Origin of the sequence: Chryseobacterium sp. IT-36CA2 (genome assembly GCF_949767875.1) — a bacterium.
GTDB lineage: Bacteria > Bacteroidota > Bacteroidia > Flavobacteriales > Weeksellaceae > Chryseobacterium.
The window spans coordinates 115,343-230,685 of record NZ_CATKPG010000011.1; the positions used below are offsets into that span (position 1 = coordinate 115,343).

Here is a 115,343-nt window from a genome sequence, read left to right on the forward strand (position 1 = left end):
TTGGCTTTCATAAGACATCCGCGGATCACATACTGTCTGTTGATTTTGTAAATAATAAAATTAGTTCCCAAACTGTTCTGGTGAAGTTTCTGTAGGCTTAATAAATTCTTCATGTCTTCATCAGAAATTTTTTTCACATCTTTTAGAATGTAATTGTTGTCTACAATGTAATTGCCTTTTTCTTTATAAAAAGACATCTCCTGAGGCTTTAGTTGGGAAAAAATCATAACAAGTCCCACTATTGCTCCAATTAATAATAAAGTCTTTGTTTTCATGTGGATGTTTTTAAAATATCCCTACTCTGTTTTAGGATTTTCGGGTTCCTCCTTTGTTTGAATGTTTCATGGTTGAAAAACTTATATCAAAGGTAGAAGCATATGAGCAGTTGAATGCAGGTGTTTTTCCTGTTTTTTGTGAGGATTTTGACTTTTGAAGATGAAATTTTAATCAGGATTTCCTAGATATAATAGCTGTTAGTGGAAATTTCAAGCGATAGAAAAGTGCTTAAATAACGAATTTAAATAAAGGCTTGTAGAAATGAAATTTGATTGAATATTGGGAAAAGAATGTTCCCGGATGAGATACAGTTACTAAGCTTTAAAGCAAAAATAAATCCCGAAGGTGGCCGGGATTTATTTTTTAATCAAATTAATTCTTCCTTTTTCAAGAGAGAAATAATTCGTTGCAAAAATGAAGTGGATATTTCTTTCTTAGTTTTTGCTGCAGAAGCATCAGCTCTACCTCTCGGTATGACTGTTGTGCGATTCTCATGGTTAGTTTGTGTCTCTCCTGCAATCATCTTGTTTCTCTTAGTGTTTTTACCCCTTATTCTTATTGCAAACATATAACTAATACCACAAAAATAACACCCGTATTTTCACGGTATTTTATATGGGGTTTTCACTGGTGTAAATGGAATTTTGAATTTTATAAATAAATTATATGGTTGCAATGCGTTGATTAATAAAAGAATATGTATATTTAAATCTCTATAAAAGGAAATAAAAAAAGAGGTGTCCGAAAATCTAAAGAGTAGGAAATTAATACTAAACTAAAATTATTATGAAAAATTTAAAAAAACTTTCAAGAGAAGCAATGAAAACTGTACAAGGTGCTATTAATGGGTGTAATCCACAGATATTTTGTACTAGCCCACAAACAAAGTGTTGCCCAGGATGGGTTTGTGCTGGTATAAGACAATATTGTATAGCCGTATAATAATTTTTTAGAGCCAATACACATATATGGAAGAGAGATTAATTTCTCTCTTTTTTTGTATCTTCTTTTGGATTTAAAAAGTAGCTTTAAAATCCTTAAATTTGCTTAAATTAAAATGGTATGAGTTTTTTTGAAGAAAAGAATCCTGAAATGGATAGATATTTGGAAGCACACGCTTCTTCGGAATCCGAAATTCTGAAAAAGCTGAGAAGAGAGACTTACCAGAAGACGACACAGCCTCATATGATTTCCGGTTATCAGCAGGGAAGACTATTGACAATTATCTCCCAAATGCTGCAGCCGAAAAGCATTCTTGAAATAGGAACATTTACAGGATATGCTACCTTATGCCTGGCATCAGGATTGGCAAAAGACGGAAAAATCACTACGCTGGATGTTAATGAAGACCTTGCCTATTTGCCGAAAAAATATTTTGAGTCAAGCGAATATGCCAGTCAGATTGATTTTAAACTTCAGGATGCCAAGGAATATTTAAAAGAAACGGATGAATTTTTTGATCTGATTTTTGTAGATGCTGATAAAGAAAATTACGCCGAATATTTTAGACTTATCAAACCCCATACAAAATCCGGAACCGTAATTATGTTTGATAATGTACTGTGGTATGGAAAAGTATTGGAAGAAAACCCAAAGCTGAAATCTACCCAGTCTATACAGGAATTAAATGATTTGGCAGCAAAAGATGATGATTTTGAAAATCTTATTCTACCTTTGCGTGATGGAGTCAACTTTCTGCGAAGAAAGTAATTAAAATATCCAAAGATTATAGCATTTAAAGAGAGTATAGTTCATATTTTTTCTTTAAATTATTCAATCTTTAAATTGAGAGTTAATGAATAAAGGAATTTGTATTGTTACAGTAGCGCCGGTTCGTGCAGAAAATTCTGACAGAGCTGAAATTGTTACGGAAATATTGTTTGGAGAAAGTGCCGATATTTTGGAAGTAGATAAAAACTGGACCAAAATAAAAATGCACTATGATGGTTATGAAGGATGGATGGATACCAAACAGTTGAAACCAGTGACAGATGAAGATCTGGCCAAAAGAAAAGTTACTGTCGTTACTGAAGATTTTTCTTCTGTACTCATGAATGATGGGAAAACTTTACTTTCAATGGGTTCCGAAGTGGAATTTCCGGTGGTTGCTTCCAGAAGAAGTCATGATGTACGGGAAAGTATCGCTCTAACGGCAAAAGAGTTCCTTAATGTGCCCTATCTGTGGGGAGGTAAAAGTTTTTTTGCAGTAGACTGCTCCGGATTTACTCAATTGGTTTATAAAATTCATAATATAAAAATACCCAGAGATGCTTCACAGCAGGCTGAGGTAGGAGAAGCACTCACTTTTGTAGAAGAGACGCAGCCGGGTGACCTTGCTTTCTTTGAAAATGCAGAAGGAAAAATTATCCACGTAGGAATTATGTTGGACAATCAAAAGATCATCCATGCTTCCGGAAAAGTAAGAATTGATACGCTGGATTCCACAGGGATTTTCAATAAAGAAATGAATAAACACACTCATAAACTGAGAGTGCTGAAAAGCGTAATTTAATTCTCATTAAATCTTATCTGAAATGGAAAATATTCTCTTTACAATTTTTGATATTTTTAATTTTGGATGGGTCGCTTTTCTATGGTGGTTTACCTTCAAAAACTATAACACTCTGCCAGAGAGAATTCCTGTGCATTTTGATATGGAAGGGAAAGCTGATGGATTTGGTGGAAGAATGTATGCCTTTCTGATGCCTGTATTAGCTTTGGGATTATATGCTCTATTCGTTTATGGGATGAGACATCCAGAAGATACTAATTTCCCCGTAGAAATTACAGAACAGAATATGAATGCTCAGTTTTTAGTTATGAAAATCGGATTGAGAATTCTTTTTATGATATTGGCAGTCATTTTTACGAATATCCAGGACTATATGTTTAGATATGCTTTAGATGATAAAGCAAAACCAAGGATTTCATTAGCTACAATCTTTTTGTCAGTCGTGTTATTTACTCCTGCATTACTTTTTATTGCCTATCTATTTAAATGATACATTCTAAAGAAAATTCAGAACATTATATCTGGGGAAACCAATGTGACAGCTGGATTCTTAAAAATACGCATCAATTATCTATAAAGCAGGAGAAGATGCCTGCGGGAACTTCAGAAAAACTTCACTATCATAAAGTGGCAGAACAGTTTTTTTATATGCTGAAAGGAGTTGCGGTATTTTACACCAATGAAGAGAAATTTTTTGTTAACCAGGGAGAGTCTATTTCTATACAGCCCGGATCAAAACATTTTATCTCCAATGAATCTACTGAAGAAATCGAGTTTTTAGTCATATCCAATCCTTCTACGGATCATGACAGAATTGAAATTAAAGAATAATTAAAATGGCTTTTCTCTACAATATATTTATCAGTCTCCTTACTTTCGGAATGAAAGTTTTCGCATTAATTCATGATAAAACTAAAAAAGGCGTTGAAGGGAGAGGGCAGTCTTTGGATAAAGTGAAATCTGCATTTTCAAATACAGATAAAGTGATCTGGATGCACGCAGCCAGCCTTGGTGAATATGAGCAGGGCTTACCTGTTCTGGAAAAGCTTAAAGAGAAATTTCCTCAACACAAAGTACTTGTAACATTCTTTTCCCCATCAGGATATGAAAATGTAATTAAAAAGAAACATATTGCAGATGTGATGTGTTATCTGCCATTCGATAAAAAAAGAACTGTAAAGGAATTTATAGATCAGTTTAATACTGAACTATTTTTTACGGTTAAATATGATTATTGGTACAACCTCCTTGCTGAATTAAAAAATCAAAAGACAAAGGTCTATGTGATTTCTGCTCTTTTTTATGAAAGACAATCTTTCTTTACTTCCTATGGAAAATGGTTTGTGAAGCAGCTTCAGAAAAATGTAGACTGGTTTTTTCATCAGACTCAGTTTTCATTAGCTTTGGCGAAAAGTGTAGGATTAATAAAGTCTTCTGTAACGGGAGATACAAGATTTGACAGGGTAAAACAGCTTCGCGAACGGGATAATCATGTAGACTTCATTGCAGACTTCATCGGAGATAATAAAGCTGTTGTTTTCGGAAGTTCATGGCAGGCAGAAGAGAAAATAGCAGAAGTGGTTTCCCGCAAAAATAATACGGTGAAACTTATCATAGCTCCTCATGATTTGAAAAGAGTAGAGCATTTGAAAAATATATTTCCAGACGCTTTATTGTATAGCGAAATCCAAAGTACTCCATCGCCAACTTTCAATTCTCAAATTCTGATTATAGACAGTATCGGTTTACTATCAAAACTATATTCTTATGCAGATGCAGCTGTTGTAGGAGGTGGGTTTCACGATGCAGGGCTTCACAATATTCTGGAAGCAGCAACCTTTGGAGTTCCTGTGATCTTTGGAAATCATTATAAAAAGAATCCGGAAGCAGATGATCTGATTGCTGCCAATGGTGGAAAGTCTTTCCCTGACGAATATACAGCCTCAGAATTCGTTTTATTTCTTATGAATGAAGAGAATAGAGAAGAACTTGAAGAAATGTCTCAAAATGCAGGAAAATTCGTGGATGAAAAACCTGATTCTACCAAAATGATTCTTCAGAAGATTTTAGCGTAAATATCCCTGACTTTTCATTTCCTTCATGAGCTGATCTATGTTTTCAGGAATCCTGTCACATTCCAGCCAGCTAATATCAAGACCATTGTTGGTACATAGCTTTTGAAGATAATGATTCTCTGAGATTTTCTTTTGGGTGTCACGAAGGTATTCATCAATTTCCATCCAGTAATCTTCATCCAGTTTTTTTATCAGAATTAATGATTTGAAGACCTTATTGATCATATAAATATAAAGCTTGTAAACATTGTCAAACCTTTGTCTACTAAGATCTCCGTTGTTTTCCAATACCTTGTTGACAAGAAGAAGATTCAGAGAAACTTCCCCGAATTTATCCGTAGTTATTTTTACATGTTCTGTAATTTCAGCACTTATTTTTCGAACAGTAGACAGGAAATACTTGGCATTTCCTACATATTTTGAAGCCAAAAGAACCTGTTCCTCCACATGTTCTTCCATAGCATTTCTTTTATCATCTGTAGTTTCGGGATCAATGAGTTCAAAGTAAAGCTTTTTAGATAACAATTTGTCCTTTCTCAGGAGTCTGAAAATAAGTTTGTCTTTATCGGAACCGGAAAAAGCACTCAGAGCAGCTTTGAACTCTTTAGAATATTCCATTAATTGAAAATTTTCGAATATTTCAGGAATCCGTTTAACGCCCAGTTAGCCGTGTAATACAACGATTTTACTGTGGAGAATCCCATGAAATCTTTATAAACAAGATATTGATCTTTGATGATGTTTTTTTTGTTTCTGGAAACACTGTTTTCACGCATCCTGTATTTGGCCATTGTCTTTTTTACGGGAATCCCTTCAGGAATTACTTTTAAAAGGTTTAACCACATCACATGATCTTCACGTTTGCTTTTTACAGGAAACAGAAATTTTCCTACTCTTTTGGTATCATACATGGTAGAAACCGGTGCCAGACGGCATGTCTTCAGAAGATTGGAGAATGTAACCACCTTATCTGCCAGAAAATCTTTCAGAATAGGCTGAAGCTGTTCATTACATCTTGAATAATTACAATACACCAGTTCCACGTTGTGTTCCTGCATATAACCCGTCATGGTTTCCAGATATTCCGGATACCAATAGTCGTCAGAATCCAGAAAAGCAATATATCTTCCCTGAGCTCTTTCAAGGCTGTTATTTCTTGCATTTCCGGCACCGCCGTTTTTCTCCAATACCTGTAGTTTTATTCTGGGATCATTATATTTCTTAATGATTTCTACAGTATTGTCTTTGGAGAGGTCATCAGTAATCAGCCATTCCCAATTTTCATAGGTTTGGTTAAGAACAGACTGTATGGTTTCCTCGATAAATTCTGCGGAATTGTAGCAAGGTGTTATAATGGAGACAAGATCTTTCATTTATGTTTTCTAAACTACAAAATTATAAAAATCTTTTTTCATAAAGATGCCAGGAACTTATACCTACCGCAATAACCACCAGCATACATATCAAAGCCATTACAAACGGATTGTAATCTTCGAACAATCCTAAAGTCTGGAAAGTTCTGATAATAGGGAAGTGGAAAATATAGATTCCGTAAGTGAAATCACCATATTTTCCGAAATTATTTAAGAATTTGAATGAATAGGCAATGTACATGACGATAACACCAATCATCATTGGGGAAAAAAGCTGAATGTTTAAAAATAAATCAATCCACACCGTGGCGAAAGCAATGATGAAAATGATATTTTTATGTTGGATGAATTTATCAAAATTAAAGTAAATCAGCATTCCGGGGATAAAATAGGATAATGTTCCGGGAAGCTGTTTGGCAACTGAAATTTTATTTAAAGATTCAAAATAATTGAGATAAATAAGTGATAAAAAATATAAGATAACTAAACTTATATTCCTGTATTTATTATTCTTTCCGAAAAGCAAAAACAACAAAGGCACTGCAAAATAGTAGCACATTTCTATTTTCAGTGTCCAAAGGGCACCATTCACTGCCTGATTTCCAAAAACTCCGGGAAGCCAGGGTGCTTTAAAATTTAAAAATAATGAATTCCAAAATAGGTATTTGTAAACTTGTGTATTGCTGAAATATTCGGTGAAAGAATAGGTACTCACCAAGCATAATAAAATAGCACATAAAAAAACAACCAATAAGTAAGCGGGAACAATTCTTTTGATTCTCTTTTTTAAATAACTTTTCAGGCTTGAAGATCTGTCATAGCTCCTTGCAATAAGAAATCCACTCACTGCAAAAAAACCGAAAACGGCAATTTCTATCGGGCTGTGCTCAAAAATCTTGAGATCAGGAGAAGCGCTGAGGGTGCCAAGATGTCCAAGAAAGACGATAAAGGCGAGGAGAACACGTATAAAGTCAAAATTGTTTTTCGTTATATCCTGCATTTGTATTTTGTTTCCTGCAAAAATAACTTTTTTTATAGAATGAATGATGCTCATGTATTCATTATTTGTTAAATAAAGGGAAAATGGGGCCTGAGTATTTAAAAATATATATAAATAAAGGTTGATGAAATAATTTTTCATAAAAAATAGTAATATAAATCAAAAAAATTATAATTTTAGCGCTTGAAAAAATTGATCTATGAAGAAATTAGCATTACTATTTGCAGGTTTATCATTGTTTGCAGCTACAGGATGTAGTGATAGCAATGATGCTGTTTTGGAAGCTCCTCTAGTTGGGACCTGGCAACCATTGAAAGAAGTGGTTACTACTGTTAAGACTGGTGAAGATCCGGTTTCTAACACGATTACTTATACGGACTGCCAGAAACAAACCAGATGGTGGTTCAGCGTTGATTCCAAAGGAGGGAAAACAAACTGGGGAGATACCGCTACACCAGGTCAGTGTGCTATTCTTTCAGATATAAAATTCAACTATACTTATAATAAGGAAGGAAAAGATGTTCAGATGAAAATTCAGGGAGTAGTAGAGCCTCAGAATGCAAAGATTATTACGTTGGATAATACAACACTCAATCTTGCTGTAAGAGAAGAGACTCAGGATCCTAAGATATTTCAGACCAGAACTTATACTTTCAAAAGAGTTCCACAATAATAATATACTTCAGGACATAAAAATAGATCTCATCCCCGGATGGGATTTTTTTGTTGAGCAGAGAATGGCAATTCATTATAAATTAAATTTCTATTTACTTTAAAATCATTAATTTTGTGAATCTTGTCAAAAAGATAAATAATTCAGTCTAACATATAACATATATATAAAGTGTTTTACGATCATCAGCAGATAGAAAAAAAGTGGCAGAAATACTGGGAGGAAAATCAAACCTATAAAACCTCTAATAACACAGATAAACCTAAGTTTTATGTACTCGATATGTTTCCGTATCCATCAGGAGCAGGACTTCACGTAGGTCACCCGCTGGGATATATTGCATCAGATATCTATGCGAGATACAAAAGACATCAGGGATTTAATGTACTTCACCCGGTAGGATATGACAGCTTTGGACTCCCTGCTGAACAGTATGCGATCCAGACAGGACAGCATCCGGCTGTTACTACAGAACAAAACATCAACAGATACGAAGAGCAGCTGAAAAAAATCGGTTTTTCATTCGACTGGAGCAGAGAAGTAAGAACTTCAGACGCTTCTTATTATAAATGGACACAATGGATTTTCATTCAGTTGTACCACTCCTGGTATAATAAAAATACCGACAAAGCAGAATCTATTGATTCATTAATTCAGCATTTTGAAGAAAAAGGAACAGAAGGATTAAATGCTAATCAGAATGACGAATTAAACTTTACCGCAGAAGAATGGAAAATTGCTTCCGATCTTGATAAAGAAGATATCCTTTTAAACTATCGTCTTTCTTATAGAGCAGAAACCACTGTAAACTGGTGTCCTGCATTAGGAACCGTATTGGCTAACGATGAGGTGAAGGATGGAAAATCCGAAAGAGGAGGATTTCCTGTATTCCAAAAGAAAATGATGCAGTGGAGTATGAGAATTTCTGCTTATTCTGAAAGATTATTGCAGGGATTAAATACATTAGACTGGCCACAGCCTTTGAAAGATTCTCAGGAATACTGGATCGGAAAATCTCAGGGAGCACAAGTTCAGTTCAAAGTAGAGGGTCATGACGAAACCGTTGAGGTATTCACCACAAGACCTGATACCATCTTTGGAGCAACCTTTATGGTATTGGCTCCTGAAAATCCATTAGTGGAAACCATTACTACAGATGCTCAAAAAGTAGAAGTAGATACTTATATTGAAGAAACTTCCAAAAAAACGGAGAGAGACAGAATGTCTGACGTGAAAAACGTGAGCGGAGCTTTTACCGGAAGTTATGCAGTCAACCCATTCAGCAATGAAAAAATGCCAATCTATATTTCAGACTATGTATTGATGGGATATGGAACAGGAGCTGTGATGGCAGTTCCGGCACATGATGAGCGTGACCACAGATTTGCAAAGAAATTTAATCTTGAAATCAAGAAAGTGGTGGAAACAGAAGAAGACGTTCAGGAAAAATCTTTTGATTCTAAAGATTCCGTTTGTGTAAATTCTGATTTCTTAAACGGATTACATTATAATGAAGCGAAAGCAAAAATGATTTCCGAGATCGAAACTAAAGGTATCGGTCATGGAACGACAAACTACAGACAGCGTGATGCTATTTTCTCAAGACAGCGTTATTGGGGAGAACCAGTTCCTATATATTATAAGGATGGAATGCCTTACACGTTGCCGACTTCTGCTTTACCATTGGAACTTCCTGAAGTTGAAAAATACTTACCTACAGAAGATGGAGATCCGCCTCTAGGAAATGCAAAAGAATTTGCATGGGATGAGGCCAACCAGAAAGTAGTTGCTACAGATCTTATTGATGATAAAACAATCTTCCCGTTAGAATTATCTACAATGCCGGGATGGGCAGGAAGCTCATGGTACTTCCTTAGATATATGGATCCTAATGATGAAGAAACTTTTGTTAAAAAAGAATTAGCAGATTATTGGGGACAGGTAGATCTATATATAGGAGGAAGCGAACACGCAACCGGCCACTTATTATATTCCCGTTTCTGGAACATGTTCCTAAAAGACAGAGGATATATCAGCCATGATGAGCCATTCCAGAAATTAATCAACCAGGGGATGATCTTGGGGATGAGTGCATTTGTATACAGAATCGACGGTACTAATCAATATGTATCTAAAAATTTAGCTAAAGATTATCAGACTCAGCAGATCCACGTAGACGTATCCTTATTAAAAGGAACCTCTGACGAATTGGATACTGAAGCCTTCAAAGCATGGAGACCAGATTATGCAGAGGCCGAATTTATTTTGGAAGACGGAAAATACATCACAGACCGTGAAGTAGAAAAAATGTCCAAGTCAAAATATAACGTAGTAAATCCTGATGACATCTGCGAAGAGTACGGAGCAGACGGTTTAAGATTATATGAAATGTTCTTAGGACCATTAGAGCAATCCAAGCCTTGGAATACACAAGGGCTAAGCGGAGTATATGGTTTCCTTAAAAAATTCTGGAACCTGTATTTCAACGGAGATGTATTTGAAGTTTCAGACGAAGAACCTACAAAAGCAGAATACAAAGTTTTACATACCTTAATAAAGAAGGTAGTATATGATATTGAAAACTTCTCATTCAATACATCCGTATCATCATTTATGATTGCTGTGAACGAGCTTCAGAAAATAAAATGCAACAAGCGCAATATTTTAGAACCGCTTGCCATTATCATTTCTCCGTATGCACCTCACATCTGTGAAGAACTATGGAGTTTATTAGGAAACGGTACATCTATCGAGTTTGAAAAATTCCCGGCATTGAATGAGGATTATCTGGTTGAAGACGAAATTGAGTATCCGGTAAGCGTAAATGGTAAAATGAAATTCAAAATTTCACTTTCGGCTCAATTATCTGCTAAGGAAGTAGAAGATTTGGTGATTTCGAACGAGAAAATGCAACAGATTTTGGAGGGTAATACCCCTAAAAAAATCATTGTAGTCCCTCACCGTATTGTGAATATCGTAATTTAAAAAAAAATTAACATTGGGAAATTAAAAAAAATGGGGGTCTTATTTTTTTGATTTTTTAACTGAAATGTTAAATTTGGAAAAAATAAATAAAATAATTTAAAATAATTATTATTTCGAAATCGTATTAAAATTTCTTTATCAAAAAAAAGCAAAATGTTTAATTAAGACTCTTGCATTTTAATTAATTTTGCCTTTAATTTACACCCTGTAAAATTTTAAAACAATATAATTTAGTTAAATATGGAAATGAATGTTTCAAAAAATGATGAGCAAGTAGTTGCTAGAAAGGCAGGAGGTTTAAATCCAGCTGTTATTATTCCTATTCTATTTGCTATAGGAGTATGTATTTATTTATTCGTTCTTGGGAGCCCAGGAAACTTTAAAGATGCAGATAAACTAGGAAGTGGTTCTGTAGCTTTTTCAAGTGTTGAAGGAAAAGACATTCACCCAGAATCGTTTTTAGGTATTATCTACAAAGGAGGGGTTATCGTACCAATCTTGATTACTTTCATGATTACTGTAATTGTTTTCTCTTTTGAAAGATATTTCGTTCTTGGTAAAGCTGCTGGAAAAGGAAACTTAGACAACTTCGTTGTACAAGTAAGAAGCTTACTAAACCAAAACAAAATTGACGAAGCTATCGAAGAGTGTGACAGACAACAAGGTTCTGTAGGTAACGTAGTGAAGGAAGGTCTTACTACTTACAAAGCACTTTCTCACGATAACACATTAAATAAGGAGCAGAAAATGGTAGCACTTAACAAAGCTATCGAAGAAGCTACAACTCTTGAGATGCCAATGCTTGAGAAAAACATGATGATCCTTTCTACTCTAGGTACTGTTGCAACGCTAATCGCACTACTTGGAACGGTAATCGGGATGATCAAGGCATTCTTTGCATTAGGTTCAGGAGGTGGTACTCCAGATGCTGCTGCTCTATCTACTGGTATCTCTGAAGCCTTGATCAACACGGCATTAGGTATTGGTACTTCAGCAATTGCTATTATCCTTTATAACTTCTTTACATCTAAAATTGATGGATTAACTTACAAGATCGATGAGATCTCTATGAGTATCCAACAATCTTTCGCTGAATTCAACTAAGAATTAGCAAGATATTTGCATTAGCAATTAAAAGAAGTTTAATTAAAAATATTTTATAATAATGGCGAGAGTCAAACCTAAAAGACATGGAGTCGTAACGGACATGACCGCAATGTGTGACGTTGCGTTCCTACTTCTTACGTTCTTTATCTTGACCACTCAGTTTAAAAAACCTGACGTGGAGCAGATCAAACCGCCATCTTCAATTTCGGAAAAATTGCTTCCTGATGCTAGTTTAATGACTATCAACGCTACTCCGGACGGAAAATTCTATTTCCAACCGGTAGAAAATGCATCAGAAAGACTTGCTCTTTTGGATAAAATGGGACAAAAGTATGGAATTACTTTTGACAACAACCAAAAAGCAGCTTTCCAGAAAGTTCAGGCAATTGGAGTTCCAATGAACCAGCTTAAAGGTTACTTGGATATGCCTGCAGATGAGCAGAAAAATTATAAGAGTCCTTCAGGAATTCCTATGGACAGTACAAATAAGCAATTAATTGATTGGGTAAAAGAAAGTTTAAGCGTTAACCCTGACTACAAGTTAGCTATTAAAGGTGACGTTACAACGCAATACCCTAAAGTGAAAAGCCTATTTGAGGGTTTAAGAGATATTGATTTTCTTAAATTTTGGTTGATTACATCACAAGAAGGTAAACCTAACGAATAATATCGATAGAAATGGCAGAAGTACAAGTACAAGAAAAAGGCGGCAAGGGCGGCAAGGTCCGTTCCAAGAAGCAGAACACCAGAGTCGATATGACTCCGATGGTAGACTTGGGTTTTCTATTGATTACCTTCTTTATGTTCACAACTACATTTAGTAAACCGAATGTTATGGATTTGGGTCTTCCGGCTAAACCGAAAGATGAAACAAAAAAACCACCTCCAACAGAAATTAAACTTTCAAACTCAATTTCTATCTTATTAGGAAAAAACAATAGAGTTTTTTGGCACCAACAAGATGCTACATCATTGAATGACCAAACTCTTATGGAAACTACTCTTGATAGAGAAGGAATTAGAAAAGTAATTCAGCAGGCAAAATCTAGAGCTGCAGATCAAACGAAATTTACCGTGATCATCAAGCCAACTGACGATGCTATATATAAGAACTTTGTTGATATTCTTGACGAAATGGCAATTACCAAAAGTGAGCAGTACGGGGTTACTGACATCAAGCCTTGGGAAAAAGCTATTTATGAGAAGAAAGTAGGAGGTGCTGCTGCGCCAGCTGCTACAAAGTAATTTAACCATAAAATTGTATATCTAATCTATGGCAGATGAAAATGTATACGGTCAGAATCTTACTTTAGACGAGATCGTATTTGAAAATAGAAACAAGGAATATGGTGCCTATGATCTTAGACATCAGTATCCGAGACTTTTAACAAAGTCTTTTATCATCGGAACAGCATTATTCCTTTTGGCAGCTTTGTCTCCGTTCATCTATCTTACGATTAAAAATCTTACAGCTCCGCCTAAGCAAGAAGTTAAGGCAGATCTAGTAGATATTATCGAAGAAGATCCGATTATCGAGCAGCCTAAAGAAGAAGAACCACCACCACCTCCGCCTCCAAAAGAGGAAGAGAAAATTGAAGTAATTCAGAATGTGGTTCCAGAGCCCGTAAAAGCTCCGAAAATTGAAACGCCACCACCACCAATCTCTAAGCAGTTGGAAACTACAACTGGTTTGAATAATCAGGAGGGGGTAAAGGCTCCGGCTTATACGCCACCACCACCACCACCATCTACAGGTACTAAAGCTAGTACTGTAGAAGTGAAGGCGAACAACCCGAACGAGATCTACAAAGATGTTGACCAGTCTGCAGAATATCCTGGAGGTATGGGAGCATTAAGAAAGTTCTTGGGAGATAACTTCGATACTTCTCTAATGGAAGGAGGTGAAGGAACGCTTAAAGCTAAGCTGAAGTTCGTTGTAGAAAAAGATGGAACTGTTTCTGCAGTTACTATTGAGGAGAAATCTCCAAATGGCGACTTCAACAATGAAGCGATACGTGTAGTTAAGAAACTTAAAAAATGGACTCCTGCGAAGAGAAACGGGGAGAGCGTTAGATCTTACTATAGTGTACCATTTACTATGAACTTTGAATAAGACTTATTTATTCAAAATATAAATAAAAAAGAGAAGCTTATGCTTCTCTTTTTATTTTTTTTGGTATTTTTGTTACATGATGTTCAATTGGTTATCCCTCGTAACGGGATTGTTTTATATCGTTTTAGGAATTGTAGTGATTGTCTACAAATTCTTCTTTACTACTTTAGAACCTGCTATTGCCTATGCATTAGGTGTAGTGCTGATTATTTATGGTATTTTTAGAATTTACAGGGCGATCTCAAGAATTAAAAAATCGAGAAATGAAGAATAGTTTTAAGCTTGTAGCAATTTTTGTTTTGAGCATAATGCTTGCAAGCTGCAAAAAGGAGAAAAACGCTCCTTCCTATCACAAAGGTGAACTTACAATTTTTACTGACGAATCCTTCCAAAGCGTCACAGAAGCATTAGCTGATGGCTATATGATCAACTACCCTGACACCCATATCAAAGTAGAAACAAAGAAAGAAGACTTAGGACTTCTTGATCTTCTGAAAGGAAGTGCGAAAGCAGTGGTTATGTCCAGAAATCTTACTCCTGAAGAAATAAAAACATATGAAGAAAGAACTGATTTGAAGTTCCTTCCTTCTAAATTTGCTGCAGATGCAGTGGTTTTTGTAGTTCCTAAAGATTCCCCAAAAGAAAGTATTTCAATGGAGGAAGTCAATGCTGGGTTGATGTCTGATAAAAAAGAATTTATTTTTGATGGAACCAACTCAAGTAATCTGAATTTTGTCGCTGAAAAATTTAAAAAACAGCCAAAAGACCTTCAATTTTCTATTATTCCGGGAAATCAGAAGATTATAGAGGAATTAGGAAAATACCCTAATAAAATAGGTGTTGTAGGACTCAATACTTTTAGCCGTCCTTATGATAAAACTTCGGAGAAATTAAGAGAAATGGTTAAAGTTCTTCCTGTAGTAAATAAAGGAAAATTATATAATGCGGATTTCGAAGGACTTCGTACTATGGAATATCCATTTACAAGAGTACTTTATTTTCTTATCAACGAAGGTAATTTTAATATTGCCAATGGATTTATAAGATTTTCATGTACTCATTTAGGCCAAAAAATTGTGCAGAAAGAAGGATTGCAGCCTTATAATATTTATAAGAGAGAGGTGCAAATGCGTTAAAAAATATTAAATTCGCAATTTATCCTTATTAAAATTTTTGATTTGGTCTGAAAATTGTGTAGAATAAAACTCAATTATTAGAAAATATAAAATGAAAGATATAATGAATATGAATGTAAAGAAGATTGCTTTTGGAGCAGCCGTGGTATTTTTTACCGGTTTTGCCTCTGCACAAACACTGCAGGATGGTATCAATAGTATAGACAGTGATAAATTTGCTCAGGCAAAAACGAATTTCACTGAAATGATCGCTAAAGAGCCTACAGCTGACAACTACTTCTATTTGGGAAATACTTTCTTAAGACAAGGAGAGCCTGATTATGCTAAAGCAACTGAAAGTTTCAACAAAGGATTAGCTGCTGATGCAAAAAGCTATCTTAACAAAATCGGTTTAGCTGCTGTTAAATTAGGTAAAGGTGATAAAAATGCCGTAGCCGAAATTCAGAAAGTAGTAACTGATTCAAAAGAAAAAGATGCTGAAGTTCTGTTTAGAGCTGCAGAAGCTTTAACTTTATTTGAAAAGAACAGTTCACCTGATCTTGCTATCCAGTTTTTGACTAAAGCTATTGAGAAAGCTGAGAAAAAAGGAGTTCCTGCACATTACTATTATACATTAGGAGATGCTTACAGATTAAAAAGAATGCCGGGAGAGGCTATGTCTGCTTATGATAAAGCATTACCTACTGCTAAAAATAAAGCTTCCGTTTATACAAGAATGGCAACTTTATGGATGGCAGCGCAACAGTGGCAGCAAGCTAAGCAAAACATTGATAAAGCTATCGGTGTAGATGCTACTTACGCTCCTGCATATAAAGCATTGGCTGGTTATGATATCAGATATCAGCAGAATGCAAAAGCAACTCAAGACCTTATCAACTATACAAAGTATGCTGATGAGGATCCGTATACTCAATTAGAAATTGCGAAATTATACTTCACAAACGAAGATTATGCAAACTCTAAAACTGTTTTAGATAAAATCTTTGACAAAATAGATGACCCTATCAAGTTCAAACTAAGAGCTTACCAGTCATATGCAGATAAAAATTATGCAGATGCTAAGCAAAATATGGATACGTTTGTTTCTCAAGCTGAGAAAACAAGAGTACAACCTGCTGACCAAGGTTTACAGGGACTTATTGCTGCTGGTTTAGCAAAAGATGAAAAGGACGCTGCTAAGAAAACAGCTTTAATGACAGAAGCTCAACAAAAAGTTGGTATTGCTAAAGCTGCTAAAGATGAAACCATGAAGTGGGATCTTGAATTAGCTAACATCGCTGGAGGTGGTGGTGTGTCTCAGTCAGAAGTTGACAAAGGACCTACTAACCCTACTATTGAGGCATTAAAACAGAAAGTTGCTGCTAATAACCAGGATTCTGATTCATTATTTAAGCTAGCTACAGCTTACCAGGATGTTAAAAACTGGAACGGAGCAATTGCTACATGGCAAAAAATGTCTACTCTACTTCCCGACTGGGCTCCGGCTTATTACAGCCAGGGATATTCTTACCAACAGGCAGGAAATAATGATGCGGCAAAAATTGCTTATGAGAAATTCATCAGTACAGTAAAACCAGCAGATCAGGAGGCAAACAAACAAACTCTTGCTTATGCTTACTTTGCAGTTGCATATATGAGCAAAGATTCTGATGCTGCTAAAGCAAAAGATTATGTAGCAAAATCTCTTCAGCTGGATCCTACTTACCAGGACGCTGTGAAATTAAATGCTGAGATCAATAAGTAATTTAAAAATTAAATTATAGATATTAAAACTTCCCATTCGTAATGTTTGGGAAGTTTTTATTTTAAACTTATCTTTGATTATATGAAAACTGATATACTTGCTTTTGGAGCGCATCCTGATGATGTAGAATTGGGGTGTGGAGGAACTATTGCTAAAATGGTTTCAGAGGGTAAAAAATGTGTGGTTGTAGATCTTACAAGAGGAGAGCTCGGAACGAGAGGTACGGATGAAACCAGAAAAGCTGAAGCTGCAGATGCTGCTAAAATTTTAGGACTCTCCGCAAGAGAGAACCTTGGAATGAAAGATGGCTTTCTGGTAAATTCTGAGGAATACCAAATGAGGATCGTAAAAATGATCCGCAAATACCGCCCGGAAATCGTCTTGGCTAATGCGATTGATGATAGACATCCAGATCATGCAAAAGGAGCGAAATTAGTATCGGATGCGTGCTTTTTGTCCGGACTGAGAAAAATCGAGACTGTACTGGACGGGGAGACACAGGAAGTGTGGAGACCAAAACATGTTTTTCATTATATTCAGTGGAAAGATATCAAACCGGAATTTGTAATTGATATCTCGGAACATCTTAATACAAAATTGGAAGCTTGTATGGCTTATAAAACCCAGTTTTATGATCCAACTTCTAAGGAACCTGAAACTCCGATTACCACAAAAGACTTTTACGAGAGCTTAACATACCGCGCACAGGATTTAGGCCGATTATCGGGAGTTACTTACGCTGAGGGCTTTACGTCTGAAAAGTTAATTTCTTTGAAAAATTTTGATGGAATTGTTTGGTAGTTGAGGAAAATGTCCTATATTTGCACTCACAAAACGGTGATTGTAGCTCAGTTGGTTAGAGCGTCGGATTGTGGTTCCGAAGGTCGGGGGTTCGAGACCCCTCATTCACCCTAAATTAGCACATTTTCTTATGAAAATGTGCTTTTTGTTTTATGTCTAAACAATTAAATCAAATTAACATACCACTTTTTGGTGTGTTAATTTTTTTATCCTGAATTAGAAAAAGTATATTTGCACGGTAATGATCAACATAATCGGGGATGAAAAATATCTACTTTTTACTTTTTATACTTAATTCTATACTTATTTCTTCAACAGTAAGGTATGTGAATGTTAATTCCAATGCTGGGAGTGCACCTTATACTTCATGGGCTACAGCAAGTAATGATTTGCAGGCCGTAATAAATGCAAGTCAGATTGGAGATGAAATTTGGGTTGCCAGCGGAACTTATTTTCCTACCAGAGATACTTTTGGAAATACTTCTCCTTCAGATAGTCGTGATAAAACATTTTATCTGAAAGATGGGATTTCTGTATATGGTGGTTTCAATGGAACAGAAACATCATTAGCCGACCGAAACATAGGCAGTAATATAACAATCCTGAATGGTGATTTAGGTGATTTAGGAACAGTCAATGATAATTGTTATCATGTTGTGCTGTTTTCCGGAAACAGTACCAGTGCAATTGGTGTAAAATTAGATGGATTTTCTATTACCGGTGGTTTTGCAATGGGTACTGTCAATAACAATGTAAACGGAAATGTTGCTTCCAGACTGGCAGGCCCGGCAATCTATTTTATTAATGGAAATAATGTTATTTCCAATAATAAGATTTATATGAACACTGGTTATTCTGGCGGAGGTATCTATACTTCGACCAGTAATAACATGATTTCTAACAATGAGATTTATAATAATAAAGCGCATTATGATGGAGGAGGAGTGAGTGTATTTAAGGGAACAAATACTATTACCAATAACTATATTCATGATAATATTGCTACTGGCGATGGAGGAGGTATTTATGCAGTTTTAGGTGTAGATAATGTGATCAGTAAAAATATGATTGGAAAAAATAAAGGAGGAATCAGTCAGATTGATACTTATTATTATAGCGGTGGTGGTATTTATACCGAAAAGGGCTCGAATCTTATTGTGAATAATGTGCTTTATGAAAATACATCAAACTATATGGGAGGAGGGATTTTTCTTTATTACGGACAAAATAAAGTCATTAATAATACCATTTACAAAAATACAGGAACGAGAGGTGGTGGCTTTTTTACCTATTTAGGAAATAACTTCGTGAAAAATAATATATTTTGGGGCAATATTAATGGGACAGATAATCAGCCTGGTGCAGATTACAAAAATCATAATGATTGGCCGGCAGAAAATTATTTCTATAATAATCTGTTTCAGTTACCACAAGGCTTTTATACCTCAGCAAACCAAAATTCTTTGTATGGCTATCCAAATAATAAATTCCAGATTAACCCAAGTTTTAAAGATGAAACCAGTGTTTTCGGAGCAGATGGTATTTTAAGAACGTCAGATGATGGGTTGTCATTATTGCCAAATAGTGTTGCCGTCAATTACGGGCAATTGACTGATGCACCAACCGATGATATAACAGGACTGGTTCGTATGGGTAATCCTGATGTTGGAGCCTATGAACTGATGGGGAATTTGGGGAGTAAAGAATTAAAACTTGATCAGTTTAGAATTTATCCTAATCCGGCTAAAGATGTTTTGAATATAGAAATCAACAATAAAATTTTAAAAGTAGAAATCTTTACTATATCCGGACAACTTATAAAAACCACAAAAGAATCGAAGGTTGATATTTCAGCATTTCTGCCAGGAACATATTTTCTCAATGTAGTGACGGAAAATAAAACCATTACAGAGAAATTTATAAAGAAATAATTTCAGGTAAATCTTACCGTATTTTAGCCTTTCAAAATTTGAAAGGCTTTTTTATATATTTCTCTTTCTGCATTGATAAACTCTTCCTTTAGCTTATAAAATGGTATGTAAAGTTCTTTAAATAAATTCTATGATTGGTGATTAAAACATTTATATTTGTTTAACCAGACTCGTGAGAAAAATCTCATTAAAATTACCTTAATCAAAGCTATTAACATGAAAAAACTCTTTACAATTCTTATTGCCTTTTTGGCAATAAAATCTTATTCTCAATCAGGTTCCCAATCTTATTATAAACGTCTGTTTGATACCAGAGGTCTTGACCAGTGGGATGGTAATTCAACAAGTCCCGATCAACTTGAATTTGCCTGGGGTGTACCTGCTCATATGGAAGCATTGGTGTTAATGTATGAGAAAACACTTGAAAAAAAATATGCGGAAACTTTAATTAAGTGTATCGGAAATACTATTGACAGAAGAGATGACCTGAGAAATCCGACGCTTGGATACCCTATAATTTATGATTACCGCCATATTTCTGGTGCTGCCTGGTCAACTAATCATTACAATGCAACAACGGATACTACAGGATTGCCTTATTCTCATTTGGTGCATAGTGCTAATATTACCTATCCTATGGCTAAGTTTGCAGCAATAGTTAAAAACAACACTGCTATTCAAAATTTGACATATGGTTCACCAACGGGTCGTTATGCAGGTCAAAGCTATATCGCAATTGCTAATGACCTCATCCAGAAAATAAAGGAAACGCTTGCTTACCACGCAGACCAATGGTATACAGAACCAGGCTCTACTACTATAGGTTATTATAAAGAGCGAAGTGATAATAACCCACCAATAGCTTTTCCAGGTGTAATTTTGCCATTCAATATGCAAAGTTCAGTGGGAAGAGTGCTGGTACAGATGTATAGAGCAACGAGTGACAATAATTATCTTACCCAGCTCAATAAAATTGCTAATTTTATAAAATCAAATACCCAGCTTAATGCGACTTTGGGATCAAATGTCTGGACCTATTGGAAACACGATGATTTGCGTGAAGATATTTCCCACGCTGATTTGACAGCAGCATTTCCTTATGAATGTAATAAGTATGGTATTTCATTCAATGGAAACCTTATTTATACCACTGCAGATATAAATGCATATACTAAAACGTTGACAAAAGATATTTATATTTCTCCCTTACATATAAAAAATGGGGTGAATTATAATGGTGAGAATTGGAATATCAAGTATAATATTAATACCTCTGATCCTGCTGTAACTCCCCGATATGGAACTTATACGGCATATTTATGGTTGTATTTATCTCAATATGATGATAAAACTTTATATCAGATAGTTTCTGATTTGCAGGCTGCCAAAAACTATTATAGTAACATAACAGTATTTGATTCTTCTATCACATGGGCGCTTTTATCAAATTTTGAAAATTTAGTGGTACCTGTCAATACAGATCATGAGTATGGTGAAGATTCTGATTGGAGAGGTATTGCAAACGGTAATTTTGATGGAGATAGCGACGATGAATTTGTGGTAATAAGAAATTTTGATGGATTGATGCAGGCTTTAGAACCATATGACAGAGGTTTTCGCCAGGTGGCTACCAGTAAAGTATATGGTGGCTCCAATAACTGGAAAGGGTTAGCTGCAGGTGATTTCTTTGGAGATAATAAAAGTGAGATCATAGCTTTAAATGATCATACAGATGCCGACCAAAACGGTATTTATGTTTTGAAAATTGAAAACGGCAGCATTGTGGAACATACAAGATATATCGGATGGGGAGCTCAATCCGAGTGGGTAGGTGCTGCTGCAGGAAACTTTATCAGCGGCGGAAAAGATGATGTAATCACAGTAAGAAATTTTAATAAAGAAGCTAGAGTGAGCAAATTTGTTGGAACAGATATGCAATCAGTGTATTTAAATACACTTAATCTGCCTGCAAGTTCTAAAATCAAAGCAGTGGCATCAGGTGATCTTGATAAAGATGGCAAAGATGAATTAGTACTGCTTGTAGATGCTGATGATAGTAATGCTATATATAATGGTATCCATGTTTACCGTGTAAGCGACAGTGGTGTTCTTACAAAAATTACAGAATTTACAAACTGGGGCTCAGCTTCGGATTGGAAAGGTTTGGCTGTTGGTGACATTGATGCAGATGGTGCTGCTGAAATTATTGCTCACAGAAACTTTGACGGAGACTATAAATTATTTAAACTGAACGGAAATGTCTTATCGGGTATTACTGCTGAAAAGTTTCCGGTTCTGCAAACCAAAAATAATGTAATGTGTTTCGGAAATTTTGATCCAAGTACAAAGAATGAAGAATTGGCTACTCTCAGAAAAGATGGAGGTATTGTAATGTTTTCTTCGGCGAATGTTACAAACAGTGTGATTAACTTGAATAACAGAACTGCAGATCCTTGTAGAAATGAGCAGCCAGATGTATTATTCAGTTTCCTGAAGTCACCCTCTTTACATAAAGAAGAATCTAAAGAGATAGTATCTGTAAAATAAGAAATTATAATATTCAATAGAAACGGGCTTTAGCCCGTTTTTTTATGTTTTGATTGTAAGGCATAAAAAAAGCATCTTTTTCAGATGCTTGTGTTTTTAAATATTCTTTTTTAAACTTCGTCGTCAGAATCAATAGTGAAAGATCTGCTCTTAAAGTCTTTGTCATGTTTTTCTGAAATTACATCCTCACCCTTTTCATTAATGATGAAATCTGTGGACTCATTAAACATCTCCTGGAAACTCTTAAAATCTTCCTTGTAAAGGTAAATTTTATGCTTCTCGAATGTAGCTTCCCCATTCTCTCCGAAATTCTTCTTACTCTCAGTGATTGTAAGATAATAATCTCCTGCTTTCGTCTCGCGCACATCAAAGAAATAAGTTCTTCTCCCTGCTTTTAACACCTTAGTGAAAATTTCATTTTCATGGCGTTCCTTGTATTCACTCATTGTTAGATATTTTTTAATCTTGTTAAGAACAAATATAAAAGAATTCTTTTAATCACAAAATTTTTTTTATGATTTATTTAACAATTGAGAACGAAACGGCTAAGCAGTTACAGAATTGGTAATTTCCGTAAGGTTGAGAATTTGATTCGCTTTTTGAGCGCTAGACTCTCTGTGTGTGATGATTATGGAAGTAGCATTGCTTATTTTTTTATCAATATTTTCCAGAATATTCTGCTCTGTTTCGGTGTCTAAAGCAGACAGAGAATCGTCAAAAATGATAATATTTGGGTCTTTAATTAGAGCTCTTGCAATACATATTCTTTGCTTTTGTCCCCCCGAAAGCATTACCCCGCGTTCACCAACAAGTGTTTTATATTGCTCTTTAAACTCTACAATATTTTTATGAACATCAGCAATATTTGCATATTCTATTACTTTCTCATGAGACGGATGATCAATGGCAAAACCAATGTTATTTTCTATAGAATCTGAGAATAAATAACTCTCCTGAGGAATATATCCGATAAAGTCTCTGTAGTTATTCAGATTATGGTCTTTAAGATTTTTACCATCAATTAAAATTTCGCCTTCTGTTGGATCTATTAATCGGCAAAGCAGTAAAGCTATTGTTGATTTTCCACTTCCGGTTTTACCCATAATGGCTAAAGATTCTCCGGCCTTTACTTTAAAACTTAAATTATCCAGTGCTTTGATTCCGGTATTCGGATATACATAAGACACATTTCTGAATTCAATATCTCCTTTAATAGGATAGTTTTCAAAATTCGTATTAATGATCTCAGATTTTTTATCCATAAATTCATTGATCCTCTGCATAGAAGCTTCAGCTCTTTGGTTCACAGAAGTTACCCATCCTACCATAGAAAAAGGAAAAATCAAAGTGTTGATATACATGAAGAAATCTGCAATTTTACCAATACTTAATTCTCCTGCAATATATTTGGTACCTCCGATCCAGATGATCGCTACGTTTAGTAACCCAATGACAAAAAGAATGATCGTAAAGAAATAAGCCTCTGTTTTGGCCAGATCCAATGCTTTATTCTGATAATCTGTTACTTTAATTCCGTAGTTTTTTTCAATATATTTTTCTCTTGCAAAAAATTTTACCACACGGATTCCCGAAAAACTATCCTGAACAAAAGTTGAAATGGCAGACTGGCTTTTCTGCATGATCTTTGACTTTTTGTTGATGATTGAGCTTACCTTATAAATAGCAAAAGACAAAATAGGAAGCGGAAGAAGCGTCCACATAGTCATGGAAGCATCCGTTTTCACCATATAAATAGCTGTGATTACTACAAGAACAATAAGGTTAGCTACATACATAACGCCTGGGCCAAGATACATTCTTACCGCTACAACATCTTCGCTTAATCTGTTCATCAGGTCTCCAATGGTTGTCTGCTTATAATCCGTTAAAGATAAATCCTGATAATGTCTGTAGATTTTATTTTTAAGCTCATATTCAATCCTTCTGGAAGCAACAATGATAGTCTGTCTCATCATGAAGGTGAAAATTCCGGTCAGAAGAGAACATCCTACAATAATTCCAACATAGATCAGAACCTGATTGTTAAAGCCAAGGTTTCCACTTTTTGTAAGTTCATCCACAGATTTTCCTACAAACTGTACCTTATATATATTGAAGAAATTACTGGCAATGATAAATAGTACCCCCCAAAACAGCAGTATTTTGTGTTTCCAAAAATAGGGGTTTAAGGTTTTAAGCGCTTTCATATAGTTGCACAAAATTACAAAAATGTCATCACACTACGAATTTCATCAATTTTAAATTTTGTATCTTTGCACCCATAAAAAAGCTCTTTGAATGTTAGGAAGACGACAAATCCGTGAAAAAGTAGTACAGACAGTGTATTCTTACTACCAAAATCCTGTAAAATTTGATGTTTTAGAGAAAAACATGTTTGCCGGGATAGAGAAAATCTATTATCTATACATCTATCAGCTCAACTTTTTGGTTGGTTTGAAAGATTTGGCAGAAAATCAGATCGAAATTGGTAAGAATAAATATCTTAAAACTGATGCTGATATTAATCCTAACCAAAAATTCATCAACAATCAAGTCTTGCTTAAACTGGAAGAAAATCCTGAAAGATTATTTTTTACAGGTCAGCACAAGCAATTGAAATGGGATATGCATGATGACTTATTGGTAAAGACTTTCCAGAGAATTACAGCTGGGAAACGTTATCAGGATTTCATGAAAGAAGAAGGATACTCTTTTGAAGATGATCAAAAATTTATCGGTAAATTATTCTTAAGATATATTGCTGAAAATGAAGATTTTCATGATTATTTAGGAGATAAGGAACTTTCATGGTATGATGATATCCACATCGCCAATTCAATGGTGCAAAAAACGATCGGTTTCCTCAGAGAAGATGAAGAAAGCAGAACTTTAATCAAAATGATTAAAGATGAAGAAGATAAAACATTCGCTGCAAAATTGTTGAGAGATACCCTGAACAACTGGGAAAACAACGAAAAGAAACTGGAAGAAAGACTGGAAAACTGGGATCTGGAAAGAGTTTCTCTAATGGATAAAGTAATTCTGTCTACAGCAATTGCAGAGCTTGATAACTTTGCTTTCACACCTTCAAGAGTAATCATTAATGAATATATTGAAATTGCAAAAGTATTTGCTACAGACCGTTCCAATATCTTCATCAATGGTATTTTAGATAAATATTGTAAAGATCAAAATAGAATATAAAATGAAAAAGACGTTATCAATTATCGCCTTGTCTATTATAGGCTTTGGGTTAGTTTCATGTAAAAAAGAAAACAAAGAAACTCAAAGTACTGAAACTGCAACTACAGATTCAGCAGCTGTTGCGGCTCCGGTAACTACTGGTTCTACTGCAGTACCTGGAACTGGTGAAGCACCTGCTCCGGTTTCTAACGAACCATCTACTTCTGTTGCGCTGTCTGAAAACAGCTTCGATTTTGGAAAAATCAAAAAAGGAGATAAAGTAGAACACGTATACGAAATTACCAATACCGGGAAAAATCCATTGATCATTTCTGAAGTAAAACCTGGATGCGGATGTACAGCTCCTGATTTTACAAAAGAGCCAATCATGCCTGGTAAAAAAGGAAAAGTTACGTTGCACTTTGATTCTTCAAGCTTTGACGGAAACGTTCAAAAGTATGCAGATGTTTTTGCAAACGTAGAGAAAGCTCCAATCAGATTAACGTTCACAGCGAACATTCAACCATAATACTTAAAATATGTTGACACTATTTTTACAGGCAGCAGGAGGATCTTCACCTATGATGCTAATCATGATGGGGGTAATGTTTGTAGGATTTTATTTCCTGATGATCAGACCTCAGATGAAAAAACAAAAACAGGAGAAAAACTTTCAGGAGAACCTTAAAGTAGGAACCAGAGTAGTTCTTACATCAGGTCTTCACGGAAGAATTGCTCAGGTTCAGGATGACGGTTTTGTGATCGAAACATTATCCGGAAAACTAAAGTTTGAAAAAGCAGCGGTTTCCAGAGAAATGACAGAATCCCGTTTTGGAGATAAAGCAAAAACTGCTGATAAGGCAGACGACAGAAAAGAAACATCAACTGAAGAAAAAAAATAATTCAGTCTGAAGATATTTAGCTGCGGCGGGTGAACGAAGTTCACCCGCCGCAGATTTTTTATATACAATAAGTTGAGCAGTATTTGTGCTCATTTGTGAAAACAATTAGTGAGATGAGTGTTTAATAAAAAAATTATCTTTGTCCCATGAATCAAAACACAAATAAAACAGTTCTTATTCTGGGAGCCAATTCAGATGTTGCAAAGCAATGCATGAAACAATATGTGGAGAAAGGTTTTTCCGTGATCGCGGCTTCCAGGGATACAGCCTCTTTGAATGATTTCATTGATTCAAATAATCTTGACCAATCAAAAGTATCTGTTTTGTATTTTGATGCTGCAGATTTTGATTCTCATCAGAAATTCTATTCTGATCTTTCCACAAAACCTAATATTGTGGTGTATGCGGCCGGATTTTTAGTCGACAATCAAAATGCTTTGGCAGATTTCAAAGGTGCTAAGCAAATGATGGAGGTTAATTATATGGGGGGTGTTTCTATACTGAGCATTATTGCGATGGATAAAAGCAATAAAAATCTTGAAAGAATCATCGGTCTATCCTCCTTGTCTGGGGTAAGAGGGAGAAAAAGCAATTTTGTCTACGGAAGTACTAAAGCGGCATTTACCCAGTTTCTTGCTGGATTAAGACAGGAGCTTGCTTCCCGTAAAATCATTGTGAATGCTTTGGTCATTGGTTATATCAGAACAAAAATCAATGAAGGGTTGGAATTGAATGAGTCATTGATCATGGAGCCAGATTATGTAGCAAGATGTATTGTGAATGCAGGAAACTCCTTCACTGTTGTTCCGAATTACAAATGGAAGATCATTTACTTTATTTTAAAGATGCTTCCGGAAAATCTGGCGGCAAAACTTCCGTAGAATATATTCGTTTTAAATATTTTTTTAATACTATTCCAGTCGCAATTTGAATTTAGGTTATGCATTTTAATGGTCTGATTATATTTTAATTGTTTGATTTACAGTATTTTATGTTTTTTAATGTATTTTGCTGACTCTCATTTTTAAAAATTCATTTATACCCAGTTTGCAAGGCATATGTTTTCAAATCTACATTTGGAGAGAAATTGTAATGAATTAAAAAATAGGCTTTAATCTGTTTTTTCTTATAGATTTGAAATAAATTTTGAAATTGATTTTAGCCATTATGTTCTTCTCCTCATAAGATTCTAAAACTAAAATAATGGAAAAATTAATTTTACCTATTGCTGTACTGACCTCGGTATTCGCTTATTCGCAGGTCGGTATTAATAACAATGATCCAAAGGCTACATTGGATATTGAAGCGAAAACCACAGATGGGAGTAAACCGGAAGGGCTTCTTGCTCCAAGACTGACAGGAGACCAGATAAGACTGGGAAATGCATCTTATACTTCAGCACAAACCGGAATCATTATTTATGCAATATCTCCGGATAGTACTCCGGCAGGTAAGACAGTTAATATTATTGCTCCCGGATATTATTATTTTGATGGTGCTATATGGCAGAAAGTTATTGCAGGAAATTCTGCAGATTCAACAGATGATGCATGGGTCAACGATATAACCAATACAATGGTTAAACTTGGAACACAATCTGATGGAAGTACAGCAAGAATCGTGGGAACGGATGTTGTAATTAAAGACCAGGGCAGTGTAGGTATTGGTACAATTTCTCCTGCGACAAACGCTGTTTTAGAATTGTCTTCTTCAAATAAAGGATTTCTTCCCCCAAGAATGGCATTAACAGGAGATACCGATACCACTACAATTCCTTCACCATCTGCTGGGATGATTGTCTATAATACCTCCACCAGCTCGACACTGAACAAAGGGATCACTTATTATGATGGCATTAGCTGGAAACAACTTGTACCTGCCAATGTTGCTAACAGTTCTGCAGTGGTAGACTTACAGACCAGTATAACAACAGGGAACTCATCATCAGGTTCTATGGCAGGTTCTGTACAGCTTAATTTTGGAACTATTACAGCTCCTTCAGATGGCTCTTATGCATTTTCATTCAGGCTTTATGGTACAACTTCCGGCAGTGGAAGAGGAATTTTCTATATCTATCTTCTGAAGAGCAATTCCGGGGGAGATACTTTGGTGGATGTGGCAGAATTGAATCCATACTGTTTTGGAGGAACTGACGCTACTACTTATTCTGTTACACTGTCTGCCGGAGGAGTGTCTCAGGGAGACACTTTTAAAATTTATATGGGACGATATAACGGCGGCGGCGCTGTTTCTCCTACATGGACTTTAAGAGGAAATCCTGGAAGTAATGCAAATAAAACTTCTTTCACATGGTGGAAATTATAATCATCCTATAAATTTAAACCTAGGAATTAATTATAAAAAAAATAACATACTTTTTTAATGTATCATTTATTAAAAAGTTTAATTATAATCTTAAATTGACTTTAATAAATATATTTGGTACATTAAAGTATTGATCAGATTATTCAGCTCTGAATAATTATTTCATCACATTGGTTGTTATGTAATAATATTGTATTATTGATACAACTTGCTTTTATTCAGTAAGTTTCAATCTGTTCATGATTCTTTTGCCTTTCAGTAGAATTAAATATTAATTCTCATTAGTTGAACTTCGGTACTGTTTTTGTAATTCTATGAGCGAAAAATTATTTCTTCCTGTAAGATTCAATTTCTGAATGATTATTGAGTAAGCTGAAACTATCTGTTCTGCTGTCAATCTATTTTAATCTATAATATGATTTACTTTCACTAAGCTAGTGTGAGGTAAATTTCTTTTTGAAGCGGATTATACTTTTGTTCAATTTCATTTTTACATCTTACAGGAGATATCAATCATCATTGATATTAACAGTAAAAAATACACTACAAAAATGGACGATTTAGAACTGAATAAGATTCAACAACATTGGGACACATTAATTTCTTCAGCAATTTCATGGGCACCGAGAGTTTTTACTGCAATTATTTCTTCAGTATTAATTTACCTGATCGGATCATGGATGATAAGAATGATCAAAAAGCTGGTGGAAAAAGCGTTCAAAAAACGTAATATGGAGGCTTCCTTGAAGCATTTTCTTTTAAATATTATCAGCTGGGGACTTAATATCCTGTTGTTTATAGTTGTGGTAACTCAGCTGGGAGTGCAGACTTCATCATTTGTAGCAATGATTGGTGCAGCAACTTTAGCATTAGGATTAGCGTTGCAGGGATCATTGGCCAATTTTGCCGGAGGAATATTAATCTTATTATTAAAACCTTTTAAAATAGGTGATTTTATTTCTACCAATTCCGGAGTTTCAGGAACTGTAGATGCAATAGATATCTTTCAAACAAAACTGATCACTCCACAAAATCAATTGATCATTATTCCTAACGGTGTGGTATCGAATAATAGCATTACCAATTTTACTCAATTAGGAACAAGAAGAACATCCCTGGATATTGGAGTTGCTTATGATGCAGATCTTAGGAAAACAAAAGATATTTTAATGAATGTTATTAGAGGCAATCAATATGCTCTTACAACGCCTGCTCCACAGGTAGTGGTGACGGAGCTTGGTGAAAGTGCAGTGAATCTATCGATAAGAGTGAGTACTGCAACTGAAAATTTCTGGGCTATGAATGAAGAACTAATCATAGGTTGTAAAGAAGCTCTCGACAAGGCAGGAATTGGAATTCCTTTTCCGCAACGAGATATTCATGTTTACAATCAATAGTTATATTTAATTTTTTAAGAAACTCCTGCATGGTAATAATGCGGGAGTTTTTATTTTTTATAGAATAACAAAAAATTATTTACTTTTTTTGCTTTGCCTTTCTCTGCAAAATGTCAAGAATTTCAACATACTGATCAGTTTCTTCTTCACTGACCAGGTAGGTAAAGACAGTACCCATATCAATATGAATCAAAATCATTTTATTAGAAACTGCATAGGTGATTTTTTTCCAGATACATCTTATATCATATTGTTCACATTTGATATGAATACTGTCCTCATCAAATATGAATTCTGTTATGGGATGGTAGCCTTTTAATTCTTCAATATGTTTAGTCATTTTATTTGAATAATTGGCTTTCTGATAATAAAAATTGATCAGACAAAAAATACAGGCTATTCCTGAAAATATTAAAGCAAATCTTATAAAGTCATATCTGCTCTTATTGCCCATAAGACTATCGAAAACGAAAATAACGAATAAGGCATAAAATAAATTCCGCAAAAGAGTTGGGAGTTTCTTTTTCCATGAATAATAAAAATACTGCCACATTTGCTTGCGCACAACGTTCTCATTAAAATCAATCAATATTTTTTTTTCTTCCATGTTTACAGTTTTTTCGGATGCAAAAATATTGAAATTATTCTGTGTTGAAAGGAGTTTTCAAGATAATAAATCTTTTTATTCTTTTTTTTGAGGTTTTTGTCAAATGACAATTGTTTTTATTTGTCAGTTTTATACCTTTATCTTACCACAATCTGTGGATACAACAAAGCATGGAAGAACTTTTTCATTATATCAAAAAATTCGGAACACTGAATCCTCAGGATGAACTTCTGATTGCTGAAGGCATTCAGGAAATTACTGTAAAGAAAGGTTCTCCTTTTGTGGAAGCTGGAAAAGTGAGCCAAAGAATTGCTTTTGTGAAAAAAGGTGTTTTCCGGTCTTTGTACTATAATAAACAAGGGGATGATTTTACGCGCTATTTTATCTATGAAGGTAGATTTATAGGAGATTTTCAAGGCTTTAATGATCAGCTGCCTGCGCATGAAGATATTGAAGCTATTACCGATGCGGTATTGCTGGTGATAGATCTTAAGTATTTTAAAATTCTGGAAGAAAAAATTGCTGTATGGCCGGCTCTGTTTGCCAGAATTCATGCCTTTGTTGTTGAAAATAAACTGAAGGTTGCCAGTATTATGCTAAATCAGGATGCGAAATCACGTTATATTCATTTTTTAAATCATTATCCGGGACTTGCCAACAGGGTTCCACAATCTATGCTTGCTTCCTATCTCGGGGTTACCCCATCTTCTTTAAGTAGAATCAGAAGAAATATAGTCTAGAATTATTGATGATAAATGATAATCGATCAATGATAACTTTTAGTCATTAATACTTTTTACATTATACATTTTACAATTGAGTTCCCTTTTTGCCAAATGGCAATGGTCTTTCTGTCTGACTGTCATAGCTTTGCTTCATAAAATTTAAAGTACGAATATGGATATTGTATTAGGATTACAATGGGGTGATGAAGGAAAAGGAAAGTTTATTGATCTCATCAGTGAAAATTATGACATTACAGCACGTTTTAATGGTGGATCTAATGCTGGACACAGTATAGAAAGGAACGGACGCAGAATCACACTTAAAATGATTCCTTCAGGGATCTTTATGAAAGGTGTACAGAATGTAATTGGAACAGGAACCGTTCTGGATCCTGTAAGTTTTAAAAAAGAAATTCTGAATCTTCAGGTATTTGATGAAACGGTTCAGCCGGAAAACAATATTATTATTTCGCTGAAAGCTCACTTTGTACTGCCTACCCATAAGCTTTTGGATATTTTTATGGAGGAAAGTTCTGAGTATACCACGATCGGAACTACCAAAAACGGAATTGCGCAGGCTTATTCTAATAAAATTTTAAGACAGAATGTAAGAGTAGGGGACATGTTTGCTCCGGATTTTAAAAGCAGAGTACAGCATATTTTAACAAGAGATTATAAGATGTTGACCGCAGGAGGCATGACACTTCCTTCTTTGGAGGAAATAAGTAATGAATTTTTTGAAGCAGTTGATTTTCTGAAAAGATTTAAATGTACGGAGACTGAAATATATCTGAATAATGCTTTGGCTGAAGGAAAGACAATATTGGCAGAAGGATCTCAGGCTGCCATGCTGGATATTGATCACGGAACGTATCCTTATGTGACTTCTTCATCAACTACGGCTTCAGGTGCAAGCAGTGGATTAGGTATTTCACCGAAAAAGATCGGTGAGATATTTGGAATTGCAAAAGCTTACTGTACAAGAGTAGGAAACGGAGTTTTTCCAACAGAACTGTTTGATGAATTAGGTGAGGAAATCAGAACAAAAGGAAATGAATTTGGTTCCAATACCGGACGTCCAAGAAGAACAGGCTGGCTGGATTTACCTGCTTTGAAATATGCTGTGATGATCAATGGAGTTACTCAGCTGGTTTTAACTAAAGCAGATGTTTTAAGCGGATTGAAATCTGTGGCAATCTGTACTCATTATGAACTGGAAAGTGGAGAGAGGGTAGCGGTCTCAGGATTACTTCCGGAAAACGGAGAACCAATCCTGAAATGGATGAATGGATGGGAAGCTGATTTTTCTGGTATGAAAAGTTCTTCGGAACTGCCAAAAGAAGTGAATGAGTTTCTATCATTTCTGGAAGCGGAATTAGGGATTCCGGTAGCTTACCTTTCAACAGGGCCAGGAAGGGAACAGATGATAAAAATGATTTAATAATTATAAAACACAATCATATAAAAAGGGAAGAGGTTAGGAATTAAATTTCCTAACCTCTTTATTTGTGTGAAATGATTAATTAACTTTTGTAAGTATAAAACGTTGCTTTGTAGAAGGCTGAACTGTTTGATCAGTCGTACCAATTACAATAGGAGTTAGATTGGTTGTTGAGCCATTTTTCACCTCTAATCTCAAGGCTGGTGCATTCTTAGGAGCAAATCCAAATCCGTTATTTCCTAAATTGAATAATAACCATTTCTGAGCATCTGTATTGGAATTGGTTCTTAATTCAACAGCTGTTCCATTTGTTGTTCCGTTACTTTTTACTGTTAATACTTTCGTAGGATCTAATATAGATTTGATAGTATAATAACCATGATCTGATTTTGTAAATGTGAATCTCTGATTATTCCCTGTAGAAGCTGAATACAGAATGATGCTGGTGCCGTCTGTAGTAGAACTTCCGGAAATATCTAAATTTTTATCACTTGCTAAAGCTGTGGTCATAGTATAAGTTCCGTTGATTGCAGAAGAGGAATTAACCGGTCCATACAAATGATTGATTCCAGCATAATCACCAGCAGACAATCCTGTTCGCTGCTTGGTAAATGTAGATCCGTCCAGCTTAGTCATTACAGGCTGACTTGAGTCTATAGCAAAGTCTGTAGACTGGTACATCATCACAGACCCGAAATCAAATGCGCCGTGTCCTGCGTAATCATTATAAAGATTAAAATTATGACGGCTTCCTTCTACGGCTTTGTTTACATCTACAATAATATACTGATCTCTGTCCGGACGGCATTGCTCGTGCATGATTCCCATAGAGTGCATGATTTCGTGAGCAATAATTGCAGGATACGTGGTATTGTAAATTTTAATACCGTTCACTCTGTTTTTTTGCCATCCAAGTGGAGAGCTGTTAGTTGTAGTATACGTAAAAGTGATATATTCTGTTTGATTGGTTCGTTCAACAAATTGCATACTGGTTTGAGAAGAAATCATATCAAACGCTTTGTTGATATTGGTAAGGAATGTATTGTAATTCTGAGTACTCAGACTTCCCTGGCTGGGTAATGTATAATAGACGGTTGCATTCGGCCATGTCTTAATAAAAGAGCTTACAATGGTGCTTTTCTCTGCTGTTGATGTTTCAGAATTGGCTTGCTTCTGTAATATATTAAACTGTTCTGGGCTAATGGTAATGTCTTCTGCATAAAAATACTCTCCATTTACTTCATTGACATACGTGTATTTTCCGTCAATTAATAATTTGTGAATCTTTGCATTGGCTAAGTTTTCTGTTTTTGGGTCTATTGAATCTGTCTGTGTATTTTCAAGATCCGTCCTACATGAATTCAGTGCCAAAACAAGGCATCCTGATAATAGTAATAGTTTGCTTTTCATATTATTTAATTTTGGTTTGGTGATCAGGTTGTAAATATGAACAGCTATTGTATTACCCTACGCAAAAGATTACAAAATAAGTTAATTTCTAATTTTTATTAAGTCTTCATTATAACCCAGCTGTATGTTGTAAATATATTAATAATAAGTTATATTTAAATATAACATAATATAATGATTGTTTTGTTGTGTACTTGTTTAAATGGTGTAATAATTTCGTTGATTAATTTATAATGTTTTATTTTTTACTATTAAATTTCAAATTTAATTATTTCACAAATATTTGATATAGTGAATGTAATTGCACATTATGCTGTATTAAAATAGGTTTTATTGATGAATTTATAAAAATTATTGATTTTTATAATAATATGAACTTAAAATAGCGTTGTTTTATGAATATTGTTTTGTAAGCAATATTGTCAGTATACAATCTTGGAATGTTAAAGGTTACTGAAATTCGGATATAAAAAAAAGCGGGGCAAATACCCCGCTTTACATTTATGCTTTTAAATTCAATTGTAATTCTAATTCGTCGAGCTGTGCATCAGCAATCGAAGCAGGCGCGTCAATCATTACATCCCGTCCTGAATTGTTCTTAGGGAACGCGATATAATCTCTGATCACTTCGTTTCCGTCAAGAATAGCTACCAAACGGTCAAACCCGAATGCCAAGCCTCCGTGTGGCGGAGCACCATATTTGAATGCATTCATCAGGAATCCAAACTGAGCTTCAGCTTCTTCTCTGGTAAAACCTAATAAATCAAACATTTTAGACTGAAGATCTCTGTCAAAAATTCTAATAGATCCACCTCCGATTTCGTTTCCGTTCAGAACCATATCATAAGCGTTCGCTCTTGCTTTTCCTGGGTCAGTTTCCAATAAGTGGATGTCTTCCGGTTTTGGAGAAGTGAAAGGGTGGTGCATCGCATGGTAACGTCCACTTTCTTCATCAAATTCCAATAGAGGGAAATCAACGACCCAAAGTGGTGCAAATTCGTTTCCTTTTCTTAATCCCAAACGGTTTCCAAGTTCCATTCTCAATGCGGAAAGCTGAGCTCTTACTTTATTTTCGTTTCCGGAAAGAATCAACATTAAGTCTCCTTCTTTTGCTCCGAATTTTTCAATGATTTTTGCTAAATCTTCTTCGTTATAGAATTTGTTCACTGATGAGGTTTTCACTCCGTCATTCTGGAATTTAGCCCAAACCAATCCTGAAGCTCCAATCTGAGGACGTTTTACCCAATCAACAAGTTCATCGATCTGTTTTCTCGTATATTCTGCACATCCTTCTACATTGATTCCGACAACTAATTCTGCATCATCAAATATCTTAAAGTCTTTTCCTTTTACCAGTTCATTCAGTTCTACGAACTCCATTCCAAAACGGATATCCGGCTTGTCATTTCCGTATTTTCTCATCGCATCTGCGAACGTCATTCTTGGGAAATCTCCGAATTCCTGACCCGTAATATCTTTTATCAGCGTTTTGGTCATTCCTTCGAACACGTTCATAACGTCTTCCTGCTCTACAAAAGCCATCTCACAGTCGATTTGTGTAAATTCCGGCTGTCTGTCTGCTCTTAAATCCTCATCACGGAAACATTTTACAATCTGGAAATATTTATCCATTCCACCTACCATCAAAAGCTGTTTGAAGGTCTGCGGAGACTGTGGTAATGCATAAAACTGTCCTGGATTCATTCTGCTTGGTACTACGAAGTCTCTTGCTCCCTCTGGAGTTGACTTGATCAAAACAGGGGTCTCCACTTCAATGAAACCTTCCTCAGATAAATAATTTCTTACTTTCTGTGCCATCTTGTGACGGAAGATCAGTTTATCTTTTACCGGATTTCTTCTGATATCCAGATAACGGTATTTCATTCTTAATTCTTCACCACCATCAGTTTCATCTTCAATAGTGAAAGGAGGAAGTTGAGAATCGTTAAGAATCGTCAGTTTTTCTACCAGAATTTCAATTTCCCCGGTTGGAATATTAGGGTTTTTGCTTACTCTTTCAATAACTTTTCCGGTAGCCTGAATCACAAATTCACGGCCCAGTTTTTTTGCTTCTTCCATCAATTGTGCGGAAGAGCGGTCCTGGTCAAAAACCAACTGGGTAATTCCGTAACGATCTCGAAGATCTACCCAAATCATAAATCCTTTATCACGGATAGTCTGTACCCATCCTGATAGTGTAACTTCTTCATTCAGATTTTTCAGAGATAGCTCTCCGTTGGTGTGTGATCGAAACATAATTATTTGTTTAAAGTTCAATGTTTAAGGTTCAATTCCGAACCTTGAATTTTTCGTTGGCAAAGATAAGATTTTTGCAGGTTTTATAAATAAAAAAAACTCCCTTTCGGAAGTTTCATATGCTCTTTTTAGATTTTTTAAACTCTATTACCGCCTTTTGCGATTAGAATCCTCTTTACTTCTTCACTGCCTTTTGTTTCATCAGCTACCTCAAGAGGTGTTTTGTTCTGACACTTTTTATTCACATTAGCCTTGTTATCTAAAAGAAAGTTGATAATATTCTTTCTGTCAGACATTACACTGAAACCAAGAGGTGAATAAAGTATATCTCCAACAAGAAAACATTTGTTGTAATCTCCCGGGACAAACTGTTTTTTAAAAGTAGCTATATCATCAGAATAAATGGCTTTCATCTTTTCCTGACTCATCTTCTGGGCAGATAACATACTACCAGACAGTAACATTCCAAATAGAAAAGTAGTAGAGATTATTTTTTTCATAAGGATAATTTTTAAGAATATACAAATCTAAATTAAATTTTATTACCAATTGCTAAGTTTTTCTAATAATTGGATTTGTATTTTTGGGATTATCTAAATTATTGATTACAAAATGACAAAATATGTTGAATTTTTGAAAAAAGCTTTCAGTGGTGAAGAAACTGATTTTACGCAAGTAAATATCAGAAGTGCTGTATTGCTTTTAGCCATTCCTATGATGCTGGAAATGGCTATGGAATCTGTATTTGCGCTTGTTGATCTCTATTTTGTCGGTCATCTGAAAGAAAGTGGTTTCGCTATTCAGACGGTAGGTCTTACCGAATCTGTACTCTCTATAATGTATTCCATTGCAATTGGGATGAGTATGGCGGCAACCGCTTTGGTGGCAAGGAGAATTGGTGAGAAAAATCCTGAACAGGCTTCCAGAAGTGCTGCACAGGTATTACTCGTTTCTTTCGGTATTACTTTTATTTTAAGTTTATTGGGAGTGGTTTATGCTGAAGAAATTCTGATTCTGATGGGTTCAAAACCGGAAGCAGCAGCCTACGGAAAGAATTTTACCAGAATTATGATGGGAAGCAGTACGATTATCATGCTTTTATTTTTAATCAATGGTATTTTTAGAGGGGCAGGAAATGCAATGATTGCCATGAAAAGTTTATGGATAGCCAATATTGCCAATATCATTCTCTGCCCGATTCTGATAAAAGGCTTGGGGCCTGTCCCTGCTTTGGGTTTGACCGGAGCAGCACTGGCAACAACAATAGGACGTAGTATCGGGGTTATTTATCAATTGTATCATCTTTTGGTAGCTGATACTCAGATAAGAATTAAACTTCCTTATTTTAAACCGAATTATGAACTCATCAAATCCATTATAAAAATTGCAACTCCGGGAATTTTCCAGTTTGTTATAGCTTCATGCAGTTGGATCTTCCTTGCAGAGCTTGTAGCAACTACCGGGGGTGAAAATGCATCAGCAGGTTATCAGACAGCTTTAAGGCTAATGATGTTCTTTATGCTTCCGGCATGGGGACTGAGCAATGCTGCTTCTACGTTGGTTGGGCAGAATATGGGAGCAAATGAAATGCTGAGAGCAGAACAGTCGGTGATGAAAACCGTGAAATATAATGTTATCTTTATGCTGATCGTAAGTCTGATTTTCCTTTTGATGGGGAATTTTTTAGTTGGTTTCTTTACTCAGGAACCGGCTATTAAAGATTTTGCAAAAAATGCTCTTCAGATTATGAGTGTAGGTTTTATTTTCTATGGAATCGGGATGGTGATGATCAATGCATTCAATGGAGCGGGGGATACCTGGACGCCTACATGGGTTAATCTTTTTGGATTCTGGTTGTTTCAGATACCCTTGGCGTATTTTTTATCCAAATATCTTGACATGGGTCCAAAAGGAGTCTTTATTTCAATTCCTGCTGCAGAAACCCTGATTACTATTGTTGCCTTTATCTTATTTAGAAAAGGAAAATGGAAGACGATAAAAGTGTAGAAGAGATACGTGCTGGAAACTGCAATAGGGAAGCACTGGCGGTCTGAAATATTTAAGCTAGCCTTTTAATAAAACTTTAACAGCTTCATTAATTGGATTTTAGTTCGGTATTTTTTAAATTCGTAATAACAACAAATACTTATTACTATGGGAAAAGGAGACAAAAAATCAAGAAGAGGAAAGATTAATTCCGGAAGTTATGGAAAAAGAAGACCTAAAAAAGCCTCAAAATCTTTTGTAGCTTCTGAAGAAAAATCTAAAAAGTAATCCAAATAAAAAAGACCGAAGATCATGTCTCCGGTCTTTTTTTATAAAAATTAAATTAATTATTTACCTCCAAGAATATTTCCAAGGATGCTGCCTAATCCGCCGCCGCCTTGTTGTTGGTTTCCACCACCGCCCAATACACTTCCAAGTATATCGTTCAGAGGGTTTCCTGATGATTGAGACTGTCCGCCTCCTCCTAAAACACTTCCAAGAATGTCATTCAAAGGATTAGACTGCTGAGCTTGCGCCTGGTTGGAAGCGTTTCCAAGAATTCCTCCTAAAAGATCTCCTAAACCACCTGCTCCTACATTGCTCTGTTGTTTCTGCTGTCCGATATAACCCATTACTACAGGTGCAAGCATGGCAAGGATAGGACCTATTTTATCTATTGAAATTCCTGTATTCTGTGATAACTGATTTTCAACATTACTTTTCTGATCACCAAAAATATGACCAAGAATAGATCCGCCTTCAGCTTGTCTTGATTCGATCTGAGAAGCGTCATTTAAAATACTTCCGTTGTGGTCTTTATCTAAAGCACTATTTAAAGCTTCTGCTTCTTTGGCATCCTGAGATTTATTTCTAAGATAAGAAATAATAAGGGGGGTAGCTACAGCTAATAAAGCGATTACCTGATTTTTGCTGATTCCGAATTTGTTTTCAGCCTGTTCAGCAACCTGATTGCTGGTGTTTCCTGTAAGTAGGTCAATTAAACTCATTTTTTGTGTTTATTAAGTATTAAGTGAACCAAAGTTATCAAAAAATATGCCTCGCAAAATGACAGGCTTTCATAATTATTGTTAAAGTTTTTGAGTATGTTTCAGAAGGTCTTAGTTTTTAATGATAGGAACGTTGGAACATGCTTCTCCGAACATCAGAGATTTTACAATCGGCTTTAACTGTTCCACAAGTTCTATATAGGCATTTTCCGGAATATCTTTATCAGAGCAGCCTTTTACCAGAACTCTTTTTCCTCTCATTTCTTCAAAATCATGAGTTTGGATAGCATTGTGCATTAAAATAACATCAAGATCCTCACGGTTTCCGAAAACTATTTTTTTTGCAACATCTGTAAGTTTTGCTGTCAATACAAAATAAGCCCAAAGCGGGATGATGGTATCTACAGAGTTGTAAATGTATATATATGAATCTTTATATTGTTCAATATCTATTGCTTCTACCTTTTCACGGAAATCTTTTTCTTTCAGGATCATTTCCTGGAAAAGAAAATCTTTCAGGTTAATTCCCTTTCTTTCCCCTTTTGGAAGTAAAGTGGCTAAGTCAAAATTGATAAGGCCGCTTTCAGCAACTTTATTCCGGATTTCAAATTCTTCTGACATTTTTTATCATTATCTTTGAACAAATTTACGAATTAAGATCATATCTATTTTAATTTGTTCTCTATCCTTACTATAGAAATGAAGTATTATATTATTGCAGGAGAAGCTTCAGGTGATTTGCACGGAAGTAACCTGATGAAAGCCTTAAAACAAAAAGATCCTAATGCGGAGTTCAGATTTTGGGGTGGTGATCTGATGAAAGCTCAGGGCGGAACACTGGTAAAACACTACAGAGATCTCGCGTTTATGGGATTTCTGGAAGTAGTGATGAACCTACGAACCATTCTGAATAATATCAAATTCTGCAAAGAGGATATTCAGAAGAACAGACCTGATGTTCTGATTTTAGTGGATTATCCTGGCTTTAATCTAAGGATTGCCAGATTTGCCAAGGAACTTGGAATTAAAGTCGTTTATTATATTTCTCCACAGCTTTGGGCATGGAAAGAAGGCAGGGTAGAGACTATCAAAAAATATGTGGATGAAATGATGGTCATTCTTCCTTTCGAAGAAGATTTTTACAGAAAACATGGCGTTCACTCTCATTTTGTAGGTCATCCCTTGCTGGATGCTATTTCAGATCTTCAGGAAATCAGCATTGAAAATTTTAAATCTGACCACGGACTGAATGAAAAAGAAATCATTGCATTATTACCGGGTTCCAGAGAACAGGAAGTAGAAAAGATGCTGGAAATAATGCTTTCCGTAAGACCGCATTTTAAAAACTACCAGTTTGTGATTGCCGGAGCACCTAGCCTTCCTAAAGAATTTTATCAGAAATATGTGGATGATAATGTTCATTTCGTATCCAATAAAACTTATGATTTGCTAAGATGCTCCAAAGCAGCTCTTGTTACCTCGGGAACAGCTACTCTGGAAACCGCTTTACTGAACATTCCTGAAGTGGTTTGTTATCGCGGAAGCAAAATTTCTTATGCCATTGCTAAAAGATTAGTGAAAAATATCAATTACATTTCTCTGGTAAACCTGATCATGGATAGAGAAGTGGTAAAAGAATTGATTCAAAATGATCTGAACACCAAAAATCTGGTGGAAGAACTTAATAAAATTTTGTCAGGAGAAAAAAGAGAGCAGGTTCTGAATGATTACAATCTTCTGAGAGAAAAATTGGGAGGAAAAGGAGCCAGTGATCATGCTGCTGAGGTGATCTTGAAAGTGTAATTTTTACCATAACTTCTGAGAATTTAATCTACTTTTTAACGATGAATTATTGTACCCGTTTCCTGTTATTACTGACATTTACATTGTTTTTCTCAAATAGTTCTGCCCAACAAGACAATTTAAGAGAGAAAGTACAGATATTCTATTATGGCTGGTATGGAAATCCGGCAAATGACGGAAGCTATCAACATTGGAACCATGAAATTCTTCCCCACTGGAGTAATCCGAAATGGAATAATCTGGGACATCATAAAGGAGGAGATGATATTGGTGCTAATTTTTATCCGGCACTTGGAAATTATAGCTCCAATGATGCAGAAATCATTGAAAAACACATGAAAATGATCAAAGAATCCGGAGTGGGAGTGGTTGTAGTAAGCTGGTTGGGAAAAGATTCATTCACGGATAAAAGTCTAATCAAATACCTGGATATTGCAGATCGTTTTGATTTAAAAATTGCATTCCACATTGAGCCGTTTTATAAAAATACTTCAGAATTAAAGGAACAGCTTTTTTATCTTGTAAAAACGTATTCCCAGCATCATGCTTTCTATAAAAAAGACGGAAAACCTCTGTTTTATGTATATGACAGCTATAAAATTTCTAAAGAAGAGTGGGCAAAAATGCTATCCAAAAATGGAGAAAAAACAGTCAGAAATACAGATTTAGATGCGCTTTATATTGGTCTTTGGGTTGAAAAAGATGATGCTAAATTCTTTGATTCAGCAGGTTTTGATGGCTTTTATACCTATTTTGCCAGCGAGGGTTTTGTATATGGAAGTACAGCTGCTAATTGGGATTTCATGTCCAACTATGCTAAAGACCATCATCTGATTTTTATTCCTTGTGTAGGACCAGGTTATTCCGATACAAGAATACGGCCATGGAACGAAGCGAATTTCAAAAGCAGAGACAATGGGAAATATTACGAAAAGATGTTTGATGATGCTGTTAAAGTAAATCCGGATTTTATTGGAATTACATCGTTCAATGAATGGCATGAAGGAACACAGATAGAGCCTGCCATTCCTAAAAAAGCAGGAGATTTCAAATATGAAGATTATGGGAAAGATCCTTTATTTTATATTAAAGAAACAAAACGTTTGACGGATAAATTTTTGAAAAAGAAATAGTATACTTTCAATCCTGAATTTTACCATAAAAAATTAAGTGCCCCGTTGATGCTTTTGATGCATAACGGGATGTTTTTTAGTTAGCTGAGAGATCATATTCTATTGATTAATTATCTATTTTCCCTTGATAATTAATTGAAATTGCAAAAGCAGCCCCTTCTTATTCTGGTAATATTTTTTATTCTTGGAATTTTTTTTCAGGATAAGATGGTGTTGGATGGTGTTGCATTTTATTCAGTAATTGCAATGTGCTTGGTCATACTTACGGCAATTTGTTTTCATTCTTATTTTCTGCAAAAAATCAAAGTTGCCCTACTTACACTTTTGTTTTTTGGAGCAGGGGTTGTTCTTCATTATTATAATACTTCTGTGGATGATGTTTATTCATCTTTAAAAAAAGAAACGGTTGCTTTTAAAATTTCTCAAAAGTTAAATACAACAGAAAAATATAAAAAATATGAAGGAACTGTACAGATAGGCAATGCCAATTTTAATTCCATTGTATATGTTCCGGGAGAGATAAAAGAGTTGGATTTTACCCACTACTACAAAGCGAAAGCTTATATTACAAAACCTAAAGCTCCTCAGCATGATTTTCAATTTAACTATGTTCAATATCTGAAAAGAAAGCATATTGATGAGCAGATCTACCTTTCAAAAGAAATTGTATCTGCAGAACGAAACGACTTAACGCTGGTAGATCAACTCCGGCAATATAGATTTACGGCTCTTAAGAAAATTGATAAAACCTCTATTTCTGAAAAAACCAAAGAGTTTCTGAAAGGTATTATTCTGGCAGACCGAACTGAGATTGATGCAGGAACAGTTCAGGATTTCAATAAGTCCGGACTGGTTCATTTTCTGGCCATTTCGGGAACACACATTGTGGTCATTTTTGGGATGTTTTATTTTCTATTGATTCGTTTTATTCCTTTACAATTCAGAAAATATGCAGTTATTCTAAGTTTGGTTTTTATTTGGCTGTTTGCCGCTTTTATTGGTTTTGGAAATTCCGTTTTGCGATCCTGTATCATGCTGAATGTTTATTTTGTCTTCGTATTGCTTCAGAGGAAACCTGATCTGCTTCATTCTTTGGCTTTATCAGCTTTTCTTATTTTAATTGGAGATACACAGCAGCTTTTTGATGTAGGATTTCAGCTTAGCTTTTTAGCTGTTTTAGGAATTTATTGGCTGAATCAGCCTTTGTTGAAACATTTTCCAAAGCAGGATCACTATCTTAAAAAACTTTTGTTCAATACCATTACAATTTCTTTATCAGCACAGCTGGCAACACTTCCTTTGGTGCTGTATTATTTTCATCAGTTTTCATTCATATCCATTATTGCCAACTTTGTCATTGTTCCTTTTTCCGAGATTATTATTGTTTTCTCATTTATAATGACTGGTTTTATTGCATTCGGAATTGATTTTAAAATAATGAACCTGGTATATGATTTTGTTATTCAGATTCTGTTGAAAGCAATCCATTGGTTTGCTGAGGTAGATTTTTTGTTCTTTGAAAATATTCCTATGAATGGGGTTGAAGTACTGTCGGTTTTGATGGTAGTCTATTTATTAAGACCGGTTATTTTAAAGTTCAATTTTAAATATCTGATGAAGTTGATGATGGCTATTATTGCGTTTCTGATGATAAGAATCGGAAGTAATATCTTTGAAAATCAGAAAGAAGAGGTGTTGATTTATTCTTTGGGTAAAAGCAAAGTTTTTTCTGTAAAAAGAGGAGATAAAATCTGTTTTTGGATCTCTGACATGGAAAATAAGGCGAAAGTTCTAAGGTATATTATAAATCCTTATTGTTCTGCAAGAAGAGTGGATTATTTTGAAATAAAATCCTTCCCGCCCTCTACTAAAAAGGTAGTTTTCAGAGATCAGGTTTATAATCTCAAATAGGGCTTTATAATTTATACGTTTTCCTGCATTTATAATGTATGAGATTCTTATTTAGAAAGATTACAAACTGCCTAATTGTGAGATTTCTCACTTTTCGATATTGTTAAACTTTCTTAATTTTGTAGAAATTCAAATTTAAACTTATATGGCAGGTTTAACGAGTTCTACGATAGGTAGAAAATATGCTATGGCATTATCAGCTCTATTTTTGCTGATTTTTCTTATACTGCATTTGACGACCAATTTGTTATCAGTTCTGAACAAGGATGCATTCAACACCGCATCAGACTTCATGGGCTATAATCCTTTTGTGCAGTTCTTAATGCAGCCTATTCTTGGTTTTGCAGTAATTTTCCATTTCGTAATGGGATTTGTGCTTGAAATCAAGAATAATAAAGCGCGTCCGGTAAAGTATGCAGCAAACAACGCATCAGTGAATTCTTCATGGATGTCCAGAAATATGATTATTTCCGGAGCTGTTATTTTAGCTTTCTTAGCGCTTCACTTATATGATTTCTGGTTGCATGAAATTAATTACAAGTATGTAGAAGGATTGACTCCTGATGCAGAACGTTTCTGGCCGGAACTTCATGAGAAGTTTGCTGATCTTTGGAGAGTGGCTTTGTATGTGATCTCTTTTGTTTTACTAGGATTACACTTAGCACACGGATTCCAGTCTTCATTCCAGTCTGTTGGAGCAAGACATCCAAAATATACGCCGGTGATCAAAGCTTTCGGAACATGGTATTCAATCCTTATTCCTGCAGGATTCATCATCGTAGCAGTTTTCCATTTTATAACTCAATAATATCAATATACTAGTATGAGTAAATTAGATTCAAGAATTCCAGCGGGTCCTCTTAAAGACAAGTGGAAAAATCATAAAGACCATATGAACCTTGTTGCACCAAACAACAGAGATAAGATTGATATTATTGTTGTAGGTACAGGTTTGGCAGGAGGTTCTGCAGCAGCTACATTAGCTGAGCAGGGATATAATGTAAAAGCATTCTGCTACCAGGATTCACCAAGAAGAGCACACTCTATTGCAGCTCAGGGAGGGATCAACGCAGCTAAGAATTACCAGGGAGATGGTGACTCTACTTACAGATTATTCTATGATACCATTAAAGGTGGTGACTATAGAGCAAGAGAGGCTAACGTTTACAGATTAGCTGAAGTTTCTGCAAATATTATTGACCAGTGTGTTTCCCAAGGGGTTCCTTTCGGTAGAGATTACGGCGGTCAGCTAGATAACCGTTCATTTGGTGGGGTTCAGGTAAAAAGAACTTTCTACGCAAAAGGACAAACAGGACAGCAGTTATTATTAGGGGCATACTCTTCAATGAGCCGTCAGATCGGTAAAGGAAGAATCAAGATGTATAACCGTCATGAAATGCTTGATCTTGTAATTGTTGATGGAAAAGCAAGAGGGATTATCGCAAGAAACCTTGTTACAGGTGAGATCGAAAGACATTCAGCTCACGCTGTAGTTATTGCTTCAGGTGGATACGGAAACGTATATTTCCTTTCTACCAATGCAATGGGATCTAACGTTTCTGCAGCATGGAAAATTCACAAGAAAGGAGCTTACTTCGCAAACCCTTGCTACGTACAGATTCACCCGACTTGTATTCCTGTTCACGGAACACAGCAGTCTAAACTGACTTTGATGTCTGAATCATTAAGAAACTCAGGAAGAATCTGGGTTCCTAAAAAACATGAAGATTCAGTAGCCATCAGAGAAGGTAAATTAAGACCAGAAAATATTAAAGAAGAAGATAGAGACTATTATTTAGAAAGAAGATATCCTGCGTTTGGTAACCTTGTACCTAGAGACGTTGCTTCAAGAGCAGCTAAGGAAAGATGCGACGCCGGATTCGGAATCGAAAATAATGATACTCAGGAAGGAGTTTACCTTGATTTCTCTACAGAGATCATGAAAAAAGGTAAAGAATCCGCTATCGAAAAACATATTCATAATCCTACAGATCAGCAGATCTACGATTTAGGTAAGAGCTGGGTAGAGGAGAAATACGGTAACTTATTCGTAATGTACGAAAAAATTACTGCAGATGATCCTTACAAAACTCCAATGAAAATCTATCCTGCCGTTCACTATACAATGGGTGGTGTATGGGTTGATTATAACCTTCAGTCTACAATCCCTGGATGTTTCGTAATTGGTGAAGCTAACTTCTCTGACCACGGTGCAAACAGACTGGGAGCTTCTGCATTGATGCAGGGTCTTGCTGATGGATATTTCGTACTTCCTTACACGATTGCAGATTACCTTTCTGCAGACATCAGAACAGGAGCGATTCCTACCACTTCAGGAGCGTTCGACGAAGCTGAAAAAGGAATTAAAGAAAAAATTGACTTCTTCTTAAATAATAAAGGAACTCATTCTGTAGACCACTTCCACAAACAATTAGGAAACATTATGTGGAATAAAGTAGGAATGGGAAGAACTCCTGAAGGATTAAGAGAAGCGATCAAAGAAATTGAAGAAGTAAGAAACGATTTCTGGAAAAACGTAAAAGTACCGGGAGAAGGAGAAGGAATGAACACTGAGCTTGAAAAAGCATTCAGAGTAGCAGACTTCCTTGAACTTGGACAATTAATGGCTATCGATGCACTACACAGAAATGAATCTTGTGGTGGACATTTCCGTGAAGACCACTCAACTCCGGATGGAGAAGCGGAAAGAGATGACGTAAACTACAAATACGTCGGAGCTTGGGAATATCAGGGTGACAATATCAACACAGAAGTGTTGCATAAAGAAGAACTGATATATGACAACATCGAGGTTAAAACTAGAAGTTATAAATAATCTCCAACCTAAAATATAACATTATGAGTGCAAAAAAAGGCTTACATCTTACGCTGAAAATTTGGAGACAAAAAAATAGTAAAACTAAAGGTCAGTTTGAGACCTATAAAATATCAGATGTATCTACAGATTCTTCATTTTTAGAGATGTTAGATATCCTGAACGAAAATTTAATTAACGAAGGTAAAGAACCTATCGCTTTCGACCACGACTGTCGTGAAGGAATCTGCGGTATGTGTTCTCTTTACATCAATGGTAGAGCTCACGGGCCGGATACAGGTATCACTACCTGCCAGCTTCACATGAGAATGTTCAAAGATGGAGAGACGATCGTTATTGAACCTTGGAGAAGTGCTGCTTTCCCTGTTATCAAAGATTTGATGGTAGACAGAAGTGCTTTCGACAGAGTAATGGCAGCAGGAGGTTTCATTTCTGTGAATACTTCAGGTAATACACTGGATGCTAACGCTATTCCGGTTCCAAAAGAAGATGCAGACAAAGCAATGGATGCTGCAGCTTGTATCGGATGTGGAGCTTGTGTCGCTACATGTAAAAACGGATCTGCAATGCTATTCGTAGGAGCTAAAGTTTCTCAGTATGCATTACTTCCGCAAGGTAGAGTAGAAGCTAAGAGAAGAGTTCTGAACATGGTGAAAGCTATGGATGAAGAAGGATTCGGAAACTGTTCAAACACCGGAGCGTGTGAAGTAGAATGTCCAAAAGGTATTTCTCTTGAAAACATCGCAAGAATGAACAGAGAATACATGGCTGCTCTAGTAGATCAAGGATAGAATTGATTCAAATACATAAAAAATCGCCTTCATTTTTTGGAGGCGATTTTTTTATGAAATGCTAAGCCCTGTTAAAGTTTGTTAACTTATTGATAGGTTTTAGTCATTCTTTATTTAATAAGTATATATTTGGAGGGCAGTTGAATTGTTTTTTAAAAACTTTTAAATACAGCATGCTATTCAAAAAGAAAGGGTTAAAATAATTGGAATACCCTCTTTTGAACGGCAATAATAAAATTTTCAAAAAAAATAATTAGTGTGAATTAGCAAGCCCTAAAAAGCGTATTTTTGTGTAATATTAAAAATTGAAATGAAAAAATATCTTTTATTGTTTATCATCACATTCTTTGTGATGTCTTGTTCAAAAAAAGTAGAAGTAAAAGGAAAAATTACTGGAAGCTCATCATTAGAAAGAATTGAATTTGTAGAAGCTTCAGGAGTAGGAACGCTGCCTTTGATTAATATTGGTTTAGATAAAGACGGAAATTTCTCAGGAAGCTTTGAAGCTCCTAAAGATGGAATGTACGTAATCAACTATGCAGGAAGACAAAACCTGATTTATCTTGAAGGAGGACAAAAAGTAAATATTTCAGGAAACGGAGCTACTTTCCCAAATGAATATATAATCACCGGAGATGCTAAAAAGAACAACGACTTCCTTACAGCAAGTATGAAGTTCTTGGCAGACTATGGCAGCAAAGTTAACTTAGCAGGATTAATGGGCGGAGACGAAGCTGCATTTTTGAAAGGAATGCATAAAGTTGAAGCTGATATTAATAAAAATGTAGACGACTTAGCAAAGAAAAATAACCCAAGCAAAGGACTTCTTGAGTGGAAGAAAAATGATATAAAGGTGACTATTCTTAATTTGCTTGCCAACTATGAGATGTCTCACGGACCAATGTCTGGTAATCCATCTTACAAAGCTTCTAAAGCTTTCAAAGATTATGAAACTCAGTTAGAAACTGATAAAGAAGCGATGGTGAAATCAATCCCTCTTTACAGACAATATCTTCTTGTAAAAATGACTCCGGATTTCCAGAAATATGCGGAAGCAAACAGCAAAGGAAAAACAGGAATTACAACTTCTGAGATGTTTGCTCAGTACTTAAAAACAAAGAAAGATTTATCTCAAACTGCAAAAGACTATCTTTTAGCATTTGTAATGGCTCAGGCTGATATTCATCCTACGACTACACCTGCAAACATTGATAAAATCAAAAAAATTATTGATTCAGATATTAAAGATGCTACTATTAAAAGTGATCTTTTAAAAATGCAGGTAGCGATTACAGGACTTAAAATCGGTGATGCCGCTCCTGAAGCAGCTTTAGCAAAACAGGACGGAAAAGCTTATAACCTTTCTGAAAACAAAGGGAAACCTTATATGCTATTCTTCTATGCTTCATGGAATCCTTACATCAGTGAAGCTACAGTGCCCGTATTAAAAGAAGTGGTAAACTTCTATAAATCTAAAATGAATTTTGTATTTGTAAACGTAGATGATACAAAAGATCAGTTCATTAAAACAAGTAACTCTCTTTTAAAAGGAATTCAGGGAGTGAATGTTTACGGAGAAGGAGGTCTTAACTCTGATATCGCTAAGAAATATGGTGTATATGGATTCAAATTGCCTTGCTTTGTAATCATTGATAAAGATGGTAAAATTGCCAGCAGATCATTTGTAAACCTTGGTGAGCAGGAATTAGTAACGATTCTTGACAAGCAGACAGGTCTTGCAGCTCCAAAAGTAGAGCCAAATGCTCAAATGCAGCCGCAATTACAGCTTGATCCTTCTGCAATGCAGCAAGCTCCACAGCCAGCAAATCCACAGCCGGCTCCAACAAAATAGTAAACTTTAACACAGTATAGAAACCTTATCTTCGGATAAGGTTTTTTTTATTGTATTTTTGCAAACGAAATTGGAACTGAAAGGTTTCACAGTTTATTAGAAAAAATAGAAAATAGATGAAGTATAGAGTAGAAAGCTATCTTCATCACAAGAAATTGATATGAGAAAGAAGAAAGATGTAATTCTCGAAAATATTAAACTTTTCGCAGCAGGAGCAAAAGGAGTAGCTATCGGAAAAACTGAAGAAGGAAAAACTGTTTTGGTTTCCGGTGCGATTCCTGGAGACGTTGTAAATGCAAGAGTTAAAAAATCAAAGTCAAAATATTTTGAGGCTGAAGTAAAAGAAATAGTTGAGAAATCACCATTCAGAGTTGAACCAAAATGTATTCACTTCGGAACTTGTGGTGGTTGCAAATGGCAGAATATGAGCTACGAAAAGCAGCTTGATTTTAAACAAGAAGAAGTTTACAATAATATTAAAAGAATTGGAGGAATTGAAGATTTTGAAACTGTTCCGATTTTAGGCGCTGAAGAACAATATTTCTACAGAAATAAAATGGAATTCTCTTTTTCTAATGCTAGATGGCTAACTCAATATGAAATCAGTTCTGAAGAAAATTTCGGAAGCAGAGATGCTCTTGGTTTCCATATTCCGGGAATGTGGAGTAAGATTTTAGATTTAAAAGAATGCTTCCTTCAGGAAGATCCGTCGAATGCAATTCGTTTGACAGTTAAAAAATTTGCTGAGAACAAAGGGTTAGATTTCTTTGATGTGAAAAGCCAGGAAGGTTTCCTGAGAACTTTAATGATGAGACAAAACTCCAAAGGAGAATGGATGGTTCTTTTCCAGCTTTACAGAGAAGAAAAAGAAAACCGCACTCAGCTTTTTGATTATTTGTTAGAGCAATTCCCACAGATAAAAACGTTGGTGTATGCTATTAATCCTAAGCAGAATGATTCTATTTATGATTTAAATATCAATGTATATTTCGGAGATGGTTACCTTATGGAAGAAATGGACGGATTGAAATTTAAGATAGGACCAAAATCTTTCTTTCAAACCAATTACAAACAAGCTTTAGAATTATATAGAAAAACGCTTGAATTTGCCGATCTAAAAGGTGATGAAGTTGTTTACGATTTATACACAGGAACTGGAACAATTGCTCAATACGTAGCAAGAAATGCAAAGCAGGTTATCGGAATCGAATCCGTTCAGGAAGCAATTGATGCGGCAATTGAACATGCTGAATTGAATGGTTTAACCAACACAACGTTCTATTGTGGAGATATGAAAAACGTCTTTAATGACGAGTTTTTAGAAAATCATCCGAAAGCAGATGTTTTGATCACAGATCCACCAAGAGACGGTATGCACCAGAAAGTCGTAGAACAGATCATAAAGCTTTCACCGGAAAAAGTAGTTTATGTAAGCTGTAATTCCGCAACACAGGCGCGAGACCTTGCTTTGATGAAAGATCATTATACTTTAGTAAAGATCTTACCGGTAGATATGTTCCCGCAGACGCACCATGTTGAGAACATCGCGTTGTTGATTAAAAAATAAATTTATTTAAATTTGAATTTCAAATTGTAATATGAAACGTCAGTTCCGTCTGACCAAATAAAATAAAATGTACAGATGAAGTATTTTAAATTTCTCATAGTAATCTGCTTTTTAGGAATGCTTTTTTCCTGTGGAGGAGATGATGATATTTGCGAAAGTGGAGAAGGAACACCCAGAATGAAGGTCGCTTTCAGATCAATGGATACTGGAAAAGAAATTACATTGGATTCACTGTATGTAGCAGTAGACTATGGTGCCGGAAAAGTGCAGCTGGGGAAACTTACGAAAATTGATTCAAGATTAATTCCTTTACGAGTAGATACATCACCTTACACAGATGTCTATTTCAGATTAGCTGATAAAGGAGCGGAATCTAAAGTGAGAGTGAAATATGGTACCAAATCAACCTATGTTTCTCCTGGATGTGGCATCAAAAAATATTACGAGAGTTTAACCTCAGAATTAGTAACTCCGAATCCTGTTCAGAAAGTGGATGTCGGACAAAATCAAATAGAGAATGAAGACAAGACTAATCTTTACCTTTCTTTTTAGTTTATTTGGAATAATAAGCTGGGCACAAGACAAAAAAAAGGAAGCAGAGAAAAAGGTTCATGAAAAATATGAGCCCAATTTTATGGTTGGCCTTGATGTATTGAATACCGGAGCGGGTTTCTTTTCAGATAGAAAGCTATACCAGGGATTTATTTCTTCAAAACTCAGAGGAAATGTTCATGCCATTGCGGAAGCTGGTTTTGAGAAGAACGTATATCAGAAAAATGGTTATAATGCTAAGGCAAGTGGTCCTTTCGTTAAGTTAGGAGCGTTCTATATGCTGGCAAAGGATTCCGAAAATGAATTCAACGGATTTTATGCCGGTGGAAAAGTTGCAGGGGCATTTTATAACCAGGAATATATGGCGGTTCCCATTCGTGGATTTGGTGGAAGTAATTCTTCTGAAGCCTTTCCTTCATCATCGCAGTCTTCTTTTTGGCTCGAAGGAACCATAGGGGGTAGAGTACAGTTGTTCAGTTCCAATTTCTATATCGATGTAAATATGCAGCCAAGATATATGGTATATACTTCCAAACAGGATGATATCTCTCCGATGATCGTTCCTGGATTTGGAAAAAGTTCTTCAAAATTTAATATGGGATTTGCGTGGAATATTGCATATAAGTTCTAAATAAAAGATACTTTAAATAAATCAAATAGCCCTGGGAAATTTTCCCGGGGCTGCTTTTTTTTTAATTGTTGTCCTATTTTGAAAGTATGTATAATGTTTTTTTTGTATTTTTAATTATTATGTGATATATGTTGGTGTATTTGCATTTATATTTCCTTTTTGTTGTGGGGGATTAAGAATTTAAATAAGTATCTTAAAAGTGAATATTCTTATAAATCATGGCTTGTTATTTTTATTTTATTACAATTTGCTGATTATTTTTTTAAAATATATTATAACTTTTGTTAAAAACTAATATATTTGTAAAGTTTATAAAAATTAAAGATGCAAAAATCTACTACTTCAAAATCACTCTTTTTATTACCTTTATTATGTGCCGGTTTAATGAGCGCACAAAATACTGGCTGGACAGGACAGAAGAAAGAATCTGTTGCTAAATCTCCACAGGAACTTGCAAAAACTAACGGTTTCGACAGATGTGGTACAACAGAGTATGAAGACTTCTTAAGAAGACATTTTCCGGGAAGACTTACTACAGAGCAGTTTGAAGATTGGTTGAGACCATTAATTCAAAAAGCTAAGAATGAAAATTCACAGAATGGAAAATCACAAAATGGAGGTATTGTTACCATTCCTGTTGTTGTACACGTTATTCATGGTGGGCAGGCAGTAGGTACGGTTCCGAATATTGTAGATGAGCAGGTGATGTCTCAGATTACAGTAATGAATCAGGATTACCGTAAGCTGACAGGAACTCCAGGATTTAATAATAATGCTGTTGGGGCGGATGTTCAAATTCAGTTTGCATTGGCAAAAGTAGATCCAAATGGAAATCCTACCAATGGAATTGATAGAGTAAACTTATGCCAGACTTCTTTTAAGAAAGATGCTATTGACGCTTATGTAAAGCCTGAAACGATTTGGGATCCTACTCAATATATGAATATGTGGAGTGTGCAATTTGCTTCTCCAAATACGAATTTGTTAGGATATGCTCAATTCCCTGATGGTTCTAACCTTCCAGGATTAGATCCGCTTGGTGGATATGGTAAAACGGATGGGGTTGTTGCTAACTTTGCTACATTTGGAACAAGTGATTTAAATACGAATGGGACTTTTCTGTTATCGGCTCCTTATGATAAAGGAAGAACAATGACTCATGAGGTAGGCCATTTCTTGGGATTAAGACATATCTGGGGAGATGCTACTTGTGGGGATGACTACTGTGCAGATACTCCTACGGCTCATACTTCTAATGGTGGTTGTCCTACTAACATTGCAAGTTGTAATGATCCTTTAGTAATGGAAATGGTTCAAAACTATATGGATTATACTAATGATACCTGTATGAACATCTTTACGATTAATCAAAAAGATAGAATTACAGCGGTTATGAACAATTCTCCTAGAAGAGCTTCATTGAAGACTTCAGTTAAAGATATCGCGATTCCTTTATTTGCAAATGATGCAGAAGTTAAATTAGAAAGAACTTGTTCTGCAGTTACTTGTTCAGGATCATTGAACGTTCCGGTATCTTTATTCAACAGAGGAACAGGACTACTTACTTCAGCTCAGATCACTTATACAATTAATGGTGTTGCACAAACTCCTTATAACTGGACGGGTAGCCTTGCTCAGGATAAATCTCAGTTGCTTAGCCTTCCGGTGACAGCGGGTACAATGGGTGGTCCAATGACAATCAGTATCAGTACTGTAAATGGAGGAGCGGATCAAAGAGCTTCCAATAATACAATTAATGATACTTATGTAGGAGGACCAATGCCAGTCGCTCAGAATGTGGTGTTTAATCTTCAATTAGATTATTACGGAACAGAAACAAGCTGGACATTAAAGAACAGTGCAGGAACTACTGTTTACAGTGGAGGTGGTTATGCGGATCAAACAACACCTACTCTTCCGGCATTGATTACTCAAAACTGGACGTTAAGTACAGACGACTGCTATACTTTCACAATTAATGACGCTTATGGAGACGGTATTGCTCTGGATGGAGGTTATTACAACATCAAAACTACTTCAGGAACTGTTCTGTTATCTGGTGGAAGCTTCACTACTTCTCAAAGAAAAGTAATGAAAGCTCAGACCTTAGGGACAAGTGAAGTTGATAAGAAAAATAATTTCGGAATCTATCCAAACCCTGTAAGTGATTTCTTAAATGTTACCAAAGTATCTGCTAAAGCTACATTTGAAATTCATAATGCAGTGGGTCAACTTGTGAAACAAGGAACAATTGATAACAACAAAGTAAATGTAGGTGAGTTGTTAAGAGGAAATTATATTATTACTGTAAAGGATAATAATATTTCAGAAAACTTTAAATTCATCAAAAAATAAAGATAATCTTTAAATTTTATTAAATCCCCGGGGTCTCTCGGGGATTTCTTTATTTAAAGCATAAGTGGATATATTGTCATTTTTTTTCAAAAAAAACATAAATGTACCTGTAAATTAATAATAAAAAATGATTAGATTTGTCTGATTAATATTATAATGAAAAACATTATGAAGAAACTCTTTACCTCTTTAATTCTGTTTCTCTGTTTGATTTGTACAGGCTTTGTATCCAAAGTCTCAGCTCAGGCAGGCCAGATCGGGACAGGAACGGGTACCTCAGTGTATCTCCCAATACGTTCCTATTATGGGTATAGCTATTCCCAGCAGATTTATACTGCTTCGGAAGTTTCGACTGCCATTGGTACGTCGACCTATATCACGGCAATAAAGTTTTATTCTACCACCGTTGCAACCTCTCAGGATGTGTATAAGGATTGGGTAGTATACATGGGAAACACCACCCAAAATAACTTTGCCTCCCTTACAAACTGGGTTCCTTTAAGTGCCCTTACTCAGGTATATGCCGGAGTTATACCCACTTTAACAAACGGAAACTGGGTAACTCTTCAATTGGCAACACCATTTTTATGGAATGGAACAGACAATCTTGTGGTTGCTGTAAATGAGAAAACTCCAGGTTATGCATCTTCACCAGGTACAGCTTGGGGATCTTATAATGCAGGAGCAAATAGAGGTATGATTTATTATGAAGATTCTGCAAATCCGGACCCTGCTGCGCCACCTGCAGCAAAAGATAGACTTGCAGATATTCCTAGAGTACAGTTTGAAAGTCATGCGCTGCCGGCTTGTTCAGCAGCACCACCTACCAACATTACCGTTTCAAACCTTACAACAACCTCAGCTAACGTAGGTTGGTATCTCTCTGCAGGTGCTACTTATGTTGTAAGATACAGACCTCTGGCCGGAGGCCCTTGGGTGACAATTAATGTCACAACTCCTTTAGTAGGAAACCAGATTATTACAGGATTAACTGAACAGACTGCATACGAAGTTCAGGTAGCTACTGTCTGCGGAGGTACTACAGGTGCCTTCTCACCAAGTTTGAACTTTACAACTCCTGCATTAAGTTATTGTGCTTCAGCGGCGACGAGTACTTTTATTGATGGATACATTGGCCAGGTTGCAGTTAATGCACAAGGAGCTCCTTCCATGCTAAGTAATTCTGGTCAAAGTGGATATACAGACTACAGTACAGATCCTACAAGATTAGTTACTTTGGTAAGAGGTGGTACAGGTACTGTTTCGGTATCGAAAGTATGGCCGGATTATCAGTATAGCTTCTTAACTGGAGTTTGGATTGACTATAACCGTAATGGTATTTTTGAAGCTTCTGAAAGAGTATTGACTTCACCAAGTAATACAACAACTCCGGTTACAGCAACATTTACGGTACCTACAACTGCAAGTGGAAATGTATATACAGGAAACCTGACTACCAAAATGCGTGTTGTAATGAATGAGTATAGCCCTATTAATGCTTGTGGTACTTATTCTTATGGAGAGACTGAAGATTATGCTGTTAAACTTATTGATTTGTCAGCATGTACTACAGCTCCGCCTTCAAACATTACTGTAAATAATGTAACCCCTTCTTCAGCTAACGTTACTTGGACGTCAACTACAGGAGCTACTTATATTGTAAGATACAGAGTTTCACCTTCTGGTGCTTGGCAGCAGATTACTGTAAATACACCTTTAATAAGTAACCAATTACTTACAGGATTATTGGAGCAAACTGCATATGAAGTTCAGGTAGCTACTGTCTGCGGAGGTACTACAGGTGCCTTCTCACCAAGTGTAAACTTTACAACTCCGGCTCTTACTTACTGTACAGCAGGTCCTTCAAGCAATACAGCTACAAGTGGCTATATTAATAATGTAACGGTTACTCCGACGAATGCTCCTATTATGTTGAGCAATTCCGTATCAGATAATTATAAAGATTATACAACAGATCCTACAAGAGTCGTTATATTTGAAAGAGGTTCTGCAAATAATAAAATTTCTGTAAACAAATACTGGCCAGGTACTCCTACATCTTATGGAGTTGCAGCTTGGGTAGATTTTAACAGAAATGGAACATTTGAAACAAGTGAGAAGATTCTGAACAGTACTTATAGTACAACTACTCCTGTAACCGCTACTTTTGCTGTACCAACAGTGGCCAGTGGAAATGTATATACAGGAACTCTTCCTACCCGTATGCGTGTCGTAATGAGATACTTCGATAATGCTAACCCTTGTGGAACATTCACTCAGGGAGAAGTGGAAGATTATGCTGTGAAGTTTGTAGATTCTCAACCTTGTACAACTGCTCCTCCAACAGGTATTACAGTGAACAATGTTGCAGCAACTACTGCAACCGTATCATGGATTTCTACTGTGGGAGCTACTTATACCGTAAGATGGAGAGTCGCACCAAGTGGAGCTTGGCAGACTGCTACCGTTCCTGCAGGTCAGAACTTCTACGGAATTACTGGTCTTACAGAACAGACGAATTATGAAGTTCAGATTTCTACAACATGTGGAGGAACTACAGGAGCTTATTCATCGTCAGTAGCGTTTACAACACCACCATTGTCTTACTGTCAGATGACAGGTACAGGAACCAACGACCATATTTCGAATGTAACGGTTACCTCTTCGAACCTTGGGGTTCCACCAATGAATAACACATCAGTACAGACCAACTATATCAGCTATACTACTCCTGAGACTCTTATTACTTTAGATGTAAATTCTCAAAATAATAAAATCTCTGTAGCAAAAGGCTGGACCGGTGCAACCGGAAACGATGCTGTAACTGCATGGCTTGACTTTGACAGAAACGGTCAGTTTACTGATGCTGAGAGAATCTTAATTTCTCCTGCCAATACAACGACCCCTGTTACTGCTACTTTTGCAGTTCCATCAACAGCTTATACAGGAGCATTGACTACTACCCTGAGAGTTGTATTGAAACGTACAAGTGCTCCGGTAATGTGTCAGAATGCAGTAGACGGAGAAGTAGAAGACTACAGAGTAAGAATAAGACCTTGCAGCAATGCAACTCCTAACGCACCAACATTTACTACAACCCATACATCAGCTACTGTTACTATTACAGGAGCAGGAGTAAGCTATGTAGTAAGATACAGAGTTCAGGGAACAACAGCTTGGACAGAAGTATACGCTTCAACACAATTGGGTAACCTTCCATTAGTAATTAACGGATTGATACCAGCTACCACTTATGAAGTAGAAGTAGCAGCTATTTGTGGAGATATTGTAGGAACAGCAACTCCGATCAAGACCTTCACGACAAGATGTGATCCTACTCCTCCAAACGTAACAGTAAGTAACATTACTCCAACCACGGCATTGATTACTTGGGCTCCGCTAGCAGCAAGCTCTACGTATACGATGAGATGGAGAAAAGTAGGAACTACAACATGGAATATTATAAGTTTACCGGCAGCTCCTGCCAACACTTATGTATTAGGAAGTGTAACAGCATTAGAGCCCTATACAACTTATGAAGTTCAGATTGCTAATCAGTGTAACGGAGAAACAACCTTGAATCCATATTCAAACCCTAAAGTATTTACTACAGAAAGAATATGCCAGATTCCTCCTCCGGGATTGACTATTACTCAATTATTGCCTACATCGGCAGAGATCACATGGGATCCTTTCCCAGGAGCAACGTATGTTCTTAGATATAGAAAAGTAGGAATTCCAAGCTGGACAGAGGTACCATCATTAGTAAATAACTTAGTATTGACAGGTCTTACCGAATTAACGAAATATGAGATGCAGGTAGTAAATATCTGTAATGGTACCCCAGGAAACTATACTCCTCCATACTACTTCACGACTCCTACAGTAATTTACTGTAAGATGAAGGCTGGAAGTTCAGTAGGAGAGCATATTTCTAAAGTAACAGTGAAGCCAACTGGTAAGAAAACGATGGAGAATGAATCAGGAGCATCTACGTATACCGATTACACAGGAGTTCCTAAAACATTCATCGAAATGATCCAGGGCTCAACAGACAATGAGATCATCATTGAGAAGAAATGGACAGGAACGACCTATGATGAAGGAATCGCTGTATGGATTGATTTCAACAGAAACGGTGAGTTTGATATCAACGAAAGAGTATTTACTTCTTCACCTAATTCAAACAGTCCTGTATCAGGTAAGTTCAATGTACCTGCTGATGCATTCGTAAGTATGACAGATTATAAGTATGTTGTCATGAGAGTAGCGATGTCAAGAGATGGTGTCCCTGTAAACTGTACAGACTTCAAGAATGGAGAAGTAGAGGATTATACAGTGAGAATCTCCAAACCAATTGCATCTAATCCGATTGATCAGACAAGTATCATGATTTATCCAAACCCTGTAAGTTCCGTATTGTTTGTGAAGAATATCAGCAAGAGAGCTAAATATACGATCTACAATGCAGCAGGACAGGTAATCGCCAATGGTATCTTACTGAACAACCAGATCAATGTAAGCAAATTGATTAACGGTGTTTATGTAATCGATATCGAAGATAACGGTAACACTGTTCAGAAGAAATTTATCAAAGAATAAATAAGTTTAAATTTCAAATAGAATAAGCCTCCATTGCTGGAGGCTTATTTTTTTTAAAAAATACCCAATATTTTTTGTGAAATTCCATAAAATAGGGGTTTTAAAATGGTGATAATTAATTTGAGTTATTCTTTTATTAATATATGATAATGATTTACTTAATCTAATTGGTTATTGATAAAAATATGATTAATTTTGTAAAGATTAACATATATATCTAACCAAAACATTATGAAGAAACTCTTTACTTCTTTAATTCTGTTTCTCGGTTTGATCTTTGGGATCTCATTACATGCCCAGGTCGTAACCATTGGAACAGGAACCAGTACGCAGCGATATCCTTTGACACCCTATTATGGATATCAGAGATCTGCATCGCTATATACTGCTGCAGAAATAAACACCCCTGGTGGAGGCAGTATCTTATCCGTAGGATGGGAGGCTACCGCAACCATGAACATTACCTTCCCGGTAAAAGTTTATTTAAAATCCGTACCATCCACTACTACAGCCATTACGGCTCAAAACTGGAATACGGTAACTACTGGAGCGACTTTAGTATATAGCGCGAATGTAACCAGCCTTGCAGTAGGATGGAATACACTTCAATTACAGCTTCCATACACCTACAATGGAACGGATAACCTAATGGTTTTAGTTGAAACCAATTATGGAGGATCCGGAGGAGGTTCTGGAACTGCTGGCGCAGGCTTTAAATATAGTACTGCAACAGCAGGTCACATGTATTTTGAAGCAGATACAACTGCTCCTACAGGGAATGGAACAATAAGTGCAAACAGACCCAATGTTCGATTGACTTTTGGTACAGCACCTACGTGTTTACCAATGCCTCCAGGCGGAACTTTATCCACAGGAACAATAACACCTACCAGTGCAGTATTGAACTGGACAGCGTATTCATCTGTGCCTGCGGGCGGGTATGATATTTATTACAGTACCACAAACACTGCTCCAACAGCAGCAACGGTACCGTCACAAAACGTTCCTTCAGGAACCACAACAACTCTTTCACCATTAGTACCTAACACAACGTACTATGCGTGGGTGAGAGCAAAATGTAGTGCTACGGACCAAAGTACATGGTCTGGACCCGTAACTATTACTACGCCTCCAACATGTCCGCCAATGCCTACAACGGGAACTTTATCCACAGGAACAATAACACCTACCAGCGCAGTCTTAAACTGGACGGCTTTTGGATACGTACCTGCAGGAGGGTATGATATTTATTACAGTACAAGTAACACAGCTCCAACAGGAGTGACTGTACCGTCACAAAACGTTCCATCCGGAACTACTGCAACACTTTCTCCACTTACCCCTAACACAACATATTATGCATGGGTAAGAGCAAGATGTAGCGCAACAGATCAAAGTGCATGGAAAGGACCCCTTTCTTTCTATACAGGATATTGTATACCTACAGGTGGTACTTCAAGTACTTCATATTACCTGAATAATATTACAACAACAGGAGGTATTTCCAACTTGAATTATACAGCAAACAGCTATACGGCATATGTAAATAACTCAGCTACTGTGTTTTCTGCAATTCCTAGTACTTCTGTTACTGTTAATCTGGCTACGTCAGGAACTAGTACTTACTATCATTATATTTGGGTTGACTGGAATAATGATATGAGTTTCACCGGGCCTGGAGAAACTATCCTTGCTACTACCACTTATGCAGCAACAGCTACCGGAACAATCCCAATCGCTGCAGGACAGGCTCCTGGTAATTACAGAGTAAGAATGGGAACATCTTGGCTAGGAAACATTACTCCATGTGGACCTGCTGCTTATGGTAACTATGTGGACTTTACATTAAGTGTTATTGCTTTACAACCATGTTCTGCTGCACCACCAAGTAATATTGCAGTTTCAAACCTTACAGCAAGTACAGCTCTTGTATCATGGATTCCTGCAATAGGAGCAACATATGTTTTGAGATACAAAAAAGTAACTGATGCTACCTGGACTACAATTAACATTACAACTCCGCTTACAAGCAGCCAGTTGTTAAGTAATTTAGTAGATCAGACTGCTTATGAAGTTCAGATGGCTACTATTTGTGGAGGTACTACAGGAGCATTCTCACCAAGTGTAACATTTACAACTCCGCCATTAACTTACTGTACAGCTAACCCTACAGGGAATACTGGAACCAGCGGATATATTAATAATGTAACGGTTACGCCTACGAATGCGCCTATTATGTTTAACAATTCGGGATCGGATGGTTACAAAGATTATACTACAGATCCTACTAAAATGATTACCCTGGAAAGAGGTTCAGGAAATACCAATAAAATTTCTGTGAACAAATACTGGCCAGGTTCCAGTAGTTCTTATGGAATTGCAGCATGGATCGATTTTAACAGAAATGGAACATTTGAAACTAGTGAGAGAGTTCTGAATACTACTGCCAGTACAACTACTCCTGTTACGGCTACTTTCCCTGTACCAACAATTGCCAGTGGAAATGTATATACAGGAACTCAACCGACACGTATGCGTATTGTAATGAGTACAAGTAGTACGAATAACCCTTGTGGAACATTTACTCAGGGAGAAGTGGAAGATTATCCGGTAAGATTTGTAGATTCTCAACCTTGTACAACTGCACCTCCAACGGGTATTACAGTGAATAATATTTCGGCAAGCAACGCAACGGTATCATGGATATCTACTGTTGGAGCTACTTACACTGTAAGATGGAGAGTTTCTCCAAGTGGGGCTTGGCAGACTGCTACTGTTCCTGCAGGTCAGAACTTCTACGGAATTACGGGTCTTACAGAACAGACGAATTATGAAGTTCAGGTTTCTACAACATGTGGAGGAACTACAGGAGCTTATTCAGCATCAGTAGCGTTTACAACACCACCATTGGCTTATTGTCAAATGACTGGTTCCGGAACCAACGACCATATTTCGAATGTAACGGTTACCTCTTCGAACCTTGGGGTTCCACCAATGAATAACACATCAGTACAGACCAACTATATCAGCTATACTACTCCTGAGACTCTTATTACTTTAGATGTAAATTCTCAAAATAATAAAATCTCTGTAGCAAAAGGCTGGACCGGTGCAACCGGAAACGATGCTGTAACTGCATGGCTTGACTTTGACAGAAACGGTCAGTTTACTGATGCTGAGAGAATCTTAATTTCTCCTGCCAATACAACGACCCCTGTTACTGCTACTTTTGCAGTTCCATCAACAGCTTATACAGGAGCATTGACTACTACCCTGAGAGTTGTATTGAAACGTACAAGTGCTCCGGTAATGTGTCAGAATGCAGTAGACGGAGAAGTAGAAGACTACAGAGTAAGAATAAGACCTTGCAGCAATGCAACTCCTAACGCACCAACATTTACTACAACCCATACATCAGCTACTGTTACTATTACAGGAGCAGGAGTAAGCTATGTAGTAAGATACAGAGTTCAGGGAACAACAGCTTGGACAGAAGTATACGCTTCAACACAATTGGGTAACCTTCCATTAGTAATTAACGGATTGATACCAGCTACCACTTATGAAGTAGAAGTAGCAGCTATTTGTGGAGATATTGTAGGAACAGCAACTCCGATCAAGACCTTCACGACAAGATGTGATCCTACTCCTCCAAACGTAACAGTAAGTAACATTACTCCAACCACGGCATTGATTACTTGGGCTCCGCTAGCAGCAAGCTCTACGTATACGATGAGATGGAGAAAAGTAGGAACTACAACATGGAATATTATAAGTTTACCGGCAGCTCCTGCCAACACTTATGTATTAGGAAGTGTAACAGCATTAGAGCCCTATACAACTTATGAAGTTCAGATTGCTAATCAGTGTAACGGAGAAACAACCTTGAATCCATATTCAAACCCTAAAGTATTTACTACAGAAAGAATATGCCAGATTCCTCCTCCGGGATTGACTATTACTCAATTATTGCCTACATCGGCAGAGATCACATGGGATCCTTTCCCAGGAGCAACGTATGTTCTTAGATATAGAAAAGTAGGAATTCCAAGCTGGACAGAGGTACCATCATTAGTAAATAACTTAGTATTGACAGGTCTTACCGAATTAACGAAATATGAGATGCAGGTAGTAAATATCTGTAATGGTACCCCAGGAAACTATACTCCTCCATACTACTTCACGACTCCTACAGTAATTTACTGTAAGATGAAGGCTGGAAGTTCAGTAGGAGAGCATATTTCTAAAGTAACAGTGAAGCCAACTGGTAAGAAAACGATGGAGAATGAATCAGGAGCATCTACGTATACCGATTACACAGGAGTTCCTAAAACATTCATCGAAATGATCCAGGGCTCAACAGACAATGAGATCATCATTGAGAAGAAATGGACAGGAACGACCTATGATGAAGGAATCGCTGTATGGATTGATTTCAACAGAAACGGTGAGTTTGATATCAACGAAAGAGTATTTACTTCTTCACCTAATTCAAACAGTCCTGTATCAGGTAAGTTCAATGTACCTGCTGATGCATTCGTAAGTATGACAGATTATAAGTATGTTGTCATGAGAGTAGCGATGTCAAGAGATGGTGTCCCTGTAAACTGTACAGACTTCAAGAATGGAGAAGTAGAGGATTATACAGTGAGAATCTCCAAACCAATTGCATCTAATCCGATTGATCAGACAAGTATCATGATTTATCCAAACCCTGTAAGTTCCGTATTGTTTGTGAAGAATATCAGCAAGAGAGCTAAATATACGATCTATAATGCAGCAGGACAGGTAATCGCCAATGGTATCTTACTGAACAACCAGATCAATGTAAGCAAATTGATTAACGGTGTTTATGTAATCGATATCGAAGATAACGGTAACACTGCTCAGAAGAAATTTATCAAAGAATAGATAATCTATCTAAATTTCAAATAGAATAAGCCTCCAGCAATGGAGGCTTATTTTTTATACTATGATATGAGGGAAATTATTTTCCTCAGAAATTATTTTTTAATAGAAAAAACTCGTTAGAAAAGCTTCCAACGAGTTTTTATTTATTCAATACTGAAAATTACTTTTTCAGTCTGTTCTTTTAATTCTTCCAGATTGGTATTGTTATAGACGATACAGTCTGCCATTTTAATTTTATCCCTTTCAGGCATTTGTTTTTCCATGACAGCCTCTACCTCGCGATAGGTTTTATTATCCCTGTCCATTACTCTTTTAATTCTGATATTATCCTCAGCAGTTACCAAAAGAGATTTATAACATTGTCTGTTAAGCTTTAGTTCAAACAAAAGAGCTGTTTCTTTAAAAACTAAATACTTGCTTTGTTTCTTGACCCAGTTTTCAAAATCAATCTTTACCGCAGGATGTATGATTTCGTTTAAATGCTGAAGCAGATCTCTGTTATTGAAAACCTTATCGGCAACAAATTTTCTGTCATACAATCCGTTTTCATCATAAGAGTCCTCACCAAGAAGTTCTTTGATTTTTATTTTCAGATCCTCGCTTTCATTAACGATCGCTTTAGCTCTGTCATCGGAATAATAAACCGGAAAACCGAATTCCTCTATAAAATGGGCTACCGTAGTTTTTCCTGAGCCTATTCCGCCTGTTAAACCTATGATCTTGGGTGCTGGTTCCGGTTCCGCCTGTTGTGTTTCTGAATATGATTCTTCCATGATTAAAAATTAATATCCAAAAACATCATTAAAGCTAAACGTCTCATCAAGTCTCACTCCTTTTTCGGTCATTTTAAGACTTGCAAGTTCATTGTGAGCATCATGTTCAAAGAATAATAAATATTCATTATCCACACATTGTTTCAGGAATTTTCCTTTCTCTTCCATTGTTAAAAGAGGTCTGGTATCATATCCCATCACATATACCGGGTTGATGTGTCCTGCTGTAGGAATAAGGTCTGCAGCAAAAACAACAGTTTTTTCCTGGTATTGAATTACCGGAAGCATTTGTTTTTCTGTATGACCATCTACAAAGATGACATCCATCTTCAGATCCGGAGCAAAACCATAATTTCCGATAGTAGGAAGAGGTAAATAGTTAAGCTGACCACTTTCCTGCATCGGCATAATATTTTCCTTCAGGAAGCTTGCTTTTTCTCTTGCATTAGGCTCTGTTGCCCATTGCCAGTGGTTTTCATTAGTCCAGAAGTTGGCATTTTTGAAGGCCGGTCTGTATCCGGTTCTGTCATCGTTCCATTCGATAGCACCACCACAGTGATCAAAATGAAGGTGAGTAAGGAATACATCCGTAATATCCTCCTTTATGAAGCCATATTTTTTAAGATTCTTATCAAGAGTATCATCTCCCCAAAGAGAATAGTGTCCGAAAAATTTATCATCCTGTTTGTTACCAAGACCGCAGTCTACCAGGATTAGTTTTTTTCCGTCTTCAATAAGCAGGGAACGGGTTCCCAGCTCGATTAGGTTTTTTTCGTCTGCAGGATTCGTTTTTTCCCACAAACTCTTCGGGACGACTCCGAACATAGCACCGCCGTCCAGTTTAAATTTTCCACATTGTATTGGATATAACTTCATATGTATATTTTGATTATTTTTTTATTGCTTTCATTTTCTCAGCAATTTTTCTTGCGTTATCATCAGATTGCTCAAGTTGAGTAATGATGTTGTTAAAATCATTCTCTTTTCTATTCTGAGAAAGTTTTTGTTTGATAAATATTTCGGTTGGAATTATTTTAATCCCAAAAGCGCCCTTCATTTCCTTTTCCACAAATTCTTTTCCCATATCTTTCACCATCATTGGACATTGCTGGAAATTTTCATATTTGGATGTTAATTTATCCAAATGGGCATACAGCTCATCTTGGTTCATTAATTCAACTTTTCCATGAATCTGCACAGCTTCATAATTCCATGTGGAAACATTAATATGATCATACCAGCTGCTGGATATATAAGTATGGGCACCTAAAAAATCACAAAGAACTTCATCGCCGTTTTTTAAGGTTTTCGCCTGTGGATTAGCTCTTGAAATATGAGTTTCAACATAAATATTTTCAGGATCATCTTCATTGAGCATCATCATAGAATGAGTGGCTCTTATCTTATCAACAGAGGAGATCAGTAATGCAAAAGAATTTTCCTTGATGATCTTCCTCATCACATCAAAATCTTCACTTCTGTATAATTTCGGTATAAACATAAACTAAAATAAATTCTTATTAACCTTAAACCTCGAACTCAAAAATTTGAATTAAAATAGCTCTCCAGGGTTTTTAGGTCTTGTAATATTTAAATGTTTGTAAGCTTTGTCAGTAACTTCTCTTCCTCTCGGAGTTCTGATAATAAATCCTTCCTGAATCAGAAACGGTTCATAAACTTCCTCAAGTGTTTCAGGATTCTCTGCAATAGATGTTGCCAAAGCAGAAATACCAACCGGTTTTCCTTTAAAGTTTTCAATCATAACGCGCATGATCTTATTGTCCATTTCATCCAGCCCGAATTCATCCACATTCAGGGAATTTAATGCATATTTGGTGATATTGATTTCAATTTCACCATTTCCTTTGATCTCTGCAAAGTCACGTACTCTTCTTAATAATGCATTCGCAATCCTTGGCGTTCCACGGCTTCTTCTTGCAATTTCAATGGCTGCATCTTCATAAATAACGACTCCTAAAACCCTTGCGCTTCTCTGAATAATCATAGATAAAAGCTCAATAGAGTAGTATTCCAGCCTGCTTTGAATCCCGAATCGGGCAAGCATTGGCTTAGTAAGCATACCGCTTCTTGTAGTAGCTCCTACCAATGTAAAAGGATTCAGTCCAATTTGTACACTTCTGGCATTAGGACCTGTCTCCAGCATAATATCAATCTTATAATCCTCCATTGCTGAATACAGATATTCCTCTACTACAGGAGAAAGACGGTGAATTTCATCGATAAAAAGAACGTCATTTTCTTCCAGATTGGTCAATAAACCAGCTAAACTTCCAGGTTTGTCCAGTACAGGACCTGAAGTAATCTTACAGTTTACTCCAAGTTCATTCGCGATAATATTGGCTAATGTAGTTTTACCCAATCCCGGAGGACCATGCAATAAAACATGATCTAGCGCTCCGCCACGTCTTTTAGCAGCGGTAACAAAAACCTCAAGGTTCTCCAGCGTCTTTCTCTGTCCCGCAAAATCTTTAAAGCTTTGGGGACGGATCTGTTCTTCCTGCATCAGCTCCTCTCGTGAGTAGTTTTCCTTATCTGGATGTAAAAAATCTGGCATTAATTCATTTCATTTACTTCAAAGATAGCAAATTTCGAGTAAGGTTGAAGGGCAGATCGAGAAAACGTTAAGATTGATACAGAGGTTTAAGCCAAGGTTGAAAATGAGAACAGCTAAGATTTAAATAATTGGGATATTTTAAGTATTTTTGAGAGGAGAAATTATTAATAAAAATTAATAAAATTTTGAATGTTTAGAAAACAAGTGTTGAAAGAAGAATCAATCAGCATGCATCTAAATATTACATTAACTTTAAATAAATGAAATTAATAGGACCATTTAAGCAGGTGGTAACGCTTGCTAACTTACCATTAAGAGGAAAACTTTCCGATGAACAACTTGAAATTATTGTAGACGGAGGAATTGTAGTAGATCAGAATACCATTCAGAAAGTTGGACATTTTGAAACATTAAAAACAGAAAATCCCAACATAGAAATTGAACAGATTGATGGAGAACAGATTGTTCTTCCAGCCTTTGTCGATTCACATACCCATATCTGCTTCGGAGGAAACCGTGCCAATGATTTTGCCATGCGTAATGCCGGGAAAACCTATCTGGAAATTGCAGAAAGCGGCGGTGGAATCTGGAGTTCCGTACAGCATACAAGAAATGCTTCAGAAGAAGAATTATTGAAAACTCTGGTAGAAAGAATCAACTTTTTGGTTGATCTGGGAGTTACAACCATTGAAGTGAAAAGTGGTTACGGTCTGGATGTGGAAAATGAGCTGAAAATGCTTAGAATTATTAAAAAAGCACAAAATGAAACTAAAGCAACTTTAGTTCCTACTTGCCTTTCCGCCCATTTAAAACCAAGAGATTTTGAAGGAAACAATCCCGAATATCTTGAATATATCATCACAGAAATTTTACCGAAAGTAAAAGAAGAAGAATTGGCCAATAGAGTAGACATCTTTATTGAAAAGTCAGCTTTTCAGCCTGAAGAAAGTAAGGAATTCTTACTTAAAGCGAAAGATTTAGGTTTTGAAATTACGGTTCATGCAGATCAGTTTACCCCAGGAAGCTCAAGAATTGCAGTAGAAGTGGGAGCGAAATCTGCAGACCATTTGGAAGCAACAATAGATGAAGATATTCAGTTTTTGGCAGAATCTGACACTGTAGCAACAGCTCTTCCGGGAGCAAGTTTAGGATTGGGCGAGAAATTTACTCCCGCAAGAAAATTATTAGATGCAGGCGCTATTGTAGCTATTGCAAGTGATTGGAATCCCGGTTCTGCACCCATGGGGAATTTAATTACCCAAGCATCTATTTTAGCCACTTTCCAGAAGCTTACTACTGCTGAAGTGTTGGCAGGAATGACTTTCCGTGCTGCTTTTGCGTTGAATCTTGAAGATAGAGGACAGCTGGAAACCGGAAAAAAAGCTGATTTTGTCACATTCAAAACCAATAATTTCCAAAATGTACTTTATAATCAAGGAAGCTTGAATGCAGAACATGTTTATATTAATGGAAATCTGATATAAAATTATAAATTAACCATATTTGTCTTTCAATCAATTTGAAAATCTGTTGATTGAAAGACAGACAATAGGCAAATGACTGAATAATGAGTAACATTTGGCAAGGCAGATTAGACGGAGAAGAACTTCTCCATCACAGATTATTTCAAAGAGTAAAAGAAGAACGTAATTACGACAATATTTCTGCGGGAGATTTTGCATTGCATGGTTTTGCTGTAGATGAAGGTGTAAGAAGAAACAAAGGCCGTCAGGGAGCGAAAGATGCCCCGGATGTGATCAGGAAAAATATGTCTAATTTTCCGGTGATTCTTCCTGATTTTTCACTGCTGGATTTTGGGAATGTTACCTGTGAAGACGGTAATCTGGAAAATACTCAGAATAACCTTGCCAAAAATGTCTCAAAAGTTCTTTTAAAAGGCGGAAAATCCCTTGTTTTAGGAGGTGGACATGAAGTTACCTATGCTCATTATTTAGGTATTAAAACAGCCTTTCCCGAACAGAAAATAGGGATTATTAATATTGATGCCCATTTTGATAACAGACAGCCGGAAAAAGGAGTAGGACCAAGCTCAGGAACCGGATTCTGGCAGATTGCACAGGAAGGCCCCATTAATTCTTTGCATATTGGAATCCAGAGGAACTCCAATACATTGAAGCTTTTTGATACAGCCCATCAGTATGGGATGAAATATATCCTGGCAGACGAATTATTTTTTGAAAATCTTACTTCCATCTATCAGCGTATTGATGAACTGCTGGACAATGTAGATTATGCCTATCTTACCATTTGTATGGATGTTTTTAATGCATCAGTGGCTCCCGGAGTTTCTGCTGCTGCATATAATGGTATCTTTGCAGATACAGCCTTCATGCATTTTTACAGACATATCTTAAAAAATAAAAAATTGGTGGCACTGGATGTAGCGGAAGTTAACCCTTCCTTCGATATTCAGGACAGAACAGCAAGACTGGCAGCATGTCTTGTGAATGAATGGCTAATGATGTAAGATAAAGTTATATTCTTCCGATAGAGAAAATCATTATTTTATTGACCCTTAAGGAATGGAATTTGCTGATTTCATCGTGCTTTTAAAATAAAAGCACTCATAAATTCATTAGCTGAATTTAAAACAGAAATTTATATTATGGAACAATTAATTGAAAGCAAGCTTATTAAAGCAGATAAAGCGTTTTCAGTGTGGAGAAAAGTGCCGTTTGAGGAAAGGCAGAAGTTAATTGCAAAAGCAGCGGAAATTTTAAAGAATAATTCGGAGAAATTTGGTAAAATAATTACAACAGAAATGAATAAACCCATTTCAGAGTCTATTGCTGAAGTGGAAAAGTGTGCTTTAATGATGAATTATTATGCCGCTGCTGAGAATATTTTAAAACCTGAAAAAGTAGAATCAGAATTTGCTTATTCTGAAGTTCATTATGCTCCGAAAGGAGTAATCTTAGGCGTAATGCCGTGGAACTTTCCTTTTTGGCAGGTACTGAGATTTGCTACTCCTGCTATTTTAGCAGGTAATACAATTGTTTTGAAGCATGCTTCAATTTGTTTCGGAAGTGGAAATGCCATTGAAGAAGTTCTTTTGGAAGCAGGATTTCCGGAAGGTGTTTTTCAGAATCTTGAAGTAGGACATAAGGCTGTAAAAGAAATTCTTGAGCATGATGCTGTAAGAGGAGTAAGTCTTACAGGGAGTGGAAAAGCTGGAGGAGAAGTAGCTTCAATTGCTGGTTTAAATATCAAAAAATCTTTGCTTGAATTAGGCGGAAGCGATGCTTTTATCATTTTTGAAGATGCGGATCTGGAAGCAGCAGCAAAAGCAGGAGCGAAGTCCAGACTTCAAAACTGCGGACAAACCTGTACAGCAGCCAAAAGATTTATCATTGATGAAAAAATCGAAGATCAGTTTTTACCTATATTCATTGAAGAATATAAAAAATATGAGATTGGAGATCCTTTAGATAAAGAAACCAAACTGGCAGGGATGGCAAGACCGGATCTGGCTGATGAATTGGAAGCACAATTCAACAGAGCATTGGAAAGTGGTGCGGAAATCATCATTCCTCTGGAAAGAGTTTCTGAAAATGAATTTAAACCAGGTTTAATCCGGGTTCAGGAAGGTAATCCGATTTTAAAAGAAGAGCTTTTTGGGCCTCTTGGTATGATTATGATTGCGAAGAATGATGAAGAAGCTTTACAGATGGCCAATGATATTCCTTTCGGGCTTTCAAATTCCGTATGGACTAAAAATAAAGACCGCCAGTTATTTTTCATTGAAAATCTTGAGTCAGGGACAGTCAATATCAACCGTATGACGAGCTCTGATCCACGTTTTCCTTTCGGAGGATCAAAGGCTTCAGGATATGGGACAGAGTTGTCTTTATTGGCTTTAAAAGAATTTGTAACGGCTAAGACCATTGTAGGTAATTAAATAGGTATGGATGTCATTCCAAGGAGCCGAGGAATCTCAGAGATTCTTTACTTCACTCCGTTTCGTTCAGAATGACAACATTACCACTTGTAAAAATAAAAACTCCCGGAAATCAATTTCCGGGAGTTTTTTATATGCTTTGACAAAAAGTAATTTTGCTTATTGCTTATTGCTTATTGCTTATTGCTTATTGCTTATTGCTTATACTGTCGTCAGTCTCAGCGTATTTGTTTTTCCACCTTCGTAAGATGGAGTAGCATTGATGTTGATTACGAAATCTCCGGATTCGATATAACCGTAGTTATGCGTTAACATATTTACCTGGATAATTGTTTCATCGGTAGATTTCTTCATATCATAATAGTATGCGTGAACACCCCAAAGAAGATTCAGCATAGCAATCACTCTTCTGTTACCACTATATACAATGATATGAGAGTTTGGCCTGTGTGCTGCAAGCTGGAAAGCCGTATACCCGGAATGAGTAAGCGTTACAATAGCAGAAACGTTGGTTGTTTTGGCAATTCTTACTGCCGCAAGACAAACCCTGTTAGTAATGAATCTCTCATCAATACAGTTATAATCTTTCTCGATTGGTTCATTTTTGTGTTGGTAAAAATGAGTAGTTTCGATATTCTTTACAATTTTAGCCATGTTTTCCACAACCTGTACCGGATATCTGCCTACAGAAGTTTCTCCGGAAAGCATTACTGCATCAGCTCCGTCCAATACAGAGTTAGCAACGTCATTTACTTCCGCTCTAGTTGGTGTTAAGCTGTTGATCATCGTTTCCATCATCTGAGTAGCGATGATTACCGGCTTAGAATAGAATCTTGCTTTTTCTACAAGGTTTTTCTGGATAGCAGGAACTTCTTCCATTGGAACTTCCACTCCAAGGTCTCCACGAGCTACCATTAATCCATCACATTCAAGAAGGATTTCTTCGATATTTTTTACACCTTCAGGTTTTTCAATCTTCGCAATAATCGGAGTCTTGAATTTACCGTTCGGATGGTTTGCAATTAATTCTTTTAGGTCAATGATATCCTGTGCGTGACGTACGAAAGAAAGAGCAATCCAGTCTACTTCCATGTCAAGCATGAAATTAGCATCCTGAACATCCTTTTCTGTCAAAGCAGGAAGAGAAACATTCGTATTAGGAAGGTTAACTCCTTTTTTAGAACTTAACGGACCTCCTTGAATGGTTTTCGCTTTTACAGTATCCTTTTCATTGGTTTCGATAACCTCCAACATTAGTTTCCCATCGTCAATAAGGATTCTTTCTCCTACTTTTACATCTTGTGGAAACTGTTGATAAGTCATGTACACCTTTGTGGAATCTCCCTCCATCTTTTCATTGGTGAAAGTAAGAATATCACCTGGATTCAGGTAAGACCCTTCCTTTACAACTCCTACTCTCAGCTTAGGTCCCTGAAGATCTCCCAGAATTCCTACTGAATAACCATACTCGCTGTTGAGCTCTCTAATTATTTCAATATTTTTTCGAACTAAGTCGTAATCTGCATGGGAAAAATTTATTCTGAAAATATCAACACCCGCTTTCATTAAATCTAACATTACCTCCTTCGACGATGAAGCAGGCCCTAGTGTTGCGATAATTTTTGTCTTCTTTAAATACTTATTCATAATACTGGATAATTTGATAAAGTTCCTCTTCAGAACTCAGTGTATAATCTTGAATTGGAAACACAAGATTTTCAGGGAGCAAAATTACGGAAAAATCAGGAAACTGTTCCGAACTATGCAGAATATATTCCACATCTACCTGATTATTTAATAAAAATTTAATGTTTTCTTCTTCTGTAAAGAGTTCTGTCTGAATTTTTTTTTGCTTACTTTCAGAAGATTTATTGGAAATGAAGGTAAAACAGGTCTTTGAAAACTTGTGGTAGGCCTCATATCTTGGAAAAAAATAATCATAATACCCCCCATGAAAGACAAGATCTTTCTTTCTTGAAAAACTGAGGTTGTTGGTTTGATTTATTTTATAGAAAAACTCATGAGCGGGTATATCTTTGGCTAATCTTACCAATCCTATGGCAATATCTTCAAATTCTATATCATCAAGATCATAAAGTTTTTGGATTTCCAAGTATATTTTCTTTTTTATTTAAAATATAAAATGCCCTCTGTGCTGCTTTTTCCTCTGCTTTCTTCTTGGAAGTCTCTGTTGCATTTGCAATTTTTTCGTCTCCCAGCCATACATGGCACCTGAATATAACAGATTTATTAACTTGTATTTCCTCGCAGGTTTCGTACTTTATATTGACCTTCTTCTTCTGGCTCCATTCGAGCAGGAGACCTTTATAGCTCACAATTTTGTTTTCAAGCTTATTGATTTCGGAAGGGGTCAACAATTTTTCCAAAATAATCCTTTTACAGGTATCATAATGGAAGTCCAAATATACGGCACCGATTAAAGCTTCAAATAAATTTCCGGAGATATTCTCACCCAAAGCTGAAGAACTGTTTTGCTTTTGCAAAAGGCTGGTAAGCTTGAGGTCTTCTCCTAATTTATTGAGATTTTTCCTATTAACAATCTTAGATTTCATTTGTGTCAGATATCCCTCGTTGGCTTGAGGATAGGTCTGGAACAAATGACAAGAAATAATTGTACCCAAAACAGAATCTCCCAAAAATTCAAGTCTTTCGTAGTTGCTGTCTTGATTTTTAGAAGAATTTTTCAAAGAAAAAGCTTCGCGGTAAAGAGCAATATTTTGTACCTCTGTACCCAATACTTTTTTAAGTTCGGTACTGAGAAAATACTCTCTCTCCGTTAGTTGTCTTTTTCTTTTTTTGAGAAGGAATTTAGAAAAGTATTTCTGTAACTCCATTCATTGAATTTAGATTTTCTTAAATAGAACGCAAGCATTATGCCCGCCAAATCCAAAAGTATTGCTCATGGCTACTTTTACATCTTTCTTCACAGCTGTATTAAACGTAAAGTTTAGTCTGCTGTCAATATTTTCATCATCAGTAAAATGGTTGATGGTAGGAGGAACAGTACCATGAATAATAGTTCCCAATGCAGCAATAGCTTCAATAACACCAGCAGCTCCTAAAAGGTGGCCTGTCATTGATTTTGTAGAATTAATCTGAATGTCATAAGCGTGTTCGCCTAATAATCTTGAGATTGCATTGGATTCTGCGATGTCTCCTAATGGAGTAGAAGTACCATGCATATTGATATGATCTACTTCATCAGCAGTTAAACCTGCATCTTCCAGGCAACTCTTCATTACCAGATAAGCACCAAGGCCTTCAGGGTGTGGAGCGGTCATGTGATGTGCATCAGCACTTAAACCTCCTCCTAATAATTCTGCATAAATTGTAGCACCACGTTTTACAGCGTGCTCATATTCTTCAAGAATAATACATCCTGCTCCTTCTCCCAGCACAAATCCATCTCTGTCTTTGTCAAAAGGTCTTGAAGCTGTTTTAGGATCGTCATTTCTTGTAGAAAGTGCCATCATTGCATTGAATCCACCGACACCACTTGCTGTAACGGCTGCTTCAGAGCCTCCGCATACAATCACGTCTGCTTTTCCTAGCTGGATCAGCATTTTGGAATCAATAATAGCGTTTGCTGAAGAAGCACACGCAGATACAGTAGTATAGTTTGGCCCGTGGAAACCGTACTCAATAGAGATATGCCCAGGAGTGATATCCGCGATCATTTTCGGGATAAAGAAAGGGTTGAATCTCGGAATTTCCGTATTGGCCCATCCTAACACTTCAGTTTCAAAAGTCTCTAAACCTCCGATTCCGGAACCCCAGATTACTCCGACTCTGTTTTTGTCTACATTGTCTTCAATAATTCCAGAATGTGCTACTGCTTCTCTTGCTGCAACAAGTCCCAGCTGAGTATTTCGGTCCATTTTTTTAGACTCTTTCTTATCGAAATGCTGTAACGGATCGAAATTTTTTACCTCGCAAGCGAACTTTGTTTTAAAGTTTGTGGCATCAAAAAGAGTAATCGGAGCGGCACCGCTCTCACCTTTTACAAGATTTTCCCAGTATTCTTTTGCATTATTTCCTATTGGTGTTATTGCTCCAAATCCGGTTACAACTACTCTTTTTAATTCCATAAACTTTGTTTAATTTCTTTTTTGTTGAAGAATATTATTTATTTACTACTTCTTCGATGTAAGCGATAGCGTGTCCTACAGTAGTAATTTTTTCAGCTTGGTCATCAGGGATCTGAATGTTAAATTCTTTTTCAAATTCCATGATAAGTTCAACTGTATCTAGTGAATCAGCTCCTAAATCGTTAGTGAAGCTAGCTTCAGGAGTTACTTCTGTTTCTTCAACGTCAAGCTTATCAGCGATGATAGCTTTTACTCTTGATGCAATGTCTGACATAGTAAATTATTTTTTTAATTGTTAGATGGTGCAAATATATAAAATTCTTTACGATAAAACATTTTTTTAGTCTTTTTTGTGGACTAGAAGCTTTCATTTTAGATTGTTTGGCTTTAGTCTTTTAGTTTTCAGATGGTTATATTGTAGTGCTTGTTAGTTTGAAATTAAAAAGTCATTGTTTAAATAATGACATCTCCTTTTTAAACTCTTCTTTTCTTTTTTTATAGGTATTTATTAAATTGAAATTATTCAAGTAATTCCTAAAGTCATATTGTTTTCAAAAGATTTATATACAGCCTAAGATGATCTACTATTTCTTGTGCAGCAGTGTAAGTCTGTTTTTCAATTTAAAAGATTCATTTTAATGAAAATATATGCTTCTAAAATAAATTTATATTCTAGATTTTCAAGTTGAATTTTAAAAATAAGAGGAAAAGCTTATCATTTTAAATGCTCAATAACTGGATGATGAAATTTTAGTTCTATATTATATTGATTGCAGAATAAAGAAGGTGCTTTTTATTAAAAGTGATGCTAAAGATTATGCTTGTTTGCCAATGATTCATTTGTGTTAATTAGAATCATAATTTTTTAAAATAAAAACCACTGAAAATCAGTGGTCCCTGGAGCAGGAAAAGCTTCTTTTTATTGTAATGAATTGGATTTTTCTTTCCCAGGTCAGAACATAAATGCCTGAGGTGAAAAACGTTTGTTTTTCTTAAGTTTTTTCTTTACAACAAACCTCTATACAGGTTGATGTCCTGCATAGAGATCATTGTGATTCATTTATATTATGTAGAATCGAATAAAAAGTATTAAAATAGTTAGATATTGTAATTCATATAAAAAATGATGAAATGCATTTTAATCCATTTTAAAAATTAACAGTTCTGTGCTTTTAGATTTTAAGAATCCCCCTGGGCCACCACAGTTTCCTGATTGTCCTCTACCTAGTTTTATTGACCATGTCCTTCCGGCCGGAACACTAGTTGTATAGGTTATTGTGCCACCATGGTTACTAATAGTTGTTTCCATATGAGAAGCTGTGCTATGGATTCTATTAATTGCTGCCCCTGCTCCATCAGGAAAATCAACAATATAAGAACTTACATTGCAGCCAGCTGCATTATGATATCCTTCATAAACAAATTCCATTTTGAAAATTCCGGCAGGAAATGTAATGGTGCTGGTAGCAGCATTGTATGATAGTCCGCTGATGTTATTAGTCACTAAATTCATTGGAATTACGGTGGAGCTTCCTGCATTAACTCCATTCAAAAAATTATTTATATCAGTATCAAGCCTAAATAGTGTAGGTGCCATTGTGGGCATACTCGTTTCATCAAGCAAAAGCTGCCATTTATTATTGGTTGTGTTGAACTTATAAAAATTATCAGCACGAACATCATTCGGAGAAGTACCAGCATTATATAAATTGTACACTAATAAGGAATTAGCCGGATTTGGGATTGTCGTAAGGTCATTTTTTCCGGTAAGGGCTACCCTGGGAATAAGAAGTCCTTTATTGCTGGATTTAATATCCAGTATAGAGGAAGGATCTGGCGTTGTAGTGTTTATACCAACTTGGGAAAAAGCATTAACTGACATCAATAATGTGCCTGCTAGAAATAAAAGTTTTGTCTTCATTTTTTTTGTTTTGTATTTTTAAGGGTTTAATTTTTAAACCTGGGGCAAAGTTGTTGCTTTAAATACTTTTCACAAAAAAAACAAATACTACATGGATGCCACGCGAGATTAACTGATTGAAAATTAGAATACTAAAATAATGTTCTGCTATTTAATAGACATAATAAATCTTAATAATTAATACGAATTTTGCCTTCTTTTTCATTTTAAAATTTAAAAACTATTGTAATGCTTCCGATAATTAGGTTAAATGATGTAAAACTTAAGCATAATAATCTCTATTGTAGTATTTAATTCTGATTGATATTTTTTATCCATATATAAAGATCTTCTTCGGAAGGGATATTAAGTCTTTTTCTTAATCTGCTTTTTCTTGTCTGTGCTGATCTTGCTCTTATAAAAGTATACTCTGCAATATCCTTGGAAGAAAAATTGAGAAATAATAACGCGCAGAATTTTAATTCACTGTTTTGTAAATCAGGTTCAATTTGTAAAAGTTTGGGAAAGAAACTTGGATAAACTTCCTGAAATCTTGTCATGAAAGTAGGGTCGTTTTTTTTAGCCAGCTGCACCACTTCTTCAAAAGCAATATTGAGCTGCTGGGTTAATTGTTTGGTTTCCTGTTCTTTAGTATCTATAATTTCATTCTTTTTACGTTCTCTTTTTTTGATGAAGAATCCAATAATAATGAAACTTATCACGCCAATGCATATGATGAGAATTAAAAGATTGTTTTTATCTGCAAGAGGTTTTTGCTTATCTGTTACAAGAAGGTTTACAGTGTCTTTCAGATTCTCATTTTCTATGACTTTTAAACTATCATCTAGGGTATTATGCAAAAGTTGATATTTTTTTTCCTGCTGAGTTTCTTCTGTCTTTCTGTAAACTTCTGATATTGAATTGTACAATTCTGATAGCTTTTTATAATTTTTTACTTTTTTAGCCAGTATTATTGCTTTTTGATAGTTTACAATAGCCGAGTCATTCTGGTTTTTTACCCTATTGATGTCTCCTAAAAGCTGAAATGTCCTGAATTCATTATTTCCTAATGCTATAGGAACAGATTGGGCAGATTTAAAATAATATTCAGCGGAATCAATTTTGTTTTGTTTAATTTTTGTTTCAACTAAAGTTAAGATAGCGATTTTTAAGCTCGTGTTGAGCCCTGTGTCAGTTTTTTTTGATTTTTTTGCTTCCTCAACAGTTAATCTAGAGTAATACGTCGCGGAATCATAATCCTTCTTCTCCATATAATTTTTAGCCATCTCAACCAAAGTTACGATTCTGTTAAAACGTCTTGCAGAGTCACTTTTTATTTTATTCACCAGAACTAAGTTTCTTTTAAGCCTTTTTAATGCCTCGTCATACATTTTAGTTCCTTTGTAATTCATACTGTATAAAATATTCACAGCAATTCCTTCATCATCTTCATTTAAATTTTTAAACTCAGATTCCATCACATTGAGATAGTAATTACTTTTACTATATCTATACTGCATAGAATAAGCAAGTGCTAAATTATAGCATGCATATGATTTGCCTTTTGGATAATTAATTTGCCTGGAGTCCTTCAGAATCAAATGATTGAGTTTAATCATCTCATCTGTCTTCCCATCAAAAAGAAAGGCATTAGATTTTTCCAGTTTATTATCAATATTCTGTGTGGTTATTTTTTGCTGAGAAAAAAATAACAGTGGGAAAAATAAAAAAAGTAATTTCATCATGTTTTTAAAATGTATTTATTGTTTGTGTTGACTGTGGGAATAATTTATCAATACAATATTATGTATTGAATTAATAAATTTAATAAAACAAACCGTATTTCATTTAATTTATTTATAAATAAGTTATTATGAATGAATTTGGTTGTGTATCAAAAAAATGATATTGTTTTATTTTGAAGGCGCAATAGTAGGGATTTGTACATATAACTTCCCACTCGTATGCTACTATATGGATACTACATGATTTCGTGTGTGTACTACATGATATTGTTTTACAATTTTTGATGAATTTTATTCACTGTAAAACAATTGTGAAATCTAATCTAATAAGAACATACCTTTAATGCTAAAGTGTAAATCCTTTTTTATACGGAAGTTGAAAATTTTTAATATAAAAAAGGGACTTTTTATAAAAGTCCCTTTTTTAGTAAGTGGAGTTGGAGGGATTCGAACCCTCGTCCAAACAAGCAATACATAAGCTTTCTACATGCTTATTCTACCATTGGTTTTCGACTGGAAGCAGAGGATAGACAGGCATCTTCTGATTTTCGGGAACAATTTTGGGAACAATTTTGAAATCACGAAATGGCATCAGTAAGTTTTTTTATTCGCGGAAAAGTAGCAGACAAAGAATGTACAATTTGGGTAAGATTTAGAGATAAGGGCATTGATATAAAAGTCCCAATACCTTATCTGAAATGTAAACCGAAGGATTGGAAAGATGGTAAGTGTAAACTTACTTCAAAGAAAATAACAGAGAATGATTCCGAAACAATTAATATCCGTTTAATTAAATTGGAAACAGAGATTATCTCTAAGTATAATGACGAGAGTCCAGATATTGACCTGAAGGATTGGCTGGAATATGTAATTCTGCCAACTAAATCAAAGCCAGATAAAAAGGAATATTCTGACAACGTACTTTTGTTTATAGACGATTACATTTCACTAAAGGAAAGGAATGTTGCTAAATCAACTATAAAGAAGGCAAATGTTGTAAAACAACTTTTGATTAGATATGTCGAAGATAGGAAGACAAGAAAGAAAAACTTTAAAAGTTTGCGATTTAAAGATATAGATAATAGTTTTAAAACTGATTTTGAGGAATATTGTCAAAAGGAAAATTATAAAATATCAACTACTTATCGGAATCTTAAATTTCTTAAAATGATTTGTAAAGTGGCTGAATCTTTTGATATTGAAATACACAAACATACTGCAATGTGGAAATTTGATATTGAAAGGCTACTAAAATGGTACCTAAATCTATATATTTGACTTTTGATGAACTTAAAAGAATCGAAGAAAAAGAAATGCCCTTTGATTATTTGGATAATGCAAGAGACTGGTTATTGATAGCTTGTTACACTGCACAAAGAGTTAGTGATTATTTGAGATTTACTTCATCAATGATTGTAGAGGATAGCGAAGGACAGAAATACTTAGAATTTACTCAGCAAAAAACAAACGCAAGAATGAAAATTCCATTGTTGAAGAAAGTTCAGGATATTTTAGTTAAGAGGGGAGGAGAATTTCCCCAAAAAATTTCCGATGTTAATCTAAATCTTTATATCAAACAAGTTTGTGAAATTTCGGGTATCAATGAAATAGTATATAATGGAAAGGTTATGGTAGTTGAAAGAGAAGATAAAAGTAAGATAACACGAAAGGTTTTTGGTTATTATCCTAAATATGAGCTTGTAACTTCTCATATTGGTAGGAAGAGTTTTGCTTCAAATTTTTATGAAAAAATACCTACTGCTTATTTGTTGAACTTCACGGGACATACTACGGAAAAACAACTATTAACATATATTAATAAAACAGATGTTGAAAAAGCTAAGTCAACAGCTAAGTTTTTTACCAATTTAGGATTTTAATAATGAATTTACCTACTGAAAGCGAATGCGCTGAACGCCTTAAAGAGCTTGTTTTAGAGCGTGGATTGAGGTGTAAATGCAATGACACAAGAGGTTTCTATTGGTTGCGGAAAAAAGCCTGTTTTGAATGTAAAAACAGAGGTTGTAAAGCAACTTTATATCTGAAAGGATTAACCAGAATGAGAGGGAGTAAGCTCCCTTTTCGTATTTGGTTAGGTGCGATATACCTGTATGTGATTAACCAAGATGTGACAGCTACGGAAATGCAGGAGCAATTAGGTTACGATACATACAGTACGATGTGGGAGTTGTTAGAAAAAATCAAGACACTGGATGCAGAAATGCCTGAACTTCAAGAAAGGTATAAGCGTGAAAAAGATACTAATTTGATTCCTAACCATCTATTGGAATTGTCGTGGCTTGGTTTCATGGAGTCTTTTATTGTTCGAGAACCTTCGGAAGTACAGAACGGTATCTGGGATTGGTTAATTGGTTTTTAGGTGCTGTTCCGATATTTTTCAATTTTAACAAATTTTAACTTTTCTCTGAAACTCCCTGATAGATTCAAATTCGATTTTCTGTTAAAAATAAGGGTACGAAAGGATTAAAACGATTTTAATGCTTTTGTATTTCGTTTATGTAGTTCATAATTTTGTGGTAGTAAAATTAGAATTAATAAAAGAAAATGAAATTTTTTAAAGAGTTTTTTGAAACAATTGAGGATTTAATTGATGATAAATTAAATCAATTTGAGTGTAAACTGGCAGAAATGTATAAGCCAGAAGGTAAAGAATTAATGACAAGAGATGAAACAGCAGAGTATTTCGGAGTTTCGCTCGGAACATTAAACAATTGGTCAAAATGCGAGGTTTTAGTTCCCATCAACTTTGGTGGTAGAGTGTACTATACCCGTGATGAGATTCAAGCAAAATTAAGATTGGCTTCTTAGCAAACAATCTTTCCCTGTTGTGTAGGTGCGGTTTGATTACGTATAAGAACCCACTGTACACAAATCTCCAAAAACGTTAACAATTCAGAGGTTTAGCCGTAGTAAAGGAACTATGGAGAGCTATTGCTGTGCCTAATTTTTAGCAAAAAACAAATAAATATGCAACAATATAAAAGTAAAAAATCAAACCGTAAAATCAATGCATCAGCCTTTTATCACGAGGGCTATCAATGGAAAGTAGTATTACCTACAATCATAGTTAATTATCTTCAGGAAAAAAAGCAGGAGCAACCACCGTTCAAAGGGTTTAAATGGGATAATGCCCTTTACTTCCTGAGTTTGGTTATCAGTATTCCTGCATACAAAAAAGATAAAATTTATCAAGATGGATTTATACCTATGGATTCCCAACGATTAAAAAAGAAAGATTCTAATTACAATAAATATTTTGAATACTTTGTACAGATTGGTATTCTGGAGAAAAAAAATCATTCAAAAGGTCGTCATTGCAAACGTTACCGATACAACTTTGCAAATATCAAACTTGAAGGTACTGAATGTCTGGATTTTTCAATATTTGAAATGACGGATAAATTTTTGGTCAAAAATCTGCTGAGAGAAAGTGTCGGTAATGACTGTCTGCATCTTTCCAAATGGTTTGATGATGGGCTGTTCCTTGATGTTGACCGCCTTAAATATGATTTGCAGACAGAGTTCTGTTACAATAAGTACAGTTTGAAGTACACTAGATTGAATCCTATAATGGCTAAAGCATATAGCTATTGGTATACTGCATTAATGTTTAGAGAGCAATGTTACCGTATTTCCCGCAATCCTGATTCAGATAACAGACTGCATTCGAACCTAACCAACATGCCATCTAAATTCCGTCCATATCTAACTTATTACGGCGAAAACATTCAAAGTCTCGACATTAAGAACTCACAACCCTATTTTATGGTTTTGGTATTGGAAAGTTTGAGTAATAGTAAGATTATTGAGATTATGAGTAGAGTGTTTGGAATTGAGAATATAGGTACTATGTTGCAGAAATTACAAGAAACTACTTCTAGTAAGGCGTTTCAAGAGGAATTTGCTCCGTTGAAAAAAGCTGTGTTGACAGGTAAATTTTATGAGTTTTTGATGCCACTTTTTCCAGATATTAAACCTGATTATGATGGTGTATTTAGAAAGAAATTTTACAATTCAGACACTGGTAAAGCAGAAGTGAAAGAGTTCCCGACTAAACGAGATATGATGAAAAAACTAACTTTGCAGATTCTTTATACTCCCCTCAAAAGACCGTCAAAAGAGTATCTGATATTCAAACAACATTTTCCTTTGCTGTGTGAGTGCATCGAAATTTTTAAAACTACTTCCGATGAAAAAGATTCGTTCAAACTGTTTCCCAAACTTCTACAACAGGTTGAATCCGATTGTGTGATTGATAGTATTACAAAACGAATTGCAGAAATAAATCCTGATATGCCACTTTGGACAATACATGATTCTTTCTGTACTACACAAAGTTGGTTTCCTATATTAGAATCTATGGTGCAGGAAATGTTTTTAAGTTATTCTAATGGTGTTTTGCCAAGTTTTAAATCGGAATTATGGTGTAACAGTGATGAGTGTCTGAAAGTTGCATAAATGAGACAATTTATCTGTAAATAAAAAAGTCACTATGGATATTTCCTTTTAGTGACTTTTATTTAGATTTAGTTTTTTGTATTCCCGTATAATATTATATATCGTAATTTATCTTTCAAATCAAATTCAATATCTAATTCCTCTGCTTTATTACACATTTCTAATAGCTTTACAAAGCTAGAAATTTCATTATCGATTTTTCTACTAAAAATGTCTGCTAATTTTCTAATTCCTTTGAAAGAGCTTCTAGGATTTTCAATTTTTCCTAAGATTTTAATTCTCAATTCGTCAGGAGTTTTTATTGTTTTTATAGAGTTTAGCTCTTCAATAAACTTATCACTTGTATTTAAAATACCATCCATATCATTTAATATTGGTAATACATTTCCTGGCTTTGTATTATGATATATTTGAAGTTTATTGTTCTCAACCTCTGATTTTTTAGGATATAAATAAAATCCGTTCTCATCAATATGACCAACGTTGATAATATTGGAAAAATTTAGTGAACCTTGTCCTAAATCGTTTGTTGAGATTTTAATTGCAACAGAAACTTTACCAAAAGCTCCAGCATCTTTTTTATATTTCTCGGAAACAATCAAATCAAGTTTGGATTCATTTAAAGCACAACTTTTAATCCGATACTCAATACCCTTATTTGCTTTCATATTAATATGCAAAATAAGCATTGATACAACAAATGTAAAATCTACACCATATTCATAATAGTTTGTGGTTGATGTAATACCTCTTAAATAAATTTGCCCTTCATGCTCTACGAGCCTATAGCTACGATGTTTGTTATAATCACTATTGGTTTGAGCTAAGTTCTTAAAATATTTTATATTTTCGTTAGCCCAACCCGATAAACCAATTTTAAATAAATTGTTAGCATATTTAGTCATTTCGTACTCATCTAAATATGTGTTTTTAGAGTCATAAATTGCTATAGCTTTTAAATCGGTTTTGACTTCATCAATATCCACATATTCTTCAAATTGAAAAGTGATATTTTTTTCTGTTTCATCACCAATTCTTTTTTCTTCCTCATACACATTAATATCCTTTATTTGAGCGAAAATTGAACTCCTATTATAATTTTCATTATAATGCTTAACTCTCTCATAAATGTTATCAATATAGTCAATACATATCACATCATCCTTAATGTCATTAACATTAAAAGTGTCAAATATAGCTTCCTTGTAAGGATGCTGACTTATTAATTGACACAACTTTTCGACCTTTATTTTCCCATTATTTTTTTCGGGGTCGAAATAAACATTCTTTTGAATAAAATTCTGTTTCATAATTAAATTTACTTTTCTTTTCTAATTCCTTTAAATGGTTTAGCACTAGATGTTTTAACATCTATAAACCTGCCTGTATTGGCATCTCTTTTAACCCATAATCCTGTCTTAGGGTTTTGAACTTGTGAACGGTCTCTTACCGCTCCTTTTCGACTTCCGTCTTTTGGTGCATTTGTAGCCATGATTTCGACTGTTTTAAAAATTAATAATTATCTATAAAACAGTAACATAAGAAGAAATTCTAAAAGATTTAAGAAAAAAATCTTGGTAGTAAAGTTTAATTATTTTAATTTTGAGGTCTCAAGTTCAAGAAGAAAAATAATTATTCTTCAGTAAAAGTCTAATTTCTTAACCGTATTTTAGGCTTTTTCTTTTTTATTACTGTGGTTCTATACTATTTTCATACTGTTTAAAAAGTTTATTCTTTCTTGTTCGACATTAATTACCTTTAATGCGGTATCAATCTCATATACAACTATATTGAAGGTCTTGGCGAAATCTGCTAGCTTCTCGCAATGAGTTACTAAAGGTATTGAGTTTTGTTTTGCATAAAAAACAGATGATAATTCTGTTACCGCAAAATTTGTATTTCGATGTGTATTGAAGAATGTATAAAAGTCATTTGCTAGTTCAAATACTTCGATACAATCATCTTCTGTAAGAGCTTTTACAACTAATTTTTCTTGAGAATTAAGATAGTTCCCAATTAAATAAAAATTTGATACACAAAATTCTTTGTTTTTTAATAGTCTTAGACCCCTCATTAGGTTAAGAAGTAATATGTCACTCAATACCATCATCATTAGAAAGAGAATTTTCGGTTAATTAAATCTTCGTTAAATTGGCTAATCGAAATACCAGAAAGCTCACTTGCCATATCTTTTGAAAAAATATTTTCTCGTAATCCTTTAGCTATTAAATAATCAAATCTGCTTATTGTTTCATCTCCAAAATCACTCTCTTTATCTTTCCAAGAGTTATATAATTCTTTAAATTCGTGATATTTATTCCACGATATGAAATCTAAATTTACCATTCGTACTAAAATTGCTAAAATGGAAATTCCATATTTACTTTTGATTCTTTTCAATTCTTCTAAAGTAATACTATCAGAACTTTTATTTATATAATCACTAAGTGCTTCACTAGGTAAAAGCATGGCTCCTGCAAAATAGTTGCAAAAATGTTCTATATTTTCATCGTTTTCGTTAAATCTCAAAAGTAGATGGGATAATTCATGCAAGATGGTAAATCTTCGTCGCGCAATATCAGTATTAGCAATATTTATTACAATAATTGGTGTGTTTTTCTCCCAACAAGAAAATCCTGCAAAACCTTCATCTTCTTCAATTTCGAAAATTTTAATACCTAAATCCTCTAAGAAATTTACTAAATTATAAATTGGCGTATTCTCGAATTTCCATTTTTTCCTTAAAATTATAGCAGCTTCCTCAATCTGCTCTTTGCGAGTAATAACTTCAAACTTTTTTAATGGATTTTGAAAAACTATGCTTTCGTTCATCAATTTTTCCAATTTACAATAAGCTGGATATTTGATATGTAAAATATCTCCTAAAATTACTCTCTTTTCAAAAGATTTTACATCTAAAATTTTATACCCCTCTCTAAATTCAATATTACGCAAAACAAATTCGTCAGAGTTATAATCAGTTTCCTGTATTATATCCGTAATACTTACTCCTAATGCTGTTGATAATTGAAACAATTGAGACGATTTTATTTCTCTTGCTCCATCCTCAAACTTTTGAATATAGGATTTAGAGAAATTAGCACGTACAGCAAGGTCTTCTTGTGAAAGTCCTTTTTGCATTCTTAGCTCTTTTATTCTATTTCCGATGTTCATTGTAATTATTTTTTTCAAAGGTAATAAAAAAAACACACAAAAAATAAAAATTTTAGAAAAAAAATAAAAATTTGTGTGTTTTTCTAGAAGGCTAAATACTTTCATCTAAATATTTTTTGAAAACCTTTCATTAGTAGCAAGCAATCGAATTTAGTGTAATTGAATTTCAATACTTGCATAATGAAATTATTCTAGATTTTAAATAAATACCTAAATTTTATATAACTACAGCATTGTTTAATCTATAAATTATATTTAGATTTAAGCAAAGAAAAATCTCTTTTATTAAATTTTGTTTCAAAACTTTCAATAACCTTTTTTTCAGTTTCTGGAGACCAATATATTTTCAATTCTTCTTTTGCTCTTGTTATTGCTGTATAAAAAATATTATGAGAAATTAATTCTTCAATTTCCTCTGAAATCACAATTTTCACAGAATTATATTCTAATCCTTGAGCTTTATGAATTGAAACTGCATAAGCTACCTGAAATGGTACAACATTGCCTGAATCATCATCATCATTATCTGTACTCTTATAACTATCAACCCTAAAACGAATAATCGAGTTACCATTTTTAGCATTTTCCAAAAGCTCAAAATCATAATATTCGACATCAAATTCATTGAGGACAAGATTTATTTCAATATCAAATTGTATTTCATTTTCAAGTAACTCAATATGTAAAATCTTACCTTTAAGGTTGTTGTATATCAAAGGAGAGAATCTTCCTGACTCATTAAAGATTATTGGGTCATTAACTTTATAAGTGTGAGTCCCCCAAATAAATGGTGTATTATTATTGCTATCTTGTAAAAATGAATTTATATTATTTATACCATAAAGTCCATCGTAGTTTAAACAAAGTATTATTTCATCTTCTTGAGTGTTTTCGAAAATTGAGTTATCTAAAGTTGTGACATAATTGTTTCTTGTCAATGTTTCCAGAATATTTTCGTCAATATTTCTTACCCTTTCCCAAAGTGTTAATAAGTTTTTATTACTACTCCTGTAGGGTGTTTGTAACTCAAAGATTGAAGATTTCGGAATGAAATATTTTACCAGGTTAAACCAATTCCCAAATAAGATTGATTCAATCTGAAAAATGTCCCCTACTAAAATTATTAATCGGAATTTTGCTTTATTAATAATCTTCAACATATCCGAATTGCTTACTGTACTGCACTCATCAATGATTAACAAATCATAATCCGAACTACTCCAATAAAATTTCGTTATAGTTTGGAATGAACAATTCGCCACATTTATTTTTCGTTTTAAATTATCTACTGCTGGGTTTGTATTTGCTAAATAAAGTTTTTTTTCTGTAACAAAAAAATTTGAAATGTGATTAATCATTGTGGACTTTCCTGTTCCAGCAGAACCGTAAATTAGAGCAATTCTTGAATATTCAAACATTTCTTTAAGGGCTGTTTCTTTTTCCTCACAATCAATTTTGTAGGCAGAAGAGTTAAGCCAAGAGTTAATAGAATTTGTATAATTCTTAATTCCGCTTGTAGAAATTTCTTTTAGTCTTTTTACAATTTCAACAGTTGTGGTTTCATAATTAACTATGTATAAATGAGATTTATATATTTCAATTTTTCGATGCCCATGTGTTTTATATAAGTTTTTGTTCCATTTTTCAACTAGTTCTTTAATATTTTCAAAGTTTTCTATTTCCTTGATTGATGTATATAATTGACCTTTATATTCAGTATTGTTTTTAATATGTCTTGCTAAAAGTTCGTGTTGTCTATCTTCAACATTGATAGTTGCAAATAAGTCATTTAATTTGGGGTTATGGTTAATTAATGCAGAATTATAAGGCATTTGGTCAAATGGTATACAACCATACTCTAAATTTAGATTTGATAGTATTGAACAAGAAGAGTTTATATACTGCTTTTTGATTATTTTATTATTAAGTCTAAGAAGTAAATATCTAAGGACATTATGACCATTTAATTTTTTCTCACTCATTATTCTGCAATAATCTAATAATCGGAATATATGTGAAACTTGTGCTTTTTCGATTATCTTCGTTTTTAATTGAGAATAATACCATTTGTCTAAATCTATAATCTCAATTAAATTAAAACCTGTTTCCGTCATGTATCTCATTAATTCATAAGAATCCTTTCCGCTACTATTAACATTTACCCCAAGTATTTTTGAAAAGTTATTTATTTCACAAGGTCTTATAGATACCTCCCATTTATCAATAATTTGAATAGGCATTTTTTTGCCTAAAATTTTTATACTTCCTTTACTAATTGATAATTTAACGGCATAATTATCTAAAATATCTTCTTTAGTAAATGCTATAATTCTGTCAAATTTACTTGCATTATCATTAGCTCTTCTAAAAGTTACTTCGTAATAGATTTCCTTGTTCACAAAAAATGGTTTTATTTTTTGAATATAGAATCTATCTTTATATGGAATATCTGTTCTATATTTTGCAGATTGATTTATAACTATAGAAATCTTTTCATAATATTCTTGTAAATTAGAATCCGTTTGAATTGGAAAATTATCAATATTATTAAGAGTTTCTATGTTGTATGTGTCTTTGAGAAAAATTCTAATTTTTAAGAGATATTCATAGTATTTAAGCATTAATCTCTCTGAACTTTCTTCATTTAATGTATAATGTGAAGCTGATATTTGTAACAGTTTATGCAATCTCGATAAAAATTTTAAATCCCCCCTCGCTTTAATATATTCAATAGCATCCTTTATATTTTCATAAGTATTGTTTACTTTTGCTTTTCTAGCTTCTTCTAGAACTTTTAGCGCTATATGTTCTACAAAGTTTCTAAGTTGAGATAAAATATTTTGGGATAATAATCCTCTTTCTGAAGAGTCAAATTTTTCAATATTTTTACAAATTGTTGTATCGATATCAATAATATGAGAATTTAAATCATTCATGGTAAATATTAGTTAGTTTAAGAATAGAAAATAACCTTGACAAATTGCCAAGGCTGTTGTTAAAAATATTTATAATTTTTCTTTTATTCTGTGCAGTAATAGTTCCAATTCTTTACGATTTAAATCAATATGTACCGAGCCTTTATCCGTATTAGTAATTATTTGGAAATAATCGGGTGTTTTTTGAATTACTGAAAAATCTACGTCACAATTTAGAGTTTCATGTGCTTTAAAGTCAGGCTTTTCTAAATTAACTATAATAATTTTACTCATAACTTTTTTGGGAATTTTAAAGGTTTCTAAAAATATCAATAATTTGTTGGTAAGTAGAAGAGTTGTTAAAAGACGCTAAAATGTTTCCAGTATGCGTTCTGTTTTTTAGCTCGATTTCTTCTGTCCCGTGATTATACGTCAATACATATTTATTTTCTCCAATATGAAACCAAATCATATTGGCAGGCCTTCCAGCATATTCCCTCACAGCTATTTCTCCGTCTGCTCTCCAAATGATTGCTCCTAACAATGCAAGTGATACTCCCTCAACATTTCCTGCGTGATGATTGGCTCTACCTAACACACCTTGTAAATACGTTTGCAACGCATCAATCGAATTTATTGTTAATGCCATAATTAATTTTCTAAGTAGATAATATCGGATTCATCTTGTACGTTAAAGACATTCACAAATTTATTGTTTTCGTCTCTTCTCATAATTAAAATTTGATTTGCAGAAGCCTTAATTCCGCCGTGTTCTATTACTCGGAGAACTTCTCCCTTATCAAGAAAATTCTTTAGAAAATCTCCAATTTCATGGTCCTGAAGTTCTCTACTTTCTAATAAATAGTAGTGGTTATTGTCTTCCGCTCCTTTGAGTTTGATTTTTTTCATGATAGTTTATTTGAAGTGTCAATATCGTTAAAATTTTTTATTTAGCTATCCGTATTTTCCCTGTTTTTTTTTCTTTAAACTTCCCGATTAGAGTGGTTAGAAAGGTTTGAGAGGGATTTAGAGTAGGTAATATTTGATATAAATTAGTAGTGTGTATTGGTACTATGTAGCAGATTTTTTGTTAATCTTCCAGTTTGTCGGTATTTATCTAGATAAAAACATAAGCCTCAACCCGTAAGGGTCAAGGCTCTGCTTTTACTACATTTTTACTAAGTCAAACCATGTTCCGTTACTGTTGTCTTTCCACTGAATCTGAGTTGCTGAAACTTTCCTGAACTCAAAACTTTGTGTTGTGGTTGTGATGTTGTATTTAACTGTAAAGTTATACTGTGTACCACTGTTAACAGTTTCGTCAACACTTCCACCGTTCGGACTTGATTTGATTGTTCCCGTTATGCTCTGTTCGCTTACACCTGTTACAAGTAGTATAAAATCATCTGTTGTAAACTTGTATAGCTTGTTTGAGGTTGTTCCATTAGTCACGCCCCAGGTTCCCTGAATCCACGCAGGGGGATGAAAATATTGGGTTGTTGCAGGATTTGTTTGCTGTGTGTTGTTATCATCGTTATTGTTGCTAGAGCAATTTACGGTTACTAATGATAATGTAGCGGTTAGCGATAATGCTAGGAATAATTGTTTTTTCATAATTGAAATTTTGATGTTAATTATAGTTTTGGTTATTTCTTTTCTGTTCTTCAACCCACATTTCATGCTCCATTTGTAGCTGTCGGGCTTGTTCGTGTTCTTCGGGTGTAATGCTTTTCCATTCTCGGATAATCTGCTCCTGTTCTTCTTTGGTCAAGGTTTTTGGAGTAGATGCTTGATTATTAGATACGGTGGTGTTACGGATTTTAGAGATTCGTTCTTTTTCCTGACTTGCTTCTGCATAGCTGTCAAAACGCATCATGTATCTTTCAAGAATGTTTTTGTCAAACAGATATACGTTGCATTTAGCCTGTGTATCATCTAAAATCATGTATTCCTCATCCGTGCTAATGTTATAAGGTGTGTTAAAAATTCCTGTTACAATTACAGATTCTTTTCCGAAGTATTTATCTTTCACCTTGAAGACTAAAAACGAATGTTTTACGGCTGTTCTGGGTGTGTTTTGATGTATCGTTGTATTTGTGTTATTTGAGCTGATTTTTGCTGTGTCTATGGGTATTATACAGCGTCCGATTGGTTCTTGTTTAGTTTTGTCACAACTGATACCTAATATTGGCAGAATCAGAATCAAAACCTTTAGACGGTATCTTTTAAAAAACAGTGCGATGAGTGTGTATGCTAACCAAAACAACAGGAGATATTTGTAGTCGCTAAAAACAGATTTTGCATACAATACGCCCTTGTTAGAATAACTTTTAAACTCAGAATCATACAGTAGCTCACTGCACATCATTCCGTTTGTCGGTAAATCTATTTTAGTTCCAAAAGGTGTTGTTTGATATAATGTAGCTACTAGCGTTGTTGTCGGGTCGTATGTTCCACTTAAAATAAGTTTTCCGTTACTATCAATATTCGGGATATTCAAATTAGGAATATATGAGAATGTACTGAAATGCTCGATTGCAAAAACTGTTAAAAAAGATAGTACAAAACCTATCAATACTGATTTAGGTATGTTTTTGTCAACTTGAATAGTTTTCTTTTCCATCTTAATAATATTCAGCTAATCCATCGTTATCCATAACAATAATTTTCTTGTAATCCTGAGAAACAAATACGTAAATGTTCTGTTTTGAATTAGTATTGTAGTAAAGTGATTGTTTGAAAATTACACCTCCAATCTCCTTATATCCAGATTTTTTTATTTCAGCCGCCCAATATGCTTCATTATTGTTATTATAAACTGTAAAAAGTTGAGTTGCTTTCCCATCGGTAGACACTTCAAAATAAAACTTGTAATTGGATGTCTCGTCTGCAATAAGTTTGTATTGAGTTTGTCCGTAGCTGTCCGTGTATTTTATACTTTCCTTTCGGTGACTGAAATAATAGTTTTGGGCAAAACATAGTGTTCCTAAGAGTGTTAATACTCCAGATAATAATAGTTTTTTCATAGTGATTTTGTATCACTCGAGCCTAAAGTGTGGTTTTGTTTTGATTGTATAATAGAAAAAGGACGTAGGCTCGTAACTCTTATTTATTACTGAGGTTCTGGTAAACCTGTGATGTAAATAAGCGAAACCCACGCCCCGTAATATATGGACGTGAGCGTTCAACTTATCATTCTGCATCACATTTTGAATTTACCAGATTCCAGTAACAGAATAATTATTAACGCTTTTTCGTTGTCGATAAAATTTGAGATACGAAGATATGAATTTTTGTAATTATGTGATAGTTTATTTTTTGTGGAAACTGCTCGTGCATCATCACCCACAAAAAAGAGACTCTTATCAAAGTCTCTTCTATCTCTATATTTTTCCGATAAACCTATAATTGCAGAAAAGCTAACGAGGCTGAAGTTAGCCGAAGGGTTCAACAGGATTTTCGTTGTTGGCTTTGCAAGCTCAACGGAAAAAGTACTGGTGAAGTTCGGTAAAATTGGATGAAAAGTTCAATTTTAGACCAAACGTAGCCGACATTTTTTCCATGAAACTAACTACTAAAAATCTGTGGAATGGAAAAATAGCGGCTAAAAAAGTGGAGTAGTCAATTTTTCCCTTAATCCCGCATTTTGCCAATACAATGTTAGCTGCAGGTGTATCTATTTTCCTATGATTTCATATATTTTAGTTTTTTGAAAATCAGTTTCACTTATTTTCCAATTGGTTAAATAATGCTTCCAATTATTTTTTATTTGTTCAATTTCTTCTTCAGATAAAATACTTACAACATTTTCATCATTGAAAAAATTTAATAAATGATGTTTTGCAAGTAATTGTACGTAAATTGAAATGGTTAAAAAGTTTTGATTTTTTTTGATATATTCTTTTAATTCACTTTTTATTTGGTCATATTCAAAAAAAGAGCAAGATTTAATTGCATAATAAATTAGAATATTCTTTTCATCAACATCTCTTAACTGTTGTTTAAAATAATTGAAGACATTTTCATTTTTTTGGTTTGATATAGTATTATATAATTGACCTCTTGTTGTATCATCAATATCGTTTTTATTATTGAGATAATTTATTATTCCAAAAATTTGTTTGTCTGAAATACCTAAATGATAATTTAATGATAAAAAATTAACAGCTGTATTTCTAACAGCTAAATCATCATTACTTAAATTTTCGATTGCATTATCAATTTCTCTTTCTTTATTATCCTTTAAATAATCATTGAATTTTTTTTCTGAGTTTTTTTCGAAATCTTCTAATGCTTTTTGTGAAGGTTTTATTCCAAATTGATATGTTAGGATAGGAAGTATAACGCCAATTAGTGCAAAAATAATTGTAATTACAGTATATAATGTTCCAAAAGAGGATATTAAAGAATTTTGATTTGATATTGTTTCGGTAGCTTGTTTAATCCTTTCGTCAAGTATTTCTAATTTCTTTTCATTTTGAACCTTTATTAATGAATCAACCTTTTTATTTAAGGTTTCAATTTTATTAGAATCTGTAATTTTTGTTTGTTGAGAATTAAAAAAAAATAGTGGAAAAAAAATCATGAAAATTGTAGTAAATTTCTTCATTATTTGGTTATAGTTTGATTACACTTACAGCTAACGGACCGCGCGGCTTGGCGAAGTATGGGCTTGAATTGAGCGAAAGTTCAATTCAGACCGAAACGTAGCCAAAGCTGTGAGCCTTGTGGTAAATTTAATAAAAAAACAAAAGCAAACAGCTTTTGACGGCTAAAAGGCGAGAAGTTCAATTTTGCACTTAACCCCGCATTTTGCAAAGCCGATGGTATAGGCAATTTTTTAAGTAATTAACGTTCAAATATTGCATCGATATCATCTTCACTTGAACCTCCAAAATAAAAACCACCGTGACTATCACGGTCATAGTCTGGCTCATAATTTTCTAAAAATCTATTTACCTTTGAATCTATATCAATACTTGATAATATGTCTGATGTGGAAAAAGAAATTTTATCGAGTATATTTTCATTAAAGCCATCTAAGAATGAATCAAGATTTTGTCTAATCTCATCTTCGATACCGTTTATGTCAACATCTGGTTCATAATAACCATCATAATAGCTGTAAGAATTTGTGATATGTTTAGAATAATCAATATCCAAATCATTATCATTAACAATACTTTGTAAGTATTTATCGAGTAAAATATTAATTTGCATAAGGATATTTTCATCATCAATATCATTTTCATCAACAAAATCTAATAATCTTTTTAATGTATCTTCATCATATACATCATCAATAAAACCATAAAGAAATTCGAAATTTTGAAATTTAATTTTGGGCTCAAATTCTGTTAAAATGAATAATAATTCCCATAATCTCTCACCACTAGGTTTATCCGCAGTTATTATAATATTTAAAAAGGTTTCTAATCTTTTATTGATTGCATCATTAAAAATGTCAATAGAACTTAGGGCAATTAAAAAATCCCAATCTTCATCATTAAGTTTACTTTCATAAAAGAAATCAAAAAGATTTTCGAGTATTCTACTTTTATAAACTTTGTTAATTTTGTTATTCCTCAATAAAGTATGTAAATAATCGATTGATACTTGTGAATTTAATGATTTAAAAATATTACAAATTAAATCAATTTCATTTGAGTACGCACCTAAAACAAAATCTGCAATAGAAGGATTAAATAGAACATATTCATATTTTTCGTTTCCAATTTGATTTCTATTTAATAATGATTTTGTAGCTAGTTTTCTTACAGATTCAAAACTTTTATCAGAATTGTCTCCGAAATTTAAAAGGTGTATTCTTAGATATGTATTATAAGAATCTCTCAAATATTCTTCAGATATTTTACCGTTATTAAAAACGGTTAAAAATGTAAGAGTTCTTACAAAATCATCAGTTTGATTTTGAAAATATCCTTCCCAGATAACTTCTGGCTTATTTAGACTTTGAAGAATGTATGTCCAATAGTTTTCTGATTTAGTATTACCAATAACAGAAGAATCGGTTATAAATTCAATAATTCTTGGGTTAAAATTCCTGTGCTTAATTATATCTTTGTATCCTTTATCTTTATAAATTACGTCAATGAATTGTTTTGGCAATTTTGAATGATAAATATGATTATATAAAACTTTAGCTTTATCTATATTAGTTAAATTTTCAATTGTAAGAAGAAATTCGTTATCTCTTATTTTTAAATTTTGAAAAATATGACTTAAACTATAAGCTTTATTCAAAATATTTGTTCGTGATGTAAGAATAAATTTTTTACTATTATCTTTTCTAATTCTATTAATAAATTTGACAATATGAGAATCTTTTTTATTGTTAATAGCGTCATAAATATTACTTCCTAAGAAGTCGTCACAGTAAAAAAGAATTTTTTTTTGTTCATTTTCTCGATACAAACTTTCTGCTTCGGTAATGTTTTCTTCTATATCACAAAACTCATAACCTTTTGCTGTATATAGAATTGCCAAATTATCCGCAAGAGTAGTTTTACCGATACCTGGTTCACCAGTCAGAATTATAACATTATTTTCTTCTAAGATTTTAAATGCTTTATTGTGATTTTCAGTGACAACATATCTATAAGATTTCTCTTCAATTTCTCGTATTGTGAATTGACTTCTGCCTTTTATTGCATTGTTAATTAGAATATCTAAAACACTTGTACTAGTAATCCAAAGTTTATAATTTCTTTCAACAACGTCCTGATTTTCTCTTTTAGATAGGAATGAATTTAAATCTTCTTGTCCCCAAATATCACTTTCATTTTGAATGTATGGTTTAAAAACATTTAGAATTTCTTTTTTATTTATTCTAGAAAGTGTTTTTGAGGTAATAAATATATATTTATTAGGATTTAGCTTTTTTACTTTGGCTAATTCGTCGTTTTTTAATTTTGAAATTAATTGAGAATAAGGAGTTGAAAAATAATGTTTGCATTGTATGATGCCTTCTTTCTTATCTCCAATCCAGAATCTACCATCAACGCCTCCATCTCTTCCAGACTTAAATATCTCAACTTTTAAGTTATATATTTTTTCAATTACAGATGCCGCTAAAGTTTCAAATTCTCTGTCATTTAATTTTGAGAAATCATATTCCATTTCTTTAATTAGTTTTAACCAAATTTACGGAAATTTATTCGCTATTTTTTGGACAGCTTTTTGGTAAAATTGCCTATAACTTTCAAGTTTACGCATTGCGTCAATAATAACAATAGATACTGCGCCACTTGTTTTAATCTTTATGAATCAATGTACATAATGATTTGATTTTCAATAATAACGGATGAAATTTTTTATACTTTTTTTGATTAAAAACGCACTAATGGAAATTATATCATATCTGTACTGTGAGAAACTGAGAAAAAGACTGTATCTGCAATAGTTTTATAAGTTATTATACATTCGCTGTAAACTACAAAATTTGATTCATTTTGTAAATTGTTACAAGTCTATTGTGTCTTAGGTAAGTAATCTTTACGGTTTGGTCGGGATGTAAAAAAGCTGTAATCATAGCAAGTGTACTTTTGTCAATATATATCTACCTATTTACCCCAAAACAAAAAAAGTCCCTCGATGAAACGAAAGATTTTAAGAACATAAATGATGAAAAAAAATATTTTTCTGGGATTAATATATCACCTTTGGTTGGTTCATGCAATCTTAACGTGAAATCTCTGTAAACTACTATAAATAGAGGTGTTTTCAGAGTTTCTGCTACATAGTACCTATATATCCTAAAATTATTCTACAAATTATATCACTCCCTAACTCTCTTCTAACAACTCTAAACCAACATTTCGGGTGGCTAGGGTAAACGGTTTGTGATGTTTTGCTCAATACTTAATTCAATTACGGATATACAGGGGAAATGTATAATACTTGGGTTACTATTTACACCAACCCTGTCAAATTTTTTTTTTTTTTTGCTAAAAAACACCCTCTATGCCGAGTTTCAAAATTTTTAAATAGGTATCGGCTCCCGACCTACTATACGGATTTCGCACCACCGCCAGCGAGGTTTTTTCGTTGTACCCCTGTCAAAGTTTTTTTGTTTTTCTCAGACTGTTTTTGTTTTCCTACGCTCGGAACGGTTAAAAAGTTTTTAACAACGGTTGATGTTTTGGTTAAAACATCTGTAAATCCTTGTATTTATGAGCTTTTTGTTGTATATTTATACATCTTTACAAGCTACTTTTAGCTTTGGATACAAGGTTCAATATAAAAACAAAAATGCCTAGAAGTATTGGCGTACTGCTAGGCGAATCAATAAATTTTAAATCTGACTTAAAACTTATCAACATGACAAAGTTACAAAATTGTCTTGATACTGCTAGTATCTATTGTGGCACGTATGCCAAGTATAACAACGGAAGCCTTTACGGTAAATGGTTAAACCTTTCGGACTATTCCGATTACGAAGAATTACTTACAGGAATGTATGAACTTCATTCTGACGAACAAGACCCCGAATTTATGTTTCAGGACTATGAATGTCCGATTCTGGAAAAACTAGGATTATTGAGCGAGTGCCATATATCAAAAGATATATACGATGTACTTGAACAAATCAATGATTCAGGGCATGATGTAGAGGTTTACGAAGCGTGTTTAGATTGTTTAGGAAAAATGGATTTTCAAAGCCTATACGAATATGTAAACAATTTTTATTACGGCGAGTACGAAAGTGATGAAGATTTTGTACAATGGCTTTATGAAGATGATACGTTTAATATTCCTAATTGGGTTGTTATTGATTGGGAAGCTACGGCAAGGAGTATAATGTATGATTATTTTGAAAGTAATGGACATTATTTCAAGGCTTAAAATAACTATTTTTTATATTTGTATTTATAATTAAATTGTATTCCGTTAATCAGGAGACTATGTAAAAATGTTTGGGAACAATTTCGGACACAAATAAAAAAAAGAGAAAATGTAATTATTTAGAAATAAATAATTTACAAATTCTCTTTAGCTTAAAAAGTGGAGTTGGAGGGATTCGAACCCTCGTCCAAACAAGCAATACATAAGCTTTCTACATGCTTATTCTACCATTAATTTTCGACTGAAAGCAGAGGATAGACACCCAACTACCAGCTTATCTTCTGAATTTTTCGAACTTTAGCCAAAGCTTCCAAAGCCTTATTTCCGCATTCCTATATCCCAGAATCAAACGCCGCAGAACAGAGCATTTGTGGAATATCTTGCTTCCCTACTGAAATCTTCGGGAAAACGCTTGATCTACTATACTTCGATATTAAGCTGCAAGAGCGAACTCTTCGTTGCCAGTTAAAATTTTGTAGCAAGGGATTATAGAGATCGCGCTACGGTTCTCTGCATGCTTACTTACCCATTGGTCTTGCTGTCGAAACCAGTCAACCCCATGAATAAAGTGGATGCAAAGATAATGCTTTTTGTTTACATTTCATTAATATGCGTGTTTTAAATGAGAACAAGTAATATATTGAAGGAATTGAAGTCGTTGAAGTTTGAATATGTAGTCATTGTGGATAAAAATATTATGATGTCCTAACAGCCTTTAATACTGGATTTGTTAAAAGACTTAAGGTATAATAGCGATTGTTTGTAACAATATATTTTGTGTTGTGAGAAAAAATGTTTAGTTTTGCAATCCAAAATGAGATGTAAAATATGTTAATAATTCCAGTAAAAGATGGTGAATCCATCGACAGAGCTTTAAAAAAATACAAGAGAAAATTTGATAAAACAGGAACTGTTCGTCAATTAAGATCTAGACAAGCTTTTATCAAGCCTTCTGTAACTTTGAGACAATCTAAGTTAAAAGCTGCTTACAAACAAAGAGCGCTTAGCAAAGAAGAGCAGGCTTAAGATTTTTTCTTAACCATATATTAATTCACTTCTTAAATTCTTATATTTGAGGAGTGAATTTTTATTTTTATACCTATGATGCTGGAAAAGTTTTTAGAATACTTACAATTCGAAAAAAGATATTCTCCTCATACCATTACAAGCTACAAAAAAGACCTTGAAGACTTTTCCCATTTCTATCTCCGAACAGAATCTTCCGACAATTTAGCCAAAGCAGACAAAAAAATTATCAGAAATTTTATTGTCGAACTAAGCGAAAATGATATTTCCAAGAGAAGTATCAATAGAAAATTATCTTCCCTTCGCAGTTTTTATCTTTTTCTTTTAAAAATAGGTGAAATTAAGGTTTCTCCCACTGAAGGTATCTCCTCTCTGAAATTTTATCCTGAGAAGCAAATACCTATATCTATAGAGGAAATGACGGATCTTAATGAAAGGATCTTTGAACAGGTACATGATGTACTGGAAAAATGTATTATGGAGGTGCTTTATCAGACAGGAATGCGTAAAGCTGAATTTTGTGGCCTGATATTTGAGAATGTTGACTTATATGGAAATGAATTAAAAGTAATAGGAAAAGGGAATAAAGAAAGGGTTATTCCTATTTCCAATGAATTGTCTGAACTTCTTAAAAGTTATCTGGAAATAAGAAATCCACAGACAGAATTTAAATCATATTTTTTCGTGAATAAGAAAGGGAAAAAACTCAACGAAAAATTTGTTTATGTGGTAGTTAATAAGTACCTTAGTCTTATAACAACGAAAGAAAAAAAAAGTCCTCATATCCTTCGGCATAGCTTTGCTACACACGTTTTGGATAATGGGGCGGAGATCTCCAAAGTGAAAAAAATATTAGGGCATTCCAGTCTTGCCAGTACTCAAGTCTATACGAATGCTAATATTGAACAATTGAAAAAAGTGTTTAATCAGGCTCACCCTCGAGCATCAAAAAAAGAAGAATTATGAAGATTTCAGTTCAATCAATTGGTTTAACACCACACGAACCACTAGAGTCACACATTGACAAAAAAGTAAGCAAATTGGATACCTTTTATGACAAAATTCAAGAGTGTAAGGTATTTTTAAAAGTAGAAAATAACGCTGATAAAGCTAATAAAACTGCTGAGATTATTTTGGCGGTTCCGGGAGACGATATCGTAGTAAAGAAGACATCCGCGAGTTTTGAAGAAAGTTTGGATCTTTGTGTTGATACTGCTAAAAAGCTACTAATCAAGAAAAAAGAAATGGCTTAGGAAAAAAAGTTAAAAAAAGTTTATAAAATATTTGAGAATTCAAAAAATCCGTTCTATATTTGCACTCGCAAAAAAGGAACAGCGATCTTTTGAATTCTTTTTTATATTTGCCTCCATAGCTCAGTTGGCCAGAGCACGTGATTTGTAATCTCGGGGTCGTGGGTTCGAATCCCTCTGGAGGCTCATAAAATATAAACTATTGGGGAGATTCCAGAGTGGCTAAATGGGACTGACTGTAACTCAGTTGCTTCGGCTTCGTAGGTTCGAATCCTGCTCTCCCCACTTTATATTTTTATAAAAAAAACTTGCAGGATTAAATAAGTTTTCTTAGTTTTGCACAGCGTTTACCAATGGTTTTGGAAACAAAATTGCGGAAGTAGCTCAGTTGGTAGAGCGTCAGCCTTCCAAGCTGAATGTCGCGGGTTCGACCCCCGTCTTCCGCTCAAAAAATCACCCATTAAAAGTGATTTTTTTTAACACTGAAATATGTAGAGTAGAGTTTCTCAATCAATTTCAGTCTTTTATTAAAATGCCTCCATAGCTCAGTTGGCCAGAGCACGTGATTTGTAATCTCGGGGTCGTGGGTTCGAATCCCTCTGGAGGCTCATTTTAATATAAAATATCTGGGGAGATTCCAGAGTGGCTAAATGGGACTGACTGTAACTCAGTTGCTTCGGCTTCGTAGGTTCGAATCCTGCTCTCCCCACATTTTATATTATAAAAAAACTTGCAAAATTAAATAAGTTTTCTTAGTTTTGCACAGCGTTTACCAATAGTTTTGGAAACAAAATTGCGGAAGTAGCTCAGTTGGTAGAGCGTCAGCCTTCCAAGCTGAATGTCGCGGGTTCGACCCCCGTCTTCCGCTCAACAAAAATCACGCTACTCAGTGTGATTTTTTTAGTTGATGCCGACTTAGCTCAGCGGTAGAGTGCTTCCTTGGTAAGGAAGAGGTCACGGGTTCAAGTCCCGTAGTTGGCTCTCGATTTTCCCGAATTTCTTCGGGATTTTTTTATGCCCAAACTTTATTTTAGAAAATAAAAGAGAACTAATTTTATCCTTAAAGAGATCTTATCGTTAAACACTTGCTTAGATAGGATGTCGAATTTATTCACCCCTCAACATTCTTAGCTGATCTATTTAAAATTAAATTCAATGGATCATGAAAACTTTTACTTCATCTATAGAATAACAATCGTAAAATTTTCGTTAAATTCGTGTAAAATAAATTTTTGATGAATATTCTTTTATTAGAAGATGATCTCATACTGTCTGCGGAGCTTTGCAGGTTTTTAGAATCAAATAATTTTAACTGTGATAAGATCTATGACGGAGAAACTTTTCTCCGCCAGATAAAGAATAATACTTACGATCTGTATCTGCTGGATATTAATGTTCCTAAAATAAATGGACTTGATGTCTGCCAGACGATCCGTTCTTTTGATAAAAATACTCCAATCATCATCATTTCTGCCTATGGAGATATTTCGGATAAAAAAGATGCCTTTACCCGATTAGCTGATGATTATCTTGTAAAGCCATTTCAGTTTGAAGAACTTCTTTTAAGAATCAATTCTTTACTGAGAAGGAAAGCTCCTTCTGATAATTCCGATCAGGAGATCATAAGAATTGATGATCTTATTATCAACAAAACAGAACAGAAGGTCTATCGAGGAGGAAATGAAATAACCCTTACATTAAAAGAATTTCAGCTGTTGGTTTATCTTGCAGAAGCCCAGGGAAGAACGGTATCCAAACAACAGATTACAGAACATGTATGGGAACACAATTTTAATACAAATACCAATACGGTAGAAGTGTATATCAATTTCCTGAGGAAAAAAATTGATAAAGATTTTAAAATAAAACTGATCCATACCCGTTCTGGATTCGGATATTACTTAAGTCCATTATAAATGTCTTTAAAAAGAAAGATAGCTTTAACGATCAGTATCGCCTTTTCATTACTTTTTGGAATGGTGATGGCCGTTATTTATTTATCTTTTAATGATTTCAGAAGGGATGAGTTTAAAGAGCGATTCAGACAGCGACTTGAATTTACTTCCCATTTTATCTCAAAATCGAAAGACTTTGAAGAAGAGGCTCCGGTTTTCTTCAACGAAAATTCTGATAACATTCTTTTGAATGAAAAGATTTTAATTTTCAATGAGAAAAAAGAATTGATCTACAGCACCATCAAAGACCGGAATGTCACCTGGGATAGTGCAATGCTTAAAGAACTTGATAGAAAGAAAATCATTTATACGGAAAAGACTATTCCGGAGATTTATGCAGCACTCAGGACTATTAATGGTGAAAACTATTATATCCTTACAAGTGCTTTTGATACCAATGGAAAATCAAAGTTGGGATATCTTAAATATCTTTTAGTTACGGCCTATGTGATGAGTACGATGCTTATCGGCTTTTTCAGTTATTATTTTGTAGAAAAGTTTCTTCGCCCTCTGGAAGATCTGAACAAGGAAATTTCTGAAGTTACAGCCCATAAACTGACCACACAGATTCCTGTTGAGCAGTCTAATGATGAAGTAAGTGTTCTTGCAAAATCATTTAATACAATGATTGGAAGGCTGGATGATGTATTCCAGTCTCAAAAAGATTTTACGGCAAGTGCTTCCCATGAGATAAGAACACCTATAACAAGGATGGCTTTCCAGTTGGAGAACCTGATTAAGTTTGAAGAACATTCTCCGGAAACACTGTCTTCTTTGCAGCAAATTCAGAGAGATGTGTACCAGTTGTCGGATTTGACGAATTCACTTTTATTGCTTACAAAATTTGATAAAGAAAATATCCAGAGTATTTATGAAGATGTGAGAATTGATGAAGTCATCTTTGAGGCTTTTGAAGCAGTAGAGAAAAGTTATCCACAACTTAAACTGGATTTCATGATTAATGAAGACAGTTCAGAAAATGCCTTTTTGACCATAAAAGGGATTCAGTCGCTATTGGTGATCGTGTTTATTAATTTGTTTAAAAATGCAGCCGTATATTCAGATAATTCCGAAGTAAATGTTTTGATAACAGAAACCAACGAAAATCTGTCCATTGAAGTTATTTCTCACGGAAATACCATTACTGAAGAAGAGCAGACGAAATTGTTTGAAGCTTTTACAAGAGGAAATAATGCTCAGAATATATCAGGATCAGGCCTTGGTCTTAGAATTGTGAAAAGGATCCTGGAATATCACGATGCTGATATCATATATTCTTCTCCTGAAGATTATATGAATAAATTTACCCTTTTTTTTAAAAAATAGAAATAAAAGCAACCGAATCTAAAAGCAGTTGCTTTTTTGTTAAACTCTAGATTAGCTTTTTAACTAAAAATTCAACAATTGGAGAAAAATATACTTTATTTCTTTGTTAAATTTTCTTTGAAGCGGTCTGTTCAAGCCTATTTTAATATTTTTTTAAGCGTCATTTAAGTTTCTTTTAATCGCATCAAAGCAATTTTGTAATTTAAAAAGAAAAATAATGAACAGAATTGCAGTGCTGTGCCTCGCCGTTTCCTCATTCGCGGCAGCACAACAGCAGATGTCTCTTTTGGACTGCGAAGAAGCTTTTCAAAAGAACAACCTCCAGCTGCTCGCCGAACAATACAACATCAATATGGCTGATGCAGATATTCTGCAGGCTAAAATCTGGCAATTGCCCCAATTGAGCGGGCAGGTAAATGCTTATAACCCCAAGGACAAAAAGGTTTTTGATATAGCACACTCAAAAGGAGCAGGTGTTACACAGTTAATCTATATGGGGGGTAAAAAGAAAAATGAAATTGCTTTTGCCAAATCCAATAAAGAACTGGCCCAACTTCAGTTTTCGCAACTGCTGGTGGATTTAAGATCCCAGCTCCGCTCTGCCTATTTCAATCTTTACTACGAAAAATTAAAACTGGAAAATACCAACAGGCAATTAGGATATATGAATGATCTTTTAAATGCCTATCGTGTACAATCTGCAAAAGGAAACGTTTCCCTTAAAGATGCTGTAAGGTTGCAGAGCATAGTAATCCAGCTAAATCATGACAAACTTGAGATCAATAAAAATATTCTTGAATTCGAACAGAACTTAAAAGTTTTAACAGGAGTTTCAGAAGAGATTGAACCTACAATGTCTGAAACCGAAGCTAAAGATGCTCTCGCTGCACAGCCTTTCGGTGATGAAAATGAACTGAAAAGTAAAGCGCTGGAAAATAATGCTGATTACCGGTACAATTTGAAACTCATAGATAACAGTAAGCTGTATGCACAGTGGCAAAAGTCATTGAATATACCGGATCTTACAGTAGGTGCTGCATGGGATCAGGCTGGAGGAACTTTTAATAATGAAGCGAATCTGACGCTGGGAATTCCTTTGCCTTTATGGAAAGCCAATCAGGGTAATGTGGTAAAAGCCAACTATGCCATTCAGCAGAATCAAAAAAATGCTGACTTTCAAAAACTCACCCTTGAAACCAAAGTTCAATCTGCCTATAAAATCTGGAAAGCACAATATGACCAGCTTCAGGATGTGAAAACAACCGATCTTCAGAATATGGAGCTTGTCTACAACGGAATGCTTACCAATTTCAGAAAAGGAAATGTCAATCTGATTGAATTCACAGACTTTATGGACAGCTACAGAGAGACAGCCCTTCAGATCTATGATATGAAAAATGAAATCATGCAGTCGGCAGAACAGCTTAATCAACTAATACAAACGAAAATCTTCTATTAAAATGATGAAAACATATATTATCCCCGCATTGATGGTCCTTTCATTAATGGCCTGTTCCAAAAAAGAGGAAGAGAAAAATATTCACGCCAAAAAAGGATTTGAGCTGAGTAACACGATGCTTAATTCTATTTCTTTAGCAAAAGTTGAAAAAAAGAATATAGAAGATGAATACAGCTTTTACGGGAAGATCTCTGCAGATAAAAACAGTTATATAGACGTTTATCCGCTGGTAGGAGGAAATGTGATGAGTGTGAATGTAGAATTGGGTGACTATGTGAAAAAAGGACAGGTACTGGCAACCATAAGAAGTACTGAGCTTGCAGAAATTCAAAAAGATGTAAGCGATGCAAAAACAGATCTGGTGGTGGCTAAAAATAATCTTCGTGTCTCTAAAGAACTGTACGAAGGAAAGCTGAATACAGAAAGAGATGTTCTGGAAGCCAAAAGCCAGTTGCAAAAAGCCGAAGACCAGCTGCAGAGAGCAACAGCAGTAAGTACAGTGTATAACGTGAAAACCGGAAATATCTATAGTGTTGTAGCACCTATCAACGGTTATATTGTTCAGAAAAGTATCAATAAAGATATGCAGCTTAGAAGTGACAGAAGTGATAATATCTTTGATGTCGCCAATACCACTAATGTATGGGCCATTATGAATGTCAACGAATCTGATATTGATAAAATTAACCTTGGAATGAAAGCTCAGGTATCCACACTTTCTTATCCGGATAAAATTTTTGATGGAAAAATCGATAAAATATTCAAAATTATTGATCCGCAGACCAACGCTATGCAGGCAAGAGTCGTATTAGATAATGCCAACGGATTGTTGATTCCTGATAGTAAGGCTACAATAAAAGTTTCCAGTCTGGAAAACAATACTACATTGGCTGTTCCATCCAAAGCCGTGATCTTTGATGATAATAAAAGTTTTGTGGTGATTTTTAAATCCAGAACAGATGTGAAAATCAGAGAAATCAAAGTTTTAAAACAGGTAGGAGAGGTCACCTATATTGCAGAAGGTCTGAAAGAAGGAGAAGAGGTGATTACCAACAACCAGCTGCTGATCTACCGTTCACTGAACAGCTAGTCTTATTAAACCATTAAGAATATGTACTTTTTTCTTTAACGGCTTTTTTAGGTCATCAATTTATCTATCATGAATAAATTCATAAAAAATATAATCGCTTTTTCATTAAAAAATAAAGCATTTACCTTTATCTGGGTAGCGATTTTAGCCATCTCCGGTTTTATAAGTTTCAAAAATATGCCTATTGAAGCTTTTCCGGATGTAACCAATACCCAGATTGTAATCATCACCCAGTGGAATGGGCGTAGTGCAGAAGAAGTAGAACGTTTTGTTACTACTCCCATCGAATTGGCGATGAGCCCGGTTCAGAAGAAAACAAGTGTGAGAAGTACCACCATGTTTGGACTTTCCATTGTTAAAATTCTGTTTGACGACGGGGTGGATGACACTTTTGCCAGAAATCAGGTCAATAACCAGTTAAGAACCATTAGCCTTCCTGATGAGGTAGACCCCGAAGTACAGCCACCCTACGGGCCAACCGGTGAAATTTTCAGATATACACTGGAAAGTAAAACAAAAGACTCCCGAACCCTGCTTACCCTGCAAAACTGGGTTATAGACCGCGCTTTAAGAGGAGTTCCGGGAGTAGCAGATATCAATGTTTTCGGAGGACAGGATAAAGTTTTTGAACTCAGTATCGATCCAAGAGCATTGGATAAATACAACCTGACTCCGCTTCAGGTGTATGATGCTGTCACGAAAAGTAACCTGAATGTAGGAGGAGATGTGATTGAAAAAAATGGTCAGGCTTATGTAGTAAGAGGTATTGGTCTCGTAAAATCAGTGGCGGATATCGGAAATATTACCATTCAGAATGACAGTGGGAACCCTGTTTTGGTAAAAAATGTAGCCGAAGTTCATGAAAGCTCTATGCCTAGAGTAGGGCAGGCTGCACTTAATCATCATGACGATACGGTAGAAGGAATCGTTGTCATGAGAAAAGGTGAGAACCCAAGAGAAGTCTTAATAGGAGTAAAGGCTAAAATCAAAGAACTTAATGAAAAAGTACTTCCGAAAGATGTCAAGATGGTTACTTTCTATGACCGTGACAATCTGATGGATTTCACAACCCACACCGTAATGCATAACCTTATTGAAGGGATTGTACTGGTAACGGTAATCGTTTTAATCTTTATGGCCGATTGGAGAACAACTCTGATTGTTTCCATCATCATTCCTCTATCCTTGCTATTTGCCTTTTTATGTTTAAAACTGGCCGGGATGAGCGCCAACCTGCTTTCGTTAGGAGCAGTAGACTTCGGGATTATTATTGACGGAGCCGTCGTCATGGTGGAAGGTCTCTTCGTAATGCTCGATCATAAAGCGAAGCGGTACGGAATGGAGAAGTTTAATAAACTTGCAAAGGGTGGCTGGATCAAGCAGACCGGAACCGGATTAGGAAAAGCAATCTTCTTTTCAAAATTAATCATCATCACCTCTCTGATTCCTATCTTCTCATTCCAGAAAGTAGAAGGGAAGATGTTTTCTCCTCTGGCATTTACGTTAGGGTTTGCATTAATGGGAGCTTTGATATTTACATTAACATTGGTTCCTGTTCTTTCACATATTCTTTTAAATAAAAATGTAAGAGAAAAAAATAACCCGTTTGTTAACTTCTGGGACAGAATCGTTCTGAAAGGCTTTAATTTAACATTCAAGCATAAAAAAACAAGTATGATTGTTGCGATATCTTTCCTGGCGGTCACTTTATTTTCCGGTAAGTTCCTTGGGACAGAATTCCTGCCTCAGTTGAATGAAGGATCATTGTGGATCACTGCAGAAATGCCGATGAGTTCCTCGCTAAAAGAATCTCTGAAAACAGCAGACCTTTTAAAGAAAGACATTATGAGCTTTTCGGAAGTGACAGATGTCTTGGCGCAAACGGGAAGAAGTAATGACGGAACGGATCCCAACGGGTTCGGATTTGTACAGTTTGCAGTAAACCTTAAGCCAAGAGAAGAATGGAAACGTAAGATTACCTATGATGAACTGATCAATGAAATAGATAAAAAACTCAGAAGCTATCAGGGAATTACTTTCAATTATTCCCAACCTATTTCGGATAACGTAGCAGAAGCAGTAGCCGGTTTTAAAGCCGAAAACGGAATCAAAATCTATGGCGATAATCTGGAAACCCTGGATAAATTAGCTCATGAAGTTTTATTGAAAATTAAAGATGTCCAAGGCGTAAAAGACCCTGGAATCATTAAAAATATCGGCCAGCCGGAAGTGAGTGTTGTGTTGGACAGAGATAAAATGGCTGCTTACGGAGTAATGCCTGCGGATGCACAAGCGGTACTAGAAATGGCTTTTGGTGGAAAAACTGCTTCAGAAATGTTTGACGGGGAAAGAAAATTCCCAATCCGCCTTCGTTATTCTCAGGAATACAGAACCAATGAAAATGATATTGCCGCTTTGATGGTTCCCACACAGGATGGGGCAAAGATTCCTTTAAAAGAAATCAGTACCATTGTTAAAGATAACGGAGCTGCATTTATTTACAGAGACAATATCAAACGATATATTGGGGTTAAATTTTCCATTCGTGACCGGGATTTGGGAAGTACGATTGCCGATGCTCAGAAAAAAGTGGAAACAATTGAACTTCCGGACGGTTATTCTGTAGGATGGACAGGTCAGTTTGAAAATCAACAGCGCGCATCGCACAGGTTGGCACAGGTAGTGCCGGTGAGTATCCTGATGATTTTCTTCCTGTTGTTTATTCTGTTTGGAAATATGAAAGATTCTCTTCTCGTATTAGCGAATGTACCATTTGCTTTAATAGGGGGAATTATCGCATTACATGTTACCGGAATCAATTTTGGAATCTCTGCCGGAGTAGGAATGATTGCTCTCCTTGGAATTTGTATCCAGAATGGGGTAATTCTTATCACGGAGTTCCATCAAAATGTTAAAGACGGAATGGATATAGATACTGCAATATTCAGCGGGGTAAAATCCAGAACCAGACCTGTAATTATGACAGCTCTTATGGCTTCTATCGGATTGATGCCGGCAGCCTTGTCTACAGGAATCGGATCGGAATCTCAAAAACCTCTGGCAATTGTCATTATCGGAGGACTGATTACCGCAACGGTGCTTACACTGCTTATTTTCCCGATTATTTTCTGGATATTTAACAGGACTAAAAAGAGCCAGATTTAATTTATCTTTCATTTATATTAGTAAGAAGCGCGGAAAACTTTGTTTTCCGCGCTTCTCGATTATTGAAATAAAAATAGAATGAGTTTAAAAACCTAATCCCAAGGTAAAAGCTTTGACGGTATTTGGGTAATCGGAAACAGAAGTTACCGCTCCTGTCGTCGTATTGATAGAGTAAATTTTTGTAGATGAACCTACTGATGCCATTAAGTAAGCTTTTTGGCTCATACTTCCAATATCAAAACCGTTAGCATTGGTAATGTTGATTCCTAAAGAACCTGTCTCAACTAAAGTTCCGTTATTGGGAGGATTTTGCTGATATAGTTTATCTGTATTATGATCAATGACAAATAAGGTAGTTGAGGTGGCTCCCGCAAAGTTGTTAGTGTAGGCAGCTGCGCTTATCATCGGACTTCCCGGATTTAATGCAAGATCTACGGCCGCAATTGTTCCGTCGTTAGGATTAAGACGAAGATTTTGTCCTGTATTACTCACAACTCTTATTCTGTCCACAGTAGGATTAAAGTCAAATCCGAAATCAGTTCCGGAAAGTAAGGTTGAGAATGGAGATGTTCCCACGGCAGTAGCAGCACCTGTGCCTAAATTGATCGTATACATTCTGCTTGAGCTTCCCAAAGCATACAATTGTCCGTTGGCAGGACGGAAATCTATTCCTAAAATATTCTCGCCACTTTGTAATCCTGCTATTGTTTTTGAAACAGGCATCGGACTATTTGGATTGAAAATTTGAAGATTATTTAAATTATCAATCGCATAAGCTACCGGTTCTGTTGGGATGGCAATATCAATGATTCCCTGCTGAAGGGATCCTATTGAGGTTGTTTTACCATTATTCAGATCCAGAACATGTAATTTATCATTGAAAGCCAAAAGCGCAGTACTGTTATCATATTTGATGTCAAAAGCAGACTGTCCTGTAAAAGTTGTTCCAAGACTTCCAACCTCTACTAAAGTTCCATTGTTGGGAGGGTCCTGTTTGTGTAATTTTCCCAGCATCGGATCAATATCATATAACACAGTAGCAGCAGCTCCTGCCTTACTGTTGGTATAAGCTAATCCGGTTATGGAAGGGTTTCCTGTTCCGTTAATATTGATATCCGTAGCAGCAACAGCTCCCGTTTCCGGATGTAAACGCAGATTTTGCCCGGTATTACTCACTAATCGGATTCTGTCAACAGTTGGGTTGAAATCAATAGAAGCAATTGTTCCTGCTATTAAAGGAGTAAATGCTGTTGAACCTACCATTCTTGCTGAGGCATTAGAGGTATTGATAATATATAATTTGCTTGCACTGGATAACGCATATAATTCTCCTGTGGCAGGTCTGAAATCTATGCTTAGTAATTTTTCTCCTGAGGTAACACCTGTTACAGCTGTTTTTGAAGTGAAAGTTTTTGGATTGTTGGAATTAAAATAAACAAGCTCATTCATAGCTGTTATTCCATATACCATAAGATCCGGACCCTGAGGTATATTTTCTGACATCATGTTTTCATCTGAATTATCACATGAAAACAGGGTTACAATGGTTATCAGAGCCCCAAATAGGTGTAGTAGTTTTCTCATAATATTAATTTTTAGTTGTTGTTTTTATATCTACGAGAAAAAGATAAAAATGGATTTAAGAACAGAATTTTCAGGATTTTTTTTCTGTATATTGTATTCATAATTAGTGAGATAGTTTATATTTTTAATAAAACATTTCTAAGGATTTTTTTCAATCCGGAAAAATGTGTAAATTTGCAGTCTCAATACGTTAAATATAAGGTTTGTCCTTCATTGGATGAGAATATTGAAAGTTTTTTTAATAAAAAGTTTTTGGTATTTAAAAATTCATTATATTTGCACACCGAAAATTTGAAAAACAATAAATAAATAATTTTAAATCATGGCAAAGGAAACGTTTAATCGTAACAAACCACACTTGAACATTGGTACTATTGGTCACGTTGACCATGGTAAAACTACTCTTACAGCTGCTATTTCTGCTGTATTAGCTAGCAAAGGTCTTGCTGAGAAAAAAGACTTCTCTGCAATTGACTCTGCTCCAGAAGAAAAAGAAAGAGGTATTACTATCAATACTGCTCACATCGAATACGAAACTGAAAAAAGACACTATGCTCACGTTGACTGTCCAGGTCACGCCGACTATGTTAAGAACATGGTAACTGGTGCTGCTCAAATGGATGGAGCTATCGTAGTATGTGCTGCAACTGATGGTCCTATGCCTCAGACTAGAGAACATATCCTACTTTGCCGTCAGGTAAACGTACCAAGAATCGTTGTTTTCATGAACAAAGTTGACATGGTAGATGATCCAGAGTTATTAGAGCTTGTTGAAATGGAGCTTAGAGACTTATTATCTACTTACGAATTTGACGGAGACAACTCTCCAGTAATTCAAGGTTCTGCACTAGGAGCTCTTACTGCAGCTACTGCTTCTCCTGCTAACACAGAAGATAAGTGGTTCAAGAGCGTTGAAGAATTGATGGATGCTGTTGATACTTGGATCGAGCAACCACCAAGAGATACTGAAAAGCCATTCTTGATGCCAATCGAAGACGTATTCTCTATTACAGGTAGAGGTACTGTAGCAACTGGTAGAATCGAGGCTGGTGTTATCAATACTGGTGATCCAGTTGATATCGTAGGTATGGGTGACGAAAAATTAACTTCTACTATTACAGGAGTTGAGATGTTCAGAAAGATCCTAGATAGAGGTGAAGCTGGAGATAACGTAGGTCTATTGTTGAGAGGTATTGAAAAAACTGACATCAAGAGAGGTATGGTTATCGCTAAGAAAGATTCAGTTAAGCCACACAAAAAATTCAAAGCTTCTGTTTATATCCTTTCTAAAGAAGAAGGTGGACGTCACACTCCATTCCACAACAAGTACCGTCCTCAGTTCTACGTAAGAACTACTGACGTTACAGGTGAGATCTTCTTACCAGAAGGTGTAGAAATGGTAATGCCTGGTGATAACTTAGAGATCACTGTAGAATTGTTACAACCAATCGCTCTTAACGTAGGTCTTAGATTTGCGATCAGAGAAGGAGGTAGAACAGTTGGTTCAGGTCAGGTTACTGAAATCATTGACTAATTCATCTTAAAAATATAAAAAAGCTTCCGTAAGGAATTTCTTTACGGGGCTTTTTTTAACTACGGGCATCGTCCAATGGTAGGATACCGGTCTCCAAAACCGTTGATCAGGGTTCGAATCCTTGTGCCCGTGCAAATATAAATTATGAGTTCATTTGTCGATTTTTTAAAAGGTTCTTATAACGAATTCAGACATAAGGTTGAATGGCCAAAATGGGCTGACCTTCAGTCTTCTACAATCGTAGTGACTATTGCGACAGTGATTCTGGCATTATTTACCTTTGGAGTTGATGAATTGTTTTCAAAAGCAATCAGCAACATAATAGGAATGCTAATCAACTTGTTCAATTAATAATTAAGTATTTTCCCATAATGAGCGAATTGAAATGGTATGTGCTGAAAGCAATCAGCGGACAGGAAAATAAAGTGAAAAACTATATTGAGACAGAAATCAAACGTCTAGGGTTTGAGCAGTACGTTACTCAAGTGGTTATTCCTATGGAAAAGGTAATCCAAATTAGAAACGGTAAAAAAGTTCCTAAAGAAAGACCTTACTACCCTGGATACTTGATGATTGAAGCTGACCTAATGGGAGAGATTCCTCACGTTATCAAGAATATCCCTGGAGTTATTTCTTTCTTAAGTTTAACAAAAGGAGGTGATCCTGTTCCAATGAGAAAATCAGAGGTTAACAGAATGCTTGGAAGAATGGATGAACTTTCAGAATTTGCAAGCGATGTTGAAATTCCTTATGTAGTAGGTGAAAATGTTAAAGTAATCGATGGACCTTTCAACGGATTCAATGGTACAGTTGAGAAGATTCTTGAAGACAAAAAGAAAATTGAAGTTTCTGTATTGATCTTCGGTAGAAAAACTCCAATGGAACTTAGCTATATGCAAGTAGAAAAAGTATAATAATTACTTATAAAAATATAAAGAGACTGCTATTAAGCGGTCTTTTTGTTTTTTATGGCATTTCTGTTAAATAGTAACAGGTGGAATTGTTATATTGATATTTTTTTTGAAATATAATGGATGTTTTTTTTATAAACTCTATTTAAATGGTAGATTTTTTGTGAATACCTCTATAAAGAGTGTTGCTTCAATTTAATTATCACAGTATTGGGATTAAACTTGTTTTTCTGCATCCAGTGCCTTTGAACCGTGATTAATTCACCTGCAGATGGCATACTTCTTGCAACACTCTGTAAACTAATCCAAATATTTTTATATTTTTTTCATACACTGTTTACTGGTGTATAGTAGCCTTATATTTTTTAATTAAAAAATATAAAATCTGAATTAGTATTCAAAACACAAGTTTTAAATAAACACAACCCCAATGACAAAAATTATTTCGATGATCATTTTGGTGGGTACATCTATGCTCACACGTGCACAGGTTGGTATAAACACTACTGCGCCTGAAAAAGAACTTACCGTGAACGGTACAATGAAGACATCAGGAATTGTTTTCAAGCAACCCATGGAAAAGCTGAAAGCGGATGAGAATTACACTTTCATTATCAAATCTCCTGCTCCGGAAAACAAAATTACAGCGTACAATGATTCTTTTGTACCCAATTCACCGGCACCGATTAATCTTATTCAGTTCAAAATTACCTGTGACCCTTCAGATAAGGATTGGGTCAATCAATTTGACACCTTGATCAATTCTAACAAGTTTTTGGTGGTGATCTCTTCTTTTGGATTTACGCAGCCTACAAGAACTTTTTCTGCAGACTGGCTTACTCCAATACCTCAGATTTTTGCTTATTCATCAGGAGGAACATGGAAGCTTAAAGCTGATTATCAAGGATTTGCACCTGATAACTCTTTTCCTACTGGTGTCTGGACACTGAACTTATTGGTGTTTGATAGATCATATGCCAAAGATTTTAGTCCTACACAGAACCTTAATGCTTCAACTACAGGCGCAGCAGCAGCTCCGTTAATTCAATAAAAAATACACTATGAAAAAAATTATTGCAATACTCTTTACTGGTTTTGCAGCTTTAAGCACAAATGCACAAGTAGGAATTAAT

The 115,343-nt window shown here is 34.9% G+C and carries 101 protein-coding genes, 9 tRNA genes and 1 other RNA gene (2 of these 111 running past the window's edge); 73 read left to right on the plus strand and 38 right to left on the minus strand.

Going from position 1 to position 115,343, the window contains the following annotated elements:
* A protein-coding gene (locus ACM6F9_RS01355; RefSeq protein ID WP_414844073.1) for a hypothetical protein crosses the window boundary here: on the minus strand, positions 1 to 275 show its start. It extends 319 nt beyond the left edge of the window; the window shows 275 of its 594 coding nt (coding positions 1–275); the start codon lies at positions 273 to 275; the stop codon falls past the left edge of the window.
* Between the two features lie 273 nt (positions 276 to 548).
* Here ACM6F9_RS01355 and ACM6F9_RS01360 point away from each other — a divergent pair, with 273 nt between their 5' ends.
* From ACM6F9_RS01360 to ACM6F9_RS01390, 7 genes are all read left to right on the plus strand, one after another.
* A complete protein-coding gene (locus ACM6F9_RS01360; RefSeq protein ID WP_414844074.1) occupies positions 549 to 848 on the plus strand; it encodes a hypothetical protein in 300 nt (99 codons plus the stop codon).
* Positions 849 to 1,062: 214 nt separating this feature from the next.
* A complete protein-coding gene (locus ACM6F9_RS01365; RefSeq protein ID WP_410493401.1) occupies positions 1,063 to 1,218 on the plus strand; it encodes a CCPGW family putative bacteriocin in 156 nt (51 codons plus the stop codon).
* 120 nt (positions 1,219 to 1,338) lie between these two features.
* The gene (locus tag ACM6F9_RS01370) at positions 1,339 to 1,986 is read left to right on the plus strand and encodes an O-methyltransferase (RefSeq protein ID WP_414844075.1); all 648 of its coding nucleotides are present in this window, start codon (positions 1,339 to 1,341) and stop codon (positions 1,984 to 1,986) included.
* An 85-nt stretch (positions 1,987 to 2,071) separates the two neighbouring features.
* Positions 2,072 to 2,788, plus strand: coding sequence for an NlpC/P60 family protein (locus tag ACM6F9_RS01375; protein ID WP_414844076.1), 717 nt, complete (start codon positions 2,072 to 2,074; stop codon positions 2,786 to 2,788).
* Positions 2,789 to 2,810: 22 nt separating this feature from the next.
* The gene (locus ACM6F9_RS01380) at positions 2,811 to 3,278 is read left to right on the plus strand and encodes a DUF1648 domain-containing protein (RefSeq protein ID WP_414844077.1); all 468 of its coding nucleotides are present in this window, start codon (positions 2,811 to 2,813) and stop codon (positions 3,276 to 3,278) included.
* On the plus strand, positions 3,275 to 3,619 hold the full coding sequence (locus ACM6F9_RS01385) for a cupin domain-containing protein (RefSeq protein ID WP_414844078.1): 345 nt from the start codon (positions 3,275 to 3,277) through the stop codon (positions 3,617 to 3,619). Before ACM6F9_RS01380 ends, ACM6F9_RS01385 begins: the two co-directional genes overlap by 4 nt.
* A 5-nt stretch (positions 3,620 to 3,624) precedes the next feature.
* A complete protein-coding gene (locus ACM6F9_RS01390; RefSeq protein ID WP_414844079.1) occupies positions 3,625 to 4,863 on the plus strand; it encodes a 3-deoxy-D-manno-octulosonic acid transferase in 1,239 nt (412 codons plus the stop codon).
* Here ACM6F9_RS01390 and ACM6F9_RS01395 read toward each other — a convergent pair.
* From ACM6F9_RS01395 to ACM6F9_RS01405, 3 genes are read right to left on the minus strand one after another with little or no spacing between them, the layout of a single operon-like run.
* Complete coding sequence (locus tag ACM6F9_RS01395) at positions 4,855 to 5,481, minus strand: deoxyuridine 5'-triphosphate nucleotidohydrolase (protein ID WP_414844080.1); 627 nt, start codon at positions 5,479 to 5,481, stop codon at positions 4,855 to 4,857. The two genes, ACM6F9_RS01390 and ACM6F9_RS01395, sit on opposite strands and share 9 nt — an antisense overlap.
* Complete coding sequence (locus tag ACM6F9_RS01400) at positions 5,481 to 6,236, minus strand: glycosyltransferase family 2 protein (protein WP_414844081.1); 756 nt, start codon at positions 6,234 to 6,236, stop codon at positions 5,481 to 5,483. The genes ACM6F9_RS01395 and ACM6F9_RS01400 overlap by 1 nt, the downstream gene beginning before the upstream one ends.
* A 22-nt stretch (positions 6,237 to 6,258) precedes the next feature.
* On the minus strand, positions 6,259 to 7,290 hold the full coding sequence (locus tag ACM6F9_RS01405; protein WP_414844082.1) for an acyltransferase family protein: 1,032 nt from the start codon (positions 7,288 to 7,290) through the stop codon (positions 6,259 to 6,261).
* 145 nt (positions 7,291 to 7,435) lie between these two features.
* Between ACM6F9_RS01405 and ACM6F9_RS01410 the strand changes: the two genes are divergently transcribed.
* From ACM6F9_RS01410 to ACM6F9_RS01470, 13 genes are all read left to right on the plus strand, one after another.
* The gene (locus ACM6F9_RS01410) at positions 7,436 to 7,909 is read left to right on the plus strand and encodes a lipocalin family protein (RefSeq protein ID WP_105701199.1); all 474 of its coding nucleotides are present in this window, start codon (positions 7,436 to 7,438) and stop codon (positions 7,907 to 7,909) included.
* A gap of 171 nt (positions 7,910 to 8,080) precedes the next feature.
* The gene (gene leuS / locus ACM6F9_RS01415) at positions 8,081 to 10,894 is read left to right on the plus strand and encodes a leucine--tRNA ligase (protein ID WP_414844083.1); all 2,814 of its coding nucleotides are present in this window, start codon (positions 8,081 to 8,083) and stop codon (positions 10,892 to 10,894) included.
* Between the two features lie 240 nt (positions 10,895 to 11,134).
* On the plus strand, positions 11,135 to 11,998 hold the full coding sequence (locus tag ACM6F9_RS01420; protein ID WP_105701201.1) for a MotA/TolQ/ExbB proton channel family protein: 864 nt from the start codon (positions 11,135 to 11,137) through the stop codon (positions 11,996 to 11,998).
* A gap of 61 nt (positions 11,999 to 12,059) precedes the next feature.
* Positions 12,060 to 12,668, plus strand: a complete 609-nt coding sequence (locus tag ACM6F9_RS01425; RefSeq protein ID WP_414844084.1) for an ExbD/TolR family protein — start codon at positions 12,060 to 12,062, stop codon at positions 12,666 to 12,668.
* An 11-nt stretch (positions 12,669 to 12,679) separates the two neighbouring features.
* Positions 12,680 to 13,246, plus strand: a complete 567-nt coding sequence (locus tag ACM6F9_RS01430) for a biopolymer transporter ExbD (protein ID WP_105701203.1) — start codon at positions 12,680 to 12,682, stop codon at positions 13,244 to 13,246.
* Between the two features lie 28 nt (positions 13,247 to 13,274).
* On the plus strand, positions 13,275 to 14,114 hold the full coding sequence (locus tag ACM6F9_RS01435; RefSeq protein WP_414844085.1) for an energy transducer TonB: 840 nt from the start codon (positions 13,275 to 13,277) through the stop codon (positions 14,112 to 14,114).
* Between the two features lie 76 nt (positions 14,115 to 14,190).
* A complete protein-coding gene (locus tag ACM6F9_RS01440) occupies positions 14,191 to 14,388 on the plus strand; it encodes a DUF308 domain-containing protein (RefSeq protein ID WP_185126146.1) in 198 nt (65 codons plus the stop codon).
* On the plus strand, positions 14,378 to 15,250 hold the full coding sequence (locus tag ACM6F9_RS01445; RefSeq protein WP_414844086.1) for a PstS family phosphate ABC transporter substrate-binding protein: 873 nt from the start codon (positions 14,378 to 14,380) through the stop codon (positions 15,248 to 15,250). Before ACM6F9_RS01440 ends, ACM6F9_RS01445 begins: the two co-directional genes overlap by 11 nt.
* Before the next feature lie 91 nt (positions 15,251 to 15,341).
* The gene (locus ACM6F9_RS01450) at positions 15,342 to 16,994 is read left to right on the plus strand and encodes a tetratricopeptide repeat protein (RefSeq protein WP_414844087.1); all 1,653 of its coding nucleotides are present in this window, start codon (positions 15,342 to 15,344) and stop codon (positions 16,992 to 16,994) included.
* An 81-nt stretch (positions 16,995 to 17,075) separates the two neighbouring features.
* Positions 17,076 to 17,795: a bacillithiol biosynthesis deacetylase BshB1 gene (gene bshB1 / locus ACM6F9_RS01455; protein WP_414844088.1), complete on the plus strand. Its 720-nt coding sequence runs from the start codon at positions 17,076 to 17,078 to the stop codon at positions 17,793 to 17,795.
* Between the two features lie 35 nt (positions 17,796 to 17,830).
* Positions 17,831 to 17,906: transfer RNA gene (locus ACM6F9_RS01460), tRNA-His, on the plus strand.
* A 149-nt stretch (positions 17,907 to 18,055) separates the two neighbouring features.
* Positions 18,056 to 19,726 (plus strand): T9SS type A sorting domain-containing protein, encoded by a 1,671-nt coding sequence (locus ACM6F9_RS01465; protein ID WP_414844089.1) that lies wholly within the window; start codon positions 18,056 to 18,058, stop codon positions 19,724 to 19,726.
* A 216-nt stretch (positions 19,727 to 19,942) separates the two neighbouring features.
* A complete protein-coding gene (locus ACM6F9_RS01470; RefSeq protein WP_414844090.1) occupies positions 19,943 to 22,273 on the plus strand; it encodes an FG-GAP repeat domain-containing protein in 2,331 nt (776 codons plus the stop codon).
* 110 nt (positions 22,274 to 22,383) lie between these two features.
* Here ACM6F9_RS01470 and ACM6F9_RS01475 read toward each other — a convergent pair whose 3' ends face one another.
* A complete protein-coding gene (locus ACM6F9_RS01475; protein ID WP_027375472.1) occupies positions 22,384 to 22,719 on the minus strand; it encodes a DUF3276 family protein in 336 nt (111 codons plus the stop codon).
* Positions 22,720 to 22,818: 99 nt separating this feature from the next.
* Positions 22,819 to 24,480: an ABC transporter ATP-binding protein gene (locus ACM6F9_RS01480; protein ID WP_414844091.1), complete on the minus strand. Its 1,662-nt coding sequence runs from the start codon at positions 24,478 to 24,480 to the stop codon at positions 22,819 to 22,821.
* Between the two features lie 91 nt (positions 24,481 to 24,571).
* On the opposite strand from ACM6F9_RS01480, the gene ACM6F9_RS01485 reads away from it, so the two are divergent.
* The 6 genes from ACM6F9_RS01485 (at position 24,572) to ACM6F9_RS01510 (ending at position 30,080) form a co-directional block, all read left to right on the plus strand.
* Entirely contained in the window at positions 24,572 to 25,477 is a 906-nt protein-coding gene (locus ACM6F9_RS01485; RefSeq protein ID WP_121489300.1) for a transcription antitermination protein NusB, read from the plus strand.
* A gap of 1 nt (position 25,478) precedes the next feature.
* Positions 25,479 to 25,985 carry a DUF1573 domain-containing protein gene (locus ACM6F9_RS01490; protein WP_414844092.1) on the plus strand — a complete coding sequence of 169 codons (507 nt, stop codon included), beginning with the start codon at positions 25,479 to 25,481 and terminating at the stop codon, positions 25,983 to 25,985.
* 10 nt (positions 25,986 to 25,995) lie between these two features.
* Positions 25,996 to 26,358 (plus strand): preprotein translocase subunit YajC, encoded by a 363-nt coding sequence (gene yajC, locus ACM6F9_RS01495; protein WP_414844093.1) that lies wholly within the window; start codon positions 25,996 to 25,998, stop codon positions 26,356 to 26,358.
* A 146-nt stretch (positions 26,359 to 26,504) separates the two neighbouring features.
* Positions 26,505 to 27,239 (plus strand): SDR family NAD(P)-dependent oxidoreductase, encoded by a 735-nt coding sequence (locus ACM6F9_RS01500; RefSeq protein WP_414844094.1) that lies wholly within the window; start codon positions 26,505 to 26,507, stop codon positions 27,237 to 27,239.
* A gap of 322 nt (positions 27,240 to 27,561) precedes the next feature.
* A complete protein-coding gene (locus tag ACM6F9_RS01505; protein ID WP_414844095.1) occupies positions 27,562 to 28,683 on the plus strand; it encodes a hypothetical protein in 1,122 nt (373 codons plus the stop codon).
* 551 nt (positions 28,684 to 29,234) lie between these two features.
* A complete protein-coding gene (locus ACM6F9_RS01510; protein WP_414844096.1) occupies positions 29,235 to 30,080 on the plus strand; it encodes a mechanosensitive ion channel family protein in 846 nt (281 codons plus the stop codon).
* 79 nt (positions 30,081 to 30,159) lie between these two features.
* Here the strand turns inward: ACM6F9_RS01510 and ACM6F9_RS01515 are convergent, their stop codons facing one another.
* Positions 30,160 to 30,687: a hypothetical protein gene (locus ACM6F9_RS01515; RefSeq protein ID WP_414844097.1), complete on the minus strand. Its 528-nt coding sequence runs from the start codon at positions 30,685 to 30,687 to the stop codon at positions 30,160 to 30,162.
* A gap of 170 nt (positions 30,688 to 30,857) precedes the next feature.
* Here ACM6F9_RS01515 and ACM6F9_RS01520 point away from each other — a divergent pair, with 170 nt between their 5' ends.
* Together ACM6F9_RS01520 and ACM6F9_RS01525 are read left to right on the plus strand one after the other, a co-directional pair.
* Positions 30,858 to 31,427, plus strand: a complete 570-nt coding sequence (locus tag ACM6F9_RS01520) for a Crp/Fnr family transcriptional regulator (RefSeq protein ID WP_414844098.1) — start codon at positions 30,858 to 30,860, stop codon at positions 31,425 to 31,427.
* Between the two features lie 157 nt (positions 31,428 to 31,584).
* A complete protein-coding gene (locus ACM6F9_RS01525) occupies positions 31,585 to 32,853 on the plus strand; it encodes an adenylosuccinate synthase (RefSeq protein WP_414844099.1) in 1,269 nt (422 codons plus the stop codon).
* Positions 32,854 to 32,931: 78 nt separating this feature from the next.
* Here the strand turns inward: ACM6F9_RS01525 and ACM6F9_RS01530 are convergent, their stop codons facing one another.
* The 3 genes from ACM6F9_RS01530 to ACM6F9_RS01540 all read right to left on the minus strand — a co-directional run bounded on the left by ACM6F9_RS01530 (position 32,932) and on the right by ACM6F9_RS01540 (position 37,019).
* Entirely contained in the window at positions 32,932 to 34,263 is a 1,332-nt protein-coding gene (locus ACM6F9_RS01530; RefSeq protein WP_414844100.1) for a M12 family metallopeptidase, read from the minus strand.
* A 501-nt stretch (positions 34,264 to 34,764) separates the two neighbouring features.
* Positions 34,765 to 36,519 (minus strand): aspartate--tRNA ligase, encoded by a 1,755-nt coding sequence (gene aspS, locus ACM6F9_RS01535; protein ID WP_414844101.1) that lies wholly within the window; start codon positions 36,517 to 36,519, stop codon positions 34,765 to 34,767.
* Between the two features lie 137 nt (positions 36,520 to 36,656).
* Positions 36,657 to 37,019, minus strand: coding sequence for a hypothetical protein (locus ACM6F9_RS01540; protein ID WP_414844102.1), 363 nt, complete (start codon positions 37,017 to 37,019; stop codon positions 36,657 to 36,659).
* 112 nt (positions 37,020 to 37,131) lie between these two features.
* Between ACM6F9_RS01540 and ACM6F9_RS01545 the strand changes: the two genes are divergently transcribed.
* Together ACM6F9_RS01545 and ACM6F9_RS01550 are read left to right on the plus strand one after the other, a co-directional pair.
* On the plus strand, positions 37,132 to 38,526 hold the full coding sequence (locus tag ACM6F9_RS01545) for an MATE family efflux transporter (protein WP_414844103.1): 1,395 nt from the start codon (positions 37,132 to 37,134) through the stop codon (positions 38,524 to 38,526).
* 147 nt (positions 38,527 to 38,673) lie between these two features.
* Positions 38,674 to 38,793: a 30S ribosomal protein THX gene (locus tag ACM6F9_RS01550; RefSeq protein WP_002976304.1), complete on the plus strand. Its 120-nt coding sequence runs from the start codon at positions 38,674 to 38,676 to the stop codon at positions 38,791 to 38,793.
* A 59-nt stretch (positions 38,794 to 38,852) separates the two neighbouring features.
* Here the strand turns inward: ACM6F9_RS01550 and ACM6F9_RS01555 are convergent, their stop codons facing one another.
* Together ACM6F9_RS01555 and ACM6F9_RS01560 are read right to left on the minus strand one after the other, a co-directional pair.
* The gene (locus tag ACM6F9_RS01555; RefSeq protein WP_414844104.1) at positions 38,853 to 39,512 is read right to left on the minus strand and encodes a DUF937 domain-containing protein; all 660 of its coding nucleotides are present in this window, start codon (positions 39,510 to 39,512) and stop codon (positions 38,853 to 38,855) included.
* 111 nt (positions 39,513 to 39,623) lie between these two features.
* Positions 39,624 to 40,133, minus strand: coding sequence for a DUF2480 family protein (locus ACM6F9_RS01560; RefSeq protein ID WP_414844105.1), 510 nt, complete (start codon positions 40,131 to 40,133; stop codon positions 39,624 to 39,626).
* A 78-nt stretch (positions 40,134 to 40,211) separates the two neighbouring features.
* On the opposite strand from ACM6F9_RS01560, the gene lpxB reads away from it, so the two are divergent.
* The 13 genes from lpxB to ACM6F9_RS01625 all read left to right on the plus strand — a co-directional run bounded on the left by lpxB (position 40,212) and on the right by ACM6F9_RS01625 (position 64,456).
* The gene (lpxB, locus tag ACM6F9_RS01565) at positions 40,212 to 41,315 is read left to right on the plus strand and encodes a lipid-A-disaccharide synthase (protein WP_414844106.1); all 1,104 of its coding nucleotides are present in this window, start codon (positions 40,212 to 40,214) and stop codon (positions 41,313 to 41,315) included.
* Positions 41,316 to 41,356: 41 nt separating this feature from the next.
* A complete protein-coding gene (locus tag ACM6F9_RS01570) occupies positions 41,357 to 42,448 on the plus strand; it encodes a glycoside hydrolase family 99 protein (protein ID WP_414844107.1) in 1,092 nt (363 codons plus the stop codon).
* A gap of 141 nt (positions 42,449 to 42,589) precedes the next feature.
* Positions 42,590 to 44,359 carry a ComEC/Rec2 family competence protein gene (locus tag ACM6F9_RS01575; protein WP_414844108.1) on the plus strand — a complete coding sequence of 590 codons (1,770 nt, stop codon included), beginning with the start codon at positions 42,590 to 42,592 and terminating at the stop codon, positions 44,357 to 44,359.
* Between the two features lie 145 nt (positions 44,360 to 44,504).
* Entirely contained in the window at positions 44,505 to 45,167 is a 663-nt protein-coding gene (locus ACM6F9_RS01580; protein ID WP_414844109.1) for a succinate dehydrogenase cytochrome b subunit, read from the plus strand.
* Between the two features lie 15 nt (positions 45,168 to 45,182).
* Complete coding sequence (locus tag ACM6F9_RS01585; RefSeq protein ID WP_414844110.1) at positions 45,183 to 47,195, plus strand: fumarate reductase/succinate dehydrogenase flavoprotein subunit; 2,013 nt, start codon at positions 45,183 to 45,185, stop codon at positions 47,193 to 47,195.
* Positions 47,196 to 47,218: 23 nt separating this feature from the next.
* On the plus strand, positions 47,219 to 47,986 hold the full coding sequence (locus ACM6F9_RS01590) for a succinate dehydrogenase/fumarate reductase iron-sulfur subunit (protein ID WP_062675785.1): 768 nt from the start codon (positions 47,219 to 47,221) through the stop codon (positions 47,984 to 47,986).
* A 310-nt stretch (positions 47,987 to 48,296) separates the two neighbouring features.
* Positions 48,297 to 49,838, plus strand: coding sequence for a TlpA family protein disulfide reductase (locus ACM6F9_RS01595; RefSeq protein ID WP_414844111.1), 1,542 nt, complete (start codon positions 48,297 to 48,299; stop codon positions 49,836 to 49,838).
* Between the two features lie 160 nt (positions 49,839 to 49,998).
* Positions 49,999 to 51,405, plus strand: coding sequence for a 23S rRNA (uracil(1939)-C(5))-methyltransferase RlmD (rlmD, locus tag ACM6F9_RS01600; protein WP_414844112.1), 1,407 nt, complete (start codon positions 49,999 to 50,001; stop codon positions 51,403 to 51,405).
* Positions 51,406 to 51,480: 75 nt separating this feature from the next.
* Complete coding sequence (locus ACM6F9_RS01605; RefSeq protein ID WP_414844113.1) at positions 51,481 to 51,957, plus strand: DUF6452 family protein; 477 nt, start codon at positions 51,481 to 51,483, stop codon at positions 51,955 to 51,957.
* Entirely contained in the window at positions 51,923 to 52,588 is a 666-nt protein-coding gene (locus tag ACM6F9_RS01610) for a DUF6048 family protein (protein ID WP_414844114.1), read from the plus strand. Before ACM6F9_RS01605 ends, ACM6F9_RS01610 begins: the two co-directional genes overlap by 35 nt.
* A 324-nt stretch (positions 52,589 to 52,912) precedes the next feature.
* Positions 52,913 to 54,943 carry a M43 family zinc metalloprotease gene (locus ACM6F9_RS01615; RefSeq protein ID WP_414844115.1) on the plus strand — a complete coding sequence of 677 codons (2,031 nt, stop codon included), beginning with the start codon at positions 52,913 to 52,915 and terminating at the stop codon, positions 54,941 to 54,943.
* Positions 54,944 to 55,111: 168 nt separating this feature from the next.
* A complete protein-coding gene (locus tag ACM6F9_RS01620) occupies positions 55,112 to 59,545 on the plus strand; it encodes a GEVED domain-containing protein (protein WP_414844116.1) in 4,434 nt (1,477 codons plus the stop codon).
* A 231-nt stretch (positions 59,546 to 59,776) separates the two neighbouring features.
* Positions 59,777 to 64,456, plus strand: a complete 4,680-nt coding sequence (locus ACM6F9_RS01625) for a GEVED domain-containing protein (protein WP_414844117.1) — start codon at positions 59,777 to 59,779, stop codon at positions 64,454 to 64,456.
* A 143-nt stretch (positions 64,457 to 64,599) separates the two neighbouring features.
* Here ACM6F9_RS01625 and coaE read toward each other — a convergent pair whose 3' ends face one another.
* The 4 genes from coaE to ruvB are packed head-to-tail and all read right to left on the minus strand — an operon-like array spanning position 64,600 to position 67,804.
* Positions 64,600 to 65,229, minus strand: coding sequence for a dephospho-CoA kinase (gene coaE / locus ACM6F9_RS01630; protein WP_414844118.1), 630 nt, complete (start codon positions 65,227 to 65,229; stop codon positions 64,600 to 64,602).
* Positions 65,230 to 65,238: 9 nt separating this feature from the next.
* On the minus strand, positions 65,239 to 66,105 hold the full coding sequence (locus ACM6F9_RS01635) for an MBL fold metallo-hydrolase (RefSeq protein WP_414844119.1): 867 nt from the start codon (positions 66,103 to 66,105) through the stop codon (positions 65,239 to 65,241).
* A gap of 13 nt (positions 66,106 to 66,118) precedes the next feature.
* Positions 66,119 to 66,730, minus strand: coding sequence for an FMN-binding negative transcriptional regulator (locus ACM6F9_RS01640; RefSeq protein ID WP_414844120.1), 612 nt, complete (start codon positions 66,728 to 66,730; stop codon positions 66,119 to 66,121).
* A gap of 51 nt (positions 66,731 to 66,781) precedes the next feature.
* The gene (gene ruvB / locus ACM6F9_RS01645) at positions 66,782 to 67,804 is read right to left on the minus strand and encodes a Holliday junction branch migration DNA helicase RuvB (protein ID WP_142719109.1); all 1,023 of its coding nucleotides are present in this window, start codon (positions 67,802 to 67,804) and stop codon (positions 66,782 to 66,784) included.
* A gap of 260 nt (positions 67,805 to 68,064) precedes the next feature.
* Between ruvB and hutI the strand changes: the two genes are divergently transcribed.
* The 3 genes from hutI (at position 68,065) to ACM6F9_RS01660 (ending at position 71,723) form a co-directional block, all read left to right on the plus strand.
* Positions 68,065 to 69,288 (plus strand): imidazolonepropionase, encoded by a 1,224-nt coding sequence (gene hutI / locus ACM6F9_RS01650; RefSeq protein ID WP_414844121.1) that lies wholly within the window; start codon positions 68,065 to 68,067, stop codon positions 69,286 to 69,288.
* An 83-nt stretch (positions 69,289 to 69,371) separates the two neighbouring features.
* The gene (gene hutG, locus ACM6F9_RS01655; RefSeq protein WP_414844122.1) at positions 69,372 to 70,292 is read left to right on the plus strand and encodes a formimidoylglutamase; all 921 of its coding nucleotides are present in this window, start codon (positions 69,372 to 69,374) and stop codon (positions 70,290 to 70,292) included.
* Positions 70,293 to 70,430: 138 nt separating this feature from the next.
* Positions 70,431 to 71,723, plus strand: coding sequence for an aldehyde dehydrogenase family protein (locus tag ACM6F9_RS01660; protein ID WP_414844123.1), 1,293 nt, complete (start codon positions 70,431 to 70,433; stop codon positions 71,721 to 71,723).
* A 201-nt stretch (positions 71,724 to 71,924) separates the two neighbouring features.
* On the opposite strand, the gene pyk is transcribed toward ACM6F9_RS01660, so the two are convergent.
* The 7 genes from pyk to ACM6F9_RS01695 all read right to left on the minus strand — a co-directional run bounded on the left by pyk (position 71,925) and on the right by ACM6F9_RS01695 (position 79,477).
* On the minus strand, positions 71,925 to 73,370 hold the full coding sequence (gene pyk / locus ACM6F9_RS01665; RefSeq protein WP_121489264.1) for a pyruvate kinase: 1,446 nt from the start codon (positions 73,368 to 73,370) through the stop codon (positions 71,925 to 71,927).
* The gene (locus ACM6F9_RS01670) at positions 73,363 to 73,836 is read right to left on the minus strand and encodes an IPExxxVDY family protein (protein ID WP_129037755.1); all 474 of its coding nucleotides are present in this window, start codon (positions 73,834 to 73,836) and stop codon (positions 73,363 to 73,365) included. The genes pyk and ACM6F9_RS01670 overlap by 8 nt, the downstream gene beginning before the upstream one ends.
* Complete coding sequence (rnc, locus tag ACM6F9_RS01675) at positions 73,814 to 74,578, minus strand: ribonuclease III (protein WP_414844124.1); 765 nt, start codon at positions 74,576 to 74,578, stop codon at positions 73,814 to 73,816. The genes ACM6F9_RS01670 and rnc overlap by 23 nt, the downstream gene beginning before the upstream one ends.
* Before the next feature lie 9 nt (positions 74,579 to 74,587).
* The gene (gene fabF, locus ACM6F9_RS01680; RefSeq protein WP_414844125.1) at positions 74,588 to 75,832 is read right to left on the minus strand and encodes a beta-ketoacyl-ACP synthase II; all 1,245 of its coding nucleotides are present in this window, start codon (positions 75,830 to 75,832) and stop codon (positions 74,588 to 74,590) included.
* A 34-nt stretch (positions 75,833 to 75,866) separates the two neighbouring features.
* Entirely contained in the window at positions 75,867 to 76,106 is a 240-nt protein-coding gene (locus ACM6F9_RS01685) for an acyl carrier protein (RefSeq protein ID WP_002976354.1), read from the minus strand.
* An 864-nt stretch (positions 76,107 to 76,970) separates the two neighbouring features.
* On the minus strand, positions 76,971 to 77,753 hold the full coding sequence (locus tag ACM6F9_RS01690; RefSeq protein ID WP_414844126.1) for a hypothetical protein: 783 nt from the start codon (positions 77,751 to 77,753) through the stop codon (positions 76,971 to 76,973).
* A 290-nt stretch (positions 77,754 to 78,043) separates the two neighbouring features.
* Positions 78,044 to 79,477: a tetratricopeptide repeat protein gene (locus ACM6F9_RS01695; protein ID WP_414844127.1), complete on the minus strand. Its 1,434-nt coding sequence runs from the start codon at positions 79,475 to 79,477 to the stop codon at positions 78,044 to 78,046.
* Positions 79,478 to 80,062: 585 nt separating this feature from the next.
* Between ACM6F9_RS01695 and ACM6F9_RS01700 the strand changes: the two genes are divergently transcribed.
* The 5 genes from ACM6F9_RS01700 (at position 80,063) to ACM6F9_RS01720 (ending at position 83,956) form a co-directional block, all read left to right on the plus strand.
* Positions 80,063 to 80,755: a phage integrase SAM-like domain-containing protein gene (locus ACM6F9_RS01700; protein WP_414844128.1), complete on the plus strand. Its 693-nt coding sequence runs from the start codon at positions 80,063 to 80,065 to the stop codon at positions 80,753 to 80,755.
* On the plus strand, positions 80,752 to 81,357 hold the full coding sequence (locus ACM6F9_RS01705) for a hypothetical protein (protein WP_414844129.1): 606 nt from the start codon (positions 80,752 to 80,754) through the stop codon (positions 81,355 to 81,357). The genes ACM6F9_RS01700 and ACM6F9_RS01705 overlap by 4 nt, the downstream gene beginning before the upstream one ends.
* A gap of 2 nt (positions 81,358 to 81,359) precedes the next feature.
* Positions 81,360 to 81,857 carry a hypothetical protein gene (locus ACM6F9_RS01710; protein ID WP_414844130.1) on the plus strand — a complete coding sequence of 166 codons (498 nt, stop codon included), beginning with the start codon at positions 81,360 to 81,362 and terminating at the stop codon, positions 81,855 to 81,857.
* Between the two features lie 185 nt (positions 81,858 to 82,042).
* On the plus strand, positions 82,043 to 82,306 hold the full coding sequence (locus tag ACM6F9_RS01715) for a helix-turn-helix domain-containing protein (protein WP_414844131.1): 264 nt from the start codon (positions 82,043 to 82,045) through the stop codon (positions 82,304 to 82,306).
* Between the two features lie 159 nt (positions 82,307 to 82,465).
* Positions 82,466 to 83,956 (plus strand): hypothetical protein, encoded by a 1,491-nt coding sequence (locus tag ACM6F9_RS01720; protein ID WP_414844132.1) that lies wholly within the window; start codon positions 82,466 to 82,468, stop codon positions 83,954 to 83,956.
* A 68-nt stretch (positions 83,957 to 84,024) separates the two neighbouring features.
* Here the strand turns inward: ACM6F9_RS01720 and ACM6F9_RS01725 are convergent, their stop codons facing one another.
* The 13 genes from ACM6F9_RS01725 to ACM6F9_RS01785 all read right to left on the minus strand — a co-directional run bounded on the left by ACM6F9_RS01725 (position 84,025) and on the right by ACM6F9_RS01785 (position 97,185).
* Positions 84,025 to 85,266, minus strand: a complete 1,242-nt coding sequence (locus ACM6F9_RS01725; protein WP_414844133.1) for a hypothetical protein — start codon at positions 85,264 to 85,266, stop codon at positions 84,025 to 84,027.
* Between the two features lie 8 nt (positions 85,267 to 85,274).
* A complete protein-coding gene (locus ACM6F9_RS01730) occupies positions 85,275 to 85,448 on the minus strand; it encodes a hypothetical protein (protein WP_414844134.1) in 174 nt (57 codons plus the stop codon).
* A 207-nt stretch (positions 85,449 to 85,655) separates the two neighbouring features.
* On the minus strand, positions 85,656 to 86,069 hold the full coding sequence (locus ACM6F9_RS01735) for a hypothetical protein (RefSeq protein WP_414844135.1): 414 nt from the start codon (positions 86,067 to 86,069) through the stop codon (positions 85,656 to 85,658).
* A complete protein-coding gene (locus ACM6F9_RS01740) occupies positions 86,069 to 87,235 on the minus strand; it encodes a helix-turn-helix domain-containing protein (protein ID WP_414844136.1) in 1,167 nt (388 codons plus the stop codon). Before ACM6F9_RS01740 ends, ACM6F9_RS01735 begins: the two co-directional genes overlap by 1 nt.
* Positions 87,236 to 87,372: 137 nt before the next feature.
* A complete protein-coding gene (locus ACM6F9_RS01745) occupies positions 87,373 to 90,066 on the minus strand; it encodes an AAA family ATPase (protein WP_414844137.1) in 2,694 nt (897 codons plus the stop codon).
* A 69-nt stretch (positions 90,067 to 90,135) separates the two neighbouring features.
* Positions 90,136 to 90,339: a hypothetical protein gene (locus ACM6F9_RS01750; protein WP_414844138.1), complete on the minus strand. Its 204-nt coding sequence runs from the start codon at positions 90,337 to 90,339 to the stop codon at positions 90,136 to 90,138.
* 16 nt (positions 90,340 to 90,355) lie between these two features.
* A complete protein-coding gene (locus tag ACM6F9_RS01755; protein ID WP_294216163.1) occupies positions 90,356 to 90,694 on the minus strand; it encodes a hypothetical protein in 339 nt (112 codons plus the stop codon).
* A 2-nt stretch (positions 90,695 to 90,696) separates the two neighbouring features.
* Complete coding sequence (locus ACM6F9_RS01760; RefSeq protein WP_414844139.1) at positions 90,697 to 90,954, minus strand: hypothetical protein; 258 nt, start codon at positions 90,952 to 90,954, stop codon at positions 90,697 to 90,699.
* Between the two features lie 258 nt (positions 90,955 to 91,212).
* On the minus strand, positions 91,213 to 91,659 hold the full coding sequence (locus ACM6F9_RS01765) for a hypothetical protein (protein ID WP_414844140.1): 447 nt from the start codon (positions 91,657 to 91,659) through the stop codon (positions 91,213 to 91,215).
* Between the two features lie 16 nt (positions 91,660 to 91,675).
* Positions 91,676 to 92,668, minus strand: coding sequence for a hypothetical protein (locus ACM6F9_RS01770; protein WP_414844141.1), 993 nt, complete (start codon positions 92,666 to 92,668; stop codon positions 91,676 to 91,678).
* 1 nt (position 92,669) lies between these two features.
* Positions 92,670 to 93,071, minus strand: coding sequence for a hypothetical protein (locus ACM6F9_RS01775; protein WP_414844142.1), 402 nt, complete (start codon positions 93,069 to 93,071; stop codon positions 92,670 to 92,672).
* Positions 93,072 to 93,721: 650 nt separating this feature from the next.
* Positions 93,722 to 94,654 carry a hypothetical protein gene (locus ACM6F9_RS01780; protein ID WP_414844143.1) on the minus strand — a complete coding sequence of 311 codons (933 nt, stop codon included), beginning with the start codon at positions 94,652 to 94,654 and terminating at the stop codon, positions 93,722 to 93,724.
* Between the two features lie 239 nt (positions 94,655 to 94,893).
* Positions 94,894 to 97,185 carry a restriction endonuclease gene (locus tag ACM6F9_RS01785; protein WP_414844144.1) on the minus strand — a complete coding sequence of 764 codons (2,292 nt, stop codon included), beginning with the start codon at positions 97,183 to 97,185 and terminating at the stop codon, positions 94,894 to 94,896.
* Between the two features lie 1,200 nt (positions 97,186 to 98,385).
* On the opposite strand from ACM6F9_RS01785, the gene ACM6F9_RS01790 reads away from it, so the two are divergent.
* Positions 98,386 to 98,910: an antirestriction protein ArdA gene (locus tag ACM6F9_RS01790; RefSeq protein WP_414844145.1), complete on the plus strand. Its 525-nt coding sequence runs from the start codon at positions 98,386 to 98,388 to the stop codon at positions 98,908 to 98,910.
* A 157-nt stretch (positions 98,911 to 99,067) separates the two neighbouring features.
* Here ACM6F9_RS01790 and ssrA read toward each other — a convergent pair.
* Positions 99,068 to 99,469: a transfer-messenger RNA gene (ssrA, locus tag ACM6F9_RS01795) on the minus strand.
* Between the two features lie 269 nt (positions 99,470 to 99,738).
* On the opposite strand from ssrA, the gene rpsU reads away from it, so the two are divergent.
* From rpsU to ACM6F9_RS01870, 15 genes are all read left to right on the plus strand, one after another.
* A complete protein-coding gene (gene rpsU, locus ACM6F9_RS01800; protein ID WP_045501128.1) occupies positions 99,739 to 99,936 on the plus strand; it encodes a 30S ribosomal protein S21 in 198 nt (65 codons plus the stop codon).
* A 78-nt stretch (positions 99,937 to 100,014) separates the two neighbouring features.
* Positions 100,015 to 100,902: a tyrosine-type recombinase/integrase gene (locus ACM6F9_RS01805; RefSeq protein ID WP_414845091.1), complete on the plus strand. Its 888-nt coding sequence runs from the start codon at positions 100,015 to 100,017 to the stop codon at positions 100,900 to 100,902.
* Positions 100,899 to 101,189 carry an HPF/RaiA family ribosome-associated protein gene (locus ACM6F9_RS01810; protein ID WP_034693158.1) on the plus strand — a complete coding sequence of 97 codons (291 nt, stop codon included), beginning with the start codon at positions 100,899 to 100,901 and terminating at the stop codon, positions 101,187 to 101,189. Before ACM6F9_RS01805 ends, ACM6F9_RS01810 begins: the two co-directional genes overlap by 4 nt.
* Before the next feature lie 109 nt (positions 101,190 to 101,298).
* A tRNA-Thr gene (locus tag ACM6F9_RS01815) sits at positions 101,299 to 101,372 on the plus strand.
* 18 nt (positions 101,373 to 101,390) lie between these two features.
* Positions 101,391 to 101,471: transfer RNA gene (locus ACM6F9_RS01820), tRNA-Tyr, on the plus strand.
* Between the two features lie 88 nt (positions 101,472 to 101,559).
* Positions 101,560 to 101,632 (plus strand) — tRNA-Gly (locus ACM6F9_RS01825).
* An 88-nt stretch (positions 101,633 to 101,720) separates the two neighbouring features.
* A tRNA-Thr gene (locus ACM6F9_RS01830) sits at positions 101,721 to 101,794 on the plus strand.
* 20 nt (positions 101,795 to 101,814) lie between these two features.
* A tRNA-Tyr gene (locus ACM6F9_RS01835) sits at positions 101,815 to 101,895 on the plus strand.
* Between the two features lie 86 nt (positions 101,896 to 101,981).
* Positions 101,982 to 102,054, plus strand: a tRNA-Gly gene (locus ACM6F9_RS01840).
* Between the two features lie 41 nt (positions 102,055 to 102,095).
* Positions 102,096 to 102,167: transfer RNA gene (locus ACM6F9_RS01845), tRNA-Thr, on the plus strand.
* A gap of 254 nt (positions 102,168 to 102,421) precedes the next feature.
* Positions 102,422 to 103,102, plus strand: a complete 681-nt coding sequence (locus ACM6F9_RS01850) for a response regulator transcription factor (RefSeq protein ID WP_105701271.1) — start codon at positions 102,422 to 102,424, stop codon at positions 103,100 to 103,102.
* Positions 103,103 to 104,467, plus strand: coding sequence for an ATP-binding protein (locus tag ACM6F9_RS01855; protein ID WP_414844146.1), 1,365 nt, complete (start codon positions 103,103 to 103,105; stop codon positions 104,465 to 104,467).
* A gap of 217 nt (positions 104,468 to 104,684) precedes the next feature.
* Entirely contained in the window at positions 104,685 to 105,926 is a 1,242-nt protein-coding gene (locus ACM6F9_RS01860; protein WP_414844147.1) for a TolC family protein, read from the plus strand.
* Positions 105,927 to 105,930: 4 nt separating this feature from the next.
* Positions 105,931 to 107,016, plus strand: coding sequence for an efflux RND transporter periplasmic adaptor subunit (locus tag ACM6F9_RS01865; protein WP_414845092.1), 1,086 nt, complete (start codon positions 105,931 to 105,933; stop codon positions 107,014 to 107,016).
* A 69-nt stretch (positions 107,017 to 107,085) separates the two neighbouring features.
* The gene (locus tag ACM6F9_RS01870) at positions 107,086 to 110,181 is read left to right on the plus strand and encodes an efflux RND transporter permease subunit (protein WP_414844148.1); all 3,096 of its coding nucleotides are present in this window, start codon (positions 107,086 to 107,088) and stop codon (positions 110,179 to 110,181) included.
* A gap of 84 nt (positions 110,182 to 110,265) precedes the next feature.
* On the opposite strand, the gene ACM6F9_RS01875 is transcribed toward ACM6F9_RS01870, so the two are convergent.
* Complete coding sequence (locus ACM6F9_RS01875) at positions 110,266 to 111,765, minus strand: DUF4394 domain-containing protein (protein ID WP_414844149.1); 1,500 nt, start codon at positions 111,763 to 111,765, stop codon at positions 110,266 to 110,268.
* Positions 111,766 to 112,087: 322 nt separating this feature from the next.
* On the opposite strand from ACM6F9_RS01875, the gene tuf reads away from it, so the two are divergent.
* From tuf to ACM6F9_RS01905, 6 genes are all read left to right on the plus strand, one after another.
* On the plus strand, positions 112,088 to 113,299 hold the full coding sequence (tuf, locus tag ACM6F9_RS01880; RefSeq protein ID WP_105701276.1) for an elongation factor Tu: 1,212 nt from the start codon (positions 112,088 to 112,090) through the stop codon (positions 113,297 to 113,299).
* A 61-nt stretch (positions 113,300 to 113,360) separates the two neighbouring features.
* Positions 113,361 to 113,431: transfer RNA gene (locus tag ACM6F9_RS01885), tRNA-Trp, on the plus strand.
* A 12-nt stretch (positions 113,432 to 113,443) separates the two neighbouring features.
* Positions 113,444 to 113,650 (plus strand): preprotein translocase subunit SecE, encoded by a 207-nt coding sequence (gene secE / locus ACM6F9_RS01890; protein ID WP_002976410.1) that lies wholly within the window; start codon positions 113,444 to 113,446, stop codon positions 113,648 to 113,650.
* 20 nt (positions 113,651 to 113,670) lie between these two features.
* Positions 113,671 to 114,213 carry a transcription termination/antitermination protein NusG gene (nusG, locus tag ACM6F9_RS01895; RefSeq protein WP_002976412.1) on the plus strand — a complete coding sequence of 181 codons (543 nt, stop codon included), beginning with the start codon at positions 113,671 to 113,673 and terminating at the stop codon, positions 114,211 to 114,213.
* Between the two features lie 427 nt (positions 114,214 to 114,640).
* On the plus strand, positions 114,641 to 115,261 hold the full coding sequence (locus ACM6F9_RS01900) for a hypothetical protein (RefSeq protein WP_414844150.1): 621 nt from the start codon (positions 114,641 to 114,643) through the stop codon (positions 115,259 to 115,261).
* 10 nt (positions 115,262 to 115,271) lie between these two features.
* Positions 115,272 to 115,343, plus strand: the beginning of a protein-coding gene (locus ACM6F9_RS01905; protein ID WP_414844151.1) for a hypothetical protein. 576 nt of this gene lie beyond the right edge of the window; 72 of the gene's 648 nt are visible here — the first part of the coding sequence; the start codon lies at positions 115,272 to 115,274; its stop codon lies off the right edge, out of view.

What these genes read in the sequence shown, in the direction of transcription:
- ACM6F9_RS01690 (WP_414844126.1), bottom strand. Translation starts at nt 77,753, where the DNA reads ATGAAGACAAAACTTTTATTTCTAGCAGGCACATTATTGATGTCAGTT.
- ACM6F9_RS01700 (WP_414844128.1), top strand. Translation starts at nt 80,063, where the DNA reads ATGGCATCAGTAAGTTTTTTTATTCGCGGAAAAGTAGCAGACAAAGAA.
- ACM6F9_RS01735 (WP_414844135.1), bottom strand. Translation starts at nt 86,069, where the DNA reads ATGATGATGGTATTGAGTGACATATTACTTCTTAACCTAATGAGGGGT.
- ACM6F9_RS01390 (WP_414844079.1), top strand. Translation starts at nt 3,625, where the DNA reads ATGGCTTTTCTCTACAATATATTTATCAGTCTCCTTACTTTCGGAATG.
- ACM6F9_RS01805 (WP_414845091.1), top strand. Translation starts at nt 100,015, where the DNA reads ATGCTGGAAAAGTTTTTAGAATACTTACAATTCGAAAAAAGATATTCT.
- pyk (WP_121489264.1), bottom strand. Translation starts at nt 73,370, where the DNA reads ATGAATAAGTATTTAAAGAAGACAAAAATTATCGCAACACTAGGGCCT.
- ACM6F9_RS01755 (WP_294216163.1), bottom strand. Translation starts at nt 90,694, where the DNA reads ATGGCATTAACAATAAATTCGATTGATGCGTTGCAAACGTATTTACAA.
- ACM6F9_RS01410 (WP_105701199.1), top strand. Translation starts at nt 7,436, where the DNA reads ATGAAGAAATTAGCATTACTATTTGCAGGTTTATCATTGTTTGCAGCT.
- ACM6F9_RS01710 (WP_414844130.1), top strand. Translation starts at nt 81,360, where the DNA reads ATGAATTTACCTACTGAAAGCGAATGCGCTGAACGCCTTAAAGAGCTT.
- hutI (WP_414844121.1), top strand. Translation starts at nt 68,065, where the DNA reads ATGAAATTAATAGGACCATTTAAGCAGGTGGTAACGCTTGCTAACTTA.
- nusG (WP_002976412.1), top strand. Translation starts at nt 113,671, where the DNA reads ATGAGCGAATTGAAATGGTATGTGCTGAAAGCAATCAGCGGACAGGAA.
- rlmD (WP_414844112.1), top strand. Translation starts at nt 49,999, where the DNA reads ATGAGAAAGAAGAAAGATGTAATTCTCGAAAATATTAAACTTTTCGCA.
- ACM6F9_RS01550 (WP_002976304.1), top strand. Translation starts at nt 38,674, where the DNA reads ATGGGAAAAGGAGACAAAAAATCAAGAAGAGGAAAGATTAATTCCGGA.
- ACM6F9_RS01760 (WP_414844139.1), bottom strand. Translation starts at nt 90,954, where the DNA reads ATGAAAAAAATCAAACTCAAAGGAGCGGAAGACAATAACCACTACTAT.
- ACM6F9_RS01850 (WP_105701271.1), top strand. Translation starts at nt 102,422, where the DNA reads ATGAATATTCTTTTATTAGAAGATGATCTCATACTGTCTGCGGAGCTT.
- ACM6F9_RS01770 (WP_414844141.1), bottom strand. Translation starts at nt 92,668, where the DNA reads ATGGAAAAGAAAACTATTCAAGTTGACAAAAACATACCTAAATCAGTA.
- ACM6F9_RS01720 (WP_414844132.1), top strand. Translation starts at nt 82,466, where the DNA reads ATGCAACAATATAAAAGTAAAAAATCAAACCGTAAAATCAATGCATCA.
- ACM6F9_RS01870 (WP_414844148.1), top strand. Translation starts at nt 107,086, where the DNA reads ATGAATAAATTCATAAAAAATATAATCGCTTTTTCATTAAAAAATAAA.
- ACM6F9_RS01765 (WP_414844140.1), bottom strand. Translation starts at nt 91,659, where the DNA reads ATGAAAAAACAATTATTCCTAGCATTATCGCTAACCGCTACATTATCA.
- ACM6F9_RS01515 (WP_414844097.1), bottom strand. Translation starts at nt 30,687, where the DNA reads ATGGAAGAAAAAAAAATATTGATTGATTTTAATGAGAACGTTGTGCGC.
- bshB1 (WP_414844088.1), top strand. Translation starts at nt 17,076, where the DNA reads ATGAAAACTGATATACTTGCTTTTGGAGCGCATCCTGATGATGTAGAA.
- ACM6F9_RS01545 (WP_414844103.1), top strand. Translation starts at nt 37,132, where the DNA reads ATGACAAAATATGTTGAATTTTTGAAAAAAGCTTTCAGTGGTGAAGAA.
- ACM6F9_RS01420 (WP_105701201.1), top strand. Translation starts at nt 11,135, where the DNA reads ATGGAAATGAATGTTTCAAAAAATGATGAGCAAGTAGTTGCTAGAAAG.
- secE (WP_002976410.1), top strand. Translation starts at nt 113,444, where the DNA reads ATGAGTTCATTTGTCGATTTTTTAAAAGGTTCTTATAACGAATTCAGA.
- ACM6F9_RS01605 (WP_414844113.1), top strand. Translation starts at nt 51,481, where the DNA reads ATGAAGTATTTTAAATTTCTCATAGTAATCTGCTTTTTAGGAATGCTT.
- aspS (WP_414844101.1), bottom strand. Translation starts at nt 36,519, where the DNA reads ATGTTTCGATCACACACCAACGGAGAGCTATCTCTGAAAAATCTGAAT.
- yajC (WP_414844093.1), top strand. Translation starts at nt 25,996, where the DNA reads ATGTTGACACTATTTTTACAGGCAGCAGGAGGATCTTCACCTATGATG.
- lpxB (WP_414844106.1), top strand. Translation starts at nt 40,212, where the DNA reads ATGAAGTATTATATTATTGCAGGAGAAGCTTCAGGTGATTTGCACGGA.
- ACM6F9_RS01475 (WP_027375472.1), bottom strand. Translation starts at nt 22,719, where the DNA reads ATGAGTGAATACAAGGAACGCCATGAAAATGAAATTTTCACTAAGGTG.
- ACM6F9_RS01490 (WP_414844092.1), top strand. Translation starts at nt 25,479, where the DNA reads ATGAAAAAGACGTTATCAATTATCGCCTTGTCTATTATAGGCTTTGGG.
- ACM6F9_RS01875 (WP_414844149.1), bottom strand. Translation starts at nt 111,765, where the DNA reads ATGAGAAAACTACTACACCTATTTGGGGCTCTGATAACCATTGTAACC.
- ACM6F9_RS01380 (WP_414844077.1), top strand. Translation starts at nt 2,811, where the DNA reads ATGGAAAATATTCTCTTTACAATTTTTGATATTTTTAATTTTGGATGG.
- ACM6F9_RS01425 (WP_414844084.1), top strand. Translation starts at nt 12,060, where the DNA reads ATGGCGAGAGTCAAACCTAAAAGACATGGAGTCGTAACGGACATGACC.
- ACM6F9_RS01855 (WP_414844146.1), top strand. Translation starts at nt 103,103, where the DNA reads ATGTCTTTAAAAAGAAAGATAGCTTTAACGATCAGTATCGCCTTTTCA.
- hutG (WP_414844122.1), top strand. Translation starts at nt 69,372, where the DNA reads ATGAGTAACATTTGGCAAGGCAGATTAGACGGAGAAGAACTTCTCCAT.
- ACM6F9_RS01625 (WP_414844117.1), top strand. Translation starts at nt 59,777, where the DNA reads ATGAAGAAACTCTTTACTTCTTTAATTCTGTTTCTCGGTTTGATCTTT.
- ACM6F9_RS01620 (WP_414844116.1), top strand. Translation starts at nt 55,112, where the DNA reads ATGAAGAAACTCTTTACCTCTTTAATTCTGTTTCTCTGTTTGATTTGT.
- fabF (WP_414844125.1), bottom strand. Translation starts at nt 75,832, where the DNA reads ATGGAATTAAAAAGAGTAGTTGTAACCGGATTTGGAGCAATAACACCA.
- ACM6F9_RS01435 (WP_414844085.1), top strand. Translation starts at nt 13,275, where the DNA reads ATGGCAGATGAAAATGTATACGGTCAGAATCTTACTTTAGACGAGATC.
- ACM6F9_RS01400 (WP_414844081.1), bottom strand. Translation starts at nt 6,236, where the DNA reads ATGAAAGATCTTGTCTCCATTATAACACCTTGCTACAATTCCGCAGAA.
- rnc (WP_414844124.1), bottom strand. Translation starts at nt 74,578, where the DNA reads ATGGAGTTACAGAAATACTTTTCTAAATTCCTTCTCAAAAAAAGAAAA.
- ACM6F9_RS01685 (WP_002976354.1), bottom strand. Translation starts at nt 76,106, where the DNA reads ATGTCAGACATTGCATCAAGAGTAAAAGCTATCATCGCTGATAAGCTT.
- ACM6F9_RS01695 (WP_414844127.1), bottom strand. Translation starts at nt 79,477, where the DNA reads ATGATGAAATTACTTTTTTTATTTTTCCCACTGTTATTTTTTTCTCAG.
- ACM6F9_RS01640 (WP_414844120.1), bottom strand. Translation starts at nt 66,730, where the DNA reads ATGTTTATACCGAAATTATACAGAAGTGAAGATTTTGATGTGATGAGG.
- ACM6F9_RS01785 (WP_414844144.1), bottom strand. Translation starts at nt 97,185, where the DNA reads ATGGAATATGATTTCTCAAAATTAAATGACAGAGAATTTGAAACTTTA.
- ACM6F9_RS01570 (WP_414844107.1), top strand. Translation starts at nt 41,357, where the DNA reads ATGAATTATTGTACCCGTTTCCTGTTATTACTGACATTTACATTGTTT.
- ACM6F9_RS01750 (WP_414844138.1), bottom strand. Translation starts at nt 90,339, where the DNA reads ATGAGTAAAATTATTATAGTTAATTTAGAAAAGCCTGACTTTAAAGCA.
- ACM6F9_RS01865 (WP_414845092.1), top strand. Translation starts at nt 105,931, where the DNA reads ATGAAAACATATATTATCCCCGCATTGATGGTCCTTTCATTAATGGCC.
- ACM6F9_RS01395 (WP_414844080.1), bottom strand. Translation starts at nt 5,481, where the DNA reads ATGGAATATTCTAAAGAGTTCAAAGCTGCTCTGAGTGCTTTTTCCGGT.
- ACM6F9_RS01470 (WP_414844090.1), top strand. Translation starts at nt 19,943, where the DNA reads ATGAAAAAACTCTTTACAATTCTTATTGCCTTTTTGGCAATAAAATCT.
- ACM6F9_RS01450 (WP_414844087.1), top strand. Translation starts at nt 15,342, where the DNA reads ATGAAAGATATAATGAATATGAATGTAAAGAAGATTGCTTTTGGAGCA.
- coaE (WP_414844118.1), bottom strand. Translation starts at nt 65,229, where the DNA reads ATGGAAGAATCATATTCAGAAACACAACAGGCGGAACCGGAACCAGCA.
- ACM6F9_RS01370 (WP_414844075.1), top strand. Translation starts at nt 1,339, where the DNA reads ATGAGTTTTTTTGAAGAAAAGAATCCTGAAATGGATAGATATTTGGAA.
- ACM6F9_RS01900 (WP_414844150.1), top strand. Translation starts at nt 114,641, where the DNA reads ATGACAAAAATTATTTCGATGATCATTTTGGTGGGTACATCTATGCTC.
- ACM6F9_RS01595 (WP_414844111.1), top strand. Translation starts at nt 48,297, where the DNA reads ATGAAAAAATATCTTTTATTGTTTATCATCACATTCTTTGTGATGTCT.
- ACM6F9_RS01555 (WP_414844104.1), bottom strand. Translation starts at nt 39,512, where the DNA reads ATGAGTTTAATTGACCTACTTACAGGAAACACCAGCAATCAGGTTGCT.
- ACM6F9_RS01725 (WP_414844133.1), bottom strand. Translation starts at nt 85,266, where the DNA reads ATGAAACAGAATTTTATTCAAAAGAATGTTTATTTCGACCCCGAAAAA.
- ACM6F9_RS01635 (WP_414844119.1), bottom strand. Translation starts at nt 66,105, where the DNA reads ATGAAGTTATATCCAATACAATGTGGAAAATTTAAACTGGACGGCGGT.
- ACM6F9_RS01715 (WP_414844131.1), top strand. Translation starts at nt 82,043, where the DNA reads ATGAAATTTTTTAAAGAGTTTTTTGAAACAATTGAGGATTTAATTGAT.
- ACM6F9_RS01510 (WP_414844096.1), top strand. Translation starts at nt 29,235, where the DNA reads ATGGACGATTTAGAACTGAATAAGATTCAACAACATTGGGACACATTA.
- ACM6F9_RS01615 (WP_414844115.1), top strand. Translation starts at nt 52,913, where the DNA reads ATGCAAAAATCTACTACTTCAAAATCACTCTTTTTATTACCTTTATTA.
- ACM6F9_RS01430 (WP_105701203.1), top strand. Translation starts at nt 12,680, where the DNA reads ATGGCAGAAGTACAAGTACAAGAAAAAGGCGGCAAGGGCGGCAAGGTC.
- ACM6F9_RS01365 (WP_410493401.1), top strand. Translation starts at nt 1,063, where the DNA reads ATGAAAAATTTAAAAAAACTTTCAAGAGAAGCAATGAAAACTGTACAA.
- ACM6F9_RS01540 (WP_414844102.1), bottom strand. Translation starts at nt 37,019, where the DNA reads ATGAAAAAAATAATCTCTACTACTTTTCTATTTGGAATGTTACTGTCT.
- ACM6F9_RS01775 (WP_414844142.1), bottom strand. Translation starts at nt 93,071, where the DNA reads ATGAAAAAACTATTATTATCTGGAGTATTAACACTCTTAGGAACACTA.
- ACM6F9_RS01445 (WP_414844086.1), top strand. Translation starts at nt 14,378, where the DNA reads ATGAAGAATAGTTTTAAGCTTGTAGCAATTTTTGTTTTGAGCATAATG.
- ACM6F9_RS01560 (WP_414844105.1), bottom strand. Translation starts at nt 40,133, where the DNA reads ATGTCAGAAGAATTTGAAATCCGGAATAAAGTTGCTGAAAGCGGCCTT.
- ACM6F9_RS01610 (WP_414844114.1), top strand. Translation starts at nt 51,923, where the DNA reads ATGAAGACAAGACTAATCTTTACCTTTCTTTTTAGTTTATTTGGAATA.
- ACM6F9_RS01745 (WP_414844137.1), bottom strand. Translation starts at nt 90,066, where the DNA reads ATGAATGATTTAAATTCTCATATTATTGATATCGATACAACAATTTGT.
- ACM6F9_RS01740 (WP_414844136.1), bottom strand. Translation starts at nt 87,235, where the DNA reads ATGAAAGTATTTAGCCTTCTAGAAAAACACACAAATTTTTATTTTTTT.
- ACM6F9_RS01810 (WP_034693158.1), top strand. Translation starts at nt 100,899, where the DNA reads ATGAAGATTTCAGTTCAATCAATTGGTTTAACACCACACGAACCACTA.
- ACM6F9_RS01580 (WP_414844109.1), top strand. Translation starts at nt 44,505, where the DNA reads ATGGCAGGTTTAACGAGTTCTACGATAGGTAGAAAATATGCTATGGCA.
- ACM6F9_RS01860 (WP_414844147.1), top strand. Translation starts at nt 104,685, where the DNA reads ATGAACAGAATTGCAGTGCTGTGCCTCGCCGTTTCCTCATTCGCGGCA.
- ACM6F9_RS01405 (WP_414844082.1), bottom strand. Translation starts at nt 7,290, where the DNA reads ATGAGCATCATTCATTCTATAAAAAAAGTTATTTTTGCAGGAAACAAA.
- ACM6F9_RS01790 (WP_414844145.1), top strand. Translation starts at nt 98,386, where the DNA reads ATGACAAAGTTACAAAATTGTCTTGATACTGCTAGTATCTATTGTGGC.
- ACM6F9_RS01660 (WP_414844123.1), top strand. Translation starts at nt 70,431, where the DNA reads ATGGAACAATTAATTGAAAGCAAGCTTATTAAAGCAGATAAAGCGTTT.
- ACM6F9_RS01730 (WP_414844134.1), bottom strand. Translation starts at nt 85,448, where the DNA reads ATGGCTACAAATGCACCAAAAGACGGAAGTCGAAAAGGAGCGGTAAGA.
- ACM6F9_RS01780 (WP_414844143.1), bottom strand. Translation starts at nt 94,654, where the DNA reads ATGAAGAAATTTACTACAATTTTCATGATTTTTTTTCCACTATTTTTT.
- ACM6F9_RS01480 (WP_414844091.1), bottom strand. Translation starts at nt 24,480, where the DNA reads ATGAAAGCGCTTAAAACCTTAAACCCCTATTTTTGGAAACACAAAATA.
- ACM6F9_RS01440 (WP_185126146.1), top strand. Translation starts at nt 14,191, where the DNA reads ATGATGTTCAATTGGTTATCCCTCGTAACGGGATTGTTTTATATCGTT.
- ACM6F9_RS01465 (WP_414844089.1), top strand. Translation starts at nt 18,056, where the DNA reads ATGAAAAATATCTACTTTTTACTTTTTATACTTAATTCTATACTTATT.
- tuf (WP_105701276.1), top strand. Translation starts at nt 112,088, where the DNA reads ATGGCAAAGGAAACGTTTAATCGTAACAAACCACACTTGAACATTGGT.
- ACM6F9_RS01520 (WP_414844098.1), top strand. Translation starts at nt 30,858, where the DNA reads ATGGAAGAACTTTTTCATTATATCAAAAAATTCGGAACACTGAATCCT.
- ACM6F9_RS01590 (WP_062675785.1), top strand. Translation starts at nt 47,219, where the DNA reads ATGAGTGCAAAAAAAGGCTTACATCTTACGCTGAAAATTTGGAGACAA.
- rpsU (WP_045501128.1), top strand. Translation starts at nt 99,739, where the DNA reads ATGTTAATAATTCCAGTAAAAGATGGTGAATCCATCGACAGAGCTTTA.
- ruvB (WP_142719109.1), bottom strand. Translation starts at nt 67,804, where the DNA reads ATGCCAGATTTTTTACATCCAGATAAGGAAAACTACTCACGAGAGGAG.
- ACM6F9_RS01500 (WP_414844094.1), top strand. Translation starts at nt 26,505, where the DNA reads ATGAATCAAAACACAAATAAAACAGTTCTTATTCTGGGAGCCAATTCA.
- ACM6F9_RS01530 (WP_414844100.1), bottom strand. Translation starts at nt 34,263, where the DNA reads ATGAAAAGCAAACTATTACTATTATCAGGATGCCTTGTTTTGGCACTG.
- ACM6F9_RS01485 (WP_121489300.1), top strand. Translation starts at nt 24,572, where the DNA reads ATGTTAGGAAGACGACAAATCCGTGAAAAAGTAGTACAGACAGTGTAT.
- ACM6F9_RS01585 (WP_414844110.1), top strand. Translation starts at nt 45,183, where the DNA reads ATGAGTAAATTAGATTCAAGAATTCCAGCGGGTCCTCTTAAAGACAAG.
- ACM6F9_RS01525 (WP_414844099.1), top strand. Translation starts at nt 31,585, where the DNA reads ATGGATATTGTATTAGGATTACAATGGGGTGATGAAGGAAAAGGAAAG.
- ACM6F9_RS01385 (WP_414844078.1), top strand. Translation starts at nt 3,275, where the DNA reads ATGATACATTCTAAAGAAAATTCAGAACATTATATCTGGGGAAACCAA.
- ACM6F9_RS01375 (WP_414844076.1), top strand. Translation starts at nt 2,072, where the DNA reads ATGAATAAAGGAATTTGTATTGTTACAGTAGCGCCGGTTCGTGCAGAA.
- ACM6F9_RS01505 (WP_414844095.1), top strand. Translation starts at nt 27,562, where the DNA reads ATGGAAAAATTAATTTTACCTATTGCTGTACTGACCTCGGTATTCGCT.